Here is a 115,343-nt window from a genome sequence, read left to right as displayed (position 1 = left end):
ACAAATCTCGCGAGTAAGCACTACACCACGCACTCAGCGCATAATTCTTCGCATACATCACTAGAACGTACCTTAGTTTCTTCATTGCAAGTTTTAAAACACACTTGCAAAGTAACTACTTGCTTTACATTAGCTTCTCTTATAGTGCTCACATTGGCGATTGCTACGATTGGCATACGAAATATTCCATACTACGGCTTAGTGCGCACAGCGTACGCAGAAACTACGCCTGCAGATTCAAAAAATACCAATAACTCGAAAGTCAATAATAAACAATTCTTAGATACCAATCCACATAGTAGAAACATTGAGCTCAGCATAGTGCAAGCCACGCCCGTTGTAACTGACAAAAGTGGGTATCATCTTACTGCAACATTAAAAGCAAATACGGTACCCCTGCCAGAAGGCACAGTACAGCTTGCTATTAATTCCAGCTACACTTTTGTATCTCGTACTGATGTGCAAAATTGGGCGCAGGGTGAATCACTTATACCTACACCACAAATTTTAGGATCTGCAAAAATCACGAAATTACCTGCTGGTAGTACTACCACAATCCGCTTTGACATACCATCGAATAAACAAGAACTACAATCTATTTGGCATTGGGGTCCTAAGCCGCTGAAAATTACGTATTTTTCACAAGATTATTCACGCTATAAATCAATATATTCTTTTTTAACACGATCGAATGCCGGAATGCACGCAACATCTTCACCGGCAATGAATCTTACTGCTGTTATGCCAATACTGGCAGCAACACAGCGAATCGTAAAAGATGGCACCGTACAACCTAATTTTCACGCTGACGCAACATTACAGGCTCATAAAAATGACGTCCAACGTATTCTTGAAAAAGCTGATTTAATTAGCAAACATACAAAGTTGCAAACTATTGCAGATGCAAACACATTGCAAGCAGCACATTCACTAATGTCACCAAGCGCCTACATGCAACGAAATGGATTCGACATTAGCGCATATGCAGACGACTACAATGATAGTATCTACCGTTTTGCAGGCATTGATAAAGCAGATTGGTCAGCTCGTAGTTCACTATTCAATCAAACTAATCCAACTGCAAAAAATTCCTCTAACCTACATAAAACGCAGCACCCTAACGAAACTACTCATACTTTTCCACAATCCTACGCATGGCAAACTCATGGCAACTGGACACTTGCAGCTCTAATGCAAGCAAAACGTAACGGATACAACACTGTTATTGCAACGAATGAATTTGACGCCAGCGCATCACAATTTGCCGTTAGTAATGGAGTTTACGATATTAATACTCCTGCTGGAAACGTACGCGTACTAGCACCACAATTAGTGCTTACCACACTGGCAAATGGTAAACCTACTAGCACTCATGCTGTAAGCGAACGCACTCAAGCTGGGCGCATTAATCGTCTCATAGCACAAAGCGCGTTTTATCAAATGGAACAGCCGTATATCAGCCGCAATATTCTTATCACTTTTTCCAATAACACGTCTGTATCCAGTATCGATGCTGTTATGAACGCATTAGAACAATCGCCATGGCTTTCACTCAGCAGCCTCAATACCATGGCACGCCTTGAACAAAACACATTGCCTTATTGGAAACAAAATAGCATTATGCGCGCTATTCCTCACAGTAGCGGCATATCCGCAAAATCAGCCTCTTTAAGACGTACCACTCTCAAGAATTTAGCTCATCGTCGACAAGACGTTATACGACTTACCAAACATATTCTTGATTACAATGCTGCTAATCAATCACACAACACTGAAGGCGATGCCCAAGCACTTGCTAAACAAACGGCAAAAACAAAGAAAACTATGAACGCAAAAACTTGGGGGGAGCATGTACTACAGCTCTATGACGATATCGCATTCCACGAGCTAGCTAATAATACGACGGTACAGTCTCATACAATAACACTTAAGAAAAGCAATACCCAAAATAAACAATTCAACAAATCAGATTTACGTAACGATACCGCCCAATATTTCACCAGCGCACTACTTAACAAAATCCGTATTATTCCACCACGCGGAATCACAGCAGTAAGCGAAACTGCCAGTATGCCAGTTACCATTAGCAATGCACACCCTTACCCTGTGCGAGTATATTTATCCGCCGATACGCATGCTATGGAAATCGTTACACGCCGTAAAACTTTGGTAAATATTCCAGCAAATAGCGAAACCCAAGTTACTTTACCGCTGCGCATTACGACTTCAATTCACACTCAAGCCACTTTTGTACTGGAAGATAGACAACATCGCATATTTTCACAACAGCAACGCACACTCATTACTAGCACACTGCAAATTAGCGATAAAAGCGGTACGATTATCATAATATTTGCCTTCATGCTTGGTGCACTTGGTCTTTGGAGGCAATTCCACCGTAAGAAGGATCCAGACGAATGAGTTCAGTAGGTCGCAATTCTGTTATTATGGCTAGCGGAACAGCAGCATCACGCATTACTGGTCAAATACGCACTATTTTGCTAGCTGCAGCTCTTGGAACAACGGGCTTAGCTGCAAACGCATATCAAGCTGGATCCATGATTCCACAGCTCATCTATACGCTTGTTTCTGGTGGTATTTTTAATGCTGTGTTAGTGCCGCAAATTGTGCGTACACTAGAGAAGAAAAATGCGGAAGAACGCCTCAATAAGCTTATTACTTTTGCTATCGTTCTACTTCTTGGTGTTACTATTCTTATGTCTGTAGCAACACCTTTACTCACTATGCTCTATGCCGGCGGAAATGCCGAAATGCAGACTCTCACCTGTGCTTTTACCTTATGGTGTATGCCACAAATCTTTTTCTATGGATTGTACACGGTTCTTGGTCAGATACTTGCCGCTAAAGGTCGTTTCGCAATGTACGCGTGGAGTTCAGTTGCAGCTAATATTATTAGTTGCTGCGGTTTTGGTGTTTTCATTCTACTTTTTGGAAAAGTAAATCAAGCACCACTCAGTTTCTGGAATGGCTCTACTTTACTACTCACCGCTGGTTTCTGGACTTTTGGCGTTGCCGCGCAAGCTTTAGTACTCTTTTGGCCACTGATGAAAAGCGGCATCCAATATCATCCAAGCTGGGGAATACGAGATATCGGTCTACGTTCTATGGGTCCTGTTGCCGCATGGAGTATGGGTATTGTAATTGTTACGCAAATTGTTGTAATGATTACTACACATATCACTACTAGCGTTCCATTTATTGCAGAACAACGTTTAGGTTTAAATCAATTTGAAGTAGCTGGCAATGCTACTTATCAAAACGCTTACACCATGTTCTTGCTACCATACTCATTGGTCGCAGTATCGGTAGCAACTGCTATTTTCCCTAAAATTTCGCGAGCTATTGCTGCGCACGATTTGCATATCGCACGTAATGATTTGAGTGAAGCTCTTCGCCACGTAAGTTTAATTATGTGCTTCTTTACCGTTGTCTTTATTGTTATTCCAACGCCTATTTCACTGGCTCTGATTCCTTCAATCAGCATGCAAGAAGCTAATCTTATGGCAGCACCATTAATGATGTTGGCATTTGGCTTGCCTCTTACTAGTAGCTATTTAATTATTCAACGAACATTTTTTGCATTTGAAGATGGTAAAAGTCCGTTCATTTTTGCTTTCGCTCAACTTTTTACTGAACTTATCATTTTTGTTTCTTGCATTAATTTTTTGCCACCTACTTACTGGGTTACAGCTTTAGGAGCTGCAGTATCGATAAGCTACATTCTTACTTTTCCATCATTAGTTCATATGCTACGTAATCGTTTTGAACATAATCTAGATGATCGTAGACTCGTAATATCTCATATAAAAATTGTTGTTGCATCTGTAGTATCTATTGCAATTGGTTTTGTAGTGCGCGAACCATTATTACACGCTTTCAATCTTAATGCACCAAATTTGCATGGCGTATTACGTTGGATGAACGCTATTCTCATCTGCGCAATAATGACTATTCTTATTGCCTTAATTTACCTCGCAATACTTTTGTTACTCAAAGCTAATGAACTTATAGATTTATCTCGTCCAATAATCAGTAAACTTGCGCAAAAAATTCCTGCCCTTGCACCACTTGCCAAAGTTTTTAACGATACCGAGCATCAACAATCGCAACAACATCAAGAAAAACACACCGTTGCGCGCAGAGTTCAGTCTCATACGCAGTCCCATCAATGATGAAATGAGGAATTTTAATAACTAGTATTCATATTTTCTTATGATAATCTGTGATGATTTTGGAAATTATTACAATATCAACAAAATTACTGTACATAACATGACGTTTCATCAGTACAATGAGATGGTAGTAAAAAATATTATTAATATATTGTGTATGCGTAGGAAGATGAGGAACACATGGAACCTCGGTTGGGAGATATTGTACTGAATCGATACGTTTTAGTATCGCTTCTGCGCAATGAAGCAGGCTTGCAAGTTTGGCAGGCTAATGACCATATACTTACGCAAGATTGTCAGCTTTTTATCGTACGAAATTCGCATTTCTTGCCAGAAGTAAATGCTATCGCTTCTACTTTGGCCTTATCACACAATCGTCGTTTTACACAAGTGCTGCAATTACAACATCATGACGCTGTGGCGATTATTATTACAGCGCTTGATCGCGGTGTTACTATTAATGATTATTTAGCTCGCAAAGATGCTCCATTAAGCTATGAAGCTATACGAACAATCGTTGCAGAAACCGCACAAGCGCTCAGTAAATTGCTCGCAAATAATATTACTCATCACGCTGTTTCTAGCGATACAGTTCGCATCAGCTCGTCTGGAATTGAGCTTGCAGACACCCCAGTAAGTCCTCTTCTAGAAGATATAACGCAACTGCGAGACGATAATCATCCTATCGCAAAACAAAGCATAGAACATACTGCCACACGTCAACTTGCATCATTACTGTACACTCTTCTTACAAGAACGTCGTCACGCGTGCAAGCTCATTTTGATGCCTCACTGCTGCCAGATAATACGCCTTCCGAGTTCCGAATGATTTGTACAAGAAGCCTGGCTGCTCATGAGAATAGCAACATCGTTCCTATGGCTTCTATTGCAGAATTAATGGCATTGTTAGGATCTTATACACCGTTGTCTCAGCTTACTCAACAGGATATTGAGTTTAATGGTAAAACTAGTGTTGCTTCTATTAGTAATGTCCATCTAAAGAGTGCAGAAGATAGCGAAATACTTCCATTGCCAGAAGATTTTACACAAACTGAAGAGCAATTTAATGAGCAACTTCTGCAACGCGCTGAACAAAATGTTAATAATCTGTCTTCAGCATCATCGCTCAATACACTTGCTCGCGAAAGTAACAAATCTACAAAATTCGGCAAGGGTTTTAAAAATGCCGGAAGGACACTCGGATCGTTATTAAAGCATGGCAATGCTCGTGCAGATGCACAGAATAGCGATGCCGACAGCCTTAATGATGATGGCAACACTAGCACGGACATAGATTTTCATGATATTGCAGCAGCAGAAATGGCTAATATTTTAGCTCCTACTGAGCTTGATACCGACGATGTTATTTTCCCAACATTATCGGCATCATATAAGCATTTTCCTGATTCTGCTACGTCACGTAATGTTTTTGAACAAACTGTTAATAAACAGAATAAAGAAATAAAAAATGCTACAAACAAAGCAAGCGTAATTGGCAGTTTTGATTTTGAGAATTTGCTTGCAGAAAATACGCAGCATACTGAGTTGATGACTCGACCAAAGAATTTGATTTCTGAAGGCGAGTCTACCGGTCGCGTTCCAGTTGTAGATACCCACGGGAGGTTTATTGCGCCGGGCGAAGAATCAGCTCGAGCACTCCGCGACGAAATCAACAGCAGACAGAGTGAAGATCAGCCAGTGAACAATACGCCGTCTTTGCCACCAAGTTTCCAACCTATCGAACAAGCTGCAGCCCTACATAAGCAAAAGCAGAATAATCAGAGCAATAATGGCACTATTGCAGACGCTAAGATTTGGTGGGGTTTGTCGACTAAAGTAATTGCGATTGGCGCAGTTTCTTTGCTTCTTATTGCCGGATTAGCTCTAGCATTACACGGTTTATTCGGCACACATGAAAGCGCAGACAACTTTGGTAATAATGGTTCATGGGACAGCACTAATCTTGAGAATGTGCCGTTTGGCAGTCAAGGCATTTTACCGCAAGAAAAGCAGCCTGCCAAAAAACATATAGGTCGCAAACAAGTTCGTGCTGTACCAAAGCCTAAAGTTCCTACAAACACTGTTGCATATCAGGCAGACCGGTATCAATTCCTTAGTTTCCCTGCTCAACAGCCTGGTTATGGATATTATATTCATCTGACTGAGCCACAAGCAGTATACCGTTTTGTTATCTCAATCCGTACTTCTGGTGGACATGCTTATTTATTGGCGAATACCAAAAACGATCCAACCAAGGGCACACAAGTTGCAGAATTTACGTTTGATGAGAGTGGAACCACAGACGTGAAACTTACGAAGATTGTGAAGTCACAAGATTTTATGTTGTGGGTTCCAAAAGATAGTATGCCTAAGAATAGTCTCTACATTAATTCCGTAAAACTGTATTGATTATTGGCGATAATACTGCTAGCTATTACATAGTAATGCATAAAAATTATGTACTGCTTTATAGTTAGCAGTAGCTTCATCATTGTTGGTTTCTTAACTTCCGTTCCGCAACAATAAACTATTATTTTAAAAAATATTACAAAAGGATAATACTCGCATGAAAAATGATATTCGTAAAGTAATTATTATTGGTTCAGGCCCTGCAGGATACACTGCAGCAATTTACTTAGGTCGTGCCGGATATAAGCCGCTTATTATTGCTGGCGCACTTACCCCTGGAGGTCAACTTATGAATACCACTGAGGTGGAAAATTACCCAGGTTTTCCAAATGGTGTTCTAGGTCCTGATCTTATGGAAAGCATGCAACAACAAGCAGAGAAGTTCGGAGCAGAGATTCTTCTCAACGATGTCACTTCCGTAGACTTTAGCAGCCCTATAAAGCGCGTAACTGTAGATGATGGTGTAACTTACGAAGCTGAAGCTGTTATCGTTTCTACGGGCTCACAGGTGCGTAAATTAGACGTTCCTGGCGAACAGGAGTATTCCGGACGAGGCGTATCGTATTGTGCAACATGCGATGGGTTCTTCTTCCGAGGAAAGCCAATTACTGTTGTGGGCGGCGGAGATTCTGCTTTTGAAGAAGCACAATTCCTTACACGCTTTGGATCTTCTGTTACTTTAATTCATAGACGTAGCGAATTTCGCGCTTCAAAAATTATGGTTGATCGTGCGAAAGAAAATGAAAAAATTAAGTTCATACTTAATAGTGTTGTAGAAGAAGTTCACGGAAATGATACAGAAGCTACGTCACTTACCGTTCGCAATGTCATGACGGGAGAAACTCAAGAAGTTGAGTCAGCTGGCTTGTTTGTAGCAATTGGCCATACTCCAGCAACGAAATTCTTAGGAAATGCACTAGCTCTCAATGAAGATGGTACTATCGCAGTAGAAGGTGCTTCAACGCGCACATCTATTAAGGGTGTGTTTGCATGCGGCGATGTAGTTGATAATGTATATCGTCAAGCTATTTCTGCAGCTGGCATGGGGTGCCGAGCAGCTCTTGACGCCCAAGCTTATCTCAATGAAAAGGATGCTTAAAACTTACTCAAGTAAATGCAAACCGTCAGTAAATCTCATACCATATTTGAAAAGTTTTACACTCATTCACTACCATTGAGCATTTAAGCATATATAGCAATCGGCTGGACCTGTTCCACGTGAAACAGAGGAGCATCCTATGCCTTACCCTGCACTCTCACACACAACTTGCCCAGCCGAAATACTACAATATTAACTTTTAAAATTATCAACTAACTATGAGCCAGCTGATAGTACCGCGCTCAATCCGCATTTACATAGCAGCAGAATCTGCAACTGGCTCAGCAACTGGCTCAGCGCTAGAATCTACATCCATAGTTTCTATGTCGACATCACCTAAGTCAGCAGAAGCATCGAGGTCACCCAAATCAACATCATCGAGGTCGCCCAAATCGCCTAGGTCATCGAGGTCACCAAGATCATCTAATTCACCAAGGCCATCGAGGTCACCCAAATCGCCAAAACCGTCTAAACTGTCAGCAGCATCCTCAAAATCAGGCAACTCACCACTCTCACCAGTTGGCGTAACTTCAGGCTCTTGAACATCTTCAACGACTACACCTTCATCAGGATTACCCTTCGGATAATTATCATAAAAATGCCCACCATCTGGAAGTGTTTTAAACGAAGGAACTAACTTCTCTTGGGAATGCCTTAACAAACCATTTTTATCGCGCCATTCAAGCCACACGGTAAAGCCCTTAGCACCGGCCTGTGGAATAAGCGAATCCTCAGGCACTCTGTTAGTCAACAGATTGTTAACACTCGTCTGAGTTCGAGAAATATCGTCACTTATCACTTTACCGTCAGGAGATTCTACAGTAGACATAGGGCCAAACTGAGCGTAGAAAGGCAACACCTGCTTAGTCGTATTACCATATACGGCACCTGGAAGTAACTCAGCAAAGGTCACCGTAGTATTGTTCTTGCCAACGTTGGCCTGCAAATTTTCCTTAACAGCAGTACCCTCGAAGCAATAAGAACGCTCAACAGCATCTTCTGTAGTAGCCTCTTCCTGAGCAGCCTCTTTTGCATTATCTTCAGAAATTGCGTATTTTTTCAGAGTGCCTTTTTCATATGGAACTTCATCCATGCGAATGTTCGTAACATAAGCCTTTTCTTCGGCATTTAACGGGAAAAATGACCAATCTACGTCAACAGCAAATCCAGTAGGTTCCATATTCTTGTACCAGTACGATAACACCTTCAGATCTTTTACCGAATTATCTGAGCGCACATTGTATTCGACATCTACGTTTGCAGAATACTTTCCAATCTTGCTGACGGATACTTTGTTGATATCAACATCACTTCCGTCGCGCCACGTGGAACAATTAGCGTAAGGAGTTCCCGTCAGTCCTGCACAAAAATCGCCTTTGGTTGGAATGACAAATAATGGAGACTTGCGAGGTGTGCCACCAGAAATTACAGCAGCGAAACCCGAATTGACATCTTCTGGATAAGTACTTAACGATTTTATAAATTCGTCGCTTAACGCAAAAGTTTCAGTAGGATTGGCTTCATCCACAGTCCAAGCATTGTTAACGACATTAACAGGTGCAATGTAGAATGTGCCTGCGTTATTATCACCGTGAACAACGGTATAACCTTTTGGAATTTCTATATTATGATCATTTCGATAAAATATAGCTTGAACTTTGCCGGTTTCTTCAGCTTTTTCATGAGCAGCATGAATAGCCTGTAAATACAGTTTTTTATTCTCTGCGTTTAAGTTTTCAGCAGCAAGCCAAGATTCAGGAGAATACTGCGGCTCATCAGCATATGCAGGACCAGCAAGCGCCATTCCTCCGGCTAATGTTGCTACTGCAACCATAGCAGCGCACCACTTTTTATTCATTAGCATTTCCTCTCTTTCGATGCGTAGCATATGAATTTTGCACAAAAATAGTCACCCAACCTGCAAATACAACATGACAAGCAGCATAACTACTATTGAAAATAATACTCCCCTATTCGGTTGAGGAAAACTCCAAAACTTGAGAATACAATCATTTACAGTCTATTGAACAGTTTAATATGGCTAGTTTGTTGCGTTATTGGTACGTTTGTCAGCGATACTTTTGCGTGTCTTCTATAAACTTTGACTCATATTTCAAGTAGTTGTTCTGGGAGTTTAAGTAAATTTCAGCATCGTACTTCTCATTACTATTTTCCTTTTTAGTAATCACTCGAAATGTACTCAAAATTGAGTTTGCATATTTTGAACATAACACTCATAGATTCACAGCGCTCTTATACACATACACACGGTTGACTTCACTGCCAACAAAACACAATTGCTAAGCTTTATGAATCAACAAGTATTCACACATACAAACTTCTAAACTTATTGCTGTTGCTTTACTACCAATAAATCAACTATACGCTGCATTTCTTCGGGAGAAGAAAATACGATCTCAATGCGACCATGATTCTCTGTACCCTTAATAGCAACTTTAGTTGCAAAATGTTCCTCCAATTGTTTACGAATTGGCGAACCTGACCATTTATTATTACGACGATTACGGGTACGATTTATACCGTTAGGTGAATGCTCTGTTTTAATGGAAACAATTTCTTCAGTACTTCGGACAGACAAACCTTCAGAAATAATTCGATTAGCTAAATCTTCCATCTCTTCTGGAGTTTCTAAACCAAGCAAAGCACGAGCGTGACCTGCAGATAGCACACCAGATGCTACATGCTTCTGCACGCTAGCTGGAAGATTTAAGAGTCGCAGGGTATTTGCAATTTGTGGACGAGATTTCGATACAGATTGTGAAAGCTGTATCTGTGTTAAACCGAAATCATCAATCATTTGCGAATATGCAGCAGCTTCTTCCAGAGGATTCAATGCCACGCGATGAAGATTTTCGAGTAACGCATCACGTAACATATTTTCATCAGAAGTCGTGCGCACAATTGCTGGCACAGTATCTAATCCAGCAATCTGTGAAGCACGCCACCTACGTTCTCCCATAATAAGCTCATAGTGTGCAATTTGCTTGTCACTCTTATCGGCATCTTCAATTGGTCTTACAACTATAGGCTGTAATACGCCAACTTCTTTGATTGAAGAAGCAAGTTCCCGCAACTCATCTTCGTCAAAAATGGTACGAGGCTGATGAGCATTAGGTTTAATATCAAGCGGCTTAAGATGATCTAAATAGCCACCTTTAATTGGTTGCAAAGATTGATTTTCTACAGTTTCCTCTGTTGCTGTAGATGCGGATTGTTCAGTGACAATTTCATCTTTTTTGCTTTCTTTTTTTATTCCTGATGTGAAAGCTGTTGAGGCAGAGTCACCAAAAAAGAAATCCATCGGACGTGCAACATCACCAAGAGATGGCATTGTAGAACGCTTTCGCGCATGTTTATGAGGCTGCGCTAACAATTTGTTTTCACGTGGAACATCACCAACCTCATCTTCATGTTTTTTATCAGCATGAGGAGCAATTGAATTAAGCATGCTAGGCACTTTTGTTTCATGTGAAACATGATTCAAGTTAACAAAATCTTGTTGCACTGTTTCATGTGAAACATTGTTCTCACTTTTCTGTTGCACTGTTTCATGTGAAACATTCTCTTGCAAATTCGGCACTGAATCAACAAGAGTATCTTCGCCTGGTAAGGCTGGAAATAGGGCACCCAAGCCTTTTCCTAAACGAGATTTATTTCCACTCATCATTCATTCTCCCCTTGTTATTTCTGCTGATTAGCATCTTTCTTTGCAGCAATAACTGACAATACAGTTTTTGAACGTTTCGCTATTTCTAACGCAGCTTCGCGGTATGATATAGCGCCAGCGCCACGTGGATCATAGGTAATAACACTTTGATTAAAGCTAGGAGCTTCAGGTATTTTCACAGTACGAGGAATGGTAGTTTCTAATACGATATTAGGATAATGATTCTTAACTTCCTGAAAAACTTCTCGTCCTAATAGAGTGCGCTTATCAAACATTGTCACTAGCATGGTTGAAACAACCAAAATTGGATTGTAATGCTCCTGAACCAGCCCAATGGTTCGTATAAGTTGCCCTAATCCCTCTAGTGCATAATATTCAGCTTGGATTGGAATAAGCATCTCTTGCGCTGCGCACATAGCATTAATTACTAGCAAGCCCAAAGAAGGAGGGCAATCAATAAAAACATAGTCGTAATGGTCAGCGCAATTATCAAGATATGACTCTATAGCATCCTTCAAAAGATTATTGCGATTATCTATATCAGCAAGTTCCAATTCAGCACCACTCAAATCTATAGATGCTGGAACTACATCAAGACCGTTAATATCTGGGCACGCACATTTTACTTCCGCTATACTTTTTCGCCCTTCAATAACATCATATACAGAGGAATCTCCAGAAGCATGTGGCACGTTAAAAGCTGTAGAAGCATTACCTTGCGGATCCATGTCAATAACAAGTACACGTGAACCACTGATTGCCATGGCTGCAGCAAGATTAACGGCGGAACTCGTTTTACCAACACCACCTTTTTGATTGGCAACTGCAATAAAACGCGTCTTTTCTGGTTTAGGATACGTTGCTTGCTCAAGAGCATGAAAACGGGACGTCAAATCTGCTAATTCAATACCTAGCGACGACTTTGAATCTCCAAAAATACGTTGAATGGTTTCTGCAGCTGACTCCACAACATATCACCCCCCACACATAATGATGAAGATGCAAAAAGAATTCTGTGCTTCAAGTTTCCTTGTTTCTATGGACATAAAAAGTGCAAAATTGTTTCATGTTTCATGTGAAACATGAAACATATTGACAAGCTAACACATAAGTTACAAAACTTTAAAATTAAGCTTTGTCGACGATTACGACAGTAGTCGGCTGTAAGCCAGGCGCAACCTGTGCTTCAAGAATACGAGGATTTATGCCGCCAGCTTTACGAATCATCTTTGCAGCTTTTTCTACTTCTGTTTGGGCAGATTTTCCCTTTAAAGCAATCAAACTTCCATGAGTCTTTAACAAAGGAATCGTCCATCCAGCCAATTTTGTCATAGGAGCTACAGCTCTGCATGTTACTACGTCAAAAGGTGGAATAGTATGTGATTTAATTTTTTCAATAACTTCATCTGATCTACCATGAAAGATAGTAACATTATTTAAACCCATAAGCGCAACACACTCGCGCAACCAATCAACTCGACGCTCCATTGGTTCGATGAGAGTAACATCATAATCAGGCAAACAAGCTGCTACAACTAACCCTGGAAAACCTCCACCACTGCCTACATCAGCAACTCTTTTTTGCTTACTTTTTTCTACAGCTGCACGAATAAAAGGCACAACAGCCGCAGAATTTAATATGTGACGTTCCCACAAAATCCCCATATCTCGTGGTCCAACCAGACCTCGCAATAAACCTTCTTTTTGCAGTTTCACGTGAAACAACACACATTGAGACAATGCTTCACCTAAAATTTCAGCTAACAGCGAAGAACCATCAAGCTCATCAACTATACCCTGAGAGTTCTCTTCTGCTTGAATACTAATACTCTGACTAACTTGAGCATCGTGAGCAGATTCAATATCTTCCATCATTCTCCGTATTTGCCTTCTAGTATTTTGCAATAGTTTCCAATATTACACAATTTTTAATATCTCATAAAAAGCAATAAAAGTAACACAATCAAACATTATTGTTCAATCATGTTACTTTTACCTATTTTGCTTGTTCTTGTAATTCGAGGAATTCAAAATGCTAAGATTTCTTATTCTTCCACATATTCCTCATCATCAAGAACATCGTCATCAACTTCATCACTCATATGAGCTGGAAGATACACTGTCACATACCGATGAGGCTCCTCTCCATGTGAACGTGACCGTAATCCCTCATCACGCACCGTATCGTGTATCACCTTGCGCTCAAACGAATTCATCGGTTTCAAATCCACAGGTTCACCGGTTTCACGCACTTCATCAACTGCATCTAACGCAATATCACGCAAATGCTGACGCTTACGCTTTAAGAAACCATCAACATCAACGATTAAATGCGAACGGTCACCAGTCTTCTGCTGAACAGCAAGACGGCTTAACTGTTGCAAAGCATCAACTACTTCACCTTCACGACCAATCAAATGCTTGATATCAGTATCATCATCGGCAACAATTTGAATCATTGGTCGATTATTACGTACACCCATCTCAATATCACCCTCATAATCGGCAATATCAAGCAGTCCTTCCAAATAATCCGCAGCAATATCAGCTTCTTCGTTGAGCTGATCAACTGTCCTCTTCTCATCTTGTACCATTACTTACTCCTTATCGTGATTTAAAAACTCACGTTGCAAAATTCTGAAGTCTAGTTTAGCGGATAATAAAGCCAAATAAATAATTTTTTAAGAGTTATTTCATAAACTTTATGAAGCGCTCAACATACTCTCTTATTACTTTTTTGATACTTTACGCTTGCGTTGAGGCTGCTTACGCTGGAATCCTTCTGCTTCTCTACGTTCGGCTTCCTCACGAGCTTCTTGAAGCTTTTCTTCTTCAATAGAAGGCAAACCCTCGCGTTGACGACGTGCTGTTTCCTTTTGGTAATCTCGTTTTGTTTTTTCCTCAGCAGCTGGAGAACCTGGAGTTGGGAATGCATAAACTTGCCAAATAGAACGCAACATATTAACGATATTGTTCACTAGCCAGTACACTAACATTGCAAATGGCATAGCAAATGCAGAGAATACATAAATCAGTGGGAAGCCCCACATCATCAGCTTCTGCATTGTATATTGACTACCCTGTTTAGCTTCAGGAGGCAGGTTCTTACGAATATTATTAAACTGCATGTACCACATTGCTGCACACATGAGTACAACAAAGATTACGATTGTGATTTTCCCAGTTATTTGAACCGTCATAAAAGTATCTGCTACACCAACACCAAACACATGCGTCTTAACGAACTGCTGTGCTGTAGCAACATCAAAAGCGCCAAGAGAAGCATGCTTGCCTCTAGCAATAAATGGAATAACTGAAAGTGTATACCAAATACTCATAAAGGCTGGACCTTGAATCATCATAGGTAAGCATGAGCCAGCAGGATTAGCATTATTATCCTGGTACAATTTCATCATTTCACGCTGCATAGCTTCTTTACTAGCAGCATCAGTTTTGCCTTTATACTTTTGCTGGATCTTTCTAACCTTAGGAGCAATAGCTTGCATTTGACGCATGCCCTTAATGCTTTTAATGAATGCTGGGAAAATGCATGCATGCACAACTAACACCAAGAAAACAATTGACAAAACCCACGAAAAGCCAATCTCATTCATTCCTAGCATAGTTAAGAAGTTATGGAATAAGTGCATAACTTGAGTCATCAGCCACTCAACCGGCGTTAGGATTTTATAAAACCATCCCAAAAATCCTTTATCAAGTAAAAACTCATTTTGATTAAACATTAGTTTTCCTTGTCTTCTTCAGCCAAGGGAGTTAACCGTGGCTCTTCATGTGCTTTAGACCAAGTGTACCTATAAAAAATCGAATATTTACGTGGCACATCATCAATACTGCAGCTGGTCCATGGCCTGCAGCGAAGAAGACGCAGCACTGCAAGAATACCGCCTTTTATCGTTCCATATCGGGAAATTGCCTCGATAGCATAACGAGAACAAGTAGGATAATAACGGCAACAAGCTGGTCTTTGGGCAGAAATAGTGCGCTGATACCATTGAATGGCACGAATCACAACTGTAGTACTAAAACTTTTTTTATTATGCATAAAAATAAGTACCACACTTTCAAGAGATAAGTAGCGATAAGCACTAACTTATTGATTATCTTCATGCAATTCACAACCTTGTGCAGACTGCAAAACCACACTAATTTTGCCAAATAGCTTTTCGATTTGCTGATACAAGGAATCAAATGAGGATTGAGCTGCAGTAGGTTTTGCTCGTAATATAACATCACATCCTACCGGCAATAAAGATTCACATTCTCTGGCAATTACTCGCAAACGTCGTTTCACTTTATTGCGAACTACAGCCTTCCCCACTGATTTAGATACAGCAAGACCTAGCCTCTTGGCATCCTCAGATTTTTGAGAGTGCACGTAGGTATCACAAAGAGCCGCGGGATTGCTATTTCCAAAACCCGTGGCAATACATCCTAGACTTGCATTTCTGTCTTCGTTAGGTGAGTGACATACGGACATATCGTCACGCATAACATAATGCGCGACGATATCCCGCGAACTCACTTTGCGCCGTTTTTTGAGAACCGCAACAAAATCACGGTGGCTTTTCAGCCTTTCCATACCTGACGACGCTACCTTAACTCAGGCAGATAACGACTTACGGCCCTTGGCACGACGACGATTGATTACTGCACGACCAGCACGCGTACGCATACGAACGCGGAAGCCGTGCTTCATGTGACGACGACGGTTATTCGGCTGGAATGTCCTCTTCATAACTAATGCTCCTGTATTCAGCCACGCAAAAGCGTGGCCCCGTATGAGTCAAGCTCTACTAAAATACTCTTACCCCTCACCAAGAGTCAAAACTCCACCTTTTATGAGTACATCTAGTAATGTGTAATCAACCTAACAAAAAATAAATTCTTCACATTTCTATTACATTTTAAATTGGATTAAAACGTTGAAAAATAGCCAAAATCATGCTTCATACTTATCCACAAATTACACACATGTTATTCACAATTAAGTGATTTCAACACGCTAGACTGTGGATAACTTCGTAGGGTTGGAGTAAACATATCTTACTGATACTTATTTACGCACTTACACGCATGGAGCATGGGTTAATGTAATCCCATTCCGTTCATGCACTCTAATAAAGGTTGGGGGTGAAATGGCTGATACTTTAGGCGACACGACATCGCAAGCTGCTTTGGTTTGGTCTAATACGCTTACTGTTTTACAGCATAACGCCCTTTTAACTGCACGTGACAAAGGTTGGTTTGAAGGCGTTCAGCCGGAAGCAATTTTTGGTACTACTATTGTTTTGTGCGTATCAAATGCAGAAACGCAACAAGCGCTACAAAATGAGCTTAATGCACCATTGCTCACTGCCTTAAAAATTTGCACTGGCAAAGATATGTTTCCTGCTTTTAGGATTGTTCCACAGTCTGAGCATCAAAAAAAGCCTGTACAAAATTCTTCAACCCCAGCATCCTCACAGGTACAACACACTGATCGTGCGACCATCGCAGCAACAACTGGCTCTATTCCTTCTGCTGATAACACGTCACGACAAGATTCTGGTAATACTTTATCTTCAAACTCATCTTCAGTACCATTTGCAGACAAAAAGACAGTAAAACAAAAAGAGCCGGCAATTTCTTCTCCTTCACAACCGGACTTTGATCATGTCACTGGAGTTTCCACATTACAACAAACTCACATGTCTTCATCATCTGCGTTATCTTCACAACAAAAGATACCTGTTATCTCCCAACGCGATGCTGTTACGCATTTGAATGCTTCTGCAACTTTTGATACGTTTGTTCCTGGAGATTCTAATCGCTTCGCTAGAACTGTTGCATTAGCAGTTGCTGAAGGGTCCGGACGTGATTTTAACCCATTATGTATTTATGGCGGATCTGGTCTTGGTAAAACACATCTACTCAATGCTATTGGTAATTATGCTTTAGTGAAGGATACTTCTCTTAAAGTTCGTTATGTTACGAGTGAGGAATTTACTAACGAATTTATTGAAGCATTGCAAACACCAAATCAAAGTCAAGGTCAGATTGCTGCTTTTAATAGGCGTTATCGAGAAGTTGATGTTCTGCTCATTGACGATATTCAGTTCTTGGGTGGAAAGGAAGCTACGCTTGAGCAATTCTTCCATACATTTAATTCTTTATATCAAGCAAATAAGCGTATAGTTATTGCTTCTGATGTTGCGCCCAAAAACCTTAAAGGCTTTGAAGCACGTCTCATTTCTCGATTTGAATCAGGTCTTACTGTTGATATTAAGCCACCAGATTTAGAAACACGTATTGCAATTCTAAGAATGATGGCCTCGATGAATCATTGCAATGTTCCTAGTGATGTGCTTGATTTAATTGCTGAGAGATTTACGGAAAATATTCGCGAACTTGAAGGTGCTCTTACACGTGTTACAGCTGTTGCGTCTTTAAGTAATCAGCCTGTGAGTAAAGCTCTTGCAGAGCAAGCTTTACAAGATTTCTTTGCTACAGATATTGAAGTTCGACCAACTGATATTATCAGTCAAGTTGCGCAGTATTTCCACATGACATTTGATGAGCTTGTGGGTCGTCAGCGTACAAAAAATGTAGCACTCGCACGCCAAATTGCTATGTATCTCGCTCGTGAAATGACGAGTATGAGTTTAGTTGATATTGGTGAAGTTTTTGGTGGACGCGATCACACGACAGTTATGCATGCTTATACACGTGTAAGTGGTGAGATGCAGGAAAAGCAGGAAATCTATAATTACGTCATGGAATTGACGGTTCGTTTGAAGCAAAATCCTTCCGAAAGATAATAATAAAATTAATTTTCCACCTTTTTGTGCAGATAGTGTTTATAAAATTTCGCAAAGTTATCCACATAGTTAATAACAAATGTGGGTAAAAACTGCGGATAACCCGTGGAAAACGCCGTTTCAAAATGTTAACAACACGTTTATAAGAGAACCTAAAATGTTAATAAGTTCAAAAATAGCTTTTATTGTGGATAAGTCGGCACTTTATCCACATGCTTCCTCAAAGTTTATCCACATTTTTCTTCTGTTCATAAGTCAGTGTTTATGAGCTTTTTTCAGTTTTTTCCACATATTCACCTTGCTTATTAGTACGACTATCTTATCTACTTACTTATTAACAGTTACAACAATCCGAATTACGAAATAGCAAGAAAAACTTTCATATGTGACTTACTTATAAGATAGAATAAAGAAAGATTTTTTACAGAAACGAGGATGTATGAAAGTAGAAGTTAACTCTGCATCATTTGCTGATGCTGTCGCATGGACTACACGCGTAATAGATATGCGTCCTGCAAACCCTATTCTTGCAGGCCTAAAAATTGATGCAACAAATGGTACTTTGCAACTTTCTGCTTTTAACTATCAAGTTTCTAGTCGCCACCACATTGAAGCCGGTATTGATGAAGAAGGAAGCATACTAGTATTAGGCAAATTAATGGCTGATATTACTAAATCTTTACCTGCAGAAAAAACTTATTTAAGCTCAGAAAATAATACATTAACTATTACTTCTGGAAAATCTACCTTTACTCTTCAACTTATGCCGCTAGGCGAATATCCAGATTTACCTACACTGCCTCAAAAATTAGGTCAAGTTGACGCGCCTACTTTTATTCAAGCCGTGAATCAAGCTTCAGTCTCTATTTCAAAAGAAGAAAATAGGCCAGTTCTCACGGGTATCCAAATTCAATTTGATAACGATACTGTTACGATGACTTCTACAGACCGTTTCCGTTTATCAAGATCAACTTTTACGTGGACACCCGAACATGACGATATTCATGCAGTCTCTTTAGTGCGTGGCTCTTTACTACGAGATATTGCACATTCACTTGATGACCATCAAAATGTTCTTATTCATCTTAACGAAGAAGAACCATCATTATTAGGCTTTGAAAATTCTGGCAGAACAAGCACATCTCAACTCATTGATGGAGAATTTCCTTCAATAGATAGACTTTTTATTGATGAATATCCTATTCATGCTGTAATCAATAGACAGGCTCTTATTAATGCAATTAAACGCGTAGCTTTAGTTGCTGAAAAAAATGCTCCTATTAGAATGATATTTACTCATCAAGAGCTCATTTTAAGTGCTGGTAATGCTGAGGAATCACAAGCAAAAGAGATACTTGACATAGATATGGATGGTGAAGATATCACTGTTGCTTTTAATCCTAATTATTTACTTGAAGGTTTAGGTGCCATTGCAGAACCATTTGTTCATATGAAGATGTCAACGGCAGTAAAACCTGTCGAATTTAATGGTCAACAGGAAGCTGATGGTGATGAATCTATGAATTATCGCTACTTGTTGGTTCCAATGCGCTTTAATAACTAATTATTTTGCGGTATTACATTTGCTGTAGGTATTATATTTGCTATATTTTTCTATGCAATGTAATACCGCAATTTTTAGTAACTTATTAAAAATAAGAAAGGGTAATAAAGCAATGTACATTTCGCAAATTGCCCTTGATATGTTTCGTTCTTGGCATCATATTATTTTTGATTGTAAACCCGGTATTAATATTATTTACGGAAATAATGGATTAGGGAAAACCAATATTATAGAAGCATTAGAAGTAGCTAGTACTGGTTTTAGTCATCGTACTTCTTCAACAGTTCCTCTTATTGCTCGAGGACATGAAAAAGCAGTTATACGAATCAAAATATGTAATAATTGTAATAATAAAGTACATATTCAAGCTGATACTAATGAGTCACATAATTCCTTGTCTACAAACGATGACACACAACAAACTATATATGAAATTATTCTTTCAATAAAAAGTGCTAACAGGGCTCGTATTAATGCTGGAAAATCGTTATATATGAGGGATATTATTGGTTCCTTACCAGTAGTTTCTTTTACTCCTCGCGACCAATCACTTATTATTGGTGATCCATCAATTCGACGTACTTTTATAGATCAAGCCGGATCTCTCTTAATTCCAAATTATGCGCAATTTTTACAAGAATTTAAACATGTTGCTCAACAGCGTGCAGCATTATTAAGAAATCTTCGAGATTCTTCATATAATAATCAATCTATTTCTTTGTCTGGATTAGAAATTTGGACTGGTAAATTCATTGAAACTGGAATTAAACTAACAAAAGTTCGTCAAAAAACTGTGCAAATTCTTAATCAATATTTTAAGAATTTTGTTACTCATATTACTAGTAATAAAGCAGTAGCAGAATTACAATATTTTCCTTCCTTTGAAGAAATTCTGCTTGTTAAAAGTACTGAAAATAATGGGATTATAAATCTTCTCAATGAACATTTTCAGCGTATTTATGAAGGTGAATTAGCTCGTGGGTGCAATCTCATAGGACCACATCGCGATGATATAGGTTTTATGCTTGATAATATGCCTGCTAAGGATTTTGCTTCAAACGGAGAATCTTGGACTCTTGCGATAGCAGCGAAAATGGCGCTGTGTGAAGCTTTAAAAAATGAGAATAATAGAGAAAATCCTATTATTATTCTTGATGATGTTTTTGCTCAACTTGATGAACAACGTCGTAAACAAATATTGAACTTTTCTCTTCAACAAAATCAAGTTTTTATTACTACTTCATCTCTTAATGACATACCTCATGAAGTTACAATTCACAATAACAATGTAATAAATATTGAAGATATATTAATCCAACAAAAAAATACTAATAGTATTGATCAAACTCACCAGAATATGTTGGGTGAAGTATTAGAACATCGTCATTATCAGCAAGAGAATAAATCATGATACCTATTAGTGTTACGCTCAAACTTGATACGCGTAAATTACCAGCAATTATTTTTGAATCATTTTCTATTAAGTCTGAACGTGAAGATAATCGTATGAAAAGAGCTGAAAAAGCTTGGGAAAATTTTGGCAAACCTGGTAGAGATCCTAATGCGTTATGTGGGGTATTACAAACTTTTGCTACCAATAATAAGTGGGATAAACAGCTTTCTATAGCAAAATTACGTGCTTCATGGAGTAAAGTCGTAGGCGAAAGTATTGCTCAACATTGCGAAATAAGTCAAGTTGTAAATAATGTGCTTATTATTCGAGCGCAATCTGCAGTATGGGCTACTCAACTTTCCTATTTATTACCTCAATTAAAGAAAAAAATTAATGAAAATCTTGCTCATGTTGACATTCAAGAAATTAAAGTTATTGGTCCAACTGCTGGTGGTTTAGGTCGCTGGAAAAAATAATTTTTATCTCGTTTTTAACTTTATTCCTATCATATTTTATAAAAATAATAAAAAGGGCTCTTATTAGCCAGAGGTCATACTATCTGTGTAGAATGTCGTATATTGTAGTTAAAGCGCTAGAATACCCTTTTATGTGCTTTCTAGCATGTGTTGGCTTTATAAATGCCTTGTAATATGAGGTAAATTGTGAAGGGATCTACGGTGACAAACGCGGAAGATAATTCGATGGCTGATGCCGTCGAAGGGCATAAGCTTGATGATGCTCAACTTGATGATTCGCTTGCTCCTGAACATTATGATGCGAGTGATCTTAGAGTTCTAGAAGGTTTAGAGGCAGTTAGAATCAGACCAGGCATGTACATTGGTTCTACTGGTCCTCGTGGTTTGCACCACTTGGTTTACGAAATTGTCGATAATTCTGTTGATGAAGCTTTAGCAGGTTATGCTTCTCATATTGAAGTAACAATTTTACCCGATAACGCGATTAGAGTTGTAGACGATGGTCGTGGTATTCCAGTTGATGAAGTACCAGGCGAAGGTGTTTCTGGTGTTGAAACAGTTATGACAAAGCTTCACGCTGGTGGTAAGTTTGGCGGCGGCGGTTACGCTGTTTCTGGTGGTCTTCACGGTGTTGGTATTTCTGTAGTAAATGCTCTTTCTACTCGTGTAGAAATTGAGGTTCGCCGTCAAGGATTCCACTGGACTCAAACTTATGTAGATCAGCATCCTACTGCTCCTTTGGCAAAGGGTAAGCCAATGGAAGATGGTGAATCTACTGGTACTTCTGTAACATTTTGGCCAGATGGAACAATTTTTGAAACCACTATTTATGATTTTGAAACTTTGCGATCTCGATTCCAGCAGATGGCATTTCTTAATAAAGGTTTAAAGATTTCCTTAACTGATTTACGTAAGCCAGATGAAGCTGGTGATGAAGTTGCTGGAGATACTGAATCTACTGATGAAAAGAAACATCAAAGTGTAAGTTACCAGTATGAACATGGTATTAAGGATTATGTTGATTACTTGGTAAAGTCTCGTAAAGCTGTTCCAGTAGAGCCAGATGTTATTGATTTTGAGGCTGAAGATCTTGAAATTGGTATTTCTGCAGAAATTGCTATGCAGTGGACTGTTGCTTATTCTGAAGCAGTTCATACTTTTGCTAATACAATTTCAACTACTGAAGGTGGTACTCACGAAGAAGGCTTCCGAGCAGCACTTACTACGTTAGTGAATCGTTATGCTCGTGAAAAGAACATTTTAAAAGAAAAAGATACTAATCTTTCCGGTGACGACGTTCGCGAAGGCTTAACTGCGGTTGTTTCCGTAAAACTTACAACTCCACAGTTTGAAGGTCAGACAAAAACAAAGCTTGGTAATTCTGAAGCTAAAACTTTTGTTCAGAGAGTTATGACTGAAAAGCTTGGTGACTGGTTTGATGCTCATCCTAGTGAAGCTAAAAACATTATTCAAAAAGCCATGGAAGCTTCTCGAGCACGTTTGGCAGCAAAGAAAGCTCGTGAAAATACTAGGCGTAAATCTATTTTTGAAACAGCTGGTATGCCAGATAAGCTGAAGGATTGCCAATCTAGTAATCCTGAAGAGTGCGAATTATTCATCGTCGAGGGTGATTCTGCAGGTGGTTCAGCAATTCAAGGTCGAGATCCTATTACGCAAGCAATCTTGCCATTGCGCGGTAAAATTTTGAATACTGAACGCGCTTCAATCGATAGAATGATGAAGTCTGAAACTATCGAATCCTTAATTACTGCTGTTGGTGGCGGTTATGGTGAAGATTTCGATTTAAGCAAGGTTCGTTATCACAAAGTCATTATTATGGCTGATGCTGATGTCGATGGTGCTCATATTGCTACTTTGAATTTAACACTATTCTTCCGCTACATGCGTCCTATGATTACAGCAGGATACGTTTATGTTGCTATGCCTCCTTTGTATCGTTTGAAGTGGAGTAAGGGAGCACATGACTTTGTTTATACAGATGCCGAGCGTGATCGAGTTTTAGCAGAAGGTAAAGCTGCTGGTCGTCAACTTCCTAAAGGTGAAGGTATTCAGCGATATAAGGGCTTGGGTGAGATGAGCTATCAGGAATTGTGGGAAACCACTATGGATCCTGAACACCGTATTTTGAAGCAGATTCATATTGAAGATGCTGCTCGAGCTGATGAAACCTTCTCCATGCTTATGGGCGATGAAGTAGAGCCGCGTAGACTCTTTATTCAAAGAAATGCTCATGATGCAAGGTTTATTGATGCTTAAAAGTTAGTGATATATTTATGACACTAGAAGACATAAAACGTTAGTAAGCTATAAGAATACAAAGGAATTGCAGTGGTAGACGAAATAAATGCCGCTAATGATGGCGAAGAACGAGATCAACTGCCAGATGGTTCAATGGAACCACAAAGCCCTCAAGAATCAGATAATACTGATTATGGTTTAATGAAGGGTGCTCGCGTAAAGCACATGGATTTGCAGCAGGAAATGCGTGAATCTTATTTGGCTTATGCATTATCCGTTATTATTGAACGTGCTTTACCGGATGTTCGAGATGGTTTGAAGCCTGTTCACCGTCGCGTTATTTACGCAATGTATGACGGTGGTTATAGGCCTGATCGTGGATACAATAAGTGCTCTCGTGTTGTTGGTGATGTTATGGGTAAGTATCACCCTCATGGTGATTCTGCTATCTATGACACGTTGGTGCGTATGGCTCAATCTTGGTCTATGCGCTATATGCTTGTTGATGGACAAGGTAACTTTGGCTCTCCTGGCGATGATCCTGCAGCAGCAATGCGTTATACAGAATGCCGTATGGCACCTTTGGCTATGGAAATGGTACGAGATATTGATAAAGATACCGTTGATTTCCTACCAAATTATGATGGTAAAACGCAAGAGCCTACAGTTCTTCCAGCAAGATTCCCGAATCTTTTAGTGAATGGTTCTGCTGGTATTGCTGTTGGTATGGCAACTAATATTCCACCTCATAATATGCGTGAAGTGGCTGATGGTGTGCACTGGGCTTTGGAACATCCGGATGCAAGCAAAGAAGAGCTACTTGAAGCTTTAATTCAGCGAATTAAAGGACCTGATTTCCCTACTGGAGCAACCATTTTGGGTCACAAGGGAATTGAGCAAGCATACCGTACAGGTCGCGGCTTGATTACCATGCGAGCAGTAGTTAATACTGAGGAAATTAAGGGTCGTATGTGCTTGGTTGTTACTGAGCTTCCATACCAGGTAAATCCTGATCGCTTAGCGGCTTCAATTAGGGAGGCTGTGCGCGATGGCAAGATTCAAGGCATTGCAGATATGCGCGACGAAACTTCTGGTCGTACTGGTCAGCGTTTGGTTCTTGTTCTTAAGCGTGATGCTGTTCCAAAAGTTGTTTTAAATAACTTGTATAAGCATTCACAATTGCAGCAAACTTTTGGCGCAAATATGCTTGCTTTGGTTGATGGTGTTCCACGTACTTTGAGTTTAGATGCGTTTATTCGTCACTGGGTAAATCACCAGCTTGAAGTTATTGATCGTCGTACGCGTTATTTAAAGCGTGAAGCTGAAGAGCGTGATCATATTTTGCAAGGCTATTTGAAGGCTTTGGATATGATTGATGAAGTTGTGGCTTTGATTCGTTCATCTAAAGATGTTGAAACAGCTCGCACTGGTTTGATGAATTTGCTTGATGTTGATGGAGTACAAGCCGATGCTATTCTTGCAATGCAGCTTCGTAGACTTGCAGCTTTGGAACGTCAGAAGATTCTCGACGAGCATGAAGATTTGATGCGCAAGATTGCTGACTATAACGATATTTTGGCAAGTCCAGAACGTCAGCGCAAAATTGTTGGCGATGAGCTTGATGAAATTGTTGCTAAGTATGGTGATGAACGTAGAACGAAGATTCTTCCATTCTCTGGTGAAATGAATGTTGAAGATCTTATTGCTGAAGAAAACGTTGTTGTAACCGTAACTCGCGCAGGTTATATTAAGCGCACGAAAGCAGATGAGTATCGTGCGCAGCATCGTGGTGGTAAAGGCATTAAAGGCGCTAAATTGCGTGAAGATGATGTAGTTGATCACTTCTTCTTAACTTCTACACACAATTGGTTGTTGTTCTTTACTAATCGTGGTCGAGTATATCGTCTGAAAGCGTATGAGCTTCCAGAAGGATCTCGCGATTCTAAAGGTCAACATGTTGCTAATTTGCTTCAGTTTGCTCCTGGAGAAACAATACAAGCAGTGTTATCAATTCCAAATTATGATGTTGCTAAATATTTGGTTTTGGCGACACGCTCTGGAAAAGTTAAGAAAACTGCATTACAAGAGTATGATTCTCCACGTCAAGGTGGTTTGATTGCAGTACGATTGATGGCTAATGAAGAAACAGGTGAACCTGTCGATGAGCTTATTGGTGCAGCTTTATGCAATCCAGAAGATGACATTATTCTCGTTTCTAAGCTTGGAATGAGTTTGAAGTTTAGAGCTGATGATGAGCAGCTTCGACCAATGGGACGTCAAACTGCAGGCGTTCAAGGCATGCGATTTAGAGAAGGCGACGAACTACTCGACATGGATGTTGTTGCCGCTGAAACCAGTAAAGATCTTCTTGTCGTGACGAACGAAGGTTTTGCTAAGCGTACCGCTATTGAAGAGTATCGTTTGCAAGGAAGAAATGGTTATGGTGTGAAAGCTGTACAACTTGCAGAAGGACGTGGTTCTTTAGTGGGTGCTTTGATTGTTGAAGAAACAGATCAAGTTATGGCAATTATGAAGTCCGGTAAGGTAATTCGTTCTGATGTTAATGAAGTGAAGCGTACAGGCAGGACTACTCAAGGCGTGACTTTAGCTAAGCCAGACAAGGGTGATGAAATTATTTCTATTGCTCGTAATGAAGAAACTGAAGATAATGAGAATAAAATAGATGAAAGTGAAGCAACTTCATCGAATGAAGAAGTTCAAGAATTTACGCATAGTGGTGAATAAGAGTAAGAAATAAAAATATTTTTTACTATATTGATGAGAGTACCATGATAAACGTTTATAGTCTGTTTTTATTGGTACTCTCATTGATATAATGACACTGATTATAACGAATATAGTAAGAGAAGGAACACTGAGATGAGCGAAAATTTTGAGCCATCGCAAAATCCAATGAATATGAATGAGAAATCTGCCATGTTTTTACCGCATGAAACAGAAACATATGCAGAAAAGATAGTTCCTTCGGAATCGGCTGATTATTCTTTGAAAGAGAATACTAATGCTGGTGATGAATATCATGTTTCTTCTTTAAATAATATGACTCGAAATACATCATCAGCATCAGGTCGAGTAAGTGGTAATGTTCATACTTCACGTCGAACTATTGGTGGTGTTGCTTCAGCTCCTACCAGTCAATCTCAAAAATCAAATCACATACCTCGTGCTCGTCGTATGAGTCTTTCTTTAGTGCGAGTTGATGCATGGTCGGTTGCAAAAGTTACGTTTTTGCTGAGTGTTGCTGGTGGTATTATTCAAGTTATTGCTGCTGGTTTGGTATGGTTGTTCTTGAATATGGTTGGTGTTTTTGATCAGGTAACACAGATTGTATCGTCTACTGGTTTGGACAGTAATGGATTCAATCTCGCTGACGTATTTTCTTTACCAACTGTACTTAGTGCTGTCACTATTTTTTCTATTGTAGAAATTGTGATTTTAACAATATTATCTGCAATAATTGCTTTACTCTATAATGTTGTTGGTTCATTAGTTGGCGGTATTCATATTACTTTAGGTGATGATTAGAAGAATTAATATCACACGTTATGCATATAAAAATTCCCGTTAATTATTACATATTAACGGGAATTTTTTTTTGAAGAAAACTTAGTTATTAACGGCGTTCTACTAGTTCATTGCGAATATCTTGCAAAAGTTGAATAGTTTTTTCTTCACGTTCTTTGCGTTTCTCTTCCTCTGTTTTTTCATGCTCTATTTGTAATAAATCTGCACCAATTTCACGTAATTTATTAATAGGAACAACAATGCAGAAATATACTGCAGTGGCAACAATAAGGAAATTAAGTAAAGCTCCAATTACTGCACCGAAAGAGATAGTGGCACTATTCATGGTTATAGTTAATACGCCATCAAGCTCTGGTTTTCCACAAATCATGGCAATAAGAGGATTAATAATATGTTTTACGATTGCTGTTACTACAGCAGTGACTGCGCTGCCCATTACGACACCGACAGCCATATCAATAACACTGCCGCGTAGAATAAATTTTTTAAATCCTCGAATCATAAAAAACTTCCTTTGCTTCTACTGTTATAAAAGTTTACTTATGAGTTGTTGTAGTACTGCTTTGAGTAGATTTTTTGCCAATATATCCATTGTCTTTTCTGTGATCGATATATAAGTGATGATGTTGGCATGATCGCAATATGCTCATTGAAAGCAATGGATATATAATCGCAGCAGTTAATACGTCTGTAGGAAAATGTGCTGCAACAATAAGACGAGAAATAGCAACAATAACAACCAATATTGCACTAAAAAGTAAACCAAGCTGAATAATAGATGGTTTGACAACATAAATAATGAGCATTGTCATGACACAAATTGCAACTGCGGCTGAAGTATGACCACTAGGAAAACTTGGATCAGATGGTACTTTAATGTGTAAGCCAATATATGGTCGTGGACGATGAACTGCAAATTTTACTGCGAAAATATAAATCATAGGTATTAATGAAATGAAAAGCTGAATACAAGTGAGCTTCCAATTTTTACCTATATACAAGGAAAGAATAGTAAGTAGTGCAAGTATTACTAAACACCCTTTAGTGGAAAAAATAATAGCTAAAATTTTAGAGCAATAAAGTATTGAAACTGGAGCGCTATTATGAAACCAAGCAACAATAGATGCTTCATAAGCGCGTTCTTTACCATCAATAAGGAATGCTTTACCCAAGCAAGGAATAACAACTGCAAGTAATAATATAAAAAATGTAGTGGTATTGCGTGCGAATAGTGATAATACGCTATGATTACTGTTATTTTTCTGCATCATACTTGTTAAGATTACACTTAGCATGATGCAAATGCACGCCAATACTTATGGAATGATATAGATAAATAAGAAAAATATAGCAAGATATAGTGTGTGCAAGTTGAACACAGTACTTGGGGCGAGTACTATGTTGAACAGATAGAAAGGGTTTACCATGAGCGTGTTTGACCGATTTGAGAAGAGCGTGGAAGGTGCAATGAACGGCGTCTTCGCAAAATTCGGCTCCAAAGATTTACAGCCAGTTGATTTTTCGAGTGCTTTGGAACGTGAAATTGATGCTGAAGCGATGCCTATTGGTCGCGATCACACCGTGGCACCGAATGAATATCGTTTTAAATTAAGTACTCCAGATTTTGACCATATTGAGCAGTGGGGTAGTGAAGCATTAGCTAATGAGCTTGCTGATAATCTTACGCAATATGCTAAAAGTCAGCATTATGCTTTTGTTGGTCCGGTAGTTGTTATTTTTGAAGAGGATTTGGAGCTTACAAAAGGCAATTTCCATTTAACTTCCGAATCTGTTCAAGGTAATGCAGTTCCTGTTACTACTGATGATCAGCAGCAGAATCATCCAATGCTTGAAATTAATGGCAATCAGTATTTGCTTACTAAAGATCGCACAATTCTAGGTCGTGGATCTGGTTGCGATATTGTTATTGATGATCCTGGTATTTCTCGTCACCATCTTGGTATTGATATTACGCCTGATGGTGTTATTGCTCGAGATCTTGGATCTACAAATGGTACCTATGTAGAAGGTCACCAAGTGCCTGCAGCAACATTGGTTGATGGTAATACTATCACTATTGGACGTACGCGTATTCTCTATTGGGCATCGTCTCAAGAGCAGGAGTAGTAAGTATTTCTGATTGAGGAGACGATAAAGCGCATGATGTTTACTGAATTAACGTTTGCAATATTGAAGTATAGCTTTTTAGCTTTGCTTTGGTTTTTTGTATGGTGCGCTATTCGCTCATTAAGACGTGATATTGAGGTTTTTAGTCCTAAAAAAAAGCATTTTTGGAAGAAGTCTCGACGTGCGTCTCACGATGTAGCTACTGAACAGTCTTCACAAAAACAAGTATCTCCTGCGCCATTAGAATCTGCAGCAACTGAAAGTTCGGGAGATGAACCAACTTTACTAGTTGTTATTGATGGACCTTTAGCTGGTTCCTCGTTTCCTTTAAATGCTGCTGGTGTTACGTTGGGTCGTTCAGCTTCTAATACGGTAGTATTAAACGACGAGTTTGTGTCTTCTCATCATGCTCGCGTTTATTTTAATCAAGCGGTTCATGCGTGGGTTCTTGAAGATTTAGGTAGCACTAATGGCACTATGATTGGTCATATTCGTGTTACTGAGCCTGTTGTATTAACTCCACGCACTTCAGTGCGAATTGGTGCAACAATGTTTGAATTGAGGTAGCAATATGGTACAGATCAATTCAAATGATGAAGAAAAAGTACGAACTGCTACTAGTAGTATTGAAGAAGTAGTATCTTCTCATGTTCAAGATAATAAGCCAGCAGCTCCTGTAGAATCTGTTGAAAAAGTATTATTTATGTATGCTACTGCAGTGAGTGATGTTGGAACTGTACGCAGTAATAATCAAGATTCTGCATTTGCTGGTGAACATTTAGCTGCTATTTGTGACGGTATGGGTGGTCATGCAGGAGGCGACACAGCTTCCACTATTGCTATCCGATCTCTCGCTCATATTGAGCAAGATTCACGTCCGCATGATGTAAAAGCAGTATCTTCAATGATGGAAACATCGATTATGGCTGCGCATGATGCGATTGTTGGCAAAGCTAAACGTGAGCGCCGTCTTGCTGGAATGGGTACAACTGTTACAGCGGTAACTCTTGTTCGAGGATACTGGGTTTTAGCACATTTAGGAGATTCCCGAGCATATTTACTTCGTGATAATCGTCTCATACGTATGACTACTGATCATAGTTATGTACAACATTTGATTGATACCGGTCATATTACTCCAGAAGAAGCTCGTAACCATCCTCAACGTAATGTTGTTATGCGAGTGTTAGGTGATTTTGATATCGATCCGCGTCCAGATATTGCTGTGAGAGCAGCTCATCCTTCTGACCGCTGGTTGTTATGCTCAGATGGAGTATGTGGAGTACTCGAAGATTCTACTATTCAAGATGTTATGAGTACCGTTTCCAATCAGGAAGAATGTGCTCAAAAGTTAGTAGCTATGGCACTTCGTGCTGGAAGTACTGATAATGCTACGGCAGTTATTGCTGATGCCACACTTGCGTTGGATGCTGATGCGTTTGATTTGCCTCATCAAACGCCACTCATCGGCGGTGCTGCAGGTAAGGATCTTGAATCTATTGCAGATATTGTTAATAAGGCAGTATCTTCAACGCCTGTATTACGTGAAGATAAAAATTCGCCAGCTCAGCGTGCTGCTAAACTCGTACAAGATGAAGATAATGCTTCTACTATTCACGAAGAAGCAATTCCGGCGGCAAGAATAGTGCAACCTTCACATCTTCGCGAAGAATCAGGAGAATTGCACACGGCTGATACAAATGAAATTCCTGTAGTTACCAAAAAGAATGGTCATGTTTCTACAGATCCTCATGATCCAGATGTTGCTCGTGCTATGAAACACGAACAGGATGAAGAACATCGTGCTCATTCTTTAAGGCGTAGGTGGACTCGCATAGGAACTGCTCTGGGAATATTACTTGGATTGATCATTGTTGTTGGTGCAGCTTATGGAGTATACGCTTGGACGCAAACGCAATATTACATTGGCAGGAGTAATAATAGGGTAGTTATTTACCAAGGAGTGCCAACAAATATTTTTGGTGTAGCTTTATCTCATGAAGTAGAAACTACGGATATTAAGGTAAAAAATCTTGATAAATCATGGCAAGAACAATTAAAAGAAGGCATTAGCTTTAGTAATTTAGCAGAAGCTCGTGGTCATGCTGCTCTTATTCGTAGAGAAATGCACGCGAGGGCACAAGAAAAGAGTCGTAGTAAACAAAATAGCGTAGCCAATAAAAATAAAGAAAAGAATAATGCGGAGCAGAAGGGTAAAAAATCATGAATCTTATTGCTACGCGTATTCGACAGATAGCATTACTTCTTTTTGCAACACTACTTTCTGGAATGGCATTTTTGCAAATGTTCTTTCGTATAGATGGATATGTGTCTGCTAGTTACACAGCAATGCTACTTATTGTTATGGCGTTATTCTTAGTGTTTTGGGGTGTTCTTCTCGTTAAACAACCTTATGCAAGTCAAGCCATTTTACCATGTATTATGCTGTTGACTGCAATTGGTACAGTTCTTATTGCGCGAATTGATCGGCAGAATAACACTCATGTTGCTATGAAACAAATGGTATGGGTGTGCATTGCACTCATCTTATCTATTATTTTTGTAATTATTCTTAACGATTATCGTATATTGCGTCGTTTTTCATATGTTAGCATGGTTATAGGTTTAGTATTATTGCTTTCACCTATGATTCCAGGTTTTGGTAAAGAGATTGGTGGAGCAAGAATTTGGGTTGGTTTTGGTAGCCATACTGTTCAACCGGGTGAATTTGCTAAGCTTTTCCTTGCATTTTTCTTTGCGGCATATTTATTTAATCACCGGGATCGACTTGCTGTAGGTGGTAATAAGGTTTTAGGTTTTCATTTACCTCGACTACGAGATACTGGTCCTATTGCGTTAGTGTGGGCTGTGTCAATGGGCGTGCTTGTAGTGCAGCATGATCTTGGTACATCATTGATGTTCTTCGCTATGTTTGTGTCAATGCTGTATGTTGCAACAGGACGCAGAGGTTGGCTAGCTGTTGGTGGTATAGCATTTGTTGTAGGCTGCTTGGTCGCAGTAAAATTATTTGCACATGTGCAGTATCGTGTTGATGCGTGGCTTCACCCATTTGATAATGCTATATATAATCGTTTTCCTGGTGGGTCTGCGCAGATTGTATCTGGTTTATTTGGTTTAGCTGCTGGAGGTACTATAGGAACAGGTTTAGGTCAAGGACATCCTTCACTTACACCATTAGCTAATTCCGATTTTATTTATGCTTCTATTGGTGAAGAGCTTGGTCTTACAGGACTTCTTGCTGTATTAGTTTTGTATTTAATTATTATTACTTCTGGTATGATTACCGCCATGAAAATTAAAGATGGTTTTGGTAAGTTGTTAGCATCAGGTCTTGTTTTTACTATGGCTTTTCAAGTATTTACTGTTGTTGGTGGTATTACTTTAGTAATTCCTCTAACTGGTTTGACTTTGCCATATATGGCTGCCGGTGGATCCTCCTTAGTAGCTAATTATTTGCTTGCTGCTTTGCTGATTGTTATTTCTCATGCTGCAAATAAACCAGAATCATTGCCGGTTTCTGACACTTTCCAATATGAAGCGTTAGCGGCATTGCGTGAACGTGAATTGCAAGAACGTGCTCGCACTGCATCTGTTGATAATAATAATATTGAAAAAGATAGCATTGTTAGTGTTCCAACTGTCAATCCTTTAGTTAATCGAGGTGACAGTGATGAATAAGAGTTTGAGAGAGCTTTTTGTTGCAGTATTAATACTTTTTATTATTCTTGGTATTTCAAGTACTGTTATTACATCTATTAATGCTAATGCTTTAAATGCTGATCCTCGCAATCGTAGAGCTTTGTATCATGAATTTGGTGCTCCTCGTGGTTCAATTCTCACAGCAGATGGAACTGTTATAGCAAAATCTGATCCATCTAAGGATGCGTTTGTTTATCAACGTCACTATGCTAATGGTCCGGTATATGCTCCAATTACTGGTTATTTTTCTATCAGTCAGCGTGCTGATCGTGGTATTGAAGCTTCGCGTAATAGTTTATTAAGTGGAGAATCAGATGCGCTGTTTTGGCAGCGATTTAAATCACTGTTTACTGGTGCAACTAATCGCGGTGCTTCTATTGAAACGTCAATTGATGCGCGTTTACAAAATCTTGCTTATAACTTATTGAAAGATAAAGATGCTGCTTTAGTTGCGATTGAACCAAAAACTGGCAGAATCCGCGCCATGGTAAGTACTCCTAGTTATGATCCTAATGCTTTAGCTCTTCATGATATTAATGCCGTCAATAAGTCTTATGAACAAATAACTTCGGATGCGTCAAATCCAATGCTTAATCGTACTGTTTCTGAACTGTATGCTCCTGGTTCTACGTTTAAGACAGTTGTTGCTGCAGCGGCATTGGAATCTGGGAAATATCAACCGGATACATTGATTCCTGCCGGAGCAAGTTATACACTTCCTGGAACAAGCGTTGCTTTGACTAATGTTGAAGCACAGGCTAATGGTAATAACGGTAAAATCTCATTTGAAGATGCTTTAGCTTATTCGTCTAATACTGCTTTTGCTCAATTAGGCAATACGCTAGGTTCTGATGCAATTATAAAACAAGCAAAAAAGTTTGGTTTCTTTGATTCATTACCGGTTGATGGATCAGATTACACTGGTTTTCCGTTACGTTCTGTAGGTTCTACATTTTCACTGAAACCAACTCCTGATCGACTTGCTTTAGAATCAATCGGTCAAGGTGATGCGAAGGTAACTCCACTGCAAAATGCTATGATTGCTGCGGCTATTGCTAATAATGGTACGCTTATGAAGCCTACACTTGTTGATTGTGTAAGATCAAGTGATTTATCTGTGCTATCGCAGACAAAACCAACGATCCTTAATCAAGTTATGAGTAGTGATAGTGCAACAAAACTATCAGCTATGATGCAAGCTGTAGTAACAAAAGAAAATCCAAATCTCGCTTTACCAAATATTCACGTTGCTGTAAAAACTGGTACTGCGCAGATTGGAACGCATAATCAGGCAGCAAATGGTTGGGTTATTGGATTTGCTCCAGCAGAAGATCCTAAAATAGCTATAGCAGTAGTAGTACACAATACCAGTACATTTGGTAGTTATGCTGCGGGGCCAATTATGCGACAAGTGATGAAGGAGGCGCTTACACAATGAAACTCGTTGAAGGACAATTAGTTCATCACCGTTATCGACTGGATAGTCGCCTTGCTCAAGGTGGTATGGGAGAAGTTTGGAAAGGCTTTGATATTCAACTAGGTCGAATTGTGGCGATTAAAGCTTTGCGCACAGATACAGCGAATGTAGAAGCAAAGTTGCGTCGTCTCCGCGCTGAAGCACACAATTCAGCTAATCTTGCGCACCCTAATATTGCTGCATTATTTGATTATTATGAGCATGATGGCATTGGGTTCCTCATTATGGAATATGTGCCGAGTAAATCATTAGCTGATTTATATCATAAAGAGAAAATTATTGAGCCAACTCGTTTGTTACCTATTCTTATTCAAACAGCGCGAGGACTTTTTGTAGCGCATTCACATGGTGTTATTCATAGAGATGTAAAACCAGCAAATATTATGGTTTCTGAAACCGGGAATGTAAAAATTACAGATTTTGGCGTGTCTTATTCCAATGATCAGGAGCAGATTACACAAGATGGTATGGTAGTCGGCACTGCGCAATACATTTCACCAGAACAAGCACAAGGTGAACAGGCTACTGCACAATCTGATATTTACTCTTTAGGTGTGGTAGCGTATGAAGGATTATGTGGACATAGACCATTCACTGGTGCAACTCCAGTTGATATTGCTGCAGCACATGTGAATGATCCAGTGCCACCTTTGCCGGAGAGTATTGATCTGCAATTGCGACAGTTTGTTATGTCCATGCTTGCGAAAGATCCGAAAGATCGTCCAAGTGACGCGTTAGTAGTATCAAAAGTTCTATCTCGTATTGAGCGTAGATTACTTGATCAAGAAACAACTTTCAATAACACAACAGGAATACTTCCAACTCATTCACGGCATATAAGATGTATTAAAAGTATGCCGCAGAATCAAGTTAATATTATTAGTATCTTTAATATCAATAATCGCAAGGAGCAGCAATGAATACCACGATGCCCACCTCATTAGCGAATGGCAGATACGAATTAGGAGAGCTTATCGGTCGCGGCGGTATGGCTGAAGTGCGCGTTGCAGTTGATAAGCGTTTGGGTCGTACAGTTGCTGTGAAAATTATGCGTTCCGACTTAGCGAATGATGAGATTTTTCTTTCGCGATTCCGTAGGGAAGCGCATGCTATTGCGCAAATGAATAATCCGAACATAGTGAATATTTATGATTCTGGAGAAGAGTCCGTTACGGCAGAAAATGGTATGGAGGAACGACTTCCATATTTAGTAATGGAATATATTAAAGGTAAAACGTTACGTGACATTCTTAAAATGAATGGTGCTTTAAGTCAACGTGATGCTGAACAAGTTATGCTCGGTGTGCTTAATGCTTTGGAATATTCTCATCACATGGGCATTATTCACCGTGATATTAAGCCTGGAAATATTATGATTTCTGAACAAGGCTTGGTAAAAGTGATGGATTTTGGCATTGCTCGTGCTCTTGACGATTCTGCAACAACAATGACGCAATCACAAGGAGTAGTAGGTACTGCGCAATACTTGTCACCAGAACAAGCTCGTGGTGAGCAAGTTGATATGCGTTCTGATTTGTATTCTGCTGGTTGCGTGCTGTATGAAATGTTAACAGGTCGTCCACCGTTTACAGGTGATTCTGCTGTAGCTATTGCATACCAACATGTGTCTGAAGTTGCAACTCCGCTTAGCACATTAGTTCCAGGCATACCTGTGATGTGGGATAAAATTTGTGCTAAAGCAATGGCTAAAGATCGTCAAAATCGTTACTCAACAGCAGCAGAATTTAAAAATGATATTTTAGCATTCATGAATGGTGGAGTGCCTGTTGCTGCGGCTTTTAATCCTCTCACAGATTTAGCTAATATGAAGGCTCGCAAGCAAGCTGAACAGACTGCTGCTACCGCGGCTATGAGTGCAACAGATGTTGCAGCAACGCAATCTTTCAATCCTATTACTGGTCAAGTTGAAACATCGAATGCTGCAGCTTTCGCACCGAGCACACGTGCGGCACAACGAGCAACGATGCAAGCGAAGCGGCGTAAACGTGTAGTGATTAGCTCTATTGTTGGAGTATTAGTGGCACTACTCGTATTATTAGGTGTTCTTTTTATGCTTAATCGCAGTCGTATGGCTGGAGATGTTGTAGTTCCAACATTTATGGAGACAACAACACAGGATGCTGCTCGTGAGAAATTGCGTGCATTAGGATTAGTTCCTGATATTCGTGAAGATGATAAGTCTTCACAGCCAGAAGGAACTTTCACTAAACAGTCTCCACGTGGAGGTGAACATGTTGCATCTGGATCTAAAGTAACTGTGTGGTTCTCAGTAGGTCCGCAGTCAACGCGTGTTCCGGATGTCAGTGGTAAATCGCAGGATGCTGCTCGCAAAATACTCGAGCATGCTGGATTTAAGATTGCTAACGTTCGAGTTGAAGATAGTGCTAATGTAAAGAAAGATCATGTAACACGTACGGATCCAGACGCAGATTCTTTTGCAGACAAAGGTACATTAATTACGCTGTATATTGCATCTGGCTTAACAAAAATTCCTGATGGTTTAGTTGGCCAGAGTAAGGATATTGTAGTAACTCAACTGCAGAATCTTGGTTTTACTGCGGATATTGTTAAGGAAGATTCAGATAGTGTTCCAGAAGATTCTGTAACGCGTTTAAATCCTGCTTCGGGAACGTCAGTTAAACCTCATAGTTCTATTACCGTATATGTATCTCAAGGCTCTCCAAAGGTAGAAGTTCCAAGTATTGATCTTGGCACGATTACTTTTAAACAAGCAAAGAAGATACTTGAAGCAAAAGGATTCAGAGTAGTTTCTGATTCTATGGCTAAAGATGATGATGTTGTTATGAGCATGTCTGAAGATGCTGGCAATAAGATAGAAAAAGGTGCGACTATTACGCTTATTACACGTTCTAGTAGTAGTTCTACTGATCTGGACAATCAGAAGTAGATAATCTCATCATCATTATACTAATATGCTGCTTGCGTTACTTGGTATGCAACGTAAGCAGCATATTGATAAGCAAGCTCATATAGTTTGTTGTAATAATATTCTGTTCAAAACAATATCTGCATCATAAACAATTGCTTATGCGTAATGGTACGTAAAAGAGCGTTTTAAGATATCTTAATAACTGATTGTATAGTTTGTTACTATGCCCAAATGCGTTGATTATGATTCATATCTTCGCAGTGGATTTTACATGTTTTTATAAGACTTCCATACGCAAAGAGACGATGGTAATTATGCCATCGCCTCTTTATGTGTTCTATTTTGCGAGTTTTCAATTATGAGTATGGACCATAAAACTACATCCTAAATCAGATATCAAATGGTTGTTGTGTAATTGGACATCTGTTGGAGGAATGGAACTGTAGATGCGGCCCATGGGAAAATCCACTGGAATAGTGCTGATACAATGAAGAGATAAATCAGAATCGAAAGAATCCAACGAATCGCTGTGATACCTGGTTGTATGCGTAAAATACCACCAAAAATGCTTGCATCAGGCTTCTTTTTTACTCCAGCATGGATGGCACGAAGTTCTGGCCATTGCCATGCAATTGCTCCTGCAGCAAAAATGGCGACATACAGCACGACGATAACAGCCATAACTGGAACTAATGAAGAAAGATGAGAAGCTAAAGATTGTTGTTCATTATTAATGAACTTTACTTTTCCATTGTCATCAATAGTAGAAAGTTCTTTTGGAATACCATCGCTAATCTTTGCCCAATATGAAAACTTTGCATAACTAATCCAGCGATGTGTTGCGGTAGTATATTTTGGTTCGCAAGTAGTAAGCGTAAGCATACGTTTCGTTGGTTTCTCGTTTGGATGTTCAGGATTTGGTGCAATCACTTCACCATGATCCGGAGTAACAATCTTATAAGAAGTGTACTTATAAACATACCAATAATCTTTAGTACGTACCACTACAGCGTCGCCAGGTTTGAGTAAATCAACATCGCCAAGTGGTTGACCGTACCCATTACGGTGACCAGCAACGGCGAAGTTGCCCATCTCTCCAGGTAACTGTGTCGCTGTATAGTGACCGAGTCCACGCTTGCTGAGAATGTCGAGTGATGTGCCTTCTACAACATTGCGTTCCCACTGATTACCAAAGCGAGGTATATACAAACGGGCTACGAGTCCTTCAGGTTTCGGCTTATCTAATTTTGGTGGCTCACCAATTTGTGGCAGAGCAATCTTGGTTTTATCTCCAGTCCTCGGATTTTTCCATGATGTTTCTTGGCGAGCTTCTACTTGAGTATGCTCAGCTTGAGCTCCGGTCCACCACATTTGCCACGCAATGTATAGTGCACAAACAACTGCGAAAGCGATTAAAATTTCGCCTACAACTCCAGCAGCTTGCCACCAGAAGTTAGAGCTGCTGCTCTTCGTATCACTTTCCTGCGTGTCAGCAGACTGCATAATACGCTACTCCTTTATTGATGTACGAAAGTCTTGAGACATAATATCATGTATTTGATTTTTGGTTACCGTTGCATACCGTAACGGTTGTAATACGGCGGATGCTTCGGGAAAGCGTAATGTTTCTTTTCTTTCCACTTTCCAACCTAATCCAAACGAACTTACATACTCCTTGTAGGTGTGTATGGCTGGTGAACTATTAAGTGCATCAATCATACTATCTATTGGACCAATAGCAGATATCTTATATGGTGGCGAGTACTGATGACCTTGTAGCATAAGCACATTGCCAATACAAATTACTGCGGAATTAAACAATACACGTTGATCCTGTATGGTCATAGCTTCTGCGCCTCCACGCCATAAAGCATTAACCACGGCTTCAATATCTTGCTGGTGAATCACATAATCATTAATATTTGTAGATGTTCCAGAACCATTGACGGCACCTTTCCATAAGGGAGAGTCGTTCAGTGTTACGACAAGACCTGGTCCTTCAAGCTTTGGGAGTACAGTATTACTTCCTGTATCCGAAGATTTTTTGCTTTCATTAGTATTGCTGCCCAGTGTCTTATTGAGCAAAGTTATTTTAGAATCTAAAGATTTAATGTCTTCTCGTAAAGATTTTGTGCGTTGTGAGTTACTTTCAATCATTTGACTTGTGTTGGAGGTAACAAAAGATGAACGATTGACGCGTAAATTAGTGACAAACAAGTATCCAGTAAGAAATATTGCAAAAGCGAAAGCAAAACTACTCAACAACGAGCGTTGAGCGCGATGTTTTCCAGTTCTTTTCGCCATATTTTACCTTCATTCTTCACGCGTTCGAGTGTAACCACTATTATAGCGTGTAGCCGATTGATTGGAGAGTTACAGTTATGGCTGACGAAACATTGCACACGACTGCAGCTGACGACGCTGCAAAGACGAGCGATACGTCGAATGAGAATACTTATGGCGTTCCTATGGAAGAAGTTGAAGCTGTATTAAATGCTACTGCGGATAAAGCCTCACTTTCCCCTCAGATTCAGCATATGATGCAGCGTCAGGCAGAAAATAGGAGACGTGTTGAAGAAAGTATTAAGGGCACGAAAGCTAACGCTGCATGGTTTGTACCACTGTTCTGCACTTTGATGGTTATTGGCTTAGTGTGGGCTGTTGTGTATTACCTAAATCCTATGCTACCAATCCCTGGTATTGGAGCATGGAATTTATTGATTGCGCTGGTTGTCATTATGATTGGTTTCTTAATGACCATGTGGTGGCGTTAATACAATTACGTACTGCATACGCGAATTTAAGAATAATGCTATTAAAGTAGCTGCACATTTCGTGCGGCTACTTTTTTATTGTTACGAAAAGTTACGATATGCGAATTTGGTGTCGCGCTATTATTGCTGTACGGAACCTGCGCGAATAATCACGTGATTTTTATTGCTGTCGGTTGTTGCAATAAGCCTAATATTTCCGCCGTCCTGTAAGTGCAAACGTTTCTTCAGCACTTCCGCTGGCATAGGAAAGTTTCGTGTAACAATATTTGCGTGAGTAAGATTGCTAAGCGTTTGCTTTATGTCGCGCTTGTTCATACTACACGTGCTCTCAATTTTCCATACTTTCCCCGGAAAATCAGCGTAATAATCGTGAGCAATGCAAATGTGGCTGTTAGGGCCAATTTCCTGGATCTTGTATTGTTCTTCTAAGTATTCAAAGCATCCAGCTTTCATAACTGCTGCGTTTGGTTCGTAAACGTACTGTGCCCATTGTTGCCAATTGCGTAAGTCGTTGCTCTGCCTGGTTTCAGTGCTGTCGCATGATTGTGCGGCACGCGTTGAGACTTGCTTGGTTACGGTATCGTAGAACGCTTTAATAGTGGTGCGCTGATTGTCGTTTACGCAGTGTATTGAAAGTTGGTTATGAATATGCGCATCAATAATGAGCAGTAGTTCTTTGCATTCGTTATTATGCGCAACAATATGCACTTCCGTAACGTTTCCACCAAAATCACTGACTGTTTTATGCCAGTCGAGCATTGGAGAAAGCTTAATCATAACAATTTGTGCTTTTTGAAGTAACTGATTTTTAAGTTCTAATACATTTGGTGTGCAATCTTCGATAGCGTACGTGCGTGCGCCCTGTGTATTCCTGCGAGCTGGGTCAACATATATCATCGTTACGTTGGAAATGTGGTTCAGTGCGTCAAGACTGTTGTTGTTATAGCATGCAACATGTGAAAGTCCCAAAGATTTCATGTTATGTTGCGCTATGCTAGAAAGTTCAGTTTGTTGTTCAATGCATATTGCAGAATCAAAAACCTCAGCCATTATTGCACAATCGACGCCAAATCCACCTGTAAGATCAACAAGAGTACGAGGAGTATTGGTATTTTCTTCACGTAGCTCACTAAGTAATTTTTGCGCAATATTAGCCTTATATTGCGCTGTGGCTTGCGAAGAGCATTGTTCCATAGATATATGTGCCGGATATATAATCTCTTCGCAGGAAGCCCATTTTGGCAGTTTTTGCTGTGCTATTTGTTTACCTGCGATTTGATTTACTGCAAAAGGAACATCAATTCCTGCGTTACGTGGTGCTTTAAGAGCTGCATTATTTGGATTTGATTTCGCATTTTCTTTTATAAAGGCAAGTGTTTGAGGCGTTGCGCAAGAAATTTCACAAGGTGCATGTAACTCAGAAAGCATAATCTTATTCTTACGTAACATATGGATGTGTTTGCATACTAAACATAAAGTGTTAAGTGAATAAGCGCTTGTTCTTCAGATTAATAGTAATTAGAATAAATTTTAGAGAGATAGCGTAGTCACAAAATTTTTACTCGATTTTCGCTAAATGGTTAAACAGTTGAAGAAGGAACAATGCGATTTTGTATTAAATGTGGTAATCAGCTTTCTGAAAATAGTAAGTTTTGCGATAATTGTGGAACTCCTGTTGAAGAAGACAAATTAGAAAATCAATTTGTTCAATCTAATAATTCTAAAAAATCTTATAAAAAAGTAATCGCTTATAGCATTTCTAGTTTTGTTATCGTAGTTCTTGTTGTGGTTGGAATTTTCTATTATTTGTATTCGCAGAAAAATGTTATTTCTTCTTTGAACGAAGGAAATGCTCAACAAATCATTGAGAAACTATCGTCATCAGGAGCTGCTGTAAAAGTAGTTAAAAAATTCTCCGCAAAAAATAAAGGTGAAATTCTCTCTATTAAAGGAATGAAAGAAGGCGAAAAAATATCACCTTCTTCGAGAATAACTGTGTATGAATCGTTAGGGCCTGGAGTTCCGGATGATATTACTAAATTGAAGCCAGAAGATGCTGTGCGCGAATTAAAAAAGATGAACGTTCCAGTAAAAGTGCATACTGCAACTGCTATTAATCCGGGTACGGTAATTGGAACTGAGCCTCAGCCTGGAAGTTCAATTAATGAGTCTACTGATCGCACTATTCATGTTTTAGTCGGCATTGAAGGTAAAGGTGTTCCAGCTGATTTGTACGGCATGGATTTTGCCAAGGCTGAGGATTTATTGAAGAGTCGAGGATTCAAAAATGTTGAAATGAAAGAACGACTTTCTTCTCGTAATAATATGTATAAAATAGTTGATTCAGATCCTGCGTTAGGAACTGAAACTACTAGTGATTCCATTACTCTTTATTACGGTGTTGGTGCAGGACAATCTTTGTTTACTGAATCTTCAGATACTTACGACGACCATATTTTGATGGATGCTATGAAACTAGATAGTTTTGCTGGTTTATGGTGCACGAATTCTGGAGATTGTCTTGATTTTCGTTTAGAGCCGTTTAATCCGCAAGATCCTGATTATAAGATTTTGAATTTATACGGGTCGCATGAAAAAGATTATATTAACATGCGAAAGGCTGACAATGCGAGCACTTATACAGGCCTGAATTTAAACAATGAATTGCATATGTGTCATGTTAATCAGAATGTTATTGGGTGCAGTGTTAATTACCCTCCGCGCGAAGAAAATTATATGAGGAATCATCTTATTTATGGAGATACAGGGGCTGTAGAACTGTATCGCGGAGGTTTTGAAACATTCTGTGGTAATTCTGAATTTGACGATATTACCGGTGATAAATGCGTGAACGGTAAACTCTATAAAACTGGTGATTACAGTTATGACTATCTCGATACGCTTGTGAACAATCCTGGCTACAATCACGGTTTAAGTTTTAGAATGGCTGATTTTTATCTTCTTGTCCCTGTAGGGGCTGATTTAATCAAATTAGAAAAAGACGGATACTTCCAAGGAATGGGAAAAAATAAGCCAAATATGGATAGGCCGTTTATTTTGCGTAGAGATCCCAAGTTATACAAGAAAACTGAAGAACCTATTAAGTTTGGTAAATCTATAGATCCTTTCCTAAATCCATTTATTCCATCATATAAGACTAAGCCTGTGAAGTTTGCACCTGCGCCTGATGACGATAATGCGTACTACTTAGTTGAACAGCCTTTTGATTGGAATAGATTGCCAGAAAAATAGTAGAATAGATTGTTTTTCTAGGTATGTTTCTGCGCTTTTCGAGAGTTAATTCACATAAAAACGTAATTGTGGATAACTCTTGTGCACTTATACACAGACTTGAAAAGGTGCAAGTTATCAACGTTTGTGTGTAACTATGTGGATAACTTGAGTAGTTGTTAGCAGCTTATACCCAACTTATCCACATGTCTGCGCACAGTAGTGGAAAACTACATACATGTAATTTGCTTAAGCTAATCATGCAAGACAAAATATTGCACATGCGCTGAAAATACCAAATAATAACGCAAAATAAACTAAAAAGCGCATGTTGAAAGAGAATTTTTGTAAAAGAGGATTTTGTGTACCAAGAAGTGCAGCGATAGCAGTTCCAGCAATTAATCCTCCAACATGTGCTTGCCAAGCAATATTAGGAACAATCAGTGGCATAGCAAGTGTAATAACAATCCAAATTAATGTACCTCGCATATTCTCGCCTAAACGCCACTGAGCTACGAGAAGTGCGCCGATAAGTCCCATAATGGCACCTGAAGCACCGTATGAAGCAACAAACCAATTGTTGGTGAGTTTACACCATATAATGTCTGCAACATCGCCACCTAACCCGGAAATTACATACAAGCCAAAGAACTTCCACTTGCCAAAGAATCGTTCTAATTCATCTCCTAGTGTCCAAAGACATAACATATTAAAGAAAATATGAGTAATATTCGGCGCATGGAAAAACATTGAAGTAAACCAAGTCCAAGGTGTTTGTAGTGCCGTTATAGGCGCAAAAGCGGTATATTCAATAAGTGTTGAATAAGTGTTTGGCGCTGTAAAATGCAGTACCATTTCTACAATCCACACAAAAACGCATGCATATACTAAAATTGCAGTAGTGGTATTGCAACGAAGCTTTATACGGTTCCAAAGATTTTTTATATCCAAATTATGCATATCTTTATAGTATCGGTTTTACTTCACAAATTTAATCAATAACATTACTTAAAAAGATGCAACTCTGAAGAAAAGCAACTATGATAGTGGGTAAGCGACAAAACGCTATGTAAATCGTTGACTTGGACGAGCAGGTCAGCTTAACCCGAAAGGAGCCATCATGGAGAACAGATCCTCTGGCGGTTGGAAGTTCTTTGCACTGCTCTTCGGAGCACTGCTCGCAGGTATTGCTGCGTTGTATGTGTATAAGCAGCACAATCCTGATTATGACCCATGGGAAGAGCCATGGGAGAACAGTTCTTCACCAATTGATTTAGGTGTTGAAAAGACGGATAAGGAAGAAGCTGAGGTTACTGATTCAACTGAAGCTTAGTAAGGGTAGTCAAGATTCCTACACTTAGTGTTCGTAATCGTATAGAGGGTGACATTTGCACTATGAATGCGAATGTCACCCTTTTATTTTGATACTTATTTTTAGATATTCGAGGAATAACCCTGATATATATAACCACGCATTTTGATAACAACCTACTAATAAAACCAGCAGTTCTAAATAAATAGTCATTCATATAATAAGTGTGAGCAGAATAAAAGCAAGATTCTAGCTACTGATACCTGCAATTAGTAAGTTACTGCTTGTAATAGTTATGATATTTGTAATAGCGGCGTAAATAAAACATTGCAACAAGTATGTACCAAATTTCTTAAAAGTGATTCGACATTAATGACAAAATAGATAGTGCTGCAATTCCTGTAAATATTGCAAAGTTAAGCAGATAAATAGAGAAAGGTAATACTATTGTGTGAATTGATTCAATCAACAAATTCCAGTTGAAGGAATTTGTTGATTGAAAATGCAAAAATGGGAATGAAAAAATAATAAGCATATTAATCTTATTGCTTTTCCGGGTACTTTTTGTTTTCGTGCTGTAAATGTTAATACTACTGATTAATAGAATATGCGTGTGAATCGGTATGTATAGGAGTGTAGGCTCCATTGTGTTGTTCATTAGTGATATAAAACAAGCGACTGCAAAAGCAGTGGGTAAATAATACGAGCAGAGACACGCGTATATTCTGTACAGTAATAATTGTAAACATTTTTTATTCAAAGAAATAAAAAATTGAATGACAGATAATATTACGCAGCTAAATAAGTGAGAAGACTTTGACTAATTTTCTGTTGGCATTCAGTGTTAAGCGAGGTGCATAATGCAACAAAGAGAAGCAAATTCTTGAAATATAATGTCAAAAGTACTCTCACTTTTAGCTTAAAATGGCGTGTGGATAAAACCTACTTTAGGTTATTGCAAGTAAGACTAGCAATACAATAGTAATAGTGACAAACTTGTGTAAGTAATAAGAAGTATTTGACAAATCCAGAAGAATACACCTAAGAATTTACTCTTTTCAAAGAAGTCTTGAGCTAGTCTTGTTATCAAACAGGTTAGATACAGAAGAACAGTAATAAGTATGCACCAATTAGATTCTATGCCACTAGTAAACGCCATAAGTATGATATATATTGCAATAAATGTTGTGGCATAGCAGATAGTAACACGAATTTTTGAAGAACGAGTAAATATTCGAGGCATATACACTACTGCTAGGTACATGATGAGAAACAGTATAAGTAGTGTAATTGCATTGTAAAGGTACAGCGGTGCTGTTATGCCGAATTGTGTTATTTTTTGCGATCGAAGCCAAGAAAGAGCCCATCTAGGATTTATTCCCGATAAGTACATATTATGTGGCAGTAAAGAAGACCATGTGCTGTCATTTACTGCTTTGGGTATTAATGTAGTGTAATGATATGCAACAAGTTGTGCAAAAATGGTTATCATTGCAATAATGAGAGAAACGAAACTGATTTCATTGTTCGTTGAGAGTAATGATTTGGTAAATGTAGTGCTGCTACTACCGGAGCCAGAGCCGGAGCCAGAACCAGAGCCAGAGCCGGAGCCGGAGCCAGAACCAGAGCCGGAGCCAGAGCCAGAGCCAGAACCCGTAGATCCTGCTCCGTATGGACTACCACTTCCGAAAGGATTATTGTTTGATGTATTCTCATCATTTTCTGATTCATCTTGCCAAAAATCGGACATCGTAAGCCTCTTTCAATTTACTCATAAAGATTTATTTTTGTTTGTTATTGCCAAAGAAATTCTTAACGCTAGTGAAGAATGTTGGATTTTCCTTCTCATACTTCTCAAGATTTTGAACAATTTTAGACATAATTTCATCAAAAGTCTTGGCAGGGAATGACCCTTTTTGTAATTTAGTATATCGTTGCATAATCTTCTTCATATGAGCAGAATTTTGGCAGAATTTAACAACATGAGATGATTTAACTTTTTTGCTAATAAGATGCTTAGCAAAGAATCCTGCTAGTTGTTGAGTTGAGAATAGATTTTCTTTATTAATTAAGCTGGCATCGATAGCAAGCAATAGCAAACTATTCTCAAAGTTTTCATCTTCGACAATAAGTTTTAAGACGCAGGAGACAAGGCATGATTTCAAATGTTGAGGTACAGCATATGATTGCAAGTCAGTACAGTACTCGTTGATAAATATCACGCTTGCCACATTTTGACTTATCATGGACAGATATTGATTAAACTGTGGTGTAGTTTGATTAAGAGGAAGCGTGCGAGATTGCAGCTGTATTTGTTTACACATGGTTCGCAATTCTGCAGAAAGAGGATTCTTGTGAGCTTCGTTACAAGCCTGTTCCACTAGCTTAAGATGTGCCAGCAATATAAGTTTAGTAGGCGTTTCCACCTTGAAGTATGTGAATATTTTAAGCATCCAATTCAGTATGTCAGTAGGTATCTGAGTTTGAATAATACTTAATTGTTGTGTTATTTGTTCAAGAGCGGTGATACTCCACTCATCAGAAACACCAGGAATATTTGCTAATATTTGTAGTAGTTTTTTTGAAGTTACTAGATCTTCGTGCGGTAGTTCCCAAGTTGTTTGTGCGAAGTATTGACCGTATTCTTTAACAAAAGCTGCAGGAAGTTGATTACAAGTGTTAGCAAGCCAATTTGCATATTCTAACACATTAGTTTGTTCGTATTGACTTAGTTGTGTAATGAAATTGCACGCGATATCTGCGTTAATATCAACTAATGATTGAAGGCAAGCGACGCGAATGTTATTTGTTTGTAAATATGCATTTAGTAAATGATTTGTCGTTGCCTTGCTGAGTTCGCGATTTCTATCATCTTGTTCGAGAATAAGTAGATCGAACATAATAGATAAATCTAAATCAGCATGTAAGCTGCGAATAATATGCTGATATAATTCTACGCTTTGTGTTGCATTAGTGGCATTTACAAGCGTAGTAATAACTTTTTTCGTGGTAGAAGTAGTAATGTTATCAAAGCAAGATAACATTGCAGAGCCAAGTACGCCTTTTGGAATGTTAGTTGGCTTATTAGCGCACAATGCTGCTGCAGTCATGGATGCGTATGCATAAGCGTTCCATGATGGTTTCGGATTATTGGTAAGTTGCAATTTTGCAGATTGGAGTTGCGCAATAGATCGGAATAATTCAGCATCCACGTTTCGTGGAGCTTTGAATATTTGTGCAGCCAAGGCATGTATCTGTTCGTAAATTGCTTGTTCAGTTCCGACCTGTGTAAACTTTTCAATTAATATATTTAATAATGTTTCTGGAGCATCATTAAGTGAAGGGGTTGTTTCTACTACATTCGCTAATGCAGTAACTAATGTGTTAAGAGTTCCATCCTTAAGACGACATTGGCTCATACAATCAACTGCAACAGTAAAGAATGCTACAGATTGGCTTTCGCATGCGTACTTCTTCAGTATGTCGCATACTTGAGCCATATGGTTTGCATCCAGTTCGTTAATGTAAGTTGCTTTATTGATGATTGAGTACAGAGTGTATGCAGTTGCAACTGAGGAATCCACATGTTTGAATGATATCTTATTAAGAAAATCACGGAATGAAATCAAATTTTCTGTTACTTTATATCGCAGCGTAGTCACTACAAAATCAACAAAATTATCCAGATCTTCAGAAATATTATCGAGTTGCGGCATTTCTTCTTTAGATGGATCAAATATGAAATGTGCTGATAATAATGAATCATGCAAATTGCATTGCATAAAATCTGTAGCACGAATAACATCAGCAGAAGCATTGGCAGGATTATATTCGTAGAATGAGAAGCTCCAATCTAATGATTGACGTACAGTAAGAGCATATTCCAATGCGCTCACCCAGAGAATGAAGTTTTCCTCAGAATCATTGATAATAATTTTTTTCGGATAGCCACCTTCTGTGCGTGTAAGTAGGCATGTGAGCATGCGAGCATACATCTCTGCATGACTATCATCATCAAGAAACTCACAAATATCATCCAACGTATGCCCACTAGCATTCGGCTGCAGATTGATTTCATCAAGCGGCTGAGGGCGTTCTGGATTCCTTACTGTTTCTGCGTCTATCCAACGAAGAAAACTACTAGAGTTGATAAAAGCACATGGATACGTATCAACATCCGATGCTGGTAATGCTAAAACGTGACTAACAAAATTACCGCCTCTGACTGAGCCCTCAGGATAATCGCGACCTATATAAGAATTCATAGATAAGCCATAAAGATTATCTGGCCCATCAATAATACCAAAATATTGTGCATGAGGATATAGTGATTGCGCTTCTTCCTTAGAAGGAAGAATAGGAAGAGACTCATCTCTAGGAGGCTGATAAGACTGCATTGAACCAATAGCGTTACCATTATCAAGCCATTGTTTCATTCGAGGTGAATACGAATAGTTTTGAAAACCTGAATTTGATCCGTCAATACCTTGGCGACAAGAGGTATAAATAACTTGTTGTGCCTTCATATTCTATCATTCCTTATGTAATTTGTTACGCTTGAAAAATACATTTTTGCTAACTTATCTGTTGACGAATAGTTAAAAACAATTTATAAAATTCCACGTTTGTGAAGAATCCAGAACATTGCATCTTCGATACGCTTAGGAATAGGAGGAGCAATACTGCCATCCTGTTCAGGAGCACGTCCTAATGCAGAGAAAGCAAAGCAAGCATTATTAGAATAGTTTAAATCAAGAGCTTGCAAGAAGTCCCCCTGATCCCAAGTGGAAAGCAATCCTCGCATTTCTTGATTTATCATTTGCTGATCATTATCGTCAAATTTTCCTAATTGTACATGTGGAGATGGTTGTGCGAGAGCAGAACCTTGAGGAAGTACATTTAAATCTTCCAAAACATCAAGTTTAGAGAAAGCCACGGCAACAGGGATATCAATCTTTGCTGTAATCTTCATGTTGCGTTGCTTACGAATTAAATCAGCAGCGCGATTCAGTACTTCAGCAGGTTCTGACACAGTATTAGTTTCAGCACCAATTGAAGTTTTTATAGCGTCTTCATTATCAATATTATTCCTCATAACAGCGTTAGCTAACGGATCGATGAGGAAAATGATGCCTGCAGCATGAGCAATATATCTAGCAACAACATTAATAGTATCTTGATTTTCCCAATCTTCACCGGCAGAATCGAAGAATACAACAGTCATTGCTTTAATTCTTTTCATAAACCCTTGTGTTTGCAACTTTACCGTACCAAGGATCGGTCTATTTTCAGTTATTGTGTTACCGACCAAATGACTTTGTGTTTGTGCAATAGGTCTATGATTCTTATATAAATCGTTTTCAAAACGTTCGCGATATTGGTGACTATCTTCAGCACCATATAGTTGGAAAGTACCATTAAAAGGTCTGAATAGTCGTTTCATCATTTCATGAATTAACACACCAATATACGTACTTTTACCAGAACCGCGTGTACCAATCAATGCAACTATTGTATCTTCATCAGATTCGATAGTAACTGGAAGTTGGTTATGGCATGTTGGGCAAATGCGAGTATGAGAAGTTTGGTGGCATTTGTCACAATCAGCCATCTTAGGCATAGATAATACGGAAGCTTTTGGCAATCGAAATGTGTGCGGACCTAGATAAGATTTGTTACCAGTATATTTGGACAGCTGAGCATCTTGTTCTTCTCCGCAAATTTTACGTTGTTCGCAAGCAAAATCTACATCACCGATTTTATGCTCGCTAAAACAAAATGGGCAAATATAGCTAAATTTCATATTACTTTCCAATCTTTGGTGGTTTGTTTGCTTTAGTAACTAAATCAATACTCTGATAATCATCATCGTTCTTGAAGAATAACTTGTAATACATGTCCCTTGCTAAAAGAGACGTAGGAATATCAATAGTTGTTATTCCTGCTTCTTTAATAGCTTGATTGTTTAGTATAAGTTTTCCCTGCGTTCGGAATACAGGTACGCCTGCCTTCTGTATGCGCAGCTCTGTTTCTGGAAGCGGGCAATTAGATTCAATAATAAGTTTGGCGGAACGAATGCCAGCGAAAAGCGACTTTGTGACATCAATATAATATGTAGCTTTTCCAATTTTACCGAAAGAAAAAGTTTTATTGCTTCCAGCAGAGTATGAGGCAGAATCTCCAGATCCTAATTCGGCAAAAAGGCTAAAATAATACGTATCTGCACTACTTAAACCATCTACAGTAATACCTTTTTTCAGATTATATGTTTTTTGATTAACAATTTTTCGCGAATTCCCTTTTTCAAAAGGTTCGATAGGGAATCGATCTCCACGCCATGCTAACGCTACATGTTCGCTGCCGTTCGGCCAATCAAAAATAACAAAAGCATTAGTGTTAGATGCTGTTATCTTTTTTATAGTTACTGCCTCTTTACTTGATACTGTTGCGGTAGTGCCAATTAGTGCAGTACCATTTTTTACAGTTGCCGCGATAATATAATAAACATTATCGTCTGGGAGAGTGAATGTACCCTTTCCGTCTCCAGTTACTTTAACAGATAACGGCATGGCTTTTGCGGATAGCTCTGATTCAGGTATAGAATCTTCCATGCTAAATTTTGGTGCAGTGTTTGTGTAGTAGAACTTACTTTCGCCTGTACTTGGTTTATTCCATTGGAGTGTAAAACTTCTATCCTTCTGTAGTTGAGGAATCATGAAATCAATTGGCTCTGGTGGCGTAATTGGAGTGCCGCTGCACGATATGCCACGAGAGTATTTTGTAGTTCCATCCGATGCTTGATAGACAGCGTAAATTGTGTAATAGTACGTGGTATTGTTTAGAAGATTTGAATCAAGCAATCCGCCATTTACAACATTTGCTACCTTAATGCCGTCACCTGGGCTTTGTGGCGTATGATTTTCATTACGCCACACCTCTATAGAAGAATTTGCAGGTTGTTTAGACCAAGTTATCTGTAATGACTCATTTGAAGGTGAAACTCTAGGGCTGGTAACATCAAAATAATTGACAATTCTCTTAGAAACAATTAAAGAAGATGACATAGGGCCACATGTTGCAGCAACAGCATAATAATATTCACTTGCGCTTTCAACATTAGTATCTGTAAATGATGTGCCGCTTGTGCGAGCGATAATGTCTCCATCATCAATACTGATAGGAGCAGATCCTTTTTTCTTTACAAGTACGTATATGACAGGTGTAGTTCGTGAAGGTTGCCATGTTATGTTGTTTTCACGAGTAAGTGTATTTGAAATTACGGATATTGTCCCTGTTGCTTGAGGAGTGTTTTTCGCAAAAGCTGTAGCAAGACCTGTATAATCAGAGCAAACTTCGTATGCTCTTAAAGCAGTAGTTAAATTGTTTAGTCCGCCATTTGAGCCGAGAATTGCTTGAGCTTGAGAAATGCTGTCCTTAATTTTTTCTTCTATTTCAGCGTCATTATATTGTGCATATTGCTTACGAATGTCAACATATGTACGTTGTGCTCTCATGAATTGTTTTTTCTTAATCGCATCATTAAGCTCATTTATTTGTGTGCCAATGAGTTTTTGTTGCCTGTGCAATTCAATTCGAGTTTTATCAATATCTTCAAGATCTTTCCACAGTGACTGAGCGGTATCAAGAAGCAACTCAACTTTATCAAATCGAAGATAGCTAAGTTCGTTTTCTGCCGCGGCACAAAGAGCAGTAGCTTTCTGCAAATCTGCATAGTTTTTGCCGCAATTAGAACAGAACTTATCATCTGCTCTGTTGCTTGCACCGCACTTTACGCATGTAACCTTTATTTTTCCTCCACAGGATGCGCAAGCTACATCATTTTCGTTGATAACAACACCGCACCAAGGGCAATAGTAATATGCGACGCTTTTTTCTTCGCTTTGGCTTAATTCAGGAGGATTATACGGAATCTTAGCCTTAGCGCACATGAATAGAATATATTCCACCATATCTTTTCTTGTGAGCTGCATATTATGCTGGGAAGCTATTTGTAGCATTTCCTTAATAAATTGATTTGCGCTAGCGTTATCAAGTGGCTGAGGTGAATTTTTATCTGAAGCATAAGCTAATTTAATGTCATCAAGTTTAGATTTTAAGTCCTTATATGCTAAGTAGTTGTCATAATCTTGACGTGATTTTTCAGAATCGAAGACACTTGTTATGCAGAAGTTAAGCAAATCATGCTGGAAGCTTACTTCTTCGGATGATTTATTAGGTAGAGCTTTATTGTCCTCATCTGCCCATTGTTTCCACATGTCAGTAGGAGTGCTCTTTATTTTTGTTACTTTTCGCTTTTTGGCCAGCAAATCATAAAGAGAGCTGTAACCTAATGTTTGGAGTTTGCCATTATTATTCTTATATTTTGTTTCATTTATGCCTTCTGGTTTTAACTCTTTACCAGAAGGTACATTTGTTTTGCTTGCTTTACGAACTTCCACATTCTTAGTGAAAAGCTCAATGTCTTTTCTCTCGAGTGTTACTCCTAAAGTATCCTTAATTTTTTTGATGATAGCGTCAAAATTACTGTCTACAAGATAGCCTCTTATTAAGAAAATTTTTAGAGTCTTATTAATTTCAGTTTCTACAAGCTGTTTTGCTTCTTCCCAACAGGCTTTTCTATCTGCCTGCGTGCTCAAGTTTTTGAGAGCGTTTTTACTTCTCTCCATGTTGATTTTTGCAACTTCAGCCTTTGAAGAAGCTGTATTAGATTCTTTGGACCACTGTGCTTCCTTAGCTTTTAGAGCTGATTGAATAACGGCGATTACTGCTTGATCGTTATCACTATTCCCAACAAGATTATTGTCAAACTTAAAGATGTCTAACAATAGGTACATATTAGTGGTGCTCATAATTATCCTGACCTTTGTTTTAGTTCACTCACGCAATTATTTAGTTGAAAGCAATTAAATTAGCTAATAGCTCGTGCAATATTGGAGAAACTTTCAGATAATCCACTAAGATCAGTTAACTGACTCAATTCTCTCATTGAGGATATCTTTTGCAAGAAGTCTTCATTGGCGCTGCCTATACCAATTCCAACCGTATCGGAATTGATACTCCAAGCTCTTTCTGCACTATATATTGCTTGATTTTCATAATCCCACACTCCGTCAGTGAGAATAATAGCAAGTTTGATTTGTGAATTATTGCTATACAAATCTGGTAAAATTGATAGAGGATTATTTTCATTTCCGTATCCACATTTACCTTCGTCAAAGTACTGCTTAATTTTATTAATGTGATAACGTATTTTTTGCAAATCGTTAGAAGCTTTTAGATATCCTATTGATCTATCGCCAAAACCTACTAAACCTACATGCAAAGATGTTACATCTATTTGTTTAATAAAATCGTTCGCTGCAACAATGGTTTGCTTTATAGGATCTCCAGACATACTGCCAGACATGTCAATGAACAAATATACTTCTCCACTAACAGCATTTTTCTTAGCTTCTTTTGCTATTTCGTTTGGACTCTTATACACCCAATCCATATCTTCTGGTACTGGTTCTCTGTGCATAACAAGCGATCTGCCAGTCTCTTTCTGTATTGCAGAAATCTGAATTACACCATTATCGTCATAACTATACGTGACATCCATATGTGCAAGTCTGCTATTGTTTACATTTTCAATATTTGTAAACACATATTTTCCTGCGACTTCGTTGTCAAGCGGAGCATGCTCTCCACCTTGCAACAAATACACCTCCATAGTTCCGCCTTGAGACGGGATTCTTAATTCAACTTGTTTGGTGTTATGAGCTGGAATAGGTGAATTCTTTGGTATAAGAATATTATTAAAATATTCTCTTCCGTCCTTACTTTCGGAAATCATGCCTAAAGCGTGTGCTGTAGCATCTGTGATTTTTTTACTACCAATAACTGGTAGCGGTGCTTTCTTTGAGCTAGTGGACCCTCCTAACATTGGTAATGAGGAAATTCCATTGCTGTTTTGGTTAGCTCGTATTGCTGCGCCAAGTGCTACTGCTTCGTCTACATTGATGCCTCCTAATGGTGGCTTTCCACTCATGCGCTCAACATAATCATGTACTTGCGCCATGCGAGTAGATCCTCCAACAAGTACTACTCCATCAATGTCTTGCCAAGTTATGCGTGGCGTAACACTCGCAAATAATCTGTCTACGATATCACTAGTAGATTTCAAACGGTAGTTGGTGATATCGTCAAAAATTTCTCTGGTAATACGGTATTTTCCATGGTCTCCGTTATAGCTAACAGTAATGTCAGCATGTGCAGCTTGAGAAAGACGTTTTTTTGCTCGCTCAGCTAGAACTGCAATTTGAGAAAGTTCGTTTGTATCTTCAGAAATATCAACATCGAACTCCTGCTGGAATTGTTCAATAATCCACTGAGTTACGGCAGTATCCCAATCTTTTCCGCCTAACTTATGATCGCCGTCAGAGCCAAGAATACGAATTTCATCTTCGTCAATTTTTGCAAGTGTAACGTCGAACGTACCGCCGCCGAGATCGTAAATGAGTACAGTTTGATGAACGCCTTTACCGTTAAGACCGTAAGCAAATGCAGCAGCAGTTGGTTCGTTAAGAAGACCCAATACATTGAGCTTAGCTCGTTTTGCTGCAGCAAGAGTTGCTTCACGTTCGGAATTCTTAAAATAGGCAGGAACAGTAATATATGCCGAATCGATGTGTTCGCCAGAAACTTCTTCAGCTTGTTCTACTAATCCTTTGAGCATCATTGCAGATAAAGTAACAGCAGTGCAATCGTGGCCGTGTAGGTTGATATGAAACATTGGATCGCCCATAGATCTCTTAAAGAATGCTGCTGTATTTTCAGAGCCGAATTCTTGCTGATCTTTCGCTTCTTGACCTATTAGTATTGAATCATCATCTCCAACGTAAACTACAGATGGAGTTACTGAATTACCGTCCTTATTAGGGATTATACGAGCTCGTCCAGTATTCTTATCAATCATTGCAACTGCGGAATATGTGGTTCCTAAGTCAATTCCTACAGAAATACCCATAGCTCTTCTCCCTCAATATTGCTGTTATGTATGCTATTACGCGTTAAGAAATCTATGTTGTTCGCAACATAACAAGAATTTTTTATTTATAAATTTCGTATCAATGTTGTGTCAACGGCGCGTAGCCATACTCCGTTGACACAACTGAAAGGAATATCTTCGTTTTTATGCTTTTTCTACATGAGCTACATTATGCTGATGCTCTTGGATTCGCTAACACGAGCTTTAGCTTCTTCAAGTTCTTTATCGCTCATGACATTTTCTGGTTTCCAGTGAGCATCAACTACATTGCCAGATGTGATATCCATGGCGTGCATTTTTACGGTACCATCTTCAGTCAAATCGAGTGTAATTTGAATCTCAGAATTTTTTGGAGTGTTAGGAGCCAAAGAAAGTTCAGCAGTGCCCAAGAAGAAGTCTTCATCAACATCATATGTTTCAACACGATCAGAATTCTGATAAATGCGTAGTTCTACGCCCAGCTGATTATCTTCTTGTGTTGCAAATGATTTAGTTATAGATGCTGGGATTGGATCATCCTTTAGAATCAAATTAAATATTTTTTCATTTCCATCTGAAATGTCGGTAGCTTTAACACCAAAACTCTTAGTTGATACGGAAATAACTTTGACGCTTGCTGCGCTTCCACCGATTGTTGGCAGTGCGGAACCGCCGCCTGATAATGTTGGAAGCACACGCTTTTCGCCAGTAGTTTGATTAACAGCAACCTCGTTGCCGTTGTCATCGGTTTCCTTGACTTCGTCTTCACGAAGCTTAGATTGTTCATCAGCCTGCATAATTGCGTAAATTGCAGCACCTTTTGCCACTGCCTCATCTGGTTCAAAGATTTTTGGATCCATACCAAAGTGCTCTTTTACGCTCTCCTGAATCTGTGGCATTTTAGTAGAACCACCAACCAGGAGAATATCATCGATTGTAATATTCTGAGATTTTGCGGTTTCAACAGCTTTATCTGCCAGCTGTAATGCGCGTACAACCAGATTCTTAGTAGCTTCATCAAATTCTTCACGTGAAACTTCTACCTGCGCGCGTTCGCCGTTAAAGTTGAGAACCTGCTTGGCTGTTTGCTTATTAGAAAGAGCTTGCTTCAGCTTTTCAGCCTTAATAGCAAGGTCTTGTTGGAATTCTTCGCTATCTTCTTCATCAAGCGGATTTGTATCGCTTCCTGTTGCCTCCATAAACTTGTCGACAAGCATACGGCTAACTACAGTATCCCAATCTTTGCCACCAAGTTCATGATCACCCTCAGTAGTAACAACGCGAATAGTACCATTAGCAATTTGCATAATAGTAATATCAAATGTTCCGCCGCCGAGATCATAAATCATAACATTTTTATTCTCTGTTGCGCGCGTTACTCCGTAACATATAGCGGCAGCGGTTGGTTCCTCAATAACAGATAAAACATTAAGACCGGCAATTTCACCTGCCTGCTTTGTTGCAGTGCGTTCTGCTTCACCAAAGTAAGCTGGGCATGTAATAATAACATCCTTGACTTCATCATCAAGTTGCTGACTAGCTTGTTTTGCTAATTCTTTAAGAATGTATGAGCTTACTTCAGTTGGTGAGACGTCTCGGCCATCAATAGTAATAGCAATATTGCTTTTACCCATCAATCTCTTAACGAAAGCAATAGTGCGATCTGGTAGCAAAACTCCGGAATCTTTTGCCTCTTGTCCTACAACTACGGTTCCTTCTTCATCCCATTGAACTACTGAAGGCGTTGTGTCTGAATTAGTATCCACATTCTTGATAACTGTTGGACGGCCATCTTCACTTTGATAAGCAATGCATGAGTAAGTGGTTCCTAAGTCAATTCCGTAAACGTATTTTGACATTGATGTTCCTTTCTTTGATTTATCAGGATTTATTCCATGACAAAATGTTGTAGGTTGCAGTAACCTAATTAACTGCACGTTATATTTATTAATTTCTTTTTTATTGTATTACTTGTTAGTGTTTTCAAAAGTGTTAAATTCTGCAGTTTCTTCATTATCTGGTGTAGGTGTTGAGATTATCTCAGCTGGCTGAACTTGTTGTCCCGTCTCTGTGTAATCGGGCACATACTTGTATACGATTACTTTTTCTTTAAAAAGTGTTTCTTTGTCAAAAATATATCCTGGAGCGACGGACTCGGCGATTGTTCTTTGTTTAGAAATATCAGAAGTAGGAATGCTTTTAATCATTCGCTGACATGTTCCAGTAAACGGATCGCCTTCAGAGCTACTGGCACATTCAACATTGTTCTTTTCTAAGATGTAATTGAGTGAATCCTCTACGCCTTCTAGTGCTTTTATAGCAAGTTCGCTATTCTCCTTTTTAGCGTAGAAAAGTTTAGTTTTGCGGATATCGTCCAAAGTCTCTGCGATATCGTATAACAAAGGGCGCTGTAAATTGTGGTTGAGACCTTCGCGGAACTCTTCAAGTTCTTTATGTTGACGGTCAATGACTGTCTCTTTTACTTTGTCGTATTGCAATCTTTGAGTGAACTGTTTATTAAGCATTGCTAATACAGATGAAACCTCATTGAGGTCATTGTGTAATGTTTCGTGATGCTCTTGGAGATTATCAATGATAGATGATTGTAAATTATTGAGTGCTTCTTTGTAAGAATCTTCGCATTGAGATTTTTTAGGTGTAACTGATGAGTCTTCCACTGGAGTTTCTGCCATGATTGCTTCTTGGTTGGATTCATTGGTGGCATACCTTTGTGGAACTGCATCAGCAGTATTTTCGTCTACAGTAAAAGTTTTAGAGAGTACTGGTTTATGATCTACGTGAGAAGGTTGCAGTTCTTCTGTGTCTACGCAACCTTCAGTTTGGTAACTTTCTTTAAGAAGATTTGCATCATCCATCTCTTGTTCCTTTCTACTCTAAAAAATTAATTCAAAAACTGGTCTGCCATACCTATTGCAGGCTGTTCAATAGGTAGTACGTTCTTGGAAAATGTTACTGCTTGTAAAGCATTCGCTAACGTTGGATCGCTCTGTCGTATAATCCAATCGATTGCTGCATTTACATTCTTTGGTGTGAAAGCTTTGCCAGTGCCGGCTGTGTGACCTATTGCGCTTATAGCAAAAAATCGTGAAGTTTTGAAATTCTGAGCAATGAGATCGACAACTTCTGGCATATCCATGTCTATAAGGAATTGTCGGCACAAGAAGTCCATGGTGTCAAACTCATCATTCCATTTTTCAGGATCTGATGCTCGAAGTTTAGCAATAGCTTTATCTCCAATATGATTTTGCAACTCTTCTGACTCATCGATTTTGTTGATGACTACAGCGATAGGAGTTGATAGCTTATTTTTGCGGTCGATATTAGTGGTTGCGCGAAGATTATTATTGAGTGCACTCATTACATCTTCAAGATTTGCGGAACTGATAGTACCCAAATCGCCAGCAGCAAGATCTCCAGACCACATAGCTTTCACTTGTGGTAATGACATAGGATCAATGACTAACACGATGCCATCGCAACGCGCATATTGATTTTGCTTCTCATGCTCTTGCTGCGAAACAAAGGTCTCTCCAGCAATGTCATATAGCTGGATTAGTCGTTTTGGATTGAGATTCTTACCATGTATGTAAAAACTCATGGCAAGAATACTAGAAGCAGTGGTATCAGTAATAGTAGCAGTTTTTTGTACTGTTCCGCGCTGATAATCTGTATCCATGTTAGTAAACATTGATTGTTTATCGTCATTATAAAATTCGACAGATAAACCATGTTGCGCTGTTCTAGTGGACACAAAATCCTTTACGTAGGCCGTGATAATTGCAGTCTTACCTGTTGACTCGCCGCCAACGATAGGAATAAGTATGGTACGACTGTTAGTGCTTTCGACAAAAGTTTCACGGCCTGATTTCCAGCAGCATGGGCAAATGCTTTGCAAAGCGTAGCGAGGATTCTTATGGCACAATAAACTTGAGGATAATATTTGACCACAAGTACACTTATGATGCAAGCCGCCATAACGATTTGGTTTCAGTGCAAAATGCTTTTCATTACATGTTGGACAAATATAAATGGGGTTGTTGTAACGTTCGTGGCAGAAATCGCAAACGTAAGAGATACGACCAACATGAATGACTAAGAAATCGATAAACGCCAATATTTTTATAATAGTTATGGCTACTATGTCAATTAATGTTGCAATCACAATATGCGGAAACACCATGAAGAAGAAGAGTGAAATAGCAACTACAAGCTGAATAAAAGCAGAAGACAGCCAACAGATGTACGCAAACACTGTTTTCAAGACTGACAAGAAACTCGAAGTCCAGTAAGTATCGTTAATCCCTTTTGTTGAATCATTCAGTGATTCTCTTGTGTTAAGTAAAAATTTGTGGATAATTTCCTTAATGTCAATCCAATTTTGTCGATAAAAATAGGAAATTTCTGCTGGATCAGATATCTTTACCTTTGCCATAATACTCCCTTTACAACAGCTTAATTCACTATTGCTATGTAATTATGAACTACTCGTGATGAAGTAATAATTTTATTGCCGTAAACAGTGATTGCAAGATTGGATTTGTGATAAACAGCACGCATGCAGCCCAGAAAATGGTTGAAATGGTGCTAATGAGTATGCCACTATTTTTGCCGTATACATCAATTAAAGCCTTATAGTAGCTCTTTAGTGCACCTATTACACCTATGACAAATCCTATCAACAGTGCGCATAAAATAGCGATTTCTATGATTAAACTTGTAGTTTGTCCAATAACAGGGTTTTGACTTAAAAAATGTATAATCCAATTGACAACTTGTATAATAACCCATACAACCACACAAATGACTACGATAGCAATGAGCAGTTCATCCATAGTTGAATCTTCTTTCTCCCAATGTTACTGTTGGTATTATATAACTGTGTAGAGCTCTTTTTCAATGTTTGTCTGTACTATCTGCAGATAAGGGATTGTCTCTCACCTTGCAAATGTATATGTTTCTATATTAAGAATTTCGTGTTGGTAGATTAAAAGTAACGCGTTGCAATGAATGTTGTGGAGTATGCAGTAAGCTCTCACCTATTCGCAATGTTTCGACGGGAATGAGCCTATCAGTATAAGCATCTCTCAAAACAGTTTTTGCTAGTGTTTGTGAAGGTACCTTGAAACAAGCGCGGATCTGACATGAGTCAACTAACGTTGCTGGTAACGATGCGAATGATGGTTTTTGGGTTGCCATCATAATACACATGCCGTTTTCAACCCCTTTGGTAAGAATATGACGCATGTACCGCAGTGAATCACTGATGTTTTGCTCGTCATCATTGGATAAACGTTTTGTTTTCAGTTTTGGGTTGAATAAGTACGAGCATTCATTAATATATAAAATTTCGAGTTTGAGTCCTTGATGATCTTGTGTATCCCAAAAACCTATGCCATGTTTGCGGCGAGATAATTCTCTCGATATAAGCGATGTATACATACTTTGAATGCATCCGCTCACTAAATCGCTACCGTCCATAAGCCTAGTATATGAAGCGGCTTCATCCTCGTACTGTTCAAAGCAAGATGAACTATTACAGTCTATAATATGGACATTTATATTGGGTATTCGTACTAACGTTCCTATAATTGATGACATGGCAAACACCATTCCTGATCCTTGCCATCCGGCAGCTAAAAATCCAGAAACGTGAGCAAAAGAGAGCACATCTGAGTTGTTATGTTCATCTTTTAACAGTTGTAAAGAACAGTCACGTCCCATTGTTACGGGTTTAGTATACTCCTGACAAGGTTGCTGTGTTTTCTGCTGATTAACATATTGCTGTTGCGTTTGCGTATTTGTGTTGGATGAGCATGTATCAGTCATTGCGTTGTCTGATTGTGTGGTATATCGCTTATTGCTATGATACTTTTGCCAGTTTTTTTGTGATTTTTGTGGTTGTTTCGGTTTAATGCCACGTAACTCATCATAAGTAGGTTCAGGCCAAGAAAAACTACTCATGTTCTTGTTCAGAGTGTTGATAGGAATATCGCCGTAGCTTTTTACTAAAGAAGCCAGAAATCCTTCTTCAGGAGTTTGCGTTGAATCAAAATTAAGGTAGGAGTTATCATGAAGAGCTCGTTCCTTCAGCATGTCAATAAATGATGAATATGACATAGCTGGTATGCCTGTGGGCCAGCAAATGTCAGAATCTAACGTTGCTTGACCAACTGAGCTTGGGACTAATACTACAAATGACTCAACTGTACAATGGCTGTGATTTTCTTGGAGATAATTCGTCATATCGCGTTGAGCAAATGCCATATTTGCACTGAAAATATATTCATCGTGAGCTACTACTCGTGCCTTTTTGTAGGTACAAAACATAGCTTTATTGGGAATAAGTGTATGATAATCCAATCCTGAACGATAGTTTTTTACATCCACCATAAGTATATGATTTCCAAATTTTAGTATGCAATCAATATCGGCACCCATAGCATTGCGATTTCCCGCTGCATCTGGTTTGTAAACGGACCAGAAAGAAACACAATGGTTCAATATATTGTCCCAAGATAATAATTTTGCGAAAACAGATTCGCCTTTTATGCCAGTTTTAATTTGTCTTTCACCAAAAGAACTGTCATTAAGACCGGAACCAGGATTTCCATATATGCGAGCACCATAAATAGCGTGATTATTGATTTCGTCGTATGCTCTTTTTGATTCGGCAGTTTCCTTTGGCACCAAGGTATCGTCAATAACGGGCACATCAGGTGTATCATATTGTAAACCATATTTTCGTATCGCTTGTCTCCAGGCTTCACGAAGATCTTTATCAGTAGGTTTTTGAACTGAATTAAAAAAATCAGTATCTGATAGTGTGGATGCGGTATTTTGGGTAAAATGTGCGCTGTAATTTCCTCGTTGATTTCCCAGCTGATTAAGCATATCAATAAAACTCATACAAACCTCGCTCGAGTCGCATTTTGTTCTTGATTATACGTGTGTGTGCAAATAATCCTACTATCTTACCTAAAATTGGTTTACTAACAGTTTTACTTTTTATATCATTATCGGCAGTAATGTTATTGGTAGACTAAAAGATAAATAAAAAGGAGCAACGAGAACATTATTCCGTTGCTCCTTTTTATTTATCTTTTTTACTTATTAGCTCTAAAGTGTGAGTTATATGTTATACGTACTCACTCAGCAACTGGAAGTGGACCAGTGTGCCAAATGCGATCGAGGTAATCCTGAATAGAACGATCGGAAGTGAAGTAACCGGAGTTGGCAACATTCAATACAGCCATACGTGCCCACTTCATTGGATCGCGGTAAGTTTCCTCAATCTGAGCCTGAATATCCATGTAAGAGCTGAAATCAGCCATTGCCATGAAGTAGTCGTGGGTAAGCCAATCGTTGACGAGTGGCTCATACACGCTCTTGTCACCATTGGAGAAGGTGCCGTCAGCAACCATATCCACAGCGGTCTTCAAGCGAGGATCAGATTCATAGTACTTACGGGAGCCACCGTGATCGTAGCCTTCAGCGTAAAGCTTCTCAACCTCGTCAACGGTCATGCCGAAGAGGAAGAAGTTCTCAGCGCCAACGCGCTCGCGAATCTCAACGTTTGCACCATCAAGAGTACCAACAGTCAAAGCACCATTCAAAGCGAACTTCATGTTACCAGTGCCGGAAGCTTCCTTACCAGCCTGAGAAATCTGCTCGTCCAAATCGGTGGCAGGAATCAAGTTCATTGCCAACTCGATGTTGTAGTTTGGTGGGAAGAACACTGCAAGCTTGCCCTTGCATGCTGGATCATTGTTCACCACGCGAGCAACATTGTTAATGAGCTGAATGGTGAGCTTTGCCATAGCATAGCCTGGAGCAGACTTAGCGCCGAAGAACACGGTGCGTGGAAGCATCTTGTCAACGTCGATTGTGCCGTTCTTAATTCCAGCGTACATGGAGATAACCTGAAGGATCTTCATGGACTGACGCTTGTACTCGTGCAAACGCTTAATGATGGTGTTGAACATGGTGTCTGGGTTGATCTCAAAGCCGTACTTCTGCTTTGCGAAATCAACGAAGGCAAGTTTGTTTTCGTGCTTAACTTTAGCGAACTTCTTTACGAAGGATGGGTCATCAGCCAATGGCTTCAAACCTTCGAGAAGCTCCAAATCACCCTGCCATGCGTCTGTACCCAAGCCCTCAGTAATAAGAGCAGACATGCGTGGGTTGCTCAAACGTACGAAGCGACGAGGAGTTACGCCGTTAGTAACGTTCTTGAACTTATCTGGGTAAACGCTGGAGAAGTCTTTCAAAGTGACATCCTTCAACAACTCAGAGTGAAGTTCAGCAACACCGTTAACGTAAGAGCCGGCGTAGGTAGCCAAGTAAGCCATACGAACTACAGCACCTTCGCCATTTTCATCGGCGTCGGTAGCGATGCGCATACGCTCAACCTGATCCTCAGCAACGCCCTTACCGCGAAGCTCGTTGCGGAACTGCTCGCTAATGCCCTGAATAATCTCAAGGTGACGTGGCAAAAGTTCGCCAATAAGCTTTGCTGGCCAAACTTCCAAAGCTTCTGGAAGCAGAGTGTGGCAAGTGTAGTTGAATGTCTTAGTGGTGATACCCCAAGCGGTGTTCCAATCATAACCGTACTCGTCCATAAGAACGCGCATAAGCTCTGGAATACCGATAACTGGGTGAGTATCGTTCAACTGGAAGTTAATCTTGCTTGGGAAGGTAGTGAGATCCGGCTTGTCTTGACCTGGATAGAATACGCGGATAGCGTCGTGAATAGAAGCAGCTACGAAGAAGTACTGCTGTTCAAGACGCAAAGCCTTACCTTCTGGAGTGGAATCTTCTGGGTAAAGAATCTTAGAAATGTTTTCCGCTGCAACCTGCGGCTTCACAGCGTCCAAATAATCAGACTTGTTGAAAGTGAGCAAATCAAACTCATCGTAAGACTTAGCAGTCCACAAGCGAAGAGTATTCACTCGACCAGAATTATAACCTGGAACCATGTAATCAACTGGTACTGCACGAACAGACCAAGCTGGTTTCCATACGCGCTTACCATTCTCTTCGACAACTTCACCACCGAAGTTGACGCGCTGGTCACGACCGTAATCAATGTGACCCCATGGCTCTTCGTTGCTTAGCCAGTAATCAGGGGTTTCTACCTGCTTACCTTCTTCATCAAAACGCTGCTTGAAGATGCCGTAACGATACTGGATGCCGTAGCCGAATGCTGGCACGCCAATAGAGGCGAGCGAGTCGATAAAGCAGGCTGCGAGACGACCCAAACCGCCGTTACCTAAACCTGGCTCATACTCAGCATCGATAACAGCCTTTGGATCAAAACCAAGCTTAGTAACAGCCTTATTGAACTGGTCAGTAAGACCAGCGTTCAACAAAGCATTCTCAAGCTGCTTGCCCATCAAGAACTCTGCGCTCAAATAGCCTACAGCCTTAGTATTGCCGTTAACCATGTCATGCTGTGTCTGCATCCAAGAGTCCATCAAGTGACGACGAACTGCGGTAGCAGCGGCAACATACACATCTGCCGTAGTGGCCTGCTCTGGCGTTACACCTTGGGTGTACTTGAGATGCTCTTGAAGTTCTTTGGCAAATGCCGTCGCAGTAGTTTTGGCTTTCGGCGCGACGTGTTTAGTCATATTTGACTCCTTGTGCCGTTTGATATATTTCCTTAAAGTGTGCAGCCTGAAACTTTATGCTTAGGCAATTAAACCACCACCGTATTGCAGGTAACTATAACAGATAACTACAAAAGGTACGTGAATGCACACGATGTTCCTAATAGTACCACTACCCGGTACCTTTATTTATTGGTATATAACGTTTTATGCTGAATATTTATGCAAAGTAGATTGTGTAGAAGATAATAAAAGGCATGAGTGTGATACTTGAACGGGATTTAAAACAAGGACAATATTCGTGGGAACGTTGGCGTAAAGCTGCACTAGAAGCATGTGATAATGGTACTTTGCCACTACAAATAGATAGTAATATTTTGCATATTTCGCGTAGTGATGAAGCTTTAGCAGTGAGGTATTCTTTGCATATTCTTGAATGCAAAGTTCCCGGAGCCAGTGTAGAAGTGAGAGTATCACCGTGGGGAGCTATAAAAATCTTGGATGGACCAGCTTCCGATCCGCATAATCTTACACCGCCAGATGTTATTGAACTTGATCCAGCAGTATGGCTGCGTCTTGCAAGTGGTATTACGAATTGGCAACAAGAAGAACAAGCTGGTTATATGGATGCAATTGGTGAGCGTGATGACTTAAGTGATGTTCTACCGCTCTAAGAATGTTTCCTACATAAAATGACAGTCGTAAATATCCTGGGTCAAAATATTCTCATTTAACCCAGGATATTTACGAAGTGATTATCGATAAATGAAGCTTTATAGTAAATCTTATCTATTACGAGCTTTATTTATCATGCTTATGTATGAAATTCGGCATCGGCATAGGTATGTGGTGATGTACACCAGCATGTGTTCCAGGATGCGCAGCGGAATTTTCACTACTCACAGCTTTGGCAGCTGCTTCTGCAGCCCATTTAGCATACTCGTCTAAATCGTCATCGCTGGAAGTATGAGTGGCGATACTTTCTGCAGTATCGTCTTTTTCTTGAAGATATGTGTCTTCTTCATAACCTTCGCTCGATGCAAATGGATCGAAGGATCCCTGTCCGGGTTCGCTGGAATTAAGTTCCTTAGCAAGCTCGTCATAATCCGTATCGGTCGTCAGGTATTTGAGCTTACGGGCAATTTTCTGTTGCTTTGCCTTCTGTCGTCCGCGGCCCATCTGACCCCCTCTAAAAATTACCGTAACAATCAGTTCATCACATAAGAGCGTACCACTGTGCCGCAACCGAGTATATTGTCTGTGTAAACTTTTACCATAAAAGCCATATTTTCAGCGTAAAAATACGCGTAGTTAAGGAGTTGGAAATGCCAGAAGAAGCACAGCTAACAGCTGCAGGAAATGAGATGAGCGCGAGCTTTATAGCAGCTCGTAAGCGTTCAGATGCAACACTTGCAAAATTAGAAGCTAATCCTTCATCATTTACTATGCTTACTGGTGATCGTCCAACAGGTCGTTTGCACTTAGGACATTACTTCGGTTCTATTCGTGAGCGTGTTGCTATGCAGAAGCGTGGCGTAAAAACAAATATTATTATTGCCGACTATCAAGTTATTACAGATCGCGACACAACTGAACATATTGAAGATAATGTGTTGAATTTAGTTCTCGATTATATGGCAGCTGGGATTGATCCAGAAAAAACGATGATTTTTACGCACTCTGCCGTGCCTGCTGCGAATCAGCTTATGTTGCCATTCCTTTCGCTAGTTACAGAAGCAGAATTACACAGGAATCCTACCGTAAAGTCGGAAATGGAATCTTCTGGACATGCTTTAACCGGATTGCTTCTTACGTATCCAGTGCACCAAGCTTGCGATATTTTGTTCTGCAAAGCAAACGTTGTTCCAATCGGCAAAGATAATTTACCGCATGTTGAGATTACGCGAACAATCGCACGTCGCTTTAATGAACGATATGCAAAAAAGAATCCTGTGTTCCCAGAACCGGCGGCAATTCTTTCTGATGCTCCAGAGATTCCAGGTTTGGACGGTCGTAAGATGAGCAAATCTTACGGCAATTCGATTATGCTCGGAGCTACTGCTGAAGAAACAGCCAAATTAATAAAGAAGAGCCCAACTGATTCTGAAAGAATGATTACTTTCGATCCGGTTGCTCGCCCGCAAGTTTCTGCGCTTTTGACTACTGCTGGCCTGGTTACTGGTAGGGATCCTAAAGATATTGCAGATGAGATTGGTAACGCTGGTGCCGGTGCGCTCAAGGCTTACGTAATTGAAAACGTAAATAACTTCCTAGCTCCTCACCGTGAGCGTCGTGCAGAATTAGCAAAAGATATGGATGCTATTCGAGATGTTCTTCACGACGGAAACAAACGTGCCAACGCTATTGCTGAAGAAACACTTTCTCAAGTTCGCGAAGCCATGGGAATGAAGTACTAGAGTATGAATTAACTCTCAACAAACAAATTAATAAACAAATTAGTAAAAAATAAAGCCGCTCGCAAGAAAACTTGTAAGCGGCTTTTTGTTAAAATTGATGAACTGCAATTTAGAACATCACACGTCGTAACGCCAGCTTTTATCGGTAATAACTCGCGCTACAGCAAGACCAATAGGCAAGCAGATAATCACCATAAATGCGCGGAAGGTCCAATCTAAAGCCGGAAGAGTATGGAACTGACCGAGGTAGAACATTGCGCGGTACATGTAAAGTCCCGGAACCATAATCACAATAGACGGCACAGTAAGACCTATTCGCGGATACCCCAAGTATTGAGGAGCAAGCCCATGACGAACAATAGCTCGCCAAGCCGAAGCCAGCAATCCAGCTAGTAACGCTCCACTAAATGCAGCAATTTCGGCAGCGATACCAAAATCCGTCATAGTTAAGCGCAAAGTATCTGTAATAGCACCAATAATTCCAGCAACTAAACACATACGTTGTGGAGAATTAAACAGCACGGAGAAGCCCCACACGCCAGCAAAAGCTGTAATAAGTCGCAGAACTGCGTTAAGCCAAGGGTTCAATCCGAGCGGAGGGAAACCTTGGGGGTTAAGCTGCACAAGGCTTGCAACTGTCCAACCTGCAAGAGTTCCCATCAAAATAATCGCCAGCGTATAGCACAACCGTTGAATGCCTGACGGAAAATCTATTTTTGCAATATCCAAGCCACCGGTAATCAGCGGGAAGCCTGGAATAACAAATAATACCGAGCCAATATACGCAGTCGTGTGATTAAGCGCGCTTGGGTCGAAGTAGCCAATAAGTCGCAGTGAGCCGATGCAAGAAAGTGCGCCGATTGCAACAGCAACGAATGTAACCACAAATTGGTTAAGGTGATGCATAAACATGCGTCGACGAATGTAGTGTCCAATCCCAGCGCCAATAAAAGCGCCAATCATGTCGTAAATACCACCGCCAAGCAAAAATGCGAAGGATGCACAAGCGACTGCAGAAGCAAGACCTGCAAACCAAGGCTTATAAAGAGGCTTACGATTTTTAATCAAATCAAGACGGTCATGTACTTCTCTCACTGTGAGAGGATGGTTATTGCTTTCATTTGCGTCGCTACTATGAGCTTGTTTGACGTGTGCAAAATGTTCAGCATAAGCGCTTTCTGGCTGCAATGCAAAAATTCCGCGCGGCTTTTCTTTTCTTATAGCTTCTTGTAAAGCTTTTTCTTCCGCAACTTTTGCCGCATGTTCCTCAGATTGCTTAGCGGTTTGTACAATATCGCGCTCTGCATCGCTTTCTTGAAGAGTATCTACTAACTCCTTAGAAACTGCCGCTTTTGAATGATACAAGGAATCGTTTCCAAGTTTAACGTTAAACCAGTCGGCAAAATGCTCCAAAAGCCAAATGCGTTCAGTGTTGACGCCAGTAGTTGGAAGGTCAACAACTTCAGTAATACGCTCATGCTTATCGGTGCAAGTTGCTTCAATGTCGGTGAGATTTACGTCTGCTCGGACGTGAACGCCCATTGGTTCACCAATTCGGTGCATAAGCTCACGAACGCGGTAGCTTCCAGTTCCTGCTCCCAATCCAAGAGCGCCGACGCGAATAATAATGCTTGATTTTGCAGCTATACACGCTTCAGTAACGGGCTTATCCCAATCACGCTCAACATCGTCCATGTCAAGCGGGATAGCATGCGTGTGAAAACGGCCAGAAGGTTTGCCAACTATATGCCCAGTTGGAAGAATTTCAGGTTTGTTGCTACAACTGTCATTATCCGCAGTATTACAAGCGTTACAGCCTGTATTGCTATCTACATTACTGCTTGCATTATTATCTACTCTACTCACATTTTTTCAGTATACGCACCCCCTTTGCCTAGCAGATTTTTACAAATAAAATACGCTTCGAGCTACGTCCGGTGGTAGTTTCACAATTAACTTGGTATCTCGCTGGAAACAAGGCTGTGGGCTTGCAACTTTTGACCTACATAACCGCGGAGGAGCCGCGGAAGTCAGATGATCAAGCAACCTTTGTCTGGCGCAAGGAGGTCTGATGACAGAAGAAAATCAGCAGGTTACTCCAGCAGACGCAACTATTGTTACGTCTGGTTTAGGGCGAAAAGGCCCAGAGGAGCGTGACCTTCCAGCATCGCTTAAGCAAGACATGGATTTGTGCTTGCATATTCTCCGCGATGTTCTTGGTGAATTTGATGAAAAATTATTGGCAGTATTTGACGATGTTCGTCTTAATGCTGTAGATGCTAGTGCTGCGCATTTTGCACAAATGGTGGACGCAAAAGTAACAGCCGATGATGGCTTAAGCAAGGCTGTTAGCAAGATTAATGGTATGAACTTGCATGATATGCAGCTTCTAGCTCGTGCTTTCGCAACGTATTTCCATCTCGCTAATTTGTGCGAAGAGAATTATCGTGTTTCTGTACTTCATCAGCGTGAATGTGAAGTTGAGGATTCGTTGCCGGTTGACCCAGTAAACGAACTTACTTGCGCGTATCACAAATTATTGACGGAAATGAGTCCAGCTCAAGCTAAAGAATTGCTTGCAAAACTTGAGTTCCATCCTGTGTTTACTGCGCACCCAACTGAAGCCCGTCGTAAGGCTGTGGCTGGAAAGATTCGCAGAATTTCGCAATTATTAAGCGAACACCACCGTTTAGGTGGATCTGACAAGCGAGAAAATTATCGTCGTCTCTATAACGAAATTGATGCGCTTCTTAGAACTTCGCCTATTGCTTTAAAGAAGCCAACTCCAGTTGAAGAAGCTGACACTATTCTTGACATTTTCGACGCTACTTTATTTGATACGATCCCAGTTGTGTATCGTCGTTTTGATGATTGGCTGCTTGGTAAGAAGGCTGGTCTTGTGCCGCCTCGCTGCCCTGCTTTCTTCCACCCAGGAAGCTGGATTGGCTCAGATCGCGATGGTAATCCAAATGTTACCGCTAAAGTAAGCCGTCAAGTTGCTCGAAAGTTTAGCGATCACGTGCTTGCGGCTTTGGAAAATCGCACTCGCGAAGTTGGCAAGTGCTTAACTATGGAGACTCGCACAACTCCTCCAAGCGTGGAGTTGATTGAGTTGTGGAATCGTCAGCGCGAAATGAGCGAACAGCTTACGGAAAACGCTTCAGATGTTTCTAATAACGAGCCGCATCGTGCTGTAATGCTTGTGATGGCTGACCGCTTGCATCGTACTATCAGTCGCGATACGGATTTGATGTATCATTCTTGCGAAGATTTTATTGAAGATTTGCAAATTGTGCAGCGCTCTTTGGCTGAAGGTGGCGATCCTCGAGCCGCTTATGGTCCTTTGCAGGACTTGATTTGGCAGGCGCAAACCTTTGGGTTCCACATGGTTGAGATGGAATTCCGCCAGCATTCTCTCGTGCATTCTCGTGCTTTGGAAGATATTCGCGAGCACGGATTGCATGGCGAACGCGGTCCGCTTCAGCCAATGACTCGTGAAGTGCTCGATACCTTCCGTGCTTTGGGTGCAATTCAAAAGCGTAACGGCATGCGTGCTGCTCGACGCTACATTATTTCCTTCGCAAAATCTGCTCAGCATGTTCGTGACGTATTTGAGTTGAATCGTCTTGCTTTCGCTCACCCACAGGATGCGCCAACAATCGACGTTATTCCGCTGTTTGAGCAGTTGGAAGATTTGCAAAATTCCGTAAATGTGCTTGAGGAGATTATTAAAATTCCTGAAGTGCAAGCTCGTCTTAAGGCTACTGGCCGAAAGATGGAAGTTATGCTTGGCTACTCGGATTCTTCCAAGGATGCCGGCCCTACTTCCGCAACGCTTGCTTTGCATTCTGCTCAGGAGCGTATTGCTCAATGGGCTAAGAGGCATGATATTGATTTGACACTATTCCATGGCCGCGGTGGTGCTGTTGGTCGAGGCGGCGGTCCTGCAAACCGTGCAGTGCTTGCTCAGCCTGTTGGCTCCGTTAACTGTCGATTCAAGCTTACTGAGCAGGGCGAGGTTATTTTCGCTCGCTACGGTAACCCTATTTTGGCTATTCGTCACGTCGAATCCGTTGCTTCCGCAACTTTGCTTCAGTCTTCGCCAAGTGTTGAGAAAACCAATACTGATATGACGAAGAAGTATGCGGATATGGCTGAAAAACTTGATGTTGCAGCCCATGAGCGCTTCCTTGACTTGCTGCAAACGGATGATTTCACTCCATGGTTCTCCACGGTTACGCCGCTGAGTGAGATTGGCTTGCTTCCAATCGGCTCTCGCCCAGCTAAGCGCGGTTTGGGTGCGAAGTCGTTGGACGATTTGCGCACAATCCCGTGGGTGTTCTCTTGGGCTCAGGCTCGAATCAACTTGGCAGCATGGTACGGTTTGGGTACAGCTTGCGAAAAGTTTGGCGACTTGGAAACTTTGCGCAGAGCTTACGAAGAGTGGCCTCTGTTTAGCACATTTATTGACAATATTGAGATGTCTTTGGCTAAAACAGATGAGCGTATTGCTCGCATGTACTTAAGCCTTGGAGATCGTGAAGATTTGAGCGATAAGGTGCTTTCGGAAATGCAGCTTACTCGCAAGTGGGTTTTGCAAATTGTTGATGACAAGTGGCCTTTGCAGCATCGTCACGTGCTAGGTCAGGCAATCCGCGTGCGCTCGCCTTATGTTGACGCGCTTTCTGTAATCCAATCTCTTGCATTGCACAAGCTCCGTAACAAGGTAGACAAAGAAGAATTGAGCGAAAGCCAGCAGGCAGAGTTCATCTACCTTATTCTTTGCACTGTTTCCGGTGTTGCTGCAGGCTTGCAAAATACTGGATGATTTTTCATAAATTACTAAATCAAGAAGGCTCTCGTATTTGCGAATTACAATACGGGAGCTTTTTTGATAATAAGCTTTGATAATAAACTTAAATATTTTTAAACAGAAATTCTTATTTACTACGAAAGATACAATATATTCGGTAAGTAAAAATTTTAAACTTTAAGAAAATAAAGAATATTGCCAATGCCAATGTAGGAGGTAATAATGCAAGAAGAAGTCAGCGAAGATTTTGTTAATGAAGATTCAGTTTTAGCTACATCGGTGTGGAGCGCCATGCTTGCAGGGAATCGTAAATTTGCAGAAAATAATTCAACGCATGCAGGTGTAAATTCTGAAATGCGCATGAAACTTATTGACGGCCAGCATCCTGGAGCTGTTGTGCTTTCGTGCGCAGATTCTAGAGTTGCTCCGGAATTTATATTTGACGCTGGTTTGGGAGATATTTTTTCTGTTCGTACGGCCGGTGAAGTGCTTGATGATGCTGTAATTGCATCGCTTGAGTACGCTGTAAGCGATTTGGGTGTAAAAGTGCTTGTGGTACTAGGTCATGAGCATTGCGGTGCAGTACAAGCCGTTTTGCCGAATGTGCAAAAGCTGGTTTCTAAATACGGCGAAGATGAAACAAGCGAAATAATTGAGTCTAGCGAGTCAATATTGCTGCGTTCTTTAGGACCTGCTGCGCTCGCAGGTGTTGAAGAAGATTTAGATACGGACGATATTGAGCGTATCCACGTATCTAATATGTTGGCTGAAATTTGCGATAAATCTCAAATAATTCGCGAAGCTACTTTTAATGATGCATTGATGTTGGTTGGTGCTAGGTATCGTATGAGTGACGGCTTCGTAGAAGTACTTTCGTGTTGATAATTTGTACTGTATTGCAGAATCGTAAATATGAAAAAATTGTGTAATAATACTCGAAAACGACCAGCTTCAGCGCACTATTTGTTCTTAATTGCAGGAGCGCCTTTCGTAGCTCTTATGGTTGCTATGGCTCCAGCTTTGCAAGCACGTTATCCATGGTTTCTTATTGATACAACAGTACGAGGTGTTGTTGGCCTACTCTTACAAGCGATTCCATTCACTCTTATTGGTGTGCTTGTTTCTGCTGCTGTGGAAACATGGGTAACAGCTGATTTTATTGAAAAACATGCTCCAAAATCTACTGCAAACGGCTTTTTGGCTGCAATACTTGCAGGCGTGTGCGTGCCGGTGTGTGACTGCGTTGTTGTACCAACATTTTCTAGACTGGTTGCAAAAAAATTGCCGCTTCCTTGTGCAATAACTTTCCTTTGTGCTGTTCCTGTTGTAAATCCTGTGTCTGTTTTAGCGACTTGGTACGCTTTTGCTGATGCGCCTGCTGTAGCCGTTATGCGCGTTGCTTTAGGAGTTGGTATTGCGTTATTAGTTGGATTAAGTTTTGCAATATTTCCGCCAAAATCATTTGTTTTGCGTAACGAAAATTTATTAAAAAATAATCTTAAATCAAAATGTTCTTGTGAACTAAATTGTGGTTGCAATCATGAAGAAAATCAAAATTTTTCAGAACAATTAAAGACGCAAAATCGCACAAAATCAAGTATTTATTTGCAAATAAAGCTGTACATAAAGCATATTCATGAAGATCTTTTGAAACTTTTACCAATTATTGTGTGCGGAACTATTGTTGCTTCTGTTATACGAGCTTGGTTAGGGGCGGATCCTGCTTCCAGAATACAAGCTAACAATATTTGGATTGCAATACCTGCAATGATGGCTATTGCCTATTTCAGCTCGTTGTGCTCAAGTTCGGATGCTGTAATTGCTAGAAGTTTAGCTGCTTCTTTACCAATGTCTTCCGTTTTAGTATTTTTGCTATTCGGCCCAATGCTTGATTTAAAAAATACTCTTATGCTTGTTTCTGATTGCAGAGGCAAATTCGTATTGCGCTTAACGCTAACGATTGCAGGCGTTTGCCTTCTAGCTTCACTGTTTTCTAACTGGGCTTGGGGGTTCATGCTATGAAAAATACAAGTTCTGTTAGTGAAGAAAATAAAAAGTGTAATCGTATTACTTTTGCAAAAATATTGGAATCTTTCGTGCTTCTATGTTTAGCAGCAGTTATTGCCACAGTAACTTTAAGCGGACAGTACACGCTTTTTACCACTCCTCGAGCGTTCGCGTATTTGATAATTGCAGCAGTTCTGCTTTTAGTTTTAGCATCTTGTGCCGCGTTGGGATGGTTTGATGTTTCTGCACGAGATTCTTGGAAAATACTAGTTTCTTTAGTGCTTCCTGCTCTGCTAATTATTATTCCGCTGCAATCGTCACAAAGATTTAGCGCTGGTGGTTTTGATCGTTACGCAGGAGGAAGGGCTATTGCTATTCGAAGCCACAATCCGAGACTTTCTGGGTTGAGTGAAAAATCTCGTGAAATAAAAGTAAAAAACGATGATTTCGGCTTATGGTATGACGAAATAGATCATAATATTTCAAAATATGAAGGCTACACGATTACGATTACAGGTTTCGTAAGTCGTGATACTACTTTAGGAGCAAGTCAGTTTCGCTTATCTCGTCAACTTATGTCTTGCTGCATTCTAGATATGTCTCCTTTTGGTTTAGTTGCAAACTATAAAAACGCCAACAAACTCCACGAACATGAGTGGGTTATGCTTCGCGCTCGCGTTTCTCGGGGGAGCATAGGAGTTAAAGGATACCAACGTTCTGGTGTTATACTAAAAGTTATATCGTTAAAATCTGCCAAAGCTCCAACTGGATATTTTTACCGTCCGTAATAATTTTCACTAAAGAATTGTTGATATCGCTTAGAAGTAAACTAAGATAACAATTATGGCGATTGGTTTTAATATTCTGCTCATTATAATTTTTCTACTATTCGGGTCCATATTTGCGGCAACCGAGTTGGCTTTAGTGAGCTTAAGAAGTTCGCAAATTGATCGCATGGAGCTTCAGGATGCTCGTGGAGCTAGAGTTGCGAAAATTGCGCGCGACCCTAATACTTTTCTATCTGCCTTGCAAATTGGCGTAACGCTTTCTGGTTTTCTTTCTGCATCTTTTGGAGAATCTGCTTTAGCTCCATATGTAGTGCCGATTGTGCGTTCGTGGGGAGTGCCGGCTCATGTTGCTGGCCCTCTTACCACAATCTTCTTAACTCTTATTATTTCGTATTGTTCTATTGTTATTTCCGAACTTGTGCCAAAGCGTATTGCAATGCAGCGTTCTGAGCAGATTGCACGAGCGGTTGTGCCAGCGGTGGATATTTTCTCAAAAATTTGTAAGCCTCTTATTTGGCTTATTGGAAAGAATACAAATGGTTTTGTGCGCTTGCTTGGATTTGATCCGAATGAGAAAGAAAGCGAAGTTTCTGACGAAGAATTGCGTGTGCTTGTTAACAGCAATAAGCGTTTAAGTCAAGATGAGCGCAATATTTTGGATGACGTGTTTGATGCGTCTGAAACTATTGTTGCTGAAGTGATGCGTCCTCGTGCTGACGTGGAATTTTTGGATGGTTCGTTAAGTCTTGAAGAAGCTGCGGCGAAAATTCGTGAGCTTCCGTATTCCAGATACCCTGTTATTGGCAAGGATTTTGACGACGTTATCGGTTTTGTGCATGTGCGAGATTTGTTGGATGTGCGTGATCCTAACGCAAAAACTGTCGCCGATGTGACCCGTGAAGGAATTAGTCTTCCTGGAACTTCTAAGCTTTTGCCGAGTCTAGAGTTGCTTCGCAAACGCGGAATCCATTTGGCTATCGTTATTGACGAATACGGCGGAACTGACGGCATTGTGACGCTTGAAGACATGACCGAGGAGCTTGTTGGAGATATTCGCGACGAGTACGATTTGCCTGAAGAATCTGAACAAAATAATGTGAATAAAACAACTGCTTTTGTAAACGGTGTTGCAAAAATTGATGGTGGTATGACCATTGAAGATTTTGCTGATATTACTGGCATTGAGCTTGAAGATGGCCCTTATGAGACGGTTGCAGGATACTTTTTGGCGCATACAGGTTCGATGGGAAGCGTTGGGGCAGTTTTGCATGATGCAGACGGTTATGATATGACGGTAACCGCGGTTGATGGTCGACGTATTGCTACGCTTGAAGTGCGTCGTCGCGCGTAATTTAAGCCATAGCAGTAGAATGAAATAGTAATAATATAACCTACGGAAGGATAAAACATGGCCTTATTGCATATTTTGCCGGGTCTCGACGAAGCGGCCAGTGAAAAGGCTGTTGCAGTTTTGCAGAATCGTTTAAGCCACGAGCAGGAGGCTGCTTTGGTTTTGAAGCATGCTCACTGGAATGTTACTGGCCCAGATTTTATTGCTGTGCATGAGATGCTTGATCCACAGGTTGCTGAAGTTTTGGCACAAGCAGATGAGACTGCTGAGCGCATTGCAACTTTGGGAGGTTCGCCACTTGGTCGTGCTGATGATGTTGTTGCTGCACGTACGTGGAAGCGTTTTGCTTTAACTGGTCGTAAGTCAACTAAAGAATATTTGCAGGCTCTTATTGAGTATTACAACGATATGATTGCTGATGATCGCAAGGCTATTGCGGAACTTGATAATCTTGATGTTGTGAGCTCTAATATTATCCAAGATCATGTGCAGCAACTGGAAAAGTTCCAGTGGTTTATGCGCAGCCATCTTGATTAATTAACCTCTGTTTGATTTTTTGATTCAAACCGCAACACGCTGTTTTCTTTTTATGGCGTGTTGCGGTTTGACATTTTCTGCGTCTGTGCTAATGTAACTACTTGTATGTTTTAGACATACAAGTTGGGCCCGTAGCTCAGGTGGTTAGAGCGCATCCCTGATAAGGATGAGGTCGGAGGTTCAAGTCCTCCCGGGCCCACGGAAATTGAATGAGCTTCATTCTTTTACCTTTGGGGCTATGGCGCAGCTGGTAGCGCATCTGCTTTGCAAGCAGAGGGTCAGGAGTTCGAGTCTCCTTAGCTCCACAAATAGGGTTCTGATTGATTTTTCAATCAGAACTTTTTTTGTTTATTAATTTCTTTCTTGAATGCGTGTTCTTAATTTTGCTTTAACTTGTGTTTTTGAGAATGTTTCTCATCAAGGCCTATTGGTATGATTGCTAAATATAAATAAATACAAATATAAATTAAATATAAATCTTTACGCCGTGTATTGAGTGCGCTATTTAAGTTGCGCTCAGTGGGTTAACAAGGCGTGAAATCGTGTGTTAAACGTCTCAAGCGGTTAACCTGATCAGCGTAAGGAAAGTGTATGCGTAAACTTTTAGCATATTGCCGTCGTGCACCACAATTAACAGTCGTAATTCTTGCTTTTCCTTTTATTGTGGCTTTTTACTCATGCAATTTGCCTATATTGGCTACTTTTAATGAGCAAATTTCTCATCTTTCGCAGCGAATTTTTGATTTTTTAAATCTTGATTACGATATTGCAATAAGTCTTAGTGTTGGCAAAACTATTATCGCTATTCTTGTTTTATATACCAGCCTTGTTTCTTTGCGTAACATGATTAAAAATTTATTGCGCGGAACTTTAGGTATTGATTTGCTAGCTTTTGTTGCATTGCTTGCAACGCTTTTTATTGGTGAGTTCTGGGCAAGTTATTTGATTGTTGTAATGGTTTGGACGGGAGAGGCAATTGAGGATTTTGCGCATATGAAAGCTCAGCGCAATCTATCTCTTTTAGTAAGCGCAGCTCCAAAAACTGCTCATCTTATGACTTTGCCAGGTATTGAGCATGGAATGAATCATAATCAAGCAAATGATGAATCCTACGAACCGCCATGTTTGAGTGAAAATCAGTGCAAGCCTAGCTCGTGTGTTCTGTGCCAGCATGCTGAATTTAGAAAAGTAGATGCCGCTAATTCTAAGCAATCTAATAGTAGCGAGCAAAATTGCGAAAGTAATTGCGAAAATAATAACTTGCAAAATTGCAACTGTAAACGAAATAATTGCCCATTTTTGCAAGCATCTGCAGATGGCGAAATCACCTCAAATTTGCAGCGTTACGCTACAGTTGCAGTCGATGATTTAAAAGTTGGAAACATAATTATTGTGCTTCCTGGCGAAACTGTGCCAGTTGACGGTGAATTACTAAGCGGTTCTGCAATTTTAGACACAAGTGCTATTAACGGAGAATCTGTTCCTAGAGAAGTCTATGCGGGAGGTGCAGTGCTTTCAGGCTGTGTAAACGGTGGAGTTGTGCTTATTATGCGCGTAACCAAGCTGTCTAAAAACTCGCAGTATCAGAAAATCATGCAGCTTGTTGAGTCTGCTAGGTCTTCTAAAGCTGCAGTAGTTAGATTTGCAGACATGCTATCTGTGCCGTTTACAGTATTATCTTTTGCGATTGCAGGTCTTGCTTGGGGCTTTTCTGGCGACGCATTGCGATTTGCGCAAGTATTGGTTCTAGCAACCCCATGTCCTCTGCTTATTGCAGTTCCAGTTGCTTGCATGGCTGGCACTGGGCGTCTAGCAAAACTTGGAATTGTTGTTAAAAGTCAGGATGTGCTTGAGCAATTAAGTCGTGTAACAGACGTATTTTTTGACAAAACCGGCACGTTGACGGTTAAACAGCCGCAAGTTGCAAGAGTTGACGTAGTTGATTCTATGCAGAAGGCTGATCGCATAGTTATGCTTGCGGGCGTTCTAGAAACTTATTCTCAGCACATACTTGCAGGCGGTATTGCTAAAGCGGGAGCAAAGCTGTGGGAAAATGCTCACCCATCGTCGGTTCCGCAACTTCCTAGCGTACGAGAATACCCTGTAGTACACAGTGTTAAGGAAACTGCAGGCCAAGGCATTCAGGGCGTTGTAGACGGCATCTTAGTGCGTGTAGGCAGACACAAGTACGTTACAGAGCAAAACACGAATCAAACTATAGGTAAATCTCTTGCTGCAGACGAAATGGCAACCTATGTGTCTTTTGACGGCGTGCTGGTAGGAAGAATCGTATTAAAAGACGTGCCGCGCGATAATGCGAAATCAACTATTGCTTCGTTGCGTGCTTTGGGTGTGAGAACAATAGCAATGCTTACTGGTGACGGTTTGCAAGCTGCAACAACCATTGGCAAAAGCGTTGGTATTGATTCTGTGCATGCAGATTTGCTTCCGCAAGATAAATTAGCGTATGTAAAAAAGCACAATTACAATGCAGCCAAAAATAAGAAAGATTCAACCGTAACCATGATGGTTGGTGACGGAGTAAATGATGCGCCTGTGCTTGCAGCTGCCGATATTGGCGTAGCAGTAACGGATGGCACGGATACTGCAGCATCGGAGTGCGCTCAAGTAGTTATTATGAACAACAATATTGCGGCGGTTGCCAGTGCTATAAGTGTTGCGAAGCATACAAAACATGTAATGATACAATCAGTTTTGCTTGGAATAGGTTTGGCTATAATCAGTATGATTCTGGCTGCTTTTGGTTTCATTCCAGCGGTTCTTGGAGCCATGATGCAGGAAGTTATTGACGTTATTTCAATTACTTGGGCGTTAACTGCTTTGCGCTCGCGTGAAAAGATGAGATAAAGCGTTTTCATGCAAGCTTTTTAATGCAAGCATTTTGTAAGACTTAGCAATGCGCTAGTCTAAGTATGAAAGCACGTGAAGGAAATCTGTGCTTGAAGTCCGCGCATAATGCGCGCAAAAACGGCAAAAGTGTCGTATTGTACAGTTCAATATGGGGATAATAATGAAAAAAAATAATGTAAAAGAAAATGTTTCATGTGAAACATCTCAATTGCGTATTGCAGTAATTGGTGCGGGACCTGCTGGAGTATATTCTTCCGATATTTTCTTGCGTCAACTTGCTAAACGTGGCGAAGAATTAGGTCTTGGCACAAGCGCTCGCATTGATCTTTTTGAAAAACTGCCTGTGCCTTTCGGCTTAGTGCGTTATGGAGTGGCTCCGGATCATCCAAGTATTAAATTTATTGCCGATGCGCTTGAAAAAACGCTTGATAATCCAAATATTCATCTTTATGCGAATGTTGAATTTGGTAAAGATATTACGCTTGAAGATTTGCTTCAACGCTATGATGCAGTGTTATTTGCTACAGGAGCTGTGGAAGATAGGCCATTGCGAGGTGTGCCGGGTGCTGATTTAGACGGAGTATACGGAGCTGCAAAATTCGTAGAATGGTATGACGGCTACCCAACCAGCAAGCGCACATGGCCGCTCGAAGCAAAGGAAGTAGCTGTTATTGGTGGCGGAAACGTGGCAATGGATGTTGCTCGTGAGCTTTTGCGCGACCCGGATTATTTGCGCGCACATACGGATATTCCAGACGATGTGTACGAAGGATTACAGCAAAATCGTACTCAAACTTTGCATTTGTTTATTCGACGAGGTGTAGCTCAAGCGAAATTCTCAGTGCAAGAATTGCGTGAAATGGAAAAGTTATCCGGAGTGCAAATAATTATTAACGAGGATGATTTTGAGCTCGACGATGAAACGATAGAAGTTGCTGGTAACGATAAGCTCACGCGTCAAATGGTTGAGGAACTTTTTGCGATTCGAGATATGGCAGAAGATATGGAAGACGGCGGTAACGTTGATTTTGAGGGCAATCCTGCCAACCGGCGTTACGTTATTCATTTCAATTCGGCTCCGGTTGAAATTCTTGGCGAGGATGGGAAAGTAAAAGCGATTCGTGTTGAGAAAACTGTTACAAGCGCGGACGGCACAATGACTCGCACAGGTGAATTTGAAGAATACCCTGTGCAAGCTGTTTACCATGCGATTGGCTATCATCCTGCAGAAGTTGCAGGCATTGCTTACGACGAAAAGCGCACGTTGCTTGCGAATGATGACGGCCGAATCGTAACTTCCGCCGAAAGCGGCGAAGTTCGTGAACGTTTGTATGCTACCGGCTGGGCTAAAAGAGGACCTGTTGGTTTAATTGGCTCCACAAAATCTGACGCTCTTCTTATTGTTGACCGCATGCTCGAAGATTTAGCACAATCTGGGCTTATTGCAGAAGATCGTAGCGAAAAGTCTATAAATGAATTGCTTGAATCGCGCGGTGTGAAAGCCATTGATTATGCCGGTTGGAAGCGCGTAGATGAGTATGAGCGTGAAGCTGGTGCTAAAGAGCAGCGCGCTCGAAAGAAAGTAGTATCATCTGCGGAGCTTATAGCTATTGCCTTAGGCTGTGAGTAACATTCGAATAACAGTTTGTAGTGAGTAAATACGCAGTATATATTCAGAAAAATTTAAGTTCACTTTATTAAACTGACTCACATGTTGAAGGGCGTAAGAGCATATCAGTATAACACTTTGAAGGCAGTGCTATTTTTTGGCATTTTATGGCTTTTTCTTGCGTTATGCTGGGTTCTCACGGGTGCTTCTTTTACCTCATTAATTTGGTTTGTCTTGCTGGGGTTTGTTGTAAGTGCAAGTGCTTACTGGTGCTCCAGCAAGCTTATTATTTTCGCTATGCGTGCTGTTGAAGTTACTGAAGATGAAGAACCAATACTTTATGGCATTGTGCGAGAACTTTCTGCTCGTATTGGTAAGCCTATGCCACGTGTCATGGTATCGCCTTGCGAGAGTCCTAATGCATTTGCTGCGGGTAGAAGTGAGCGTCATGCGTCAATTTGCTGTACTCGTGGATTGTTGAATATTCTTAATGAGCGCGAGCTTCGAGGTGTTGTTAGCCACGAGCTTACGCATATTTATAATCACGATATTCTTGTTTCTGCGTTAGCTACTGCTACAGCAACAGTGTTGACGTATGTTGGTTCATTATTAATGTGTATAGGTAATGCCCACCAGCATGATGTGCGTAAATATTGCAAGTTCGTAGGTAAAGGCTTGAATACGCTTTTTGCACCCGTTGCGGCTCTTATTATGAATGTAACAATTCCTGCGTCTAGAGAATTTGATGCTGATAAAGCTGGAAGTGAAATTACTGGAGATTCAGCTGCGCTCGCGTCCGCGTTGAACAAAATTACATATGGCATGCAGATGCATGAGATGAAATCTACTGCCGGCTTGCAAGCAGTTGCTTCGTTAATGATTATTCAACCATGGGATGAGCGTGCTTCAATATTAGTAAGATTGTGTGCAAACCATCCTCCTGTGCAGGAGCGTATTGGTCGTCTTATGCGCATGGCTGCGTAGTGTTGATGTGCAGGTTCATAACTTTAGTGTGCCTGTATTGTATATATGCGCGGTGTAATGTATTTGCTGTGTTGAAGCAGTAAGTGCTGCATGATATTCTTGAGTGGTTGCTGTTTTGTAATTTGTTGCAGCGCATGCGGACATAGTTCATCGGTAGAATGGAAGCTTCCCAAGCTTCAGAGGCGGGTTCGATTCCCGTTGTCCGCTCCACTCGGAAAACGTTGGTATATCAATGTTTGTGGCTTGTTTTTACGGCTTAAAAATAGGTTAAATGTGCAAATGATTTGCAAAATTCTATAAAAATGCTGACTTACTTAATAGAATTGTTGCATTAGGTAAGTCAGCGTTTATTTTATGCCTAATTAAATTGTGTAGAACGTGTAATCAAGATTTAGAATGTACGAACGTCATAGAAGTTATTAAGTTCTGGCATCCAACGTCCGGTACCAGCAATATTTCCTCTACTTCCTACGGTAAATCCTGCAAAATTGTTCATTCTTGGCTCGAAATAGCTGCGAGAGCCATGACCTTCGGCAGAATTACCGACGCTAATGGCTCCTGCGAAATTGCCTACAGAATGGATTACTTTGTCGTTATCAACCTTGTAATGCACTGCGTAGCCTTCGCGAGTTAAACGATTGCCAGCATTTGCTGCAGTGCGAAGCCATCGGTTGAATATGTTTCCCCAAATTTGTGGAGCATTAAAGGTATAAATCTTCTTAAGCCAAGTGTAGCCTTTGCCGTCAGCGCGAATCAGAGCTCGCTGTGCTAAATATCCACCGAGAGAGTGTCCTGTAATATATAAGTTATTCACGGTCTGTTCGCGACCGTATCGTTCGATAAGTTGTTCTACATCGTACGCTTGGTCAGGATTGCGACCTACGGCTATAGCTAAATCGTCATCGTAATCATTAAATTGTGAAGTTCCTCGAATGGCGAGTACTTGTACAGTTCCCTGTTCTAGGAATGGGTAAGGGCTCACATTTTCAAATAAAACAGCGTCAAATCCACCTCTATGGTGATAGGTTTCTTTCACTTTCCAGAATGGAGCAATTTCATTATGCATAAGGTGGTACTCGTTGCGATTCTTATAAATATCATGCAGTGGTCTTGTGTAATCGAGTACCTTATTAATGTAGTTATCGTCGCGATAAGAAAGTTCTGAGAATAAGGTCATGTCGCGTGCGCTAATATCCCAACGGCGAGGATGGGCGTCTTGATTATCTGGAATACCATCCCCATCTGTGTCATTCATCATTGGGTGAGAATTATATCCGTAGTATGTTTTTCCATCTTTGTTGTATGTATAAATCTCTTGGCTATTCGTTAATCCGTCTCCGTCTAAATCGGCTTGTGGATCGAGTGGCTTCTTGTGGAATAACGACATATCAAGAGCGCCTTTTTGCTCAAGTCCTATCGTTCCGTCTGCGATGCGTTGAGCGGTTTCTACAGTAAGTGGAGTATGTGCGACCGAAGAATTATTTGTGTTTGTTGCTGCGATTGCTGGCGTAGAGAAGGTAAATAAGCTTAATGCCATACAGAGGCTTGTGAGGCATCCTGCTGCGATAGTACTTCGTTTCATAGTAGCTCTCCCATGTTTTATGTTATTTGCGGTAGTGAAAGATACTCCCAAATCGTCTTCTATTGCGCTATTTGTTCGTAATACACTACGTGGTTATTTGTGTGAGATATATCAGTTACTAGTTTGCGTCACTGCTATTCATATCTTACACTGTTAAACTTTAATCCGTATATAAACAAAAATCTATACCAATAAACAAAAGTTGGTCTTTGGTGATAAATACATTGATGTAATGTATCAATCGTATAGAAAATATCTATGTAACTAGAATTATTGATAGCAATTATCTATTCTTAATAATGAAAGTTATGCGCAACGATAGCGCGCGATAAACAATCGAGGAGCAAGCTATGAGTTTAATGAATACGCATATTCTCCCATTTAAGGTGAGTGCATATAAAGATGGCGAATTTATTGAAGTAACCGATGCAGACGTACTCGGCAAGTGGGCTATTTTCTTCTTCTACCCAGCGGATTTCTCTTTCGTGTGCCCAACTGAGCTGGAAGATCTTGCTCATCATTATGAAGAGTTGCAAAAGTTAGGTGTAGAAGTTTACTCCGTATCAACTGACACGCATTTCGTGCACAAAGCATGGCATGACAATTCTGAAGCTATTGCAAAAGTAAAGTACACTATGTTGGGTGATCCTTCCGGAGCGCTTTCTCGTAACTTTGATGCATGGAATGAAGAGTCTGGTTTAGCTCATCGTGCTACGTTCTTAGTCGATCCACAAGGTATGATTCAGTTCTTTGAGATGACAGCAGATGGTATTGGTCGTAACGCTGATGAACTGCTTCGTAAAGTCAAAGCAGCCCAGTATATTGCCGCTCATCCGGGTGAAGTCTGCCCAGCCAAATGGGAGCAGGGAGAAGAGACCTTAGAGCCTTCTATTGATTTAGTTGGCAAAATCTGATCTTTATAAAAGCGCGTGGGAAGCGGCAGTTGCAGTTTCTTACGCGCTTAATTTTTAGTATCAAAACATGTTATAGAAAATTATTGAAAGAAGTGTCTATGTCTTTGCTGAATACATCATTAACTGCTCAACTGTCTGAATTGTTGAAAAAAATGGTTTTGCCTGTTGAACTTGTATCGTATCTGGATGATTCGGATACGTCTCAAAAAGTTAATGCACTATTAAAAGAAGTATCTCAGCAAAGCAACAAAATTAATATTATTGAAAGCAGCAACAACAATAGAACGAACAGTGTACGCGTTCCAAGCTTTATAATCCGACGCGCAGAATCGCAGAATAATAGTAACAAACCAAGTGAGGTAGCAGTAACTTTTGCAGGAATACCTCTTGGACACGAATTTAGTTCTTTAGTATTGGCACTTTTACAAGTGAGTGGATATGCGCCAAAAATTAGTGATGAGCAACGCAAAGAAATACTAAAGCTTGGATCACATAACGTAACGACATATATGTCAGTTACCTGCTTGAATTGCCCAGAAGTTGTGCAATCGCTTAATACTATCTCAATAATCAACCCTAAAGTTCAGCATACTACTGTAGAAGGTAGCGCTTTTCGAGAAGAAGTAGACAAACTCGGTGTAATGAGCGTGCCAGCAGTGTTTGAAAACGGTAAACTTATTGCTTCAGGTCGTACAGGAATTGATGAACTCATAGCAATACTTGCATCTAACGAAAACGTTATTACACAAAGTGGAAATAGCAATACTCAAGAATGTAATTCTGATGCTTCTGTTGTTTCTCCTGCAGCTGCTGCGCTTGCAGAAAAAATGAATAAGCAATCTCCTTATGATATTGTTCTTGTTGGAGGAGGCCCTGCTGCTTCAGCTGCTGCAATTTATACTGCACGCAAAGGTTTACGTACAGCTATGATTATGGATCACCGTGGTGGGCAAATAGTAGAAACGGAAAGTATTGAAAATCATATTTCACAAACGCATACTACAGGTGCTCAGCTTGCTGCGGATTTAACACAGCATATTTCGCAATACGATATTGATGTATTTACACCAGATTGGGCAGATTCACTTGATATAGCCGAAGAACCTTACGGCTTACACACTATTCACGCTCGTTCCGGTGGTGTACTGAAAGCTCGTGCTGTGATTGTTGCAACTGGTGCAACGTGGCGTACACTTGGTGTGCCAGGAGAGGAGGAGTATCGTAATAAAGGTGTGTCTTTCTGCCCACATTGTGATGGCCCACTGTTCAAAGATAAGAGAGTAGTTGTTGTTGGCGGTGGAAATTCCGGAGTAGAAGCTGCTATTGATTTAGCTGGTGTAGCAAAACATGTGACAGTAGTCGAATTTATGGATACACTCAAAGCTGACAAAGTGCTGCTGGAGGCTTTGCATAATTTGCCTAATACTAGCATTATTACTAGCGCTGCTGTAAGCAAAGTTGAAGGAAATGGTAGTAAAGTAACAGCAATATATTACCGGGATCGCAGTAGCATTGATTCTGAAACACAAGAGCATATTATTGAAGCGGACGGCGTATTTGTGCAAATTGGTTTAGCTCCAAATACTCTTTGGTTAGAAAATCAGTTGCCGCTGAATAAGCGTGGAGAAATTATTACAGATCGAGCAGGCTGTACAAAAGTTCCCGGCATTTTTGCTGCTGGAGATTGCTCAGACGAGCCGTACAAGCAAATAGTTACTGCGTACGGATCTGGTGCCAACGCAGCTTTGTCTGCGTTTGATTACATTATTCGTAGTCCGCAAAATAAATAAATTACGTAAGGCAGAACAAGCATAGCAATATTATTTGTGTTAATTTTTATGCATAGTATCGATAATGGGAGGCGTACTATGAATATCAGAGCATTGGAATATCTTATAGCTTTTGCACAAGAAGAAAGTTTTACTAAGGCCGCTATTCGCATGTGCGTTTCTCAGCCGACGCTTTCGACACAAATTAAAAAGCTCGAAGAAACTTTGGGTGTAGAGCTTATTGAGCGTATTCCTGGTAAACAGATTTTGACACCTGCCGGGCGAGAAGTTGTATATTATGCAAAACGAATTCAGGCAGACATGTCGCGTATTCGCCAAGCTGCAAGACGCTCAGAAGATCCGTGGGCATCAACAGTAGTATTAGGCGTGTTTCCAACATTAGGACCATATTTATTGCCGCGTCTTATGCCAGTGTTACGACATTTAAAACCAAATCTCACTATTCGTTTTGTGGAAGAAAAGTCAGCAAAACTTATAGAATTACTTGATAGTGGTCAGATTGATGCCGCTATATTAAGTGAAAGTTTGAATGTTCCTTCAGTAAAAATATGCCACCTTTTTGATGAAGATTTTTTGTTAGCAGCTTCTAAAAATTCTTCGCTTGGTCACGAAAGTAAGCCGATTGAGCTTTCAGATTTATCGACGCAGCGCGTACTTTTGTTAGAAGACGGTCATTGTATGTGTAGAAACATGATTGATGTATGTCAAAAAGTAGGCGCGAAACAATCAGAATTTAGAGCAACATCGTTAGAAACATTACGTTACATGATTATTGGCAGTCGTGATGTGACATTGTTGCCACGGTTAGCAACAGTTCCACCTATTGTGCAGCCAGCAGGTTTAATGTTGCGCGAGTTTAAGAATCCTAGACCTTATCGCTCATTATATTTAAATTGGCGTGCAGCTTCTCCAGTAGACAAAATTATGGAAGGATTATGTAAAATAATTAGTTCTACATGCGCTGATTTGCATAAAAAATAAATAGAATATTCTGCTTAAAAATAGGCACTTCTGTTTGCTAAGTTAGCTACAGAAGTGCCATGTTCTTCTTCTCTTACTTTTCTTTTATTCTCACTTTATTCTGGGAATTATCTGCCTCGTTTTATTTACTATGTTTTATTTGTTGCTAAATTAATGATTTATAATTCAATTCCAAGATAGCGTGCTACCTGATTTACATCCTTATCTCCACGGCCGGAAACTGTTACTAAAACAATGTCATCCTTACTCATCTTTGGAACCATCTTCATAGCTTGTGCTATTGCATGTGAGCTTTCCAAAGCTGGGATGATTCCTTCTATTCTAGAAAGTGCGCGGAAAGCTTGGACTGCTTCATCATCAGTGATTGCGTAGTATTCTGCGCGACCAGAATCCTTTAAATATGAATGTTCTGGGCCAACTCCAGGGTAATCCAGGCCTGCAGAAATAGAGTAGGCTGGAAGCTCATTCCCATCATCATCCATAAGAACATAAGTTTTCATGCCATCCGTAATGCCAATTTTTCCGTTCGTCATAGTAGCAGCATTTTGAGGAGTATTAGCGCCTTTACCTGCGCCTTCAGCACCAATCAATCGTACAGAAGGATCATCAATGTAGGCTGCAAAAGAACCAATTGCATTAGAACCGCCACCAATGCAAGCAATTACAGCATTTGGTAATCTGCCTTCTTTTTCTAGGATCTGCTTTCTTGACTCCTTGCTAATAACGCTTTGAAAATCGCGAACCATTTGTGGATAAGGGTAAGGTCCCACTGCGGAGCCAACGATGTAGAAGGTATCGTCCAAGTGCTGAGCATAATCCATAAATGCGGCAGTTACAGCATCTTTTAAAGTTTTTGTGCCTTCTTGAACAGCATGAACTTTTGCGCCGAGCAAAGTCATTCTAAAAACATTAAGTTTTTGGCGTTCACAATCAAGTGCACCCATAAAAATTTCGCATTCCATGCCGAATCGTGCAGCTGCAGCAGCAGTGGCAACACCATGCTGACCGGCTCCAGTTTCAGCAATAATGCGCTTTTTACCCATGCGCTGAGCGAGTAAAATTTGTCCGAGAACATTATTCATTTTGTGAGCGCCGAGATGGTTTAAATCTTCGCGCTTTAAATACACTTTTGCGCCGCCTAAATATTTTGTGAAAGATTCAGCATAGTATAAAGGTGTTTCGCGGCCGTCGTAATCCTTTAATAGTCCAGTTAATTCATTGCGGAATTCTGGATCGTCTTTGTACTGTAGATAAGCTGCTGCTACTGCATCGAGTGCTGGACGAATCATATCTGGTACGTACTGTCCGCCAAATTCGCCGTAATACATGTTTTGTTCAACTGCGTTTACCATAATTTTGCCCTTCTTGTGCGTGCCGAGAAAATCGGCATTCGGTTTGTTCTTTATTCTTTTTGTGTTGATTATTTTGTAAATTTGAAGGGCATGTGCTCAGATAACAAAAAAGCTGGATGGCAGCTTATATGCCATTCAGCTCAAATAATGTTGATGATGAATCCGGCATAGCCCCGTTGATTGTTTAAAATCAGCAAGCCCACACCGATATGTGAACTCGCTTTTAACTACGCCAGCTGCGCCAGAAACGAGTATTCATGTTCATCAACCTCCAATCTTGTTGCTCAAGTTTAGCCTGACTTGTGACAATGTCAATCTTTTAGTATTGATTCGGCGTTTCGCGCGGAAAAATTAAACCCCGGCGTGTATGCGCCGGGGAAATAAAAAGGAGAGAAGAAAAGAATAAGTTTTAGTTTTAGTGCTTTACACCTGCCGTTTTTTGCGACACTATTATAAAACCATATCAGTCTGTACGGTATAGGAGTATTACCTGAGAATTTTCTAAAAAATATATACTTTTCTCCTGAATTTGGTGGTTTTTTAGCAATAAAAAATCATTGCAAATACTATTCACTTAAATCAGCACGGTAAAAATGTTCGTATGAGCGCGACGGAGTTGGACCGCGCTGACCTTGATAGTGTGAACCATTAACAGCAGAACCATACGGATTTTCGCATGGGGAACTCAACTGGAAGAAGCACATTTGACCGATTTTCATGCCAGGCCAGAGCTTGACTGGCAAAGTACTTACATTAGAAAGTTCCAAAGTAATATGACCTTCAAAACCAGGATCAATGAAACCAGCCGTTGAATGAGTTAAAATACCAAGACGACCAAGTGAGCTCTTGCCTTCCAAGCGTGCTGCAATAGTTGCATCAAGTTTTACATACTCCCAAGTAGCACCAAGTGCAAACTCACCAGGATGTAAAATCCACGGTTCGTCCGGAGCCACTTCAAACTGTTCAGTAAGCTCACCTTGATTTTCTGCAGGGTCTACATACGTGTAAGCGTGGTTGTTAAATAAGCGGAAATAACGATCGAGACGCACGTCAATCGACGCAGGCTGTACCATTTCCGGGGTCCACGGGGTTAAATCGATGTGACCCTCATCATGAGCTTTGAGAATGTCGTGATCAGACAACAGCATAGCGTCAAATCTCCTTGTAATGTGTAAACGCATAAGCAACTTCATTGTTCGCACGAAATATTTACTGCTATTTTGCGCGAAAATTACAATACGCACAATTGTAGCGCGTGCCGCGGTCTGTCAGTATGATGCAAGCTATTTCCTGAAAACAAATAAGTATTCATGAGCAATAAGCAAAAATTTTATAGAAAAGAAAACACAAAACGCGGCACAGAACCGTAGGTAATATAAGAAAACTACGTACTGTGCCGCGTATTCGCAAGGCAGTTTAATAATTTATTTATTAAGCTGCAATAGTTAAGGTGTTTGCTGCTTTATGTTTTGCAATGAAGCGAAGCACGCACTTGCGCAATTCGGAAGCTACTAACACCACCATAGAAAGACCGAGGCACTCAAACCATTCAGTTACGCTCAAAGGAACAGTTCCAAATGGCTCATTCAAGAATGGTATGTAAATTACAGCCAGCTGTAGAAGCACAGAAACTGCAATAGCACCCCAAAGCCAACGATTTGCAAACAAACCTACAAATACGCTTTGCGAATCGGAACGGGATGCTAACGCATTCAGCATTTGCGCAAACACAAGAATGGTGAAGCCCATTGTGCGAGCATGCGTCATTTGTGCAGCGTGGCTCATAATTCCAACAGAACGGTCAGTAAATAATCCGCCTGCCAAATGCATATCCATTCCAATTAATGTAATAGCAGCCATAATTATGCCGATAAATACAATATCTCCCCACATTCGTCGATCAATAACGCTATCGGTAAGTTTTCGAGGCTTTCTATCCATTACGTCGTCAGTTTGAGGATCAACTCCCATAGCAAGGGCAGGAGCGGCATCCGTAAGCAAATTAATCCACAAAAGCTGTGTGGCAAGAAGTGGAAGCGTAACGCCTACGGAATTAGGCTGCGTGATGCCGAGCGCTCCAGCGAAAACAACGCCACCGAAAACGGTGCAAACTTCACCAACATTGGAGCTGAGCAGGTAGCGTAAGAATTTACGAATATTGTCGAAAATTCCACGGCCTTCGCGCACAGCTGCAACAATTGTAGAGAAGTTATCGTCTGCAAGAATCATCTTGGCAGATTCTTTCGTAACTTCTGTGCCGGTAATGCCCATGGCAACACCAATATCAGCAGACTTTACGGCTGGAGCATCGTTCACACCGTCGCCTGTCATAGCAACAATGTTGCCTTGACGTTGTAATGAAGAAACAATAGCGAGCTTATGCTCAGGCGCAACTCGAGCATACACGCTAGTTTTGTTTATTGCTTCATCAAAAGCAATATTGTCATCGTCTCGAGAAAGCAGTTCGTCAAGATCATCACCTGTAAGAGCATGTTCGCCTTTGCCAACAATGCCAAGATCTCTAGCAATACGAGTGGCAGTAAGCGGATGGTCGCCTGTAATCATAACAGTGCGAATTCCAGCACGGTGAGCTTGAGCTACGCTATCTCGAACTTCAATGCGAGGCGGGTCAATAATACCAACCATGCCGTTCCAAATTAAATCAGATTCCAAAACGTCGCTCTGCTCAGCGACGTCAGCGATCTGACCGGCAGCATTAGAAACCATGCCGTCAACTTTCGTCAAACTATCAACGCCAAGCGGACGGTACGCCATACCAAGAGTGCGGTAAGCTTCCCCAGAAAGGCGCTCAACAGTAGCCAAAATATCTTCACGATCGCCATCAGTAAGTGGACGCACGGCACCAGCTACTGCAATTCGAGTGCAGTAAGAAAGAAGCACATCCGGAGCACCTTTAGCGCAAACAATAAGATTTCCAGAATCTGAACCATCTTTTACAACCACAGACATGCGTTTGCGTTCGGAAGTAAATGGTACTTCAGCAACGCGAGTTAAGTGAGCGTAACGCTTATCTGCCTTTGTTTTACGTGCTGCTACTATTAGCGAAACTTCTGTAGGGTCGCCCACAGGTTGCCAACTTTTAGTAGTTTCGTCGTAGTGCAGATCGCCGTCATTGGCTAAACAGCCAGAACCTAATGCGCCTAATACTTCTGTGGCAAGATTTTGTGGAACTGCAAGATCCGCATCCGCAGAATCGAGTAATACCATGCGACCTTCTGGCTTATAGCCGCTACCGGTAAGCTGCACTTCGCCACTAGGAGTAATTACGCGTTCGACGGTCATTTCATTGCGAGTAAGCGTGCCTGTTTTATCAGAACAGATAACGGAAGCAGAACCAAGTGTTTCTACGGAAGAAAGTTTTTTTACAACCGCATGGTGCTTCACCATTCGTTGTACGCCAAGCGCAAGAACTACCGTCAAAATAGCAGCCAAGCCTTCTGGAACCGCGGCAACGGCGAGGGAAACAGAAAGTAGCAGTGAATCAATAATATCTTGAATACTGTGGAAGCCTTCAATTAGCCACATGGAAGCGAGAACAACAGCTGCAATAATACACACTGCAATGCCAAGAACCTTGGAAACACGCACCATTTCGCGCTCAAGCGGAGTAGATTCTTCGTCTGACTTGGAAAGCATATCTGCAATTTTGCCAACTTGCGTGCGCATGCCGGTTGAAGTTACAATAGCGCGACCAGTGCCTTGTGTTACAGCAGTGCCATTAAATACCATATTGGTGCGATCGCCTAAAGCTTTTGCGGATTGCAATGTATCTGGACGCTTGCTTACAGCAACCGATTCGCCCGTAAGACTTGCTTCCGCAATGCGCAACGATGCTGCGGCAATTAAACGACCATCTGCAGAAACTGCATCACCTTCACCAAGAACAAGAATATCGCCCGGAACCACTTCAGTAGTATCAATGCGTATTACATGACCGTCTCGTAAAACTGAAGTTTGTGGCGCGCTCATTCTAGCCAAAGCTTCAACTGCCTCCTCTGCACGTGACTCTTGAATGTAGCCGAGTACAGCATTAGCAATTAAAATTATGATAATAACTATAGAATCAAACGGTAGTATTTCGCCTCCGCTGTTTCCTTTGTGTTGTGCTCGCTCTACGAACCATGCTATTGCAGAGATAATAGTAGCGGCAATCAGCAAGTAAACGAGCGGATCTTTGAACTGCTCAAGGAATCGCTTCCATGCTGGCGTTTTTTCAGCTGCCGCAAGTGCGTTCGGGCCAAATTGTGTAAGTCTGTGAGATGCTTCTTCGGAGCTTAAGCCACGAGTTACATCTACGTGTAGAGCTTCGGCAACTTGCTGAATGCCTTGTAGTGATGGATCTTGACTTGGAGAGTCAATTACTTTAGTTTCGGATTGATCAATAGTGTGATCAACCATATTTTCCCCCTTGGGAGCGCCGCGGAGTAGTCAATAATTGCGGTAACAGCGCCATTATGAGCTGCTTATTATCGTAACTATTGCGCGGTTGTGGATTATTGCAATAGTTTTGCAACAGTTGAGTACTGTTCTATTATGTCACATAACGTGCCGGAATATTTGCTTAAGTATTTTGATTGCAAAAGTAGCCTTTACAGTGATGAAACTTGGCGCAAACTCAATGCCTCGGGGGCATGTGAGAATAGAAGTATGACTACGAAAAAAGGACCGACCAAGGGGTCGGGTGGAAAGCATCGCAATGCATTGCGCGGCAAAGGCCCTACGCCAAAGGCTGAAGATCGCGTATATCACAAGGCATATTTCGCTAAAAAAGCAGCTATAAAACGTACTTTTGCAGATCCGCGATTGGCTGCAAGACGTAGAGTTGACAAGTTAGGTGTAGATTCCGATGAGTTGGTTATTGGTCGCAATGCTGCTTTAGAGGCGTTGCGAGTTGGTGTACCAAGCACTCAATTATATGTTGCTAATCGTATTGAGCATGACGATCGTACGCGTGAAATTGTAAAACTCGCTGGTATGCAAGGTTTACGTTTGCTGGAAGCGGATCGCTTAGAAATGGATCGTATCGCGCATTCTAGCAACCATCAAGGCATTATTTTGAAAGTGCAGCCTTACCAGTATTACTCTTTGCAGGAATTGGTTGAGCGTGCAGAAAAGAAGTCTCGTGCAATGGAAGCCGCTGATTCTTTGGCAGCTCGTATTAATGCCCGACCGTTGTTTATTGCTTTGGATGGTGTGACGGATCCGCAAAATCTTGGTGCTGTTATTCGTTCTGCAGCAGCATTTGGAGCTAACGGTGTGATTTTGCCGGAGCGTAGAAGTGCTTCCGTAACCGCAGCAGCGTGGAAGGTTTCAGCTGGGGCTGCAGCGCACTTGCCAGTGGCTCGAGTTGTGAATTTGAATAAGGCGATTCAGGGTTTGCGTGAGCGCGGTTGGTATGCGATTGGTCTTGACGGTGGCGGCGATAAGCTCGTTGGTGAAACTGGTTTTGAAACTGATCCGCTGGTTGTGGTTCTTGGCTCCGAAGGTAAGGGCATGAGCCGACTAACTCGTGAAGTTTGTGATGCTATTGCTGGAATCCCAATCTCTAACGCAGTTGAGTCACTTAATGCTTCGGTTGCAGCTGGAATCAGTTTATATGCTGTTGCTAACGCTCGTCGTTTGGCTGCGTTGCAGTAGGATAAATTTTTTAAATTTGCTAAGATCACGCTCGCTAAAGTGCGGGCGTGATTTTCTTTGTATGATTAATAACAGAAACCGCACACAATGAATGAGATAAAGGTAATTATGAATGAGAATACTGTTACAGATCAACCCTCGCAAAATATATGGTTGCGAAAGTATGCTCGCATACTTACTTTTATTGCATATCTTGTTGTGATTATTGTTGTCATGTTATTCCATGAGCCTTGGTTTGACGAAGCACAAAGTTGGCTTATTGCGCGTGATTCTTCGTTTGCTGATTTGTTAACTCTTCGTCCGCATTACGAAGGGCATCCGCCGTTGTGGACGCTTCTTCTTTCCATTCCTGCAAAAACCGGGGTTCCGTACGAAATTGGTCTTAAAGGTGTGCAGTTTTTGTGCGCTGCTCTTCTAGGCGGATGGTTGATATTTCGCTCTCCTTTCAATCGTCTTGTAATTGTGCTACTTCCATTCACTTATTTCCTTTGCTTCCAATATGGTGTTACTTCGCGCCCATATGCGTTGCTGTGTGCTGCTTTGTTCATGACTGCATACTACTGGAAAGAAGCGGATTCTAAGCCTTCTAACACTTGGAAACTCGTGCTAAGTCTTGTACTTATGTGCGCTATAAGTGCCTACGGAATTGCGATTGCTGCAGGTTTTGCTTTGGCTTGGGTGCTGCGAACAGTACAGCTAGCTGGAATGAGGCATGCTGTTAGTGCAGTATTTTCTAACATAAATCGTTTGCTGGGCTGGATTTTGCTAGCTTTCGTTGGTTTTGCAAGTATTGCTTGTATTTGGCCTGCTGCTAACGCATTTGGTTCTCGCAAAACTTTCGATGGCAATTCACCGTTGCTGCAATTTTTGTCCTTTATTTTTATAATGCCATCGGAGAGCATGTTTACAGCATTCGCTGGAGACGTTTCCTTGCGAAGAATGTCTTTGGGAATAGTGCCAATTATTATTTGCGTTCTTATTTCAATACTGATTTGGGCTTTCGCTATTTGTATTGCAAAACGTAGGAAAATGTTGGTATCTCTTATTCTTCCTTGTTTGACTTTTGCTATTATTGCAACGCAATATTTTACTTTGCATCATGCAGGAATCGTATTCGCATTCTTTATTTCTCAACTGTGGATGTGCATCGATCAGCGTCAACTTAATTTTGAAGATATTCCAACAATTATTCGTAGATTGCTCCAATATTTTTCAAAGAAAATTAAGTTTACCAATAAGTTTGTCAATAAGCGAACCCTAATTTATGCCCTTATTATTATTTTGCTAGCACCAAGTTTGATTTGGAATCTGTTTGCCTGCGTGCACGATATTAAATTTGATTATTCGGGATCGCGTGCGCTTGCGCAATTTATTCGACAAAATCATGCAGAAAATAAGCGTTTCGTAACTTCTTGGCTGCATCAAGATGAAAAAACTGACAAATCTGGTAAAGTTATTTCTCCAGAATTTGAGGATGTGCACCAATATTCTTGGCAGCTTATCACTGCGAATCCTTATTTTGCAAAGAATCTTATTGACTGTAGTTATAAAAATAGTTCATTTATTACTAATGAGCAGTCAACAGATAATCAAATTTATGCCGAATTATCTACTTGTAAAGCAAAAAAGGAGCCACAGTTTTTCGTTACTGAATCGAATGAGCCGTGGTACTACTTTGTTGCATTGGATTACAATATTGATCATTATAGGCAGCATGTTGTTGCTCATACTCAAGCATCTTGGAAAGCTACAACTTTTGAAAACACAGTTACTGTTTATGAGCGTAAAAGTAATGTTAAATAGTTACAGTAATTCAATTTCCGGATGATTCGCACGAAAGTTATTTGCAGGTGCTCTACAGGCTTCAAAATTACGGCGTGTATTGCATTACGTGCAAAATATTGAGTTAATACGAGTTTTGCAAAGCCTGTATACGTCATAGTTTCAGCGTATTGCAAAAATAGTTAATATGATTTATTAGCAAACGTATTTATTAGCAAACGCCCCGATTGTAAGTTTTCACTAGCTTACTTTCGGGGCGTTTATGTCTTAGCGGTTTATAGTTGTTGAGTTACAAACTGCGCTATTTTTTGATTTTCGATTTACCAGAAGCCGAATGGATCAAAAATGCCGCCATCGTCACCATCGCCGTCGTCGTGCTGTTGCATATCATCATCATCGTCATCTGAATCATTTCCACGTTTGCGCAGGCGCTGTTTTTGCCCTTTTCTTGACTGCTTTTCTTGACGATTCATGCCATTGACTGCAGCTTCTTCTTGATCAAAAACTACTGGCAATTTTAGTGTACTGTTACCGCGCACTACTGTGAGCGTAGCCTTATTTTTGAATGCTGTTGCTCGAACATAGCCAAGCAGCGCATAGTTGTTAGTCACAGGTTTGTCGTTAAAAGCCACAATAGTATCGCCGGCTTTTAACCCAGCTTTAGCGCCAGGTGTACCCTGATTGACTGAAACAATTTGAGCTCCTCCGCGAGTGATGCCATTCGATTCAACAGCTACGTTCTTAATCATGATTCCTAATGCTACGTGTTTTACGGAACCATTTTTAATAATTTCAGAAACTACGCGTTTCACGAGATTTGCCGGTATAGCGAAGCCGATACCAATTGATCCAGCGGTACCGCCTTGAGCAGATGTTGCAGCAATAGAAGAATTAATGCCAATAATTTGACCTGCTGCATTAAATGTTGGTCCGCCAGAATTGCCTGGATTAATAGCAGCGTCAATTTGTACAGCATTGGTTACAATTTCTGAACGACTTTGATCATCCATTACTGATACTGGTCGGTTTAATGCGGAAACAATGCCTGTAGTAGCAGTATCGTCGTATCCAAGAGGATTTCCAATGGCCATAACTGGTTCGCCCACAGCTAATGCGTCCGAGTTGGCAAATCCTGCGGTTTTCAAATTGTTTGGAGCATTGTCAAGCTTGAGTACAGCCAAGTCAGTTGTTTTATCGGCACCGACTAGTGTAGCTGAATACATTTGACCATTAGAAAGCGTGACTTGAATTTGCTTAGCTCCTGAAATTACATGGTTATTTGTTACAACATAACCTTTAGCATCAATTATTGCGCCTGAACCTTTTGCCATACCTTTGTCTGTGCGAGTTTGAATAGATACGACAGCACCAGAAACTTGGCGAGCGACACCACGCCAATCTGGAGCTTGGCCGCCTTTTACTGTTGCAGTACCTGGACCGGATGTGTTTGTTCCAACACTTGCCAAGGATCCGCTTTGTGGTAGAGCAATAAGACCTTGCGAAATTGCAAACGCTATAAGAACAACGCATACTACTGCAGAAACTGCGGCAGAGGCAATAGCGACAAAAATAGGAGATACTGCATGGTTTGTACTGTGATTTTTCTCAAAGTTATTGCCACTAGTGCTATTGCTTATTCCGCCGCCGATGTAAGAATTGGCATTCGCGTTAGTTTGGTATGGATTGCCGAAGCCTTGAGAAGAATCAGTATTGTTCTCATAAGGATTCTGCAATTCAATATGTGTTGTAGGTGCAGTGTTATCGCTTATATTGCCGAGATTATTCTGATTTATCGGCGCACTATTTGCTGCGTTCAACGAGCCAGTCGTATTGTTATTATTTTCGCTGCTTTCATTGCTAATAGGACCATATGCTCCAAATTCAGGAGCAGGGCTATACGCTTGCACTTCTTGTGTAGGCTGTTCCGATTGAACTGCCTGTGCTTGTTCTTGCGCGTTGTATGTATTATCAGTGATTTTATTGGATTCTTGCTGATTTGCACCATACATATCGTCAGCCATTCATCCTCCTTACAAAAGATTCTTAACACACCATCATAAACCATGCTGTTATCTATGTAAGAGTTAAGCTGTTTGCTCTTACGATTTTCTGAATACTGAGCTGTATAAATACTGTGAATTAGCTAGTTGTTTGTAGAGAAAACGTGCAGCAATGTGGGTTATGAGGATATGTCTTAGTAGATTTCAATATTAGAGGTAAGTTTATTAGAGGTAAGTTTTGTTTTACTCGTCATACCTCCTAATAAAGTAAAGATTATGACAAATCTTCTTGAACATCCACGCGGAGCCGAATCGGGAAAGCCGGGCGACCGCAAAGAATTTTCGTTTACAACTAAAACGCGACTTTCTAGCACTGCTGAAGGCAAGGGGCGTGACGGTGCTCGCTATGGTCGTACGGGCGTAATCCACACTCCTCACGGCGATATTCAAACTCCAGCTTTTGTGCCAGTTGCCACTCAGGCTGCAATGAAGGCCGTATTGCCTGAAACTATGAAGGATTTAGGTGCACAATGCATGCTTTCAAACGCGTTCCACTTGTATGAGCGACCGGGTGCAGATGTGCTTAACGAAGCTGGCGGTTTGGGAAAGTTTATGAATTGGGATAGGCCAACCTTTACTGATTCGGGCGGTTTTCAGGTGCTTTCTTTGGGTGCTGGTTTTAAGAAAACGCTTGCAATGGATATTACTGGCATGAAATCTGATGATGTTATTGCAGCCGGTAAGGAGCGTATGGCTTTTGTTGACGAGGACGGCGTAACTTTTAAGTCCCCTCTTAACGGAGCCAAGCACCGCTTTAGTGCAGAAATTTCTATGGGAATTCAGCACAAACTTGGTGCGGATATTATGTTTGCTTTCGACGAGCTTACGACTTTAATGAATACTCGTCGTTACCAAGAAGAATCTGTGGAACGTACTTTCCGGTGGGCTAAGCGGTGCGTTGTTGAGCACCAGCGGTTGACTGAGGAGCGCGTCGGCAAGCCGTATCAAGCTTTGTATGGCGTTGTGCAGGGCGCGAATTATGAGGATCTGCGTAGACATGCAGCCGAACAGATCGCCTCTTTAGATTTTGATGGCGTTGGCATTGGTGGCGCTATTGAAAAGCGAATTATTGGAGATACGTGTGCATGGATTTGCGACGCTATGCCGGAAAATCGGCCTCGTCACGTGCTTGGTATTGCTGCAGTTGACGATATTTTTGCGTGCGTAGAAAACGGTGGAGATACTTTCGATTGTGTGGCTCCAGCTCGTTGCGGTCGAAATGGCGCAATTTTTACTCGTCATGGTCGTTACAATGTAAAGCGCGCTGAATTTAAGCACGACCAGCGTCCTCTTGAAGAAGGATGTGATTGCTATACTTGCACACACTATTCTCGAATGTACGTAGATCATTTGTTGCGCGCTCGCGAAATGAACGGTTTTACGCTTGCGACGATTCATAATGAACGTTTCTTTGTGAAATTACTTGATGATATTCGAGCTTCTCTTGACGGCGGGTATTTTGAGGAGTTTCGTGATGAAACTCTTGCGCATTATTACGAAAACGGTTCCAAAGGCTGAGCTTTTATAGCAGAGCGCAACAGTACCATAATCTACAAAGTGTTAGTTGTTGAAAAACGAAAAACGTTAGGCTGAATATTGCGAATTTATAGTAAATATGATAGCCTTGCACTTTGTATGCGAACGTGGCGGAATGGTAGACGCGCTGTCTTCAGGTGGCAGTGAGCGTATGCTCGTGCGGGTTCAAGTCCCGCCGTTCGCACTTGTCAAAAAGGCTGGAATTGCAAGGGTTTTGCTTCTTACGATTCTGGCCTTTTGTGCAAATATAATGTAAATATAAGCAAGTTTTGTGTGAGCATTTTTGTAAATGCTTAAGTATTTACAAAATTTTATGTGTTACAAGCGGCGGTGATGCAATGAACACTAACGATGAACTAAATCGCAATAATGTAGAAGGTAATTCTTACGAACCGCATATCGGTCGCGAATCTCACGTTGTGTCAGGTCGTTTTGGTGAACCACTTAAAGTAACGCAGGCACAATATTCACAAGGGAATGCTGCTGCACATCCAACGCATCCGTTGCTACTGTTGTTGCATGGCTGGGGTTCTAATGAAGAAGATTTACTAGATTTATTGCGAATCGTGGCGCCATATAACGATGCTATTTCATTACGTGCTCCGCTTAAACTTGCTGAAGGTGCATACAGTTGGTTCCATGACGCTGTGCCACAGCGTGAAGATTTGGATTATGATATGTATGCTGCTGCAGCAGCAATAGACGAGTGGGTGCGTGAAAACATTCCAGCGAATCGTGATATTGTGCCATTTGGATTTTCGCAAGGTGCTGCTTTAGCGGTCCATGTTTTGCGTCTACATCCTGCCCGTTATCGCGCATCCGTTGCGCTTTCCGGGTTCTTAGCTCCTAACGTTCCTGCTTCTGCTGCGGAAATTATGCTGCACGATGATGATTTAGCAGAACGTAATACTCCCGTATTTTTTGGCTACGGCTTAGCGGACGATGTAATTCCTCCTTATGAGTTTTCTGCTGCGTCTGCGTGGCTTGAGGAACACACGTGGCTTGAGGAGAAGCGGTATCGCGGTCTTGATCATGCTGTGCATATGGAGGAACTTGGCGATATTCGTAAATGGTTTGTGACCCACGATATTGCGTCTGGTCTTCTTTAGTAGCTGAAGTTTGTGGAATGATTTGGTGAATTTGATTCCAAAGCTGATTTGGTGAACTGATTTCATGAACAAGTACGATGATGTTATTACTCGCGCAATGAAGGAAGCGCTGCTATTGGCGCGCGAAGCTGCTGAGGTTGGAGAGGTTCCAGTTGGTGCTGTTGTACTCGACAACGGTGGCAATATTATTGGTCGTGGCGCAAACTTGCGCGAGCGTGACGCCGACCCCTTGGCACATGCTGAAGTGCTTGCTATGAAAGATGCTGCATCGGTGCGTAAATCTTGGAATTTATCTGATTGTACTTTAGTGGTTACGCTTGAGCCTTGCCCTATGTGTGCTGGTGCGATTTTGCAAACCAGACTTCGTCGCGTCATTTTTGGTGCTTGGGATGCCAAGTTGGGTGCTTGCGGATCTGTGTGGGATATTTTGCGAGATCCGCATGTTGGCGCTCACCCGGAGGTTATTGGTTCGCTGTGTGAAGAGGAGTGTGCGCAAGTGCTGCGTGACTTTTTTGTATGTCAACGTTAGAAAAGTGTGGCATTGTTGGTAACTTTGCAAGTAATTTCATAGTGGAATACATACATCGTGTGGAAAATGTAAATTTTAGCGTGTTTCCCTTGTGTTCAGGGTGTCAAAATGTTATAGTTGCGGTAACGTTACCGCACGGGGCTGGTTGAGGAATCTGGCAATTGTGGGAACGTTATCTCAGTTTGTAGCTTCTAGTCAGCGCTGATGAAACTGCTCATTGAGAATAAGACTATATAGCGGCTCTTATGCACAGTTGCATAGGTGCTTTTCTCCAACGAGAGGAGTATATGGAAAAACGTAGTACAAAACATGGAATACAAGCTAGAATCAAAACATACCAATAACAGTGTAAAACTATACTAATTGAGCCTAAGAGATGAGCTGGAGGTGTCATGTCGTACATTACGATTCGCGATGTTGCACAACGTGCTGGTATATCAGTGTCAACTGTTTCGCGCGCATTGAATAATACGGGTCGTATATCGGCAAACACCAAGGCAAAAGTTGAGCGTGCGGTTGCAGAATTAGGTTATATACCAGATTCTCGCGCCCAAGCGATGCGGTCGTCTCGTACTAAAACAGTTGGGTTGCTTGTGCCAGATATTCGCAATGCATATTTTGCTGAACTAGCGTATACTGTGCAAGACTCCTTGTTTGATGCTGGTTATTGTGCGTTTATCGGAACATCTTCTGAAAGTGCAGCTCGTCAAGATGCATTCATTACGAGTATTCTTTCTCAACGCATTGATGGTGCAATTATTGTGCCTCAAGGTGAGGAGACTGATGCTATGGGAATGTTGCTTGAGCAGCATCTTCCACTTATGTTTATGGATCGCCACGTGGAGCCTCAAACTGATGGTTTGGCGCATGTGCCAGTTGTGGATTCGGATCCAGAGCAAGGTATTCGTGACGCATTATTAGATGTTAAGCAGCATGGTTTTTGCTCAGTTGGCTATGTGTCGGGTCCAATTATTGCTTCGCCGTCATTGCAAGAGCGCGAACAAGTATTCCGCACGGTGGCGTCGGAAATATTTGGCGAAGAACATGTGTTTGTAGAATCTACAGGATTTGAGCAATCCTCATGTGCCAGTGTGTTGCATCGCATGATGAACGTTGGCGTAAAAGCGCTTATTGTTGGTTATTCGCCGGATGCGCTGCGAGTGATGGACGTAATGGCTTGCGAAGGATTAGTGATAGGCAGTGATATTTCACTTATCTCATTTGATGATGTTGAAATATTCCGCTTAGCAACGCCGCGTATTTCTACTATTTCGCAACAAGTCCAGCGTATTGGTCGTACCAGTGCGGCACTGTTTTTGGATATGCTAGAACATAATGCTGATGTTCAATCGCAGCGAGTAGAAACTGTGTATATTCCGCGTGAATCGCTAGGGAATGCGTAGCTTGTAAAGCTGTTATTTTGTAGCTTGACACTATTTTCAATTGATTCATGTGCTGTGACTTTGTAGTATGTGCGGCAATTGCTTGAGCGCACCGTTGTTGTTGCGTTTTCGCGTGTACGTTGCTGCACGTGTCTCACCAAAGCACAAACGTAATGTAGCGTAATTGATGGCATTTTCGCAAAGCAGTGGTGCTGTAGCGAAGAAAGAGGTAAGACATGACGGAACTATCGCTAGTAGGAGTATCGAAAATATTCGGTAATTCTACGGTAGTTGACAATGTGTCTGTAACAGTAAAACCAGGTGAAGTTCATGTTCTCCTCGGTGAAAATGGTGCGGGCAAGTCAACGGTTATTAAGATGATGAGCGGTATTTATCAACCAGATAAAGGCCATATTGAAATCAATGGTGAAACAGTGCGAATTCCTAATGTGGATGCTGCTCGCAAATTGGGTATTGCTGTGATTCACCAAGAGTTAAATTTGGTGCCAGAACTTTCTATTATGGAAAATTTGTTCCTTGGTATGCTTCCTACTAAGGCTGGTTTTATTGATCGTGCGACGATGCGTACTCGTGCGAAAGCTGCGTTGCAAGTTATCGGTTTAGATGAAGACGTTAATAAGCCAATGGGAGAACTTGGCGTAGCTCGTCAACAAATGGTAGAAATTGCTAAAGCGCTTATGCAGCATGCCTCTATTCTTATTCTTGACGAACCAACAGCAGCTTTAACAAAGCGCGAATGTGAACAATTATTCAGCATTATGGAAGATTTAAAATCCAAGAATGTTGGCATGGTGTTTATTTCTCACCATTTGGATGAGATTGCGCGCGTTGGTGATGTTGTAACTGTGCTTCGAGATGGTAAATATGTCGATACTGTTGATGCGAAAGTTCCTGAGAAGGAACTTGTAAAGCTCATGGTAGGTCGTGATATTACAAATCAATTCCCTCACGGACATCGTAGCCAAGGCAAAGAGTTGCTGAAAGTAGAAGGTTTAACGCGAAAAGGTGCCATAGAGAATGTGTCCTTTAGCGTTCATGCTGGCGAAGTTGTGGGGCTTGCAGGTTTGGTAGGTGCTGGTCGTACTGAAGTTCTTCGTGCAATATTTGGTGCAGATAGCTATGATTCAGGCACAATAACTGTTGATGGTAAGCCGATTGCAAAAGCGAATATTGCAGGAAGCATTGCAGCTGGTCTTGGCTTAGTCCCAGAAGATCGTCGAGTACAAGGATTGATTCTTGAGGCATCCGTTGCAGAAAATTTGGGAATTTCTACATTAGTTCCTACAGCACACGCCGGCTTTGCAGATTTGAAGGGGCAACGTACTCGAGAAGAAGAAACTGCAAAGAAATTGCGTATTCGTATGGCAAATATTGATCAACTAGCTGGTTCTCTTTCTGGTGGTAATCAGCAAAAGATTGTGTTTGGCAAGTGGTCTATGGCAAAAGTGAAAGTGCTATTGCTAGATGAACCTACTCGTGGCGTTGATGTTGGTGCGCGTGTAGAGATTTACGAGCTGATTAACAATATCGTAGAAAATGGTGGTGCAGTATTGATGGCATCTTCGGATTTGCCTGAAGTACTTGGCATGTCAGATCGCGTATTGGTGATGTCAAACGGCAGAATCAGCGGTGAATTATCGGCAAGTGAGGCTACTCAAGAAAGTGTGATGGAACTTGCAGTGACGCATCTTAATACATCGGGTAGTTGAGCATAGAAAAACTGTAAAACCTTACTGCTTTCAATATGGAATGAACAATATGAGACATATTGAAAGGCTAAAAAATTAAAGTTACCAATTAAACGTGAAACTTGCGTACAACAATTTATTGCACACTGCAGTGCAGTGGATTGTAGCAAAATTTGTTAAAGGAGTATGAGTTATGGCTGCTACGAGTGGTGCAAAATCTGAGCATTTAGGCTACGGCGCGGTTGATAAAGGATTTTTGCCTGCAGCGAAAAAGTTTGCATCTCGCAATGGTGCTCTTATTGGCTTGGTTATTTTGTGTGCTGCGCTTGCGTGCGCTACGCCAGCATTTTTGACAAGTGTGAATATTCTCAATGTGGGTATTCAGGCTGCGACTGTTGCTATTTTGGCATTCGGTCAGACCTTTGTTATTGTGTCTGCTGGTATTGATTTGTCTGTAGGTGCTGTGGCTGCAATTTCTAGCATGCTGGTTGCGTATACAGGTGTTTCCATGGGTTTGCCGCCGGTGTTGACTGTTGTGGTCGGTATAGCAACCGGTGCACTTTTTGGGCTTATTTCTGGTGTAGCTAACGCTTTCCTTAAGTTGCCATCGTTTATTGCCACATTAGCAATGATGTCTGTAGCACGCGGTCTTACCCTTGTCGTTTCAGATGGTCGTCCTATTTCTACATCCGGCATGGTGAATTTCTTTGGCGCCAACATTTTGGGTATTCCAATGCCAATTGTGATGATGATTATTATGGGCGTTATTTCTGCAGTAATATTGAACTTCACTACTACTGGTCGTTCTATGTACGCTGTTGGCGGCAATATGGAAGCTTCGCGCCTTTCTGGCATCAATATCCATAAAACACAAATTATGGTGTTTGTTCTTTCGGGTATTTTTGCTGCTGTTGCCGGTTTAGTTATTGCTGGTCGTTTACATTCCGCTCAGCCTCAGGCAGCTACTGGCTACGAAATGGATGCGATTGCTTCCGTTGTTATCGGTGGTGCTTCACTTTCTGGCGGCAAAGGTAAGATTTCCGGAACTTTCGTAGGAGCAATTTTGTTGGCTGTAATTCGTAACGGCTTGAATATTTTGAATGTGTCCTCCTTCTGGCAGCAAGTAGTCATCGGTTTGGTTATTGCATTCGCTGTAAGCCTTGATACTTTGCGTCGTAAGGAAGATACGCACTGACAGCAAGTTAGTACTTCTATAAACTTGACCTTCTTGCGGGAAGGAGGTGGATTTTGCCGATATTGATTCGTAAGTGGTGAGTAATCAATATCCCCAGCAAAAATTGAAGCAAATTTGAATATATAACTGAACTTTATAACTGAACTTTATAATTCAAAACGACTTAACAATAAGGTAAAGAGATGGTGAAACATCAGCCTTATGCCACTGCAATAGTGCGCATATATTGAGCTCAAACCTGCGGCGACATAGGGCAAGAATCAAAGGAGATATGATGAATTATCCAATTATGCGTCGTGGCATGAAGCTTGCCTGCGCAGTTGCTGCAGCGTCTGCACTTATTGTCAGCATGAGTGCATGTGGTAGTGCTAATGCCAGTGATAAAGTCGCATTGCTTGTTTCTACGCTGAACAACCCGTTCTTTGTAGATTTACGTGATGGTGCCCAGGCAGAAGCAAAGAAACTTGGTGTTGATTTGCAAGTTTCCGATGCTCAGAATGATTCCGCAAAGCAGCAGGATCAAGCGCAGAATGCTCAGTCTCAAGGTGCAAAGGCTGTTATTATTAACCCTGTAGATTCCGATGCTGCAGGCCCTGCAGTTGCTCCACTGTTAAGCGCAAATATGCCTGTGATTTCTGTTGATCGTTCTGTAACTGGTGAAAAAGTTACTTCGCATATTGCTTCCGATAATGTTGCTGGTGGTGCTCAGGCTGCTGATGCGCTTGCTAAAAGCATGGGAGAGAAGGGCGAAGTTTTGATTTTGCAAGGTATTCCTGGCGCAGCTTCTACTCGCGATCGTGGCAAAGGATTCAAAGATCGTATTAAGAAATATTCAAATATCAAAGTTGTAGCAGAACAGACTGCTAACTTTGACCGTGCTGAAGCATTAAATGTAGCTACTAATTTGTTGCAATCGCACCCGAATGCAACCGGCATTTATGCTGAAAATGATGAGATGGCATTAGGTGCAATTCAAGCGTTAGGTGCTAAAGCTGGTAAAGAAGTTAAGGTAGTTGGTTTTGATGGCACTGCTGACGGTATGAAAGCTATTAAATCTGGCGCAATGGCTGGCACTATTGCTCAGCAGCCAAAAGAACTTGGTCGTTCTGCTGTTGCTGCTGCTGTAAAAGCTATTAAGGGGCAAAGTGTTCCAAAGACTGAGCCAATCACTGTGAAAACAGTAACAGCAAAGAATGTAGGTGATTTCGAGTAGTGCATATTTGTGTAACTATGTAAGGTGTATATAAACAGCAAAGTTTATATCAATGAATGGTATCAATCAATACAATTCATACAAAATTATATATTATATGGCGTTGAGATCGTTCATGATGATTTTATGAAAGAATCTCATAACAGTTGTGAAAGATTCGCAACAGTAAAAGCTACGAAAGTTGCGTGATTTTAGCGTTCTCAACGCCATTGCTTTCTTATAAGATTTTTATCGTATATGTTCGTGGCGTCTCACTTGTTATGAAGGGTGATAATCATCGTTGATCTCACTTTTATGAGCCACGATATGAGGTGAATTATGTTAACTCATGGTATTTTGAACGCACAATTAGCAGCTGCTATTGCTAGATTGAGGCATAAGGATCAATTTGTTATTTCTGACTGTGGTTTGCCCGTTCCATCTGGCGTAGAAGTTATTGATTTAGCTTTGGTTTTTGGAATACCGCGATTTCCTGATGTGCTTGCAGCAATCAACAATGATCTTGTTCTTGAGTCTGGCATTATGGCGAAAGAAGCTTGCGGTGATACTCCAGAAACGTGGGTTAAAGATCTACTCGGAGTGCCGCTGACTTATGTGCCACACGATGGCGAACAAGGTTTTAAAGCTCTTGTTTCACAAGCTAAATTCGTGATTCGCACAGGTGAAACTACGCCATATTCTAACGTGTTGTTGCGTTGTGGTGTCCCATTCTAAGCGTTGTTTTGCACAATATTTAGGAGAATTATGTGTCGTTATCATATGCTCGACTCGTTGGAGAGTTTAGAAAAAATTAGGTCCGTTCAGTCTACTGAGGCTGGTGTGCTACATGAAACATTGCTTGCACAGCAGAATATCAATCAGCCTACTATCGCAATAGTTGGTTCCATGAATGCGGATTATACGATTGTTGCTCATCGTCTTCCTCTTCCTGGTGAAACTATTAACGGTAACGAAATACGCATATTACCTGGAGGTAAATCAGGCAATCAAGCAGTATCTGCTGCCAAACTTGGTGCGCATGTATGTATGTTTGGTGCTGTAGGCGATGACGCTAACGCTGATTTTCTTATTAACGCTTTACATGAATCTGGTGTTGATACGACGTATGTGCGTCATGTAGCAAATTGCAATAGTGGTGCAACCGTTATTACAGTAGATGCGCAAAGTGGCGAAAATACTATTGTTTACGCGCCTGGATCTAACTCGCAAGTTGATGTTGATTATATTCAGTCGCCATCCGTGCAAGCTGCCATTACTCATGCAAAAGTATTAGGACTTTGTTTAGAAAGTCCATTGGAATCGGTTACGATGTGCGCTCGCTTAGCGCATGAGCATGGCGTAAAAGTTTTGCTTAACGATTCTCCTTTTTCGGATACATTACCGCAAGAGCTTATATGCGCTGCGGATATATTACTGGTTAATGAACATGAAATGGCGCAGTTGTTGCATATTTCAGAACCTGATAATGGTGATTGGGATTCGTTTGATTGGCGGCATGCACTTCATGCAATGCATGAGTTTGGCTTTAATGAAGCGATAGTCACACTTGGCTCAAAGGGGTCTGTAGTGTTGGATTATGGTGATAATTCGGTGCATCGAATTATGCCTCAGCGTGTTGATGCTGTTGATACCACTGGTTGTGGCGATGCTTTTATGGGTACTGTGCTCGCATGTTTGTCTGCAGATATGCGACTGGTTGATGCAGCTTCGTTGGCTTCTTATGTATCTGCATATGCTGCTACTGGATTTGGAGCGCAAGCTTCTTACGGTACTGTTGCGCAGATTCGTCAATTTTTTCATGCATAGGTGATGTGATGTATGTGTGAATGGTGCGCATAGTCAGTTGATGATTGCACCTTGCCAATATGAAAAATTTTGACATTCTCTAAAAACTGTGTAATATGCTGTAAAAACCAAAAAGCAGTTGGCTGATTTTAGTCACTACAATCAGCCTTACTGCTTTTTACTATATTTGCAGTCGCTTCGACGAATTTCCATGTATGCACGAATTTCGCCTAAGCACATTTTTACCTAAAAGGAGGTGTCACTATGAGTGGCATGAAATATGCAATGATCGGTTCGGGAGCTATGGGATATCGCTATGGCGTTTTGTTGCAGGAAACGGCTGGCATTCATGTTGATTTCATTGACGCCTGGGATGAGAATGTGAACAAGGTTCGCGAACAAGGCGGTGTGATGGTGAGTCGAGACCATGAAAACCGCCATTTAGTGCCGATTAATATGTATACGCCTGAAGATTATGACGGCGATCCAGATGTGTGGATTGTGTTTATGAAGCAAATGCAGCTTGCGGAGATGTTGGAACGTTGCAAGCATTTGTTTAAAGAGCATCAGGTTGTGTTTGCTGCTATGAATGGTTGGGGTCATTTTGAAAAGTTGCAGCAATATTTCCCGGATGACCATATTTATGGCGGAACTGCCATGATTGCAACCGTTTTGAACGGTCCGGGCGACGTTGATTTTATTGGTAAAGTTGGCGTTGGCACCATGAACATGTGTGCGTTGAACGAGCAGGTGAGCGATGTTGAGCTTGCTATGCGAGATGACTTTAAAGCTGCAGGCTTGAATCCTACTATTACGGAAGATTTTAAGGGTACTTGCATGGCTAAAGTCGTTTTCAACTCTGTAGTTAACACCTTATGCACTATGTACCAGATTCAAATGGGTCAGTTTATTTCGTACCCTGGTGCAATGGACATGGCTCGACAGCTTATTAACGAAGCATACGACGTGTGCGATCGCGCCGGAATTCGTATGGTTAATACGCGTCAGCAGGAGCTGGAAGCTATCGATTACGTAAGTCGTGTGGCAAATCCTTTGCACTATCCTTCTATGTACCAAGATATGAGTCGTGGACGAAAGACAGAAGTTGATTACATCAACGGATATATTGCAAAGCTTGGTCGCGAAAACGATTACGTGTGCCGCACTCACGAGTTCTTGACTCACGGCGTGCACTTAGCTGAGCTTGCGTTCAAGCTGCATCATCAGCAGTGATTGAGAGCATTGATGTAAAGAGCTGATTTGGCTGGCTGAAGTCAGGAGCTGATTGAGGTAGCTGATTGAGGTAGCTGAATCGGGTATATTATTACACTCTTTGCCAGAGTAAAGAAGAAGGTGGCGGCTCGTTGCATAGTTGCAGCGAGTCGCTTTTTTATTATGTTATTTGCGCTATTTTTCACATTGATAAACAGTGGCGCTGGTAGCTGATGCGGATTATTGGTTAGTGCGCAATGAAACGGTGATGCTGACAAGTAGTTATGAATCAAAAGATACAAAGATAGGAAAGCATATTGCATGGTACTTCTATATTGATTTTATTGAGTAAGAGGTGATAAATTTAAGTCAGTATTGGTTTTGTATAAGGAAAATCAGTGCTGTTTATTCTTTGAATATTTTGATTCAAAGTAGCTATTTTCAACATTGTGGTTAATGCCTCAAAGTGAGAGAAAGAGTAAAAATGAAGAAAATTACGAGAGTACTGTATGCTCTTCTAGTTTGCGTTGTAAGCGCAGCTATGGGGCTTGCAGTATCTATTCCAGCGGCACACGCTGAAGTTCATGTTTCTGAGGTTAGTAGAACACACGATAATATTACTCATGATATGTATAAGGAACATGATAAGAACGACCCAGGTATTCAAAATGCTTTGAAATTTTACGTAATTGGTGATTCTTATACTGCTGGTAATGGCACTATTGGGAATCCAAATTATCTTGGAAATTATGAGGGTCCTTCGTTAAGAAGCCCATATAATTATGGCCAAGTTGCAGCTAATCTTATGAACGATAGAGGTTTTCATGTAATTTATAAGAATTTTGCTGAGAGCGGCGCTGTTATCGATGACATCAAGAAACAAGTCCAATCGCTTCCTGAAGATACTGATTTGGTTGCTTTTACTGCCGGCGGTAATGATGTAGATTTCGGTAACATTATTATGGATTGTATCGTAGTCTCTTCTTATTCTTATGAAGATTATAAGCGTGAGAATAATCATGAGCATGGAAATAGTTATAATCAATGTACGGCAAGAATCAATAATGCTACGTCAAAGCTTAAAAAAGTAATTAGCGATACATGGGATTTATTAAGCGCTATACAAAATCGCATTGCTAATGGTCGCACAGCACATGCTGTTCTTATGGGGTACCCTCTGTTAAGTAATAAATTCAACTATCGAAAATTATCTGGTCCTGATAATGCCGCCAAGAAGGTACGTCTTTTAGGTATCAAGGCTGCTGATTTACAGGAAGAACTCGTTAGACAATGGAATGCTCAAGGATCTTCTCTTAAAGTATCATTTGTGAATAATATAGCTTCGTTTGATGAAGGTGATACTCAGCATGAGCCGATCCCCAATCCGCTAGGATTGACATGGAGAGACGTTCTGGGAGTCCTACAGCGTGAATCCGTTGGTAGAGAAGATCCATTGAATCGTAAAACTGAACAAGCTAAAGGCATAAAGAATAATCCAAAGCGTTGGATTAATTGGTTCCTAGAAACAGCGGGCGTTCAAAAGGGTAATTCTGACGTAGTGTCATATAAATCGAAAACTATGATGGAATGGTATCATCCTAACATTACAGGTCACCAAAAAATGGCAGAAAACCTTGTGAACAGTCTCGACTTGTCAAAAATTGCTAGAACTGTATACAAAGGAAATCCGATTGACATTGCGTTCGTAGTAGATGCTACTGGATCAATGTGGGATGATATTGCTGTAGTGAAGCAAAATATTAATAAACTCCTTACTGATATAAAAACGTATTCTTCCGATGTACGTTTTGCACTAATAACCTACAGGGATCACGGTAGTAGTTTTACTGCGAAGGTTAATCAAGATTTTACTGACAATCCAATTGCTATAGCTTTTAAATTGGCTGATGTGAACGCTGATGAAGGTACAGGTCCCAAGAATGAATCTGTATACAGTGGCATTAAAGAGGCTTTGAAGTTAAAGTGGCGAGATGGTGTTAAAAAGATTGCTCTTGTATTCGGTGATGAGCCTGCAGAGGATCCTGAACCAGTAAGTGGCTTAACAGCACAAAAAATTATTAAAATGTCCAAAGATATTGATCCTGTTGAAATTTATGGCATAGATTCAGATGAGCTTACTGATGACGGCGGAATTTTTGAAAAGATTTCCAAAGATACTGGTGGTGCAATCTACAAAGCAAAGGATGAAGCAGAGATTGTGAAGGCTATTTCAGGAGCTTTGCATACGTCTGCTAAGAAACCATTTGGTTGGCTGTACGGTCCGTACGTTGCTAAGACTGGCACTACTTTGAAGTTAAACGCTTCTGGTTCCTACGCTATGCAAGGAAAAATTGCCAAGTATGAGTGGGATTTCAACGATGATGGTAAGTATGATGCCACAACTACCGTACCTACAATAGAACATCTGTTTAACGATGTTTACAGCGGTAATGTGGTAGTCCGTGTTACTGATAGCAAGGGGGTAAGCGCTCTCGGTTCAACGCATGTTGATATCACGAAAGATGGTGACACTGTTGATGATGCTCACGACAACTGCCCGACGGTTGCTAACCCAACGCAAACAGATACTGATGGTGATGGTATTGGCGATGAATGTGACCCAACACCAGGCTTTGAAAAGCTATTTGGCATAAATATGGTTGACGGCAAACCAGCAGCTGGTCAGCAAGATATTAAACTCGCTAAAGACACAGTAAAGCCAGGTGAAAAAGTCAAATTCGCTACGGGTCTTTTTGCAAAAGGTGATCAAGTGCAATTATCTATTGACGACAAAAAGATTCAGGATTACAAGGTGCCTGAAGGAATGATTGTTGTAGATGAGCTAGCTATTCCTAGCACGCTTGCCCCAGGTAAGCATAAAGTAACTGCAACATCTGGCAAGATTTCAGTTTCTGCAACTATTACAGTTGTAGCTGGCGAGCACGGCGCACAGCCAGAACCAGACAAACATCATCATGATATTAACACCGGTAGTTCAAGCTTTACGCAACACGATCAGCAGAACTCTACGCAGCAGTCTCAGGATGAAAAGAATGCTGACAACAGTGCTGCCGATACTGCTGAAAATAAAAATGAAGCTAAAGTAAAGCATGAAAAAGTGAAGCGTGCAAAAGAACTCACAAACACAGGATCTTCTGTAAGTTTGATTGCTTCCGCTGCTGTGCTTCTACTACTGGCTGCAACTTTGCTGCGTTCTTACGTAAAAAAGCGCGAATAATACCATTGTGTAGTGCAGCTAAGTAGTACACGAAGGTAGTTGCCTCTCAAGTTTTAAGCATAAAAACTTAAACATACAACGGTAGCGAGCCTTCATACAAGCACTTTCGCAGATTGTTTATTGTTGTAACAATAAGCTTTCTGTGAAAGTGCTTTTGTATGAGAGGATTTAATGATTTGCAAAATGTGCAATGAATGAGACGGAGTAGTGGCTCGCGGTTTTTTACTGCGAGCCGCTTTTTGTAGCCTTTAACTATAATATTTACCAGTATGATAACTTTTATATATGCTTGTAAAAAGTATAGTAAATATACATGTATTAAGTATGCGCATGGATTGTCTGTAGAAAAGTTAAGGTAATTCTCATGTCTACAGTCGCTCCAATAAGTACTATGGTTCCTATTAGCGCTTTTGGTAATGGTAAATCTGCGCAGGCTTTTGCAAAAGTGAGTGCTGGAATGCCAGTGACGGTTTTAAAAAACAATCAACCAATGTACTTCATTATTAATCGCGAAGATTTTGAGCATTACCAATCACTTGAGGAACAACTTCAAAAGTATATTAAAGAAGCCATTGAAAATAAAAACGAGGAAGCTCGTAAACAGGTTCAAAATCACGAATTTACTCATGAATCACATACTGCTTCCGATATGATGGATTACCTCAATGGTCCGTGAAAAGAGACGTCTAATAATCCAAAGATAGCTGAAATATGGAATAATAAATTATAGATAATAAAAAATAGATTATAAAAATAATTAATGGGGATTAAATGACTACTTTTGACAGAGCAAACTTGCCAGAATCCGTGCGCACAAACGGCGCTACGCCAAACCCTTGGTGGGCGAATGCAGTAGTGTACCAGATTTATCCGCGAAGCTTTCAGGACACGAACGGCGATGGAATCGGCGATTTGAAGGGAATCACTTCGCGCCTCGACTATTTGGCTGATTTAGGCGTTGACGTGCTTTGGCTCAGCCCTGTTTACAAGTCTCCGCAAGACGATAACGGTTACGATATTTCCGATTATCAAGATATTGATCCACTTTTTGGAACTTTGGAAGATATGGACGAACTGCTGGCTGGTGCTCACGAGCGCGGGCTTAAAGTCGTGATGGATTTAGTAGTAAATCACACTTCCGACGAGCACGCTTGGTTCCAGGCTTCTAGGGATGCTTCTAGTGATTACGCTGATTGGTATTGGTGGAGGCCTGCGCGCGAAGGGTGCGTTCCTGGTGAGCCGGGTGCGGAGCCGAATAAGTGGGGTTCGTATTTCGGCGGTTCT

At 40.7% G+C, this 115,343-nt stretch carries 84 protein-coding genes and 4 tRNA genes (1 of these 88 running past the window's edge); 55 read left to right on the top strand and 33 right to left on the bottom strand.

The annotated features are described in order from the left end of the window. The 5 genes from HMPREF3208_RS00745 to trxB all read left to right on the top strand — a co-directional run. Positions 1–17, top strand: partial view of an NUDIX hydrolase gene (locus HMPREF3208_RS00745; protein WP_064346742.1) — the final stretch only. 760 nt of this gene lie to the left of the window's left edge; only the last 17 of its 777 coding nucleotides appear in the window; its start codon lies beyond the left edge, outside the window; it ends in the stop codon at positions 15–17. A gap of 127 nt (positions 18–144) precedes the next feature. After that, positions 145–2,421 (top strand): DUF6049 family protein, encoded by a 2,277-nt coding sequence (locus HMPREF3208_RS00740; protein WP_081091139.1) that lies wholly within the window; start codon positions 145–147, stop codon positions 2,419–2,421. Then, positions 2,418–4,193: a murein biosynthesis integral membrane protein MurJ gene (murJ, locus tag HMPREF3208_RS00735; protein WP_016637561.1), complete on the top strand. Its 1,776-nt coding sequence runs from the start codon at positions 2,418–2,420 to the stop codon at positions 4,191–4,193. The genes HMPREF3208_RS00740 and murJ overlap by 4 nt, the downstream gene beginning before the upstream one ends. Positions 4,194–4,373: 180 nt before the next feature. Beyond that, positions 4,374–6,602 (top strand): protein kinase family protein, encoded by a 2,229-nt coding sequence (locus HMPREF3208_RS00730; protein ID WP_064346740.1) that lies wholly within the window; start codon positions 4,374–4,376, stop codon positions 6,600–6,602. A gap of 157 nt (positions 6,603–6,759) precedes the next feature. Then, a complete protein-coding gene (gene trxB / locus HMPREF3208_RS00725; RefSeq protein ID WP_064346737.1) occupies positions 6,760–7,701 on the top strand; it encodes a thioredoxin-disulfide reductase in 942 nt (313 codons plus the stop codon). Positions 7,702–7,954: 253 nt separating this feature from the next. Here trxB and HMPREF3208_RS00720 read toward each other — a convergent pair whose 3' ends face one another. The 9 genes from HMPREF3208_RS00720 to rpmH all read right to left on the bottom strand — a co-directional run bounded on the left by HMPREF3208_RS00720 (position 7,955) and on the right by rpmH (position 16,145). Next, on the bottom strand, positions 7,955–9,559 hold the full coding sequence (locus tag HMPREF3208_RS00720; RefSeq protein ID WP_230953029.1) for a hypothetical protein: 1,605 nt from the start codon (positions 9,557–9,559) through the stop codon (positions 7,955–7,957). A 489-nt stretch (positions 9,560–10,048) separates the two neighbouring features. Beyond that, complete coding sequence (locus HMPREF3208_RS00715) at positions 10,049–11,386, bottom strand: ParB/RepB/Spo0J family partition protein (RefSeq protein WP_032814297.1); 1,338 nt, start codon at positions 11,384–11,386, stop codon at positions 10,049–10,051. 17 nt (positions 11,387–11,403) lie between these two features. Continuing rightward, the gene (locus HMPREF3208_RS00710; RefSeq protein WP_016637567.1) at positions 11,404–12,357 is read right to left on the bottom strand and encodes a ParA family protein; all 954 of its coding nucleotides are present in this window, start codon (positions 12,355–12,357) and stop codon (positions 11,404–11,406) included. 160 nt (positions 12,358–12,517) lie between these two features. Further along, complete coding sequence (gene rsmG, locus HMPREF3208_RS00705) at positions 12,518–13,264, bottom strand: 16S rRNA (guanine(527)-N(7))-methyltransferase RsmG (protein ID WP_064346733.1); 747 nt, start codon at positions 13,262–13,264, stop codon at positions 12,518–12,520. 170 nt (positions 13,265–13,434) lie between these two features. Continuing rightward, positions 13,435–13,983, bottom strand: a complete 549-nt coding sequence (locus tag HMPREF3208_RS00700; protein ID WP_016637569.1) for a Jag family protein — start codon at positions 13,981–13,983, stop codon at positions 13,435–13,437. A gap of 135 nt (positions 13,984–14,118) precedes the next feature. Then, positions 14,119–15,132, bottom strand: a complete 1,014-nt coding sequence (yidC, locus tag HMPREF3208_RS00695) for a membrane protein insertase YidC (protein ID WP_016637570.1) — start codon at positions 15,130–15,132, stop codon at positions 14,119–14,121. Continuing rightward, a complete protein-coding gene (gene yidD, locus HMPREF3208_RS00690; RefSeq protein ID WP_016637571.1) occupies positions 15,132–15,452 on the bottom strand; it encodes a membrane protein insertion efficiency factor YidD in 321 nt (106 codons plus the stop codon). Before yidD ends, yidC begins: the two co-directional genes overlap by 1 nt. A 48-nt stretch (positions 15,453–15,500) precedes the next feature. Next, entirely contained in the window at positions 15,501–15,989 is a 489-nt protein-coding gene (rnpA, locus tag HMPREF3208_RS00685) for a ribonuclease P protein component (protein ID WP_016637859.1), read from the bottom strand. A 21-nt stretch (positions 15,990–16,010) separates the two neighbouring features. Then, entirely contained in the window at positions 16,011–16,145 is a 135-nt protein-coding gene (gene rpmH, locus HMPREF3208_RS00680) for a 50S ribosomal protein L34 (protein WP_004106067.1), read from the bottom strand. Between the two features lie 400 nt (positions 16,146–16,545). Here rpmH and dnaA point away from each other — a divergent pair, with 400 nt between their 5' ends. The 7 genes from dnaA (at position 16,546) to HMPREF3208_RS00645 (ending at position 27,445) form a co-directional block, all read left to right on the top strand. Next, positions 16,546–18,207, top strand: a complete 1,662-nt coding sequence (gene dnaA, locus HMPREF3208_RS00675) for a chromosomal replication initiator protein DnaA (protein ID WP_016637573.1) — start codon at positions 16,546–16,548, stop codon at positions 18,205–18,207. A 439-nt stretch (positions 18,208–18,646) separates the two neighbouring features. Further along, complete coding sequence (dnaN, locus tag HMPREF3208_RS00670) at positions 18,647–19,771, top strand: DNA polymerase III subunit beta (protein WP_016637574.1); 1,125 nt, start codon at positions 18,647–18,649, stop codon at positions 19,769–19,771. Between the two features lie 112 nt (positions 19,772–19,883). Further along, positions 19,884–21,182: a DNA replication/repair protein RecF gene (gene recF / locus HMPREF3208_RS00665; RefSeq protein ID WP_032814022.1), complete on the top strand. Its 1,299-nt coding sequence runs from the start codon at positions 19,884–19,886 to the stop codon at positions 21,180–21,182. Further along, positions 21,179–21,640 carry a DciA family protein gene (locus HMPREF3208_RS00660; RefSeq protein WP_016637576.1) on the top strand — a complete coding sequence of 154 codons (462 nt, stop codon included), beginning with the start codon at positions 21,179–21,181 and terminating at the stop codon, positions 21,638–21,640. The genes recF and HMPREF3208_RS00660 overlap by 4 nt, the downstream gene beginning before the upstream one ends. A gap of 201 nt (positions 21,641–21,841) precedes the next feature. Continuing rightward, the gene (gene gyrB / locus HMPREF3208_RS00655) at positions 21,842–23,917 is read left to right on the top strand and encodes a DNA topoisomerase (ATP-hydrolyzing) subunit B (RefSeq protein ID WP_064346730.1); all 2,076 of its coding nucleotides are present in this window, start codon (positions 21,842–21,844) and stop codon (positions 23,915–23,917) included. Positions 23,918–23,989: 72 nt separating this feature from the next. Beyond that, a complete protein-coding gene (gene gyrA / locus HMPREF3208_RS00650; RefSeq protein ID WP_064346727.1) occupies positions 23,990–26,644 on the top strand; it encodes a DNA gyrase subunit A in 2,655 nt (884 codons plus the stop codon). A gap of 315 nt (positions 26,645–26,959) precedes the next feature. Continuing rightward, complete coding sequence (locus tag HMPREF3208_RS00645; protein ID WP_032814037.1) at positions 26,960–27,445, top strand: DUF3566 domain-containing protein; 486 nt, start codon at positions 26,960–26,962, stop codon at positions 27,443–27,445. Positions 27,446–27,533: 88 nt separating this feature from the next. On the opposite strand, the gene mscL is transcribed toward HMPREF3208_RS00645, so the two are convergent. Both mscL and HMPREF3208_RS00635 read right to left on the bottom strand, forming a co-directional pair. Beyond that, positions 27,534–27,947: a large conductance mechanosensitive channel protein MscL gene (gene mscL / locus HMPREF3208_RS00640; RefSeq protein ID WP_016637580.1), complete on the bottom strand. Its 414-nt coding sequence runs from the start codon at positions 27,945–27,947 to the stop codon at positions 27,534–27,536. Positions 27,948–27,981: 34 nt separating this feature from the next. Then, positions 27,982–28,716 carry a phosphatase PAP2 family protein gene (locus HMPREF3208_RS00635; protein ID WP_064346725.1) on the bottom strand — a complete coding sequence of 245 codons (735 nt, stop codon included), beginning with the start codon at positions 28,714–28,716 and terminating at the stop codon, positions 27,982–27,984. 154 nt (positions 28,717–28,870) lie between these two features. Between HMPREF3208_RS00635 and HMPREF3208_RS00630 the strand changes: the two genes are divergently transcribed. Genes HMPREF3208_RS00630 through pknB form a run of 7 tightly spaced genes read left to right on the top strand, consistent with a single transcriptional unit; the run spans position 28,871 to position 37,698 of the window. Beyond that, the gene (locus HMPREF3208_RS00630) at positions 28,871–29,572 is read left to right on the top strand and encodes an FhaA domain-containing protein (RefSeq protein ID WP_016637582.1); all 702 of its coding nucleotides are present in this window, start codon (positions 28,871–28,873) and stop codon (positions 29,570–29,572) included. Between the two features lie 33 nt (positions 29,573–29,605). After that, positions 29,606–30,139 carry an FHA domain-containing protein FhaB/FipA gene (locus HMPREF3208_RS00625; RefSeq protein WP_016637583.1) on the top strand — a complete coding sequence of 178 codons (534 nt, stop codon included), beginning with the start codon at positions 29,606–29,608 and terminating at the stop codon, positions 30,137–30,139. Positions 30,140–30,143: 4 nt separating this feature from the next. After that, a complete protein-coding gene (locus HMPREF3208_RS00620) occupies positions 30,144–31,799 on the top strand; it encodes a PP2C family protein-serine/threonine phosphatase (protein WP_016637584.1) in 1,656 nt (551 codons plus the stop codon). Further along, complete coding sequence (locus HMPREF3208_RS00615; protein ID WP_064346724.1) at positions 31,796–33,271, top strand: FtsW/RodA/SpoVE family cell cycle protein; 1,476 nt, start codon at positions 31,796–31,798, stop codon at positions 33,269–33,271. The genes HMPREF3208_RS00620 and HMPREF3208_RS00615 overlap by 4 nt, the downstream gene beginning before the upstream one ends. Then, on the top strand, positions 33,264–34,730 hold the full coding sequence (locus tag HMPREF3208_RS00610) for a peptidoglycan D,D-transpeptidase FtsI family protein (protein WP_064346721.1): 1,467 nt from the start codon (positions 33,264–33,266) through the stop codon (positions 34,728–34,730). The genes HMPREF3208_RS00615 and HMPREF3208_RS00610 overlap by 8 nt, the downstream gene beginning before the upstream one ends. Continuing rightward, positions 34,727–35,689 (top strand): serine/threonine-protein kinase, encoded by a 963-nt coding sequence (locus tag HMPREF3208_RS00605; RefSeq protein WP_016637587.1) that lies wholly within the window; start codon positions 34,727–34,729, stop codon positions 35,687–35,689. Before HMPREF3208_RS00610 ends, HMPREF3208_RS00605 begins: the two co-directional genes overlap by 4 nt. Continuing rightward, on the top strand, positions 35,686–37,698 hold the full coding sequence (gene pknB / locus HMPREF3208_RS00600) for a Stk1 family PASTA domain-containing Ser/Thr kinase (RefSeq protein ID WP_016637588.1): 2,013 nt from the start codon (positions 35,686–35,688) through the stop codon (positions 37,696–37,698). The genes HMPREF3208_RS00605 and pknB overlap by 4 nt, the downstream gene beginning before the upstream one ends. Positions 37,699–38,076: 378 nt before the next feature. On the opposite strand, the gene HMPREF3208_RS00595 is transcribed toward pknB, so the two are convergent. Both HMPREF3208_RS00595 and HMPREF3208_RS00590 read right to left on the bottom strand, forming a co-directional pair. Next, positions 38,077–39,183, bottom strand: a complete 1,107-nt coding sequence (locus tag HMPREF3208_RS00595) for a class E sortase (RefSeq protein ID WP_016637860.1) — start codon at positions 39,181–39,183, stop codon at positions 38,077–38,079. 6 nt (positions 39,184–39,189) lie between these two features. Further along, complete coding sequence (locus HMPREF3208_RS00590) at positions 39,190–39,984, bottom strand: DUF881 domain-containing protein (protein ID WP_032814025.1); 795 nt, start codon at positions 39,982–39,984, stop codon at positions 39,190–39,192. A gap of 77 nt (positions 39,985–40,061) precedes the next feature. Here HMPREF3208_RS00590 and crgA point away from each other — a divergent pair, with 77 nt between their 5' ends. Then, a complete protein-coding gene (gene crgA, locus HMPREF3208_RS00585) occupies positions 40,062–40,454 on the top strand; it encodes a cell division protein CrgA (protein WP_016637591.1) in 393 nt (130 codons plus the stop codon). A gap of 120 nt (positions 40,455–40,574) precedes the next feature. Here the strand turns inward: crgA and HMPREF3208_RS00580 are convergent, their stop codons facing one another. Further along, complete coding sequence (locus HMPREF3208_RS00580; RefSeq protein WP_081091138.1) at positions 40,575–41,903, bottom strand: THUMP-like domain-containing protein; 1,329 nt, start codon at positions 41,901–41,903, stop codon at positions 40,575–40,577. A 153-nt stretch (positions 41,904–42,056) separates the two neighbouring features. Here HMPREF3208_RS00580 and HMPREF3208_RS00575 point away from each other — a divergent pair, with 153 nt between their 5' ends. Then, a complete protein-coding gene (locus tag HMPREF3208_RS00575) occupies positions 42,057–43,706 on the top strand; it encodes a PASTA domain-containing protein (RefSeq protein ID WP_016637593.1) in 1,650 nt (549 codons plus the stop codon). A gap of 237 nt (positions 43,707–43,943) precedes the next feature. Here the strand turns inward: HMPREF3208_RS00575 and HMPREF3208_RS00570 are convergent, their stop codons facing one another. Further along, positions 43,944–44,645 carry a rhomboid family intramembrane serine protease gene (locus HMPREF3208_RS00570; RefSeq protein ID WP_016637594.1) on the bottom strand — a complete coding sequence of 234 codons (702 nt, stop codon included), beginning with the start codon at positions 44,643–44,645 and terminating at the stop codon, positions 43,944–43,946. Positions 44,646–44,805: 160 nt separating this feature from the next. On the opposite strand from HMPREF3208_RS00570, the gene HMPREF3208_RS00565 reads away from it, so the two are divergent. Beyond that, the gene (locus HMPREF3208_RS00565; RefSeq protein WP_016637595.1) at positions 44,806–45,018 is read left to right on the top strand and encodes a hypothetical protein; all 213 of its coding nucleotides are present in this window, start codon (positions 44,806–44,808) and stop codon (positions 45,016–45,018) included. Between the two features lie 946 nt (positions 45,019–45,964). Here HMPREF3208_RS00565 and HMPREF3208_RS06730 read toward each other — a convergent pair. The 11 genes from HMPREF3208_RS06730 to HMPREF3208_RS00505 all read right to left on the bottom strand — a co-directional run bounded on the left by HMPREF3208_RS06730 (position 45,965) and on the right by HMPREF3208_RS00505 (position 65,676). Next, positions 45,965–46,747, bottom strand: coding sequence for a hypothetical protein (locus HMPREF3208_RS06730; protein ID WP_196488940.1), 783 nt, complete (start codon positions 46,745–46,747; stop codon positions 45,965–45,967). A gap of 31 nt (positions 46,748–46,778) precedes the next feature. Further along, a complete protein-coding gene (locus tag HMPREF3208_RS06725; protein WP_064346714.1) occupies positions 46,779–49,523 on the bottom strand; it encodes a GAP1-N2 domain-containing protein in 2,745 nt (914 codons plus the stop codon). 83 nt (positions 49,524–49,606) lie between these two features. After that, positions 49,607–50,800, bottom strand: coding sequence for a TRAFAC clade GTPase domain-containing protein (locus HMPREF3208_RS00545; protein ID WP_064346712.1), 1,194 nt, complete (start codon positions 50,798–50,800; stop codon positions 49,607–49,609). 1 nt (position 50,801) lies between these two features. Continuing rightward, positions 50,802–53,867: a zinc ribbon domain-containing protein gene (locus HMPREF3208_RS00540; protein WP_155639937.1), complete on the bottom strand. Its 3,066-nt coding sequence runs from the start codon at positions 53,865–53,867 to the stop codon at positions 50,802–50,804. Between the two features lie 59 nt (positions 53,868–53,926). Further along, positions 53,927–56,026 carry an Hsp70 family protein gene (locus tag HMPREF3208_RS00535; protein ID WP_064346707.1) on the bottom strand — a complete coding sequence of 700 codons (2,100 nt, stop codon included), beginning with the start codon at positions 56,024–56,026 and terminating at the stop codon, positions 53,927–53,929. Between the two features lie 185 nt (positions 56,027–56,211). Continuing rightward, on the bottom strand, positions 56,212–57,885 hold the full coding sequence (locus tag HMPREF3208_RS00530; protein ID WP_064346705.1) for an Hsp70 family protein: 1,674 nt from the start codon (positions 57,883–57,885) through the stop codon (positions 56,212–56,214). A gap of 108 nt (positions 57,886–57,993) precedes the next feature. Beyond that, a complete protein-coding gene (grpE, locus tag HMPREF3208_RS00525) occupies positions 57,994–58,902 on the bottom strand; it encodes a nucleotide exchange factor GrpE (protein WP_064346703.1) in 909 nt (302 codons plus the stop codon). A gap of 26 nt (positions 58,903–58,928) precedes the next feature. Further along, complete coding sequence (locus HMPREF3208_RS00520; protein ID WP_064346701.1) at positions 58,929–60,479, bottom strand: TRAFAC clade GTPase domain-containing protein; 1,551 nt, start codon at positions 60,477–60,479, stop codon at positions 58,929–58,931. A 49-nt stretch (positions 60,480–60,528) separates the two neighbouring features. After that, positions 60,529–60,879 (bottom strand): hypothetical protein, encoded by a 351-nt coding sequence (locus tag HMPREF3208_RS00515; protein ID WP_064346700.1) that lies wholly within the window; start codon positions 60,877–60,879, stop codon positions 60,529–60,531. Positions 60,880–61,009: 130 nt separating this feature from the next. Beyond that, positions 61,010–62,953, bottom strand: coding sequence for an NERD domain-containing protein (locus HMPREF3208_RS00510; RefSeq protein ID WP_064346698.1), 1,944 nt, complete (start codon positions 62,951–62,953; stop codon positions 61,010–61,012). A 239-nt stretch (positions 62,954–63,192) separates the two neighbouring features. Continuing rightward, entirely contained in the window at positions 63,193–65,676 is a 2,484-nt protein-coding gene (locus tag HMPREF3208_RS00505; RefSeq protein WP_064346697.1) for a glycogen/starch/alpha-glucan phosphorylase, read from the bottom strand. Positions 65,677–65,912: 236 nt separating this feature from the next. On the opposite strand from HMPREF3208_RS00505, the gene HMPREF3208_RS00500 reads away from it, so the two are divergent. Further along, positions 65,913–66,329 carry a sterol carrier family protein gene (locus tag HMPREF3208_RS00500; protein ID WP_032814028.1) on the top strand — a complete coding sequence of 139 codons (417 nt, stop codon included), beginning with the start codon at positions 65,913–65,915 and terminating at the stop codon, positions 66,327–66,329. 127 nt (positions 66,330–66,456) lie between these two features. On the opposite strand, the gene HMPREF3208_RS00495 is transcribed toward HMPREF3208_RS00500, so the two are convergent. Continuing rightward, entirely contained in the window at positions 66,457–66,834 is a 378-nt protein-coding gene (locus HMPREF3208_RS00495) for a DUF3073 domain-containing protein (protein ID WP_064346695.1), read from the bottom strand. A 146-nt stretch (positions 66,835–66,980) separates the two neighbouring features. Between HMPREF3208_RS00495 and trpS the strand changes: the two genes are divergently transcribed. Further along, positions 66,981–68,072, top strand: a complete 1,092-nt coding sequence (trpS, locus tag HMPREF3208_RS00490) for a tryptophan--tRNA ligase (RefSeq protein ID WP_016637600.1) — start codon at positions 66,981–66,983, stop codon at positions 68,070–68,072. 117 nt (positions 68,073–68,189) lie between these two features. Here trpS and HMPREF3208_RS00485 read toward each other — a convergent pair whose 3' ends face one another. Further along, positions 68,190–69,938: a threonine/serine exporter family protein gene (locus tag HMPREF3208_RS00485; protein WP_016637601.1), complete on the bottom strand. Its 1,749-nt coding sequence runs from the start codon at positions 69,936–69,938 to the stop codon at positions 68,190–68,192. Between the two features lie 205 nt (positions 69,939–70,143). On the opposite strand from HMPREF3208_RS00485, the gene HMPREF3208_RS00480 reads away from it, so the two are divergent. The 12 genes from HMPREF3208_RS00480 to HMPREF3208_RS00425 all read left to right on the top strand — a co-directional run bounded on the left by HMPREF3208_RS00480 (position 70,144) and on the right by HMPREF3208_RS00425 (position 83,242). Next, positions 70,144–72,900: a phosphoenolpyruvate carboxylase gene (locus tag HMPREF3208_RS00480; protein WP_064346693.1), complete on the top strand. Its 2,757-nt coding sequence runs from the start codon at positions 70,144–70,146 to the stop codon at positions 72,898–72,900. A 207-nt stretch (positions 72,901–73,107) separates the two neighbouring features. Beyond that, the gene (locus HMPREF3208_RS00475; protein ID WP_064346692.1) at positions 73,108–73,767 is read left to right on the top strand and encodes a carbonic anhydrase; all 660 of its coding nucleotides are present in this window, start codon (positions 73,108–73,110) and stop codon (positions 73,765–73,767) included. Positions 73,768–73,797: 30 nt separating this feature from the next. Beyond that, positions 73,798–74,907: a permease gene (locus HMPREF3208_RS00470; RefSeq protein WP_064346689.1), complete on the top strand. Its 1,110-nt coding sequence runs from the start codon at positions 73,798–73,800 to the stop codon at positions 74,905–74,907. Next, positions 74,904–75,680 carry a TIGR03943 family putative permease subunit gene (locus HMPREF3208_RS00465; protein WP_081091137.1) on the top strand — a complete coding sequence of 259 codons (777 nt, stop codon included), beginning with the start codon at positions 74,904–74,906 and terminating at the stop codon, positions 75,678–75,680. Before HMPREF3208_RS00470 ends, HMPREF3208_RS00465 begins: the two co-directional genes overlap by 4 nt. Before the next feature lie 55 nt (positions 75,681–75,735). Then, positions 75,736–77,031 (top strand): hemolysin family protein, encoded by a 1,296-nt coding sequence (locus HMPREF3208_RS00460; protein WP_016637607.1) that lies wholly within the window; start codon positions 75,736–75,738, stop codon positions 77,029–77,031. A 57-nt stretch (positions 77,032–77,088) separates the two neighbouring features. Beyond that, complete coding sequence (locus HMPREF3208_RS00455; RefSeq protein WP_016637608.1) at positions 77,089–77,568, top strand: Dps family protein; 480 nt, start codon at positions 77,089–77,091, stop codon at positions 77,566–77,568. A 125-nt stretch (positions 77,569–77,693) separates the two neighbouring features. Further along, positions 77,694–77,767, top strand: a tRNA-Ile gene (locus HMPREF3208_RS00450). Positions 77,768–77,800: 33 nt separating this feature from the next. Beyond that, positions 77,801–77,873, top strand: a tRNA-Ala gene (locus HMPREF3208_RS00445). A gap of 286 nt (positions 77,874–78,159) precedes the next feature. Beyond that, positions 78,160–80,436 (top strand): heavy metal translocating P-type ATPase, encoded by a 2,277-nt coding sequence (locus HMPREF3208_RS00440; RefSeq protein WP_016637616.1) that lies wholly within the window; start codon positions 78,160–78,162, stop codon positions 80,434–80,436. A 163-nt stretch (positions 80,437–80,599) separates the two neighbouring features. After that, on the top strand, positions 80,600–82,069 hold the full coding sequence (locus tag HMPREF3208_RS00435; RefSeq protein ID WP_155237227.1) for an FAD-dependent oxidoreductase: 1,470 nt from the start codon (positions 80,600–80,602) through the stop codon (positions 82,067–82,069). Between the two features lie 81 nt (positions 82,070–82,150). Further along, on the top strand, positions 82,151–83,032 hold the full coding sequence (locus HMPREF3208_RS00430) for a M48 family metalloprotease (RefSeq protein WP_016637618.1): 882 nt from the start codon (positions 82,151–82,153) through the stop codon (positions 83,030–83,032). Between the two features lie 136 nt (positions 83,033–83,168). Beyond that, positions 83,169–83,242: transfer RNA gene (locus HMPREF3208_RS00425), tRNA-Gly, on the top strand. Between the two features lie 181 nt (positions 83,243–83,423). On the opposite strand, the gene HMPREF3208_RS00420 is transcribed toward HMPREF3208_RS00425, so the two are convergent. Next, positions 83,424–84,569 (bottom strand): alpha/beta hydrolase family protein, encoded by a 1,146-nt coding sequence (locus HMPREF3208_RS00420; protein WP_016637619.1) that lies wholly within the window; start codon positions 84,567–84,569, stop codon positions 83,424–83,426. A gap of 395 nt (positions 84,570–84,964) precedes the next feature. Between HMPREF3208_RS00420 and ahpC the strand changes: the two genes are divergently transcribed. From ahpC to HMPREF3208_RS00405, 3 genes are all read left to right on the top strand, one after another. Continuing rightward, entirely contained in the window at positions 84,965–85,528 is a 564-nt protein-coding gene (gene ahpC / locus HMPREF3208_RS00415; protein WP_064346686.1) for an alkyl hydroperoxide reductase subunit C, read from the top strand. 98 nt (positions 85,529–85,626) lie between these two features. Beyond that, positions 85,627–87,318, top strand: coding sequence for an alkyl hydroperoxide reductase subunit F (ahpF, locus tag HMPREF3208_RS00410; protein ID WP_064346685.1), 1,692 nt, complete (start codon positions 85,627–85,629; stop codon positions 87,316–87,318). Positions 87,319–87,396: 78 nt separating this feature from the next. Beyond that, positions 87,397–88,299 (top strand): LysR substrate-binding domain-containing protein, encoded by a 903-nt coding sequence (locus tag HMPREF3208_RS00405; RefSeq protein WP_032814034.1) that lies wholly within the window; start codon positions 87,397–87,399, stop codon positions 88,297–88,299. Between the two features lie 158 nt (positions 88,300–88,457). On the opposite strand, the gene trpB is transcribed toward HMPREF3208_RS00405, so the two are convergent. From trpB to HMPREF3208_RS00390, 3 genes are all read right to left on the bottom strand, one after another. Then, positions 88,458–89,651, bottom strand: a complete 1,194-nt coding sequence (gene trpB, locus HMPREF3208_RS00400) for a tryptophan synthase subunit beta (RefSeq protein WP_016637624.1) — start codon at positions 89,649–89,651, stop codon at positions 88,458–88,460. A gap of 566 nt (positions 89,652–90,217) precedes the next feature. Continuing rightward, entirely contained in the window at positions 90,218–90,799 is a 582-nt protein-coding gene (gene dcd / locus HMPREF3208_RS00395; RefSeq protein ID WP_032814041.1) for a dCTP deaminase, read from the bottom strand. Positions 90,800–91,082: 283 nt separating this feature from the next. Continuing rightward, positions 91,083–94,070 carry a cation-translocating P-type ATPase gene (locus HMPREF3208_RS00390; protein ID WP_016637627.1) on the bottom strand — a complete coding sequence of 996 codons (2,988 nt, stop codon included), beginning with the start codon at positions 94,068–94,070 and terminating at the stop codon, positions 91,083–91,085. Between the two features lie 249 nt (positions 94,071–94,319). Here HMPREF3208_RS00390 and rlmB point away from each other — a divergent pair, with 249 nt between their 5' ends. Next, positions 94,320–95,309 carry a 23S rRNA (guanosine(2251)-2'-O)-methyltransferase RlmB gene (rlmB, locus tag HMPREF3208_RS00385; protein ID WP_032814043.1) on the top strand — a complete coding sequence of 330 codons (990 nt, stop codon included), beginning with the start codon at positions 94,320–94,322 and terminating at the stop codon, positions 95,307–95,309. Between the two features lie 108 nt (positions 95,310–95,417). Then, on the top strand, positions 95,418–97,112 hold the full coding sequence (locus HMPREF3208_RS00380; protein ID WP_050567746.1) for an ABC transporter ATP-binding protein: 1,695 nt from the start codon (positions 95,418–95,420) through the stop codon (positions 97,110–97,112). Positions 97,113–97,411: 299 nt separating this feature from the next. Here HMPREF3208_RS00380 and HMPREF3208_RS00375 read toward each other — a convergent pair whose 3' ends face one another. Beyond that, on the bottom strand, positions 97,412–99,112 hold the full coding sequence (locus tag HMPREF3208_RS00375) for a S1C family serine protease (RefSeq protein ID WP_064346684.1): 1,701 nt from the start codon (positions 99,110–99,112) through the stop codon (positions 97,412–97,414). Positions 99,113–99,367: 255 nt separating this feature from the next. Between HMPREF3208_RS00375 and tgt the strand changes: the two genes are divergently transcribed. The 14 genes from tgt to HMPREF3208_RS00305 form a co-directional block, all read left to right on the top strand. Continuing rightward, entirely contained in the window at positions 99,368–100,669 is a 1,302-nt protein-coding gene (tgt, locus tag HMPREF3208_RS00370; RefSeq protein WP_064346682.1) for a tRNA guanosine(34) transglycosylase Tgt, read from the top strand. A 119-nt stretch (positions 100,670–100,788) separates the two neighbouring features. Beyond that, positions 100,789–100,871 (top strand) — tRNA-Leu (locus HMPREF3208_RS00365). A gap of 154 nt (positions 100,872–101,025) precedes the next feature. Further along, a complete protein-coding gene (locus HMPREF3208_RS00360) occupies positions 101,026–101,796 on the top strand; it encodes an alpha/beta hydrolase (protein ID WP_064346680.1) in 771 nt (256 codons plus the stop codon). Between the two features lie 64 nt (positions 101,797–101,860). Further along, complete coding sequence (locus HMPREF3208_RS00355; protein ID WP_064346677.1) at positions 101,861–102,325, top strand: nucleoside deaminase; 465 nt, start codon at positions 101,861–101,863, stop codon at positions 102,323–102,325. Positions 102,326–102,717: 392 nt separating this feature from the next. After that, entirely contained in the window at positions 102,718–103,728 is a 1,011-nt protein-coding gene (locus HMPREF3208_RS00350) for a LacI family DNA-binding transcriptional regulator (protein WP_016637635.1), read from the top strand. A gap of 215 nt (positions 103,729–103,943) precedes the next feature. Further along, positions 103,944–105,437, top strand: a complete 1,494-nt coding sequence (locus HMPREF3208_RS00345) for a sugar ABC transporter ATP-binding protein (protein WP_016637636.1) — start codon at positions 103,944–103,946, stop codon at positions 105,435–105,437. 172 nt (positions 105,438–105,609) lie between these two features. Next, positions 105,610–106,611: an ABC transporter permease gene (locus tag HMPREF3208_RS00340; protein ID WP_016637637.1), complete on the top strand. Its 1,002-nt coding sequence runs from the start codon at positions 105,610–105,612 to the stop codon at positions 106,609–106,611. 274 nt (positions 106,612–106,885) lie between these two features. Then, complete coding sequence (locus HMPREF3208_RS00335; protein ID WP_419185089.1) at positions 106,886–107,824, top strand: D-ribose ABC transporter substrate-binding protein; 939 nt, start codon at positions 106,886–106,888, stop codon at positions 107,822–107,824. A 318-nt stretch (positions 107,825–108,142) separates the two neighbouring features. Further along, positions 108,143–108,538: a D-ribose pyranase gene (gene rbsD, locus HMPREF3208_RS00330; protein WP_016637640.1), complete on the top strand. Its 396-nt coding sequence runs from the start codon at positions 108,143–108,145 to the stop codon at positions 108,536–108,538. Between the two features lie 45 nt (positions 108,539–108,583). Next, complete coding sequence (locus tag HMPREF3208_RS00325) at positions 108,584–109,630, top strand: ribokinase (RefSeq protein WP_081091142.1); 1,047 nt, start codon at positions 108,584–108,586, stop codon at positions 109,628–109,630. A 243-nt stretch (positions 109,631–109,873) separates the two neighbouring features. Next, positions 109,874–110,842 (top strand): ketopantoate reductase family protein, encoded by a 969-nt coding sequence (locus HMPREF3208_RS00320; RefSeq protein ID WP_016637642.1) that lies wholly within the window; start codon positions 109,874–109,876, stop codon positions 110,840–110,842. Between the two features lie 463 nt (positions 110,843–111,305). Then, positions 111,306–114,059 carry an SGNH/GDSL hydrolase family protein gene (locus HMPREF3208_RS00315; protein WP_016637645.1) on the top strand — a complete coding sequence of 918 codons (2,754 nt, stop codon included), beginning with the start codon at positions 111,306–111,308 and terminating at the stop codon, positions 114,057–114,059. A 364-nt stretch (positions 114,060–114,423) separates the two neighbouring features. After that, positions 114,424–114,735: a hypothetical protein gene (locus tag HMPREF3208_RS00310; protein ID WP_032814035.1), complete on the top strand. Its 312-nt coding sequence runs from the start codon at positions 114,424–114,426 to the stop codon at positions 114,733–114,735. A 95-nt stretch (positions 114,736–114,830) separates the two neighbouring features. Next, positions 114,831–115,343, top strand: a 513-nt coding sequence (locus HMPREF3208_RS00305; protein WP_269146674.1) for an alpha-amylase family glycosyl hydrolase, incomplete at its 3' end; no start/stop codon positions are given.

The sequence above is a fragment of the Gardnerella vaginalis genome (assembly GCF_001546485.1).
GTDB lineage: Bacteria > Actinomycetota > Actinomycetes > Actinomycetales > Bifidobacteriaceae > Bifidobacterium > Bifidobacterium vaginale_D.
Note: the sequence above shows the minus strand (reverse complement) of the source record. Positions and strands in the feature narration are given on the sequence as shown.

Excerpts from the sequence above, each read along its gene's own strand:
- HMPREF3208_RS00610 (WP_064346721.1), top strand. The coding sequence starts at position 33,264 with ATGAATAAGAGTTTGAGAGAGCTTTTTGTTGCAGTATTAATACTTTTT.
- HMPREF3208_RS00660 (WP_016637576.1), top strand. The coding sequence starts at position 21,179 with ATGATACCTATTAGTGTTACGCTCAAACTTGATACGCGTAAATTACCA.
- HMPREF3208_RS00530 (WP_064346705.1), bottom strand. The coding sequence starts at position 57,885 with ATGTCAAAATACGTTTACGGAATTGACTTAGGAACCACTTACTCATGC.
- crgA (WP_016637591.1), top strand. The coding sequence starts at position 40,062 with ATGGCTGACGAAACATTGCACACGACTGCAGCTGACGACGCTGCAAAG.
- HMPREF3208_RS00510 (WP_064346698.1), bottom strand. The coding sequence starts at position 62,953 with ATGAGTTTTATTGATATGCTTAATCAGCTGGGAAATCAACGAGGAAAT.
- HMPREF3208_RS00320 (WP_016637642.1), top strand. The coding sequence starts at position 109,874 with ATGAGTGGCATGAAATATGCAATGATCGGTTCGGGAGCTATGGGATAT.
- HMPREF3208_RS00465 (WP_081091137.1), top strand. The coding sequence starts at position 74,904 with ATGAAAAATACAAGTTCTGTTAGTGAAGAAAATAAAAAGTGTAATCGT.
- HMPREF3208_RS00505 (WP_064346697.1), bottom strand. The coding sequence starts at position 65,676 with ATGACTAAACACGTCGCGCCGAAAGCCAAAACTACTGCGACGGCATTT.
- dnaN (WP_016637574.1), top strand. The coding sequence starts at position 18,647 with ATGAAAGTAGAAGTTAACTCTGCATCATTTGCTGATGCTGTCGCATGG.
- yidD (WP_016637571.1), bottom strand. The coding sequence starts at position 15,452 with ATGCATAATAAAAAAAGTTTTAGTACTACAGTTGTGATTCGTGCCATT.
- HMPREF3208_RS00310 (WP_032814035.1), top strand. The coding sequence starts at position 114,424 with ATGTCTACAGTCGCTCCAATAAGTACTATGGTTCCTATTAGCGCTTTT.
- HMPREF3208_RS00590 (WP_032814025.1), bottom strand. The coding sequence starts at position 39,984 with ATGGCGAAAAGAACTGGAAAACATCGCGCTCAACGCTCGTTGTTGAGT.
- murJ (WP_016637561.1), top strand. The coding sequence starts at position 2,418 with ATGAGTTCAGTAGGTCGCAATTCTGTTATTATGGCTAGCGGAACAGCA.
- HMPREF3208_RS00540 (WP_155639937.1), bottom strand. The coding sequence starts at position 53,867 with ATGAGCACCACTAATATGTACCTATTGTTAGACATCTTTAAGTTTGAC.
- grpE (WP_064346703.1), bottom strand. The coding sequence starts at position 58,902 with ATGGATGATGCAAATCTTCTTAAAGAAAGTTACCAAACTGAAGGTTGC.
- ahpC (WP_064346686.1), top strand. The coding sequence starts at position 84,965 with ATGAGTTTAATGAATACGCATATTCTCCCATTTAAGGTGAGTGCATAT.
- HMPREF3208_RS00715 (WP_032814297.1), bottom strand. The coding sequence starts at position 11,386 with ATGAGTGGAAATAAATCTCGTTTAGGAAAAGGCTTGGGTGCCCTATTT.
- HMPREF3208_RS00350 (WP_016637635.1), top strand. The coding sequence starts at position 102,718 with ATGTCGTACATTACGATTCGCGATGTTGCACAACGTGCTGGTATATCA.
- HMPREF3208_RS00460 (WP_016637607.1), top strand. The coding sequence starts at position 75,736 with ATGGCGATTGGTTTTAATATTCTGCTCATTATAATTTTTCTACTATTC.
- HMPREF3208_RS00345 (WP_016637636.1), top strand. The coding sequence starts at position 103,944 with ATGACGGAACTATCGCTAGTAGGAGTATCGAAAATATTCGGTAATTCT.
- mscL (WP_016637580.1), bottom strand. The coding sequence starts at position 27,947 with ATGATTCGAGGATTTAAAAAATTTATTCTACGCGGCAGTGTTATTGAT.
- HMPREF3208_RS00470 (WP_064346689.1), top strand. The coding sequence starts at position 73,798 with ATGAAAAAATTGTGTAATAATACTCGAAAACGACCAGCTTCAGCGCAC.
- HMPREF3208_RS00630 (WP_016637582.1), top strand. The coding sequence starts at position 28,871 with ATGAGCGTGTTTGACCGATTTGAGAAGAGCGTGGAAGGTGCAATGAAC.
- HMPREF3208_RS00645 (WP_032814037.1), top strand. The coding sequence starts at position 26,960 with ATGACTCGAAATACATCATCAGCATCAGGTCGAGTAAGTGGTAATGTT.
- HMPREF3208_RS06725 (WP_064346714.1), bottom strand. The coding sequence starts at position 49,523 with ATGAAGGCACAACAAGTTATTTATACCTCTTGTCGCCAAGGTATTGAC.
- HMPREF3208_RS00360 (WP_064346680.1), top strand. The coding sequence starts at position 101,026 with ATGAACACTAACGATGAACTAAATCGCAATAATGTAGAAGGTAATTCT.
- dnaA (WP_016637573.1), top strand. The coding sequence starts at position 16,546 with ATGGCTGATACTTTAGGCGACACGACATCGCAAGCTGCTTTGGTTTGG.
- dcd (WP_032814041.1), bottom strand. The coding sequence starts at position 90,799 with ATGCTGTTGTCTGATCACGACATTCTCAAAGCTCATGATGAGGGTCAC.
- HMPREF3208_RS00605 (WP_016637587.1), top strand. The coding sequence starts at position 34,727 with ATGAAACTCGTTGAAGGACAATTAGTTCATCACCGTTATCGACTGGAT.
- pknB (WP_016637588.1), top strand. The coding sequence starts at position 35,686 with ATGAATACCACGATGCCCACCTCATTAGCGAATGGCAGATACGAATTA.
- HMPREF3208_RS00595 (WP_016637860.1), bottom strand. The coding sequence starts at position 39,183 with ATGCAGTCTGCTGACACGCAGGAAAGTGATACGAAGAGCAGCAGCTCT.
- HMPREF3208_RS00570 (WP_016637594.1), bottom strand. The coding sequence starts at position 44,645 with ATGCATAATTTGGATATAAAAAATCTTTGGAACCGTATAAAGCTTCGT.
- HMPREF3208_RS00720 (WP_230953029.1), bottom strand. The coding sequence starts at position 9,559 with ATGAATAAAAAGTGGTGCGCTGCTATGGTTGCAGTAGCAACATTAGCC.
- recF (WP_032814022.1), top strand. The coding sequence starts at position 19,884 with ATGTACATTTCGCAAATTGCCCTTGATATGTTTCGTTCTTGGCATCAT.
- HMPREF3208_RS00580 (WP_081091138.1), bottom strand. The coding sequence starts at position 41,903 with ATGTTACGTAAGAATAAGATTATGCTTTCTGAGTTACATGCACCTTGT.
- HMPREF3208_RS00535 (WP_064346707.1), bottom strand. The coding sequence starts at position 56,026 with ATGGGTATTTCTGTAGGAATTGACTTAGGAACCACATATTCCGCAGTT.
- HMPREF3208_RS00355 (WP_064346677.1), top strand. The coding sequence starts at position 101,861 with ATGAACAAGTACGATGATGTTATTACTCGCGCAATGAAGGAAGCGCTG.
- rbsD (WP_016637640.1), top strand. The coding sequence starts at position 108,143 with ATGTTAACTCATGGTATTTTGAACGCACAATTAGCAGCTGCTATTGCT.
- HMPREF3208_RS00435 (WP_155237227.1), top strand. The coding sequence starts at position 80,600 with ATGAAAAAAAATAATGTAAAAGAAAATGTTTCATGTGAAACATCTCAA.
- HMPREF3208_RS00455 (WP_016637608.1), top strand. The coding sequence starts at position 77,089 with ATGGCCTTATTGCATATTTTGCCGGGTCTCGACGAAGCGGCCAGTGAA.
- ahpF (WP_064346685.1), top strand. The coding sequence starts at position 85,627 with ATGTCTTTGCTGAATACATCATTAACTGCTCAACTGTCTGAATTGTTG.
- HMPREF3208_RS00390 (WP_016637627.1), bottom strand. The coding sequence starts at position 94,070 with ATGGTTGATCACACTATTGATCAATCCGAAACTAAAGTAATTGACTCT.
- HMPREF3208_RS00545 (WP_064346712.1), bottom strand. The coding sequence starts at position 50,800 with ATGAAATTTAGCTATATTTGCCCATTTTGTTTTAGCGAGCATAAAATC.
- HMPREF3208_RS00520 (WP_064346701.1), bottom strand. The coding sequence starts at position 60,479 with ATGGCAAAGGTAAAGATATCTGATCCAGCAGAAATTTCCTATTTTTAT.
- HMPREF3208_RS00315 (WP_016637645.1), top strand. The coding sequence starts at position 111,306 with ATGAAGAAAATTACGAGAGTACTGTATGCTCTTCTAGTTTGCGTTGTA.
- HMPREF3208_RS00340 (WP_016637637.1), top strand. The coding sequence starts at position 105,610 with ATGGCTGCTACGAGTGGTGCAAAATCTGAGCATTTAGGCTACGGCGCG.
- HMPREF3208_RS00575 (WP_016637593.1), top strand. The coding sequence starts at position 42,057 with ATGCGATTTTGTATTAAATGTGGTAATCAGCTTTCTGAAAATAGTAAG.
- HMPREF3208_RS00335 (WP_419185089.1), top strand. The coding sequence starts at position 106,886 with ATGAATTATCCAATTATGCGTCGTGGCATGAAGCTTGCCTGCGCAGTT.
- HMPREF3208_RS00565 (WP_016637595.1), top strand. The coding sequence starts at position 44,806 with ATGGAGAACAGATCCTCTGGCGGTTGGAAGTTCTTTGCACTGCTCTTC.
- HMPREF3208_RS00440 (WP_016637616.1), top strand. The coding sequence starts at position 78,160 with ATGCGTAAACTTTTAGCATATTGCCGTCGTGCACCACAATTAACAGTC.
- HMPREF3208_RS00615 (WP_064346724.1), top strand. The coding sequence starts at position 31,796 with ATGAATCTTATTGCTACGCGTATTCGACAGATAGCATTACTTCTTTTT.
- HMPREF3208_RS00430 (WP_016637618.1), top strand. The coding sequence starts at position 82,151 with ATGTTGAAGGGCGTAAGAGCATATCAGTATAACACTTTGAAGGCAGTG.
- tgt (WP_064346682.1), top strand. The coding sequence starts at position 99,368 with ATGACAAATCTTCTTGAACATCCACGCGGAGCCGAATCGGGAAAGCCG.
- rsmG (WP_064346733.1), bottom strand. The coding sequence starts at position 13,264 with ATGATGGAAGATATTGAATCTGCTCACGATGCTCAAGTTAGTCAGAGT.
- HMPREF3208_RS00420 (WP_016637619.1), bottom strand. The coding sequence starts at position 84,569 with ATGGCATTAAGCTTATTTACCTTCTCTACGCCAGCAATCGCAGCAACA.
- HMPREF3208_RS00620 (WP_016637584.1), top strand. The coding sequence starts at position 30,144 with ATGGTACAGATCAATTCAAATGATGAAGAAAAAGTACGAACTGCTACT.
- rnpA (WP_016637859.1), bottom strand. The coding sequence starts at position 15,989 with ATGGAAAGGCTGAAAAGCCACCGTGATTTTGTTGCGGTTCTCAAAAAA.
- trpS (WP_016637600.1), top strand. The coding sequence starts at position 66,981 with ATGCCAGAAGAAGCACAGCTAACAGCTGCAGGAAATGAGATGAGCGCG.
- HMPREF3208_RS00730 (WP_064346740.1), top strand. The coding sequence starts at position 4,374 with ATGGAACCTCGGTTGGGAGATATTGTACTGAATCGATACGTTTTAGTA.
- trpB (WP_016637624.1), bottom strand. The coding sequence starts at position 89,651 with ATGGTAAACGCAGTTGAACAAAACATGTATTACGGCGAATTTGGCGGA.
- rlmB (WP_032814043.1), top strand. The coding sequence starts at position 94,320 with ATGACTACGAAAAAAGGACCGACCAAGGGGTCGGGTGGAAAGCATCGC.
- HMPREF3208_RS00635 (WP_064346725.1), bottom strand. The coding sequence starts at position 28,716 with ATGATGCAGAAAAATAACAGTAATCATAGCGTATTATCACTATTCGCA.
- HMPREF3208_RS06730 (WP_196488940.1), bottom strand. The coding sequence starts at position 46,747 with ATGTCCGATTTTTGGCAAGATGAATCAGAAAATGATGAGAATACATCA.
- HMPREF3208_RS00405 (WP_032814034.1), top strand. The coding sequence starts at position 87,397 with ATGAATATCAGAGCATTGGAATATCTTATAGCTTTTGCACAAGAAGAA.
- HMPREF3208_RS00500 (WP_032814028.1), top strand. The coding sequence starts at position 65,913 with ATGAGTGTGATACTTGAACGGGATTTAAAACAAGGACAATATTCGTGG.
- yidC (WP_016637570.1), bottom strand. The coding sequence starts at position 15,132 with ATGTTTAATCAAAATGAGTTTTTACTTGATAAAGGATTTTTGGGATGG.
- HMPREF3208_RS00375 (WP_064346684.1), bottom strand. The coding sequence starts at position 99,112 with ATGGCTGACGATATGTATGGTGCAAATCAGCAAGAATCCAATAAAATC.
- HMPREF3208_RS00325 (WP_081091142.1), top strand. The coding sequence starts at position 108,584 with ATGCTCGACTCGTTGGAGAGTTTAGAAAAAATTAGGTCCGTTCAGTCT.
- HMPREF3208_RS00480 (WP_064346693.1), top strand. The coding sequence starts at position 70,144 with ATGACAGAAGAAAATCAGCAGGTTACTCCAGCAGACGCAACTATTGTT.
- HMPREF3208_RS00700 (WP_016637569.1), bottom strand. The coding sequence starts at position 13,983 with ATGGTACAAGATGAGAAGAGGACAGTTGATCAGCTCAACGAAGAAGCT.
- HMPREF3208_RS00380 (WP_050567746.1), top strand. The coding sequence starts at position 95,418 with ATGAATGAGAATACTGTTACAGATCAACCCTCGCAAAATATATGGTTG.
- HMPREF3208_RS00515 (WP_064346700.1), bottom strand. The coding sequence starts at position 60,879 with ATGGATGAACTGCTCATTGCTATCGTAGTCATTTGTGTGGTTGTATGG.
- trxB (WP_064346737.1), top strand. The coding sequence starts at position 6,760 with ATGAAAAATGATATTCGTAAAGTAATTATTATTGGTTCAGGCCCTGCA.
- HMPREF3208_RS00625 (WP_016637583.1), top strand. The coding sequence starts at position 29,606 with ATGATGTTTACTGAATTAACGTTTGCAATATTGAAGTATAGCTTTTTA.
- rpmH (WP_004106067.1), bottom strand. The coding sequence starts at position 16,145 with ATGAAGAGGACATTCCAGCCGAATAACCGTCGTCGTCACATGAAGCAC.
- HMPREF3208_RS00475 (WP_064346692.1), top strand. The coding sequence starts at position 73,108 with ATGCAAGAAGAAGTCAGCGAAGATTTTGTTAATGAAGATTCAGTTTTA.
- HMPREF3208_RS00495 (WP_064346695.1), bottom strand. The coding sequence starts at position 66,834 with ATGGGCCGCGGACGACAGAAGGCAAAGCAACAGAAAATTGCCCGTAAG.